Source organism: Neoactinobaculum massilliense (genome assembly GCF_900604955.1).
GTDB classification, from domain to species: Bacteria; Actinomycetota; Actinomycetes; order Actinomycetales; family Actinomycetaceae; genus Neoactinobaculum; species Neoactinobaculum massilliense.
In genome coordinates, this window is the sequence record NZ_UWPE01000001.1 from 516,922 (window position 1) to 632,264 (window position 115,343).

Sequence of the window (115,343 nt, forward strand, 5' to 3'; positions counted from 1 at the left end):
CACCGCCACGCTGACGGTGCCGCTGCGGGAGGACCGCTAGGATATAGGCGGCTACACGGCGCCGCCCCGCGGTGTGCACAGAATGCGGGGCGGCGTCATTATGCACAGGTAGCGAGCGCGGCTGACGACGTGGCCGAGTGGTGGCCAGCATGGAGGTATGCGTACACCACCTCCACGTCCGGCCGGACCGGGCACCCGAACGCATCGTTACGTTGATGATGCGGAGGCAAATGCTCGTAGCCGTCTTTCCGCTCTCGCACTGGCTCCGGGAACTGGCGAGGACATCGTGGCGCTCACCGATGAGGGCGGGCCCACACGCTGGCAATTGGAATGGAAACATGTGGCGCTCATCCTGGGCGCCATGCTGGTGGGCGTACTTGCCGTGCTCATATGGGCGTTGGCTTCTCACACGGCATCGGTGAGTGATCATGAACCTGCACCGTTGCAAACCAGTGTGGAACAGGCGTCGCCCGGGGTGGAAAATCAGGTGTCGCCTGTGACAGGCGGGGAAGTAACCGCGCCGGCTCCGGCTGCCTCGACAACCGACAGCTCGGGGGAATCCGTCGTGTATGTATCCGGCCAGGTGCCTCAGGCCGGCGTATACACGCTGCCCGCCCCGGCGCGTGTAGGGGACGCCGTGCAGGCGGCTGGTGGGCTGGGACCGCAGGCCGATCCGGCGGCGGTGAACCTGGCAGCGGCTGTGGAGGACGGTGCCCACGTGCATGTTCCGGCAGTAGGCGAAACGATCCCGCCGGATGCGACGGCGGGTGGAAGCCAAGGCGGGGCGGACACGGCGGGCGCGAACAGTGCCGGGAGCGCTGGTAGCGCACTCATCAATATCAACAGTGCGAGCTCGGTGGAGCTTGAGGAGCTTCCCGGTGTAGGGCCCGCTACGGCAGCGGATATTGTCACCTACCGGCAAGAACACGGGCCGTTTGCTTCAGTGGATGATCTGGAAAACGTGCCGGGAATCGGGCCGGCTAAGCTGGCGAAGATGCGTGACCACGCAACGGTATAGCCGGGCCGGGACGAATCGGCGTGGACGGGCCGGCGCCAGGCTGCACGGGGATGCGTCCGCCCCAGCGTTTTCCCGGTTGCACCCGCCACGGCAGGATATGCGTCTGCTACCGGCGGCGGCCGCTAGCCTATGCGGCGCAGGCGCGTCACTTTACCGTGCCTGGTGGATACTGGCCGTGGTTGCTGCCGTCTGTCTGCTGGCCGGATTAGTACCGCGTCTCCGCACCCAGGCCGCGGTGAGCGCAGGGGCCGCAGGGCTGGCAGCGATAGCAGCGCTCGGCGCCACCTGGGCGGCACGGCCGCCTGACCTCATAGCGCTCGACGGCCGGTACGTCGATATTAGCGGTACGGTCATGACACGGGTGGTCGAGCGTCAGTTGCCCTGGGGTGAGGTGGAATGTACCGCACAAATTCGCCCCAGCCGCGTGGACGGTGGGTCCAGCGAATTCGGATGGAGAGTGCGGCTCCAGGTTACGGTGCCGTGTGACACACTTCGGGGCGATGCGGTGAGCGGACGTGGCCGCCTGCGTGTTTCTGATCCGAACCACCGGGAGACGGGACGCATTAATCTGGCGAATCCACGTATTGTCCGGCATCAAGCTGTCACCGCACAGATAGTCGCAAGGCTGAGTGAGGCGCTCTCGACGGTGCTCGAACCGTTCCCGGACCACGCCCGTGCGCTTATTCCCGGCGTCGCGCTGGGAGATGATTCACAGGTTCCGGATTCGCTGCGCACCGCTATGCAGTCCACCTCGCTTACTCACCTGATTGCCGTATCGGGCGGGCACGTTGCAATTGTCACCGGTGTGGCCATTACGCTGGTAGGACGCCGGCATCGGCGGCTCGCAGCCGCCTGCGCAGCGCTCGCCGTGGTGGCACTTGTGATTCTGGTGGGGCCGGAGCCATCCGTACTGCGGGCCGCGCTCATGGGTGGCCTCATTGTGATGGCGGTCGGCACTGGGCGGCCATCCGGTTCGGCGCCCGCCCTCGCCGTCGCCGTGATTGGCATGACACTGCTGTCCCCGTGGACTGCGCTCAGTTACGGATTCCTCCTGTCAGTGCTGGCCACCATGGGCATCGTACTGGTTGGTGTGCCTATGGGCGCTGCTGTTCGGGGCAGTATTCCGCGGATAATTGCGGAACCGGTGGCGATGTCCCTCGCCGCCCAGCTTTTCTGCATGCCGGTACTGGCATTGTTCACCGACCAGTCCTCGCTCTGGTCCGTTCTGGCTAACGTGGCGATCGCTCCAGCGGTGGCGCCTCTTACCATCACCGGTCTTGGCGCTACGCTGCTTGCGCCCGCGTGTCCGTGGGCTGCGCACCTCCTGCTTATCCCCGCATCGATATGTACGGCGTGGATTGCGGATGTTGCTAGTTTCTGTGCGGCCATGCCGGGGAGCGGGGTGTCTCTTGGTGTCGCTACGCTAGGTCTGATTACCGGGGGAATCCTTCTTCTTGTGCTGCCGAGTCGGTGGCTGTGGGGCGTGGGCGCGATAGTCGGGGCGACAATGAGCGTTTTCGCGCTGCTGCCCGGCGGAGGCGGTATCCCGTCGAACTGGGACGCGGTTCAGTGTGACGTCGGGCAGGGCGCCGCGCTGCTACTGCGGGCCGAGGGGCGGACGGTCATGATTGACGTTGGGCCGGAGGGCGACGCCGCCGTGCGTTGCCTACGTAGTGCTGGGGTTACGCGCATTGACATTCTTGTGCTCACGCATTGGCATGCGGATCACGTGGGTGGTCTTTCCGCCGTGCTCGACCAGGCGACGGTAGGTGAGGTATGGACGTCAGGTAATGCGGAGCCTCAGGCTGCCTCGCGGGCGGCACTACGAGAATTCCGCCGGCGGCATATCCCCGTTACGGAGGCACACGCGGGAGCCGAGGCGCGGGTAGGGGACACGGCACTTCTCCGCGTCATATGGCCAGATCACCCCCGCGGCGATGAGGCATCTGCCAACGACGACGCGCTCGTCCTACGTTCTGATGTTGCCGGTGGCATCCTCGTATTTTCTGACAGTGGAGAGGAGGTGCAGGATCGGTTATACGGCGTGCTGGGTCCAGTCAGGAGTGTGATCGTGGCACACCACGGCAGCGCGGACCAATCGGCCCGTGTGGCCGCACTGCTCAGTCCGGAGATCACGGTGGTGTCCGTTGGCGAGAATAACTACGGCCATCCCGCGCCCATCGTGGCGCGTATTTATCCGCACTATCGTGCCACTCTAGACTGTGGGGCGATCTGGTGGGCTGGCGGCTCTGTGGGCGCACAGCGCTGTGAGACCGGGTGAGGAACGACGTGTGGCAGGCGCGGTGGTTCTGAGGGCTTAAGCGGAGGAATACCGGGTCATGTGCCATGGCGGTGTCGGAGGCACGTGGGATACTGGACGCATGAAAGAGCAGGTAAAAGTTGCGCCGCTGGTTCTGATTGAGGCGGGGGAGCCCGTCCTGGGTGAGCGGGCGGCGCAACGCCTGAGAGAACAGGCCGAGGCGGCAGATCCGCGCACTCAAACCACCATTCTGGATACGCGCACATATGCGGCCGGGCGTATTCCCGTGCTCACCAGCCCGTCCTTGTTTGGGGAACCACGCGTTATTCTCGCTCGGCATGCGGAAAAGATGACCGATGGTTTTCTCAAGGACGCTCTTGCCTACAGTGAAGATCCCGCTCAGGATGTTGTATTTATCGTAGTTCATGAGGGTGGCAACCGCGGCAAGAAGCTCCTGGATGCAATGAAAAAACGAGGGGTGGTCTATTCATTTCCACGTGTCAAGCGTGATTCAGACAAGGCTGATTTGGTGCGCGGGGAGGCCCGGGCGGCTCATCGTCAGATGACCGAGGGTGCGGTGCAGGCGCTCGTGGATGCCGTTGGTCAGGATTTACGTGAGTTACTGGCGGCCACGAATCAGCTGCTCTCGGATGTGAAAGGCCGTATTACGGAAACGTCCGTGCACACGTTCTATGAGGGGCGCACCGAGGCCGGTTCGTTCGATGTAGCGGACGCGGCGTTGGCCGGGGATGCGGGCCGTGCGCTGAAGCTCTCGCGTCAGGCTGTGCAAACGGGTACCAGTCCGGTACCGATTGTCGCGGCTCTGGCAGCGAAACTACGGCAGATTGCACTTGCCCAGGTATCCGGTAAGGTAGCCAGGGGAGAGATCCAGATGGCGCCCTGGCAACTGAAGCGCGCCAAACAGCAGGCGCGGGCCTGGACAGGACGCGGCCTCGGGCGGGCGATTGAGGCTACGGCTCAGGCGGACGAAGAAGTAAAAGGTGGTTCGAAGGATCCCCAATTTGCCCTGGAACGTGCCCTTGTGCGTGTAGCGGAGGCGCGCAGGCTTACCCGTTAGCGTGGGTTGAAATACAAAGTGGGGCCGAAGCGTGCGCTTCGGCCCCACTGACATTCGCTACTTTGCGAGTGCGTTCACCTTGACGGCCAGCTTGGACTTGCGGTTGGCGGCCTGATTCTTGTGAATCACGCCCTTGGATACCGCCTTATCCAGCTTGCGGGAGGCCACGCGGAGCGCCGCTTCGGCAGCCTCAACATCGCCCGCCGCAATCGCCTCACGAGTCTTGCGCACGTAGGTGCGGAGCTCAGACTTGTAGGCCTGGTTACGCTGACGCCGCTTCTCGTTGGTGAGAACGCGCTTCTTCTGCGACTTAATATTTGCCACTGCTACTACTCTTTCAAATCGACAACATGGCCGGCGAGGGGAAACGCTTCAATGTGGACTGTGGGAGTGGGGTCCCCGTGGTTGTCATCGAAGCTGGACCGCCACCCGACCAGGTGAAAGTCCAAGAGGCAAGAATACCAGTACATGTGCGAACGGGCGAGCAATCGCCTGCCCCGCGGCGTGAGATTGCTCGCCCATTCTGTGAGCGGCCGTTACCTGCTCGGCCGCCCACGCTTGAGAGTGGTTTAGTCCTCGCCCTCACCATTTGGGGAGACCAGTACCTTGACGGCCGTCTCATTATGGTTAATGAGCTGATCGAAGCCCTTATCGATAAGATCCTCAAGATTGATCTTGCCGGTGATGAACGGTTTGACGTTGATCTTTCCGGAAGCCACCAGGTCGATCGTCTTTGGATGGGTATTCACGTAGGCAATGGTGCCGCGGATGGTGATCTCCTTGAGTACCACCTGTGCCAGATCCACGGTGGGCTTGTGACCCCAAATGGACGCGTTGACCAGGACGGAACGAGGTGCGCCGGCGTCGATGAGGGTCTGAAGCACCGGATCCGCCGAGGAGGCCTCGAACATGTAATCGGCGCCATTGCCATCGGTGAGCTCGTGTACCTGAGCGGCTACGTCCACTTCGCGGGGATCGAAAGCATAATCCACATGTGCGCTCTCGAGTGCGCGCTTGCGGCGCAGTTCGGAAAGCTCGGTGACGGCCACGGTGAGGCCCTGCGCGTGGAGTACGGAGGCGATGAGCACGCCGATTGGGCCGGCGCCGCCGACGAGTGCGAAGCCCTTCGTGGGACCGGTGATGCCGGCCTGCTCCACGGCATGCACAGCCACGGAGAGCGGCTCAATCAGCGCGGCTTCGTCCAGTGGAATGGAATCCGGAATCTTGTGGATCCACCGGCGCCGTACCACGATGTTCTCCGACAGCCCGCCGCCGCGGCCGGTGAGCCCAATGAAGTTCATGTCCTTGGACAGGTGGTAGGCGTCATTGTTCTCCGACGTATCAACGTCGTCATGTAGTACGTAGGGCTCCACCACCACGTGGTCGCCTACCTTGAGATCGTCAATGCCGTCACCCACTTCGCTGATTACGCCGGACATTTCATAGCCGAGGGTGACCGGGGCGGTTTCGTGTGCCACAGGGCTGGGGGTATTCGGGGTGGGGCAGAAAATGGGCCCGTCTAGGTATTCGTGGAGATCTGTACCGCAGATGCCGCACCAGGCAATCTTGATGCGTGCGGTACCCGGCTTGAGTTGCTGCTGCTCGATATCCTCGATACGGATGTCATGGTTCCCGTAGTAGCGTGCGGCCTTCATTGGCTCTTCTCCTCGGTAGGCTAACCGACGCGCCATCGCGCCGATAAGTGCAAACTACACACCTCTATTATAGTCGTTTTTGTCACATTCGCACAGTTCTTTGGTCGTGGAAATACCGCCTATCGGGTGCACGTGTGTGCGGAAGTTTGGGCGCACTGAAATCTTGTTCGACGACGCCGCAGTCAGACTCGTGACACGTTTCGTGGTCGGTGCACGCGTAGAAGCCGACGGGTCAGGACTACGAGTTTTGCCGCGGAGTAACCCAGGTGGACGAGGACGTCAGTTAGGCAGGATTCTCATTCGTCATGCGAAAAGCCGTAAAACATGTGTAAAGAGTCTGCACGGCCAGTGGGGACCTGAGTGATGGCGATGATGAGGAGGATCTAGTGGCGGGAAAACTACTAGGCAGCCGGAGAATTATCAGGCCGAGACGGATCGGCGTGGCCCTGCGGTAGCGAGCCATCGGTGGATTCGGAATGTGGCGTTTCGTGGGCGGACGATTCCGCCACGCCGGGGGCAGGCAGAGTATCTGCGACGTTTCCCTGGACCGCGGAGAGGGATGGCATGGCGAGGGCGGGCGGGGTGTCCGACGTCGTCGAACCGCTGGTAAGAAGGTCAGAAATCAACGCGTGCACCCGCTCCACCTTGGGCACATTGCGCAGGTAATGGGGCTGATCCGCAGCCGTGTAGATAACAAGCGTGCCTGAACCGAAGCCCCGATCCGTGATGTCACGCTTGAAGGTGAGGTCCGTGGTGCGGGCGAGTGGGATGTCATGGCCGGTACGGGTGAACACGCCGTCGCGGGCAATGACGCGACGATTTGTGACCACGTAGTAGCTCGCCGCCCAGCTCATCCAGGGCCCCAATGTGACGATCCACAGCAGGATAAGGGCTACCACGGCGTCCACCCAAAACACCGCTGGGCGCCAGGTGTGGGGTAGGTAGATGGCGCCAAGCACGGCCAGCGCCACCACAAGCGCGCCGCCAATGAAGTTGCCGGTCAGCACCTTCGCATGAGGGTGGGTTTCGAGGAGCACATGCTCCCCCTCGCTGAGAAGCTTCTTCGAAAACGCCATAGTGTCATGGTGCCACAATCTGGGCCGCCGCGATGAGTGGAGACGTGCGTGGGTGAATAGGTGAAGGCGTCGCTGCGCGCGGTGAACGGACCCGGACGGAACTTGAGCGGACACGGCGTCCCTTAGGCGTCGCTGCGCGCGGCGGACGGGCCTGTAGGGGGGGCGGTGACGATTGCGGTGGCGGTGCCATGGACGGGCTCGCGCGGATACACGCACCCGCGTGAATACATGGCGCGGTTGCCGGAATAGATCGCTAGAATAAGGCGACACGAAAAGGAGAGACGTGCCCAATTTTTCCAGCGAACAACTCGGGCTCATTGCGCCCGGCCAAACAGACCGCCAGCGCATCCGCAACTTTTGCATCATCGCCCACATTGATCACGGCAAGTCCACGCTCGCGGACCGGATGCTGCAGCTGACCGGCATTGTGAAAGCGCGCGACATGCGGGATCAGTACCTGGATCGCATGGCGATTGAGCGGGAGCGTGGTATCACCATCAAATCGCAGGCGGTGCGCATGCCGTGGCTGGTGGACGGGGAACCGTACGCGCTCAATATGATCGACACGCCCGGGCACGTTGATTTTTCCTATGAGGTGAGCCGCTCTCTAGCCGCGTGCGAGGGTGCCGTGCTGCTGGTGGATGCTACCCAGGGGATCCAGGCGCAAACCCTGGCCAACCTGTACATGGCGATGGACCATGACCTGGCCATCATCCCGGTGCTTAACAAAATCGATTTACCGTCCGCGGAACCGGAGCACTACACCCACCAGCTCTCCAGCCTGCTGGGTGTGGAGGAGTCCGAAATTCTCACCGTCAGTGGGAAAACGGGTGCCGGTGTGGCAGAACTGCTGGATCGCGTGGTAGCGGACATTCCGGCCCCGCAGGGGGATCCGGATGGGCCGGCACGGGCGATGATTTTCGACTCCGTCTACGATTCCTACCGCGGTGTGGTCACCTACATCCGCATGGTGGATGGCGCGTTTGATGCGCGCCAGAAGCTGGAAACCATGTCTACGCACACGGAGCACGAACTCCAGGAGCTCGGTGTGATTTCTCCGGAGCCCACCCCCACCCGGTCAATTCGTGCGGGGGAGGTGGGGTACCTGATTACGGGTGTCAAGGATGTACGGCAAACGCGCGTGGGTGACACGGTGACGGTTGCCTCGCGGCCCGCGTCCACGCCTCTGCCGGGATACCAGGATGCCAAGCCCATGGTGTATTCGGGGATTTACCCAATTGACGGATCGGATTTCCCGAATCTTCGTGAGGCGCTGGAGAAACTCCAGTTGAACGACGCCGCCCTGGTATTTGAGCCGGAGACCTCCGTTGCGTTGGGGTTTGGGTTCCGCGTGGGCTTCCTCGGGCTCCTTCATCTGGAGATCACGCGCGAACGTCTGGAAAGCGAATTCGGGCTGGACATTATTGCTACCGCGCCCTCCGTGATTTACCGCGTGATCACGGATGCGGGCCAGGAGGTGCGGGTAACAAACCCGTCCGAATTCCCCGAGGTCAAGGTAGCTCATATTTTTGAGCCGACGGCCAAGGCCTCCATTCTGGCGCCAGCGGACTACGTGGGCACCATCATGGAGCTGGCGCAGGAACGGCGCGGAAATATGGATGGGATGGATTACATCACCGAGGACCGCGTGGAGCTGCGCTACACCATTCCGCTCGCCGAAATCGTCACGGACTTTTTCGACCAGTTGAAATCCCGCACCCGCGGCTACGCCTCGCTTGATTATGACGTGGAGGGGGAGCAGGAGGCGGACCTCGTGAAGGTGGATATTCTCCTCAACCATGAGAAAGTGGACGCGTTCTCGGCGATTGTGCACAAGGATAAGGCGTACACATACGGTAACGCGATGTCCAAGAAGCTCAAGGCCCTCATTCCGCGTCAGCAGTTTGAAATTCCGATTCAGGCCGCCATTGGTACCCGCGTTATTGCCCGCGAAACCATCAAGGCATTGCGCAAGGACGTGCTTTCCAAGTGCTACGGCGGCGATGTGTCCCGTAAGCGCAAGTTGTTGGAGAAGCAGAAGGCCGGCAAGAAGCGCATGAAGTCCATTGGCCGCGTGGATGTGCCACAGGAGGCATTCGTGGCCGCACTCACCTCGGACGCCCCAACCGGGAAGGGAAAGTAATGACCTACCGCCACATTCACTCTTTCTCGCTGCGCGGCAGCCGGCTGGGTAAGCGTCACGAGGCGCTCCTGGCCGAACGAGCCGAGCTACTCATCAGCGTGCCCCGCGGCGAGGAACCGGTGGAAATCGCTGCGGATGCGCGGGTGGACCTGGCCGCCGAATTCGGGCGTGAGGCGCCGCTCATTGTGGAGGTGGGGCCGGGAAGCGGAGAACAGGCCGTTGGTTATGCGGTGCGTCATCCGGAGGTAAACATCCTTTTGGTCGAGGCGTGGCATCCGGGTGTGGGGCGCTGCGTGGCCTCGATTGTGCGCGCAGGCGTTGAGAACGTGCGCGTCCTCGAGGCCGACGCCGTACAGGCGCTTCCCGTTGTGTTTGGGCTCGCGGCGAGCAGGGCTGCTAGCGCGGCGGAGATTGAGGAGATTGGGCCGGGCGTGGATCCCGCGCTGCCGGGCAGCACCAACCCCCGGGCGGCAGAATTGTGGACATTTTTCCCGGATCCGTGGCGGAAAACTCGCCACCACAAGCGGCGCCTGGTCGCGCCGCGATTCGGCGTGGTAGCGGCGGGTATCCTCGAGGACCAGGGGCTGTGGAGGATGGCCACGGACTGGGATGATTACGCTTGGCAGATGCGGGACACGCTGGAGGTGCTCCCGTATTTTGAGAATCCCTACGCGGGGCAAAATCCGGATCCGAATGATCGGGAGCCGGAGCGCGGCGGATTCGCGCGGCGATGGGAGGAGCGCGAGCTCACCCGCTTCGAGGAGCGCGGGCGGGAGGCCGGCAGGAGCGTGCACGATCTGGTGGCGGTAAGGAAAAAGCGTGGCTAAACTCCCCGACGGTATTCCCGTACCTCCGGACGGCCGCGTTCCCAACCCGGACGTGTCCGCAGGATTCTCCGCGTATGTGCATATTCCGTTCTGCCGGGTGCGTTGCGGATACTGCGATTTCAATACCTACACAAATCTGAATTTCGGTGAGGGTGCGAGTACCGGGGATTATCCGGAATCGCTGGCCCGCGAAATCGCGCTTTCGCGCCGCGTGCTGGACACCGGGGATAACCACGCGGCCGTGCGCACCATTTTCTTTGGTGGCGGCACTCCCACCATGCTGCGCCCGGAGCAACTGGTAGGCGTGGTGGCGGACCTGCGGGAGGCGTTCGGCGTCGTCAGGGGCGCTGAAATTACTACCGAATGCAATCCCGAAACGGTGGGAAAGGCAGAGCTTGCGGCGCTGCGGGAGGGTGGTTTCACGCGAATCTCGTTCGGCATGCAGTCCGCGGTGCCCGCCGTTCTCCGGACGCTTGACAGGCTCCACACGCCCGGGCAGGTGGAAAAGGTGACCACGTGGGCGCGGGAACTCGGGCTCGAATACTCGGTGGACCTTATTTATGGGGCGCCGGGGGAGACCATGGAGCAGTGGGAAGCGTCCGTGCGAGAGGCCATTTCCTTCGCGCCAAACCATATCAGTGCCTACGGTCTGCAGGTGGAACCGGGGACGAAAATGGGCGCGCAGGCACGGCGCGGCGAAATTCAGCTGCCGGACCCGGACATACAGGCGGATAAATACGAACTCGCCGATACGCTGTTTACCGAGGCCGGCTACCGCTGGTACGAGATCTCCAACTGGGCGAAACCCGGACACGAGTGCCGCCATAATCTGCTCTACTGGCACAACGCGAACTGGTGGGGATACGGGCCGGGGGCGCATTCGCACATTAATGGGGAACGGTTCTGGAACGTCAAGCACCCACTGGCCTATGCGCAGCGGCTTGCATTGGGGACGACGCCGGCGCAGGCTCGCGAGGTACTGAGCCCGGCCGAGCAGCGCGAAGAGGACATCATGCTAGGTATTCGGCTGCGCGAGGGGATACCGGTGCCGAGCGGGGTGCGTGAGGAAACGCTCGCGGAGCTGCGCGGCGACGGTTTGATCGACGCCGAAGCGCTGCGTACTGGGAGAGTACGGCTCACGCGGCACGGGCGGCTGCTGGGCGACGTGGTGACGCGGGCGCTGTGGTGACGCGGGTGCTGCGGCAATGGTCAGGTGTGGGTGACGTGGGAATAGTGGGCCGCGGGCCCTTCTCACCTGCACAAAGCAAACTGCCATGGGGACTCTGATTTATTCGCTGCTGTTCAGATGATGGACCCTGGCCGCTGCATGGTAACGAGCGTCTATAGGCTCGAAGGTATCCTGACGGAGATTAACTGGTAAATGATCAGGGTTGGGTTCGGGTTTCAGTAGTGGTTTCTTGCTGCGGGTGTACGCGAGCGGAGAGATTGAGGTGACGAATGAGTAATGGCTCGAGAGATTATGGGGTGTGGCTGACCGGCTCCACCTCCGACCAACTTGCAGGCGCCGTACCTCAGGTTGCGGTGCCGTTCGTTATCGTGGCAACAGGGGGGCGTCGCGGTAGCCGGCGGCGTATCGACCGCTAGCCAGATAATTGGAATTCTCATGATGCTGTTCGGCGGCGTCATCGTGGATCGCAGCGATCGCCGCGCACTCATGTACTGGCGGGCGGTTACCGGTGCCGTGCTGTGGATGCTGCTGGGAATCCTGCTGGTTTTAGGCGTTGCCCAGCTATGGCACGTCATCGCAATTGTGATAGCTGTCCAATTTTCCTTCGCGTTGCTCTCAAATTCGGATGAAGCGGCGCTGCGTTCAATTCTCACAGATAATGAAGAATATGCTCGGGCCCGCGGTATCAATCAGGGGCGTGACGCGGTGGTATCCATCGCGGGTGGGCCGCTGGGCGGTTTCCTTTATGGAGCCGCGCACTGGCTTCCATTTATTGCCGCCTCCGTTCTGCACGCAATATATGGCCTGTGCGCAGCTCTCATCAGAACGGACCTGCAGCCCACGGAGATTACTAGAAAATCGACGAAACGTATTGGCTCGATATTCGAGGATATTGCGGTGGGGCTTCGTTTCCTGGTCAGTTCGCGAGTTCGTCTCGGAATTGTGCTGTGGATTGCTTTCGCGCAGACTGCGGCGAACATGCTGACTTTCACCACGATCTATCAATTGATGGGGCACGGATATTCCGCGGCGCAGGTTGCGCTGGTCGAGGTAAGTATGGCGGTTGGCATGATCGTGGCATCCGCGGCAGCATCGATTGCTGTTACTCGCGTTCCATCCGGATGTCTCGCAATTCTCTCGACAATCGGGCTTCTTGTAGCCGCGGTGGGAGCAACGGTGTGGCATAGCTACGGCATGCTGTTCGTTTGGTTTGGAATCGCGGGGTTGACGTTCCCGATCGGTGCTTTAGCCGTACAGGGATTTTTGTTCGCCTCTACTCCGGACAATTTGCAGGGGAGGGCGCAGTCATCTTTGACGGTGGTTTCTTCCATATTTGCCGTATGGGCGCCGCTTGTCGCATCTGCACTGGTTGTGGCTGGCCAGACCACGATGTCCTATGGGTTAGCCGCCGCGCTATTTGTACTTGGGCTTACCGCTATTTTCTGTGCGCCTGCTTTCCGGAAACTGGGGACGGCATCCGAGTGGTCAAAGGCCGAATCCGCTGCTTCACGTGCTGCTGAGGAATCAGGAGAGAAATAAGACCTGCACTGGTTGCCGCGCTACATAGTGTTTTTGTAGTATGCAGCGCGCCTAGCGTTCTAGAGATCGTACGACGCTTCGTCGATGGCCATCTTCGCATCATAGAGGCTAGCGCCAGTGCGTTCCCGATAGGCCTTGATGGCATCGATCTTGCGACCAGAGGCGATGATCTTGCGTTCTTCGTCAGATACCTCGGCGGTCTCTGTGCCGTTCTGTTGCATGCGCAGACGGTGCTGCAGGCTAGTCACTTGCGCGGCGAGCTTCTTGTTTTCCGCACGCAGATACTCAATTTCATGCGCCTGCTTGAACCACTTACCCACGAATCGGTCCTTTCGGTTATGAATGTTTAGATATGTGGATTCTTGCACGCCACGGATGAAGCCCGCAATGTCTCAGAAGGCGTGCGGCGGTTGGGTCCAGGTCAGGGCGCGTGATGGTCTGGTAATCGCTGGCGTACGCGCCTTAATCTATCCACGACTCCAGGCCATGTTGGCATCATCGATGTGAATGGTTGGTAGCAGGAGGAATATCATCCGGGTGTATGTTACGTAAGCATGTCGAGTTCGTGAATCGCGCTGGCTGTGCCACGACGCAATACGGCCTGTGCGAGGACACTCAGCGGTACAGCGGAGGTTTCATCGATTGACATTCCTATGTGCTCGGTTACCCATCTATTCGCGTAGGAAGGCCAATTGAAATCTACGGCGGGTCCTATGCCGGCTAGTGCATCTTGTCTATTGCGAATGTACTGTTGCCAACGTGGGCCGTAATAGGTCCTGAGGAGTGCTACCCATTCGCGATTTGAGTAATCGAGTAGTGTTGCGTCCGCTTCTTCAGCCCATCGCGTGACGAGTGACCATGCTTCTTTTTCCAAACTGGATTCTTTAGAATCGCAAACTGCCTCTGAGATGTCTCGTGCTGAACGTATCCACGGTTCCATATGGAAGTGCCGTGAGTGCGCTAAGACATTAGCTTGTAAGTCAATGAGCTCGAGCAAACGATCTGAGTACAGGTTGAACGCCTGAGCGTTTCTTGCCCTATATGACTCGCTCATTCGATATTGGACGGTTTTGGCCGTATTGGATATGACCTGAGCTAGTAATTCGCAGAGATCGTCAACCAGCGCATTGGTAGGATGGGCGGCTCTGGTATAAATCTCAGTTAGTCTTTCTGTCGCCGCTTCGAGTTGCAGGTGGGAATAGGGGGTTTTAGTACTGCCCCAACTTGATGCTTGTGTAATGACGGAGTCTGACGGGGCAGCCAGAATGACTGATTCTGGAGCGCCTTGGTGGTACCACTGTGGATCATATTGGTAGACGGTTGTAAGCAAGAACTGGACTATCTCATTGAGCTGTTCTGATGTATCGCCGTATCGGTTCTTGTAGAATCGCCAAAGCCATGCAGATATGTTGACTTTTCCTCCCATCCAGGCACTCTGGAACAAGAGTGAAAAAACCGGTGAACGCATGTTGAGTGCCTCAGGCGCGGCTCCAATTCCAACCATATGTCTTGATACTTCAGCATCCTTGATGTGGCCATTCGCAATGCGTGCCAACGGGCCGTCAAGCCCCATTCGTCCACCAAAATTCTCGATGGTGCACCATACCCACGGAAACTGTCTCTGCTCGAGTAGAGCATGATTGGGATGAAGATCGGATTCCAAATCAAGAATTAGACACTGCGAAGGAAACGGAATAGCTGAAAGCTTCTGCTCATCTAGCTGACCTTGCCACTGTTGCAAAACCCAAATGGAGGCAGGATCAGCAGTCTGCATCACCTTTTGTATTGCTCCAAAGATCCGAATTACGGCTGGGGGATCTACACAGCCCCCTTCATGGAGTGGGTCAGCTGAGTAGTAGTGCGTAATCTTTCCGAAAACATCGTCTTGGATTGTGTAGTAGCTCAATGCGAACTCTTGATAGTGTTCGCGCTCGGTTTGTGTTACTCCAGGATCCAATATCGCTGGTCTCCGGAATCCACACCAGGTACCCGAATCGATCGCTGAGAATCCTGAGTTCCTCTCACTAAAGTCTCTTGGTACTACCCCGGTGAACCCTGGGAAAACAGGAGTAATACCTAAGTCCGCCATGCGCTTGTGAATCCTGTGTGCCAGGTGTAAGCGGTTCGGGAACCAATCCGTAGGTAAAGGACTTCCGCAATGGGTCAGATTCTGCATGAAGAACCATGGAAGGTATGCAGCCCCAGGTAGAAAAGATCGAACTTCATCTTCTGTGTACCCATATCGTCTAAGCAGCTGTCTGTAAACTTCCTCGTGGCCCACTAAGTCGAGGAGCATGTTGACTCCGTGCATGGCGCACCAGTCGAGAAGTTTCTCCCACCTTGGCCAGTCCCAGAAGGCCATTGAATAAGAGAAGGTACAGTAATTTAAAAAGTAGCGTACGCGGTACGGGTTCGTATGTGTGCATCCTTCCTGGTGGGATTGTCTTCGCGATATATCGACGTCATTCGTATTGATGGCATCGGGATCTATTCCGATCAGATCGAGGTAATGACAGAATCCAGGCGCGAGCGAAACTCGATCTGATCCATATATCTCAATTCTCCCGTTAGTAGTTGGATGAATCTCAAAATAACTGGTGCCATTGCTTGGAGGATCTGTGGGAATAAAACGGAACTGTAGCTGATAATCTGCTCCGAGTGTTCGTCGCACTAGCCCGTCTAGTATTTCTTGGGTTTGACTGTCATTCTTCTCTGACATAAGTAAGTGCTACCAATCATATGTGGGGTGTGGATATTGATCGACTACATCCTGATGCAAAAGGTTGCTCTGCTTTACCCCTTGACGGATCCTGCTACCAATCCACTGACGATCCACTTTTGGCAGAAGATAAAGAAGATAAAGATCGGTACCAAGGCACAGACTGTCACGGCCATGAAGAGGGGCCAATTTGTCCCGAACTGGCTCACAGCGTTGTATACCTGGAGGACGACGGTTTCCTTCTCCGGTGAGGAAATAAATACGTTTGGATATAGGAAATCATTCCAGGTGCCGATCACTTGAAATACGATGACGGTCACGAGAATAGGTCGTATGACCGGAAGCACGATAGAGAAATAGATCCGCAACGGCCGTGCGCCATCTAGCTTCGCAGCCTCGAAGAGTTCCTTAGGTACTCCACGCATATAACCGACGATCAGGAAGTAGCAGAATACTGCGCCACCTGAGTACAACAGAATCAAGCCGAGTAGGGAATCAACAAGCCCCCACGAGGCTTCCATCTTGTAGAGCGGGATTAGAGTGGCCTGGGCGGGTACGGTGAAGGCAACCATAAGAATGATGCCGACGACCCGCGTTAATACCCATTTCTTTAGGACAACGCCGTAGGCGGCAAGCGAGCCAACCAGCACCTGGATTGCTACCGCGACCACCGTAACGAGCAGCGTGTTCAGGAAGGCTCTGATCATTGAGCCATCTTGAAATGCGTTTGCAAAGTTAGTGAGGGTTAGCTCAGACGGCAACGCTAACGGATGTAAAGTCATATCGACTTGCGACTTGAACGAGTTAACGAGCACGTACCACAGTGGTAGTGCGGAGACTAAAGCAATTGCCAGCATTATTATTGAAAGTACGATTCGCTGGGTCGTCCGCCTGCTGTGGCGATTCATGAAAATCTCCTTGCGATCTTTTGAAAGATTCCGATGTAAGCCATGATCACGACGAAAGCAACAATCGAGAACAGTACAGCTAGTGCCGAGCCGACGCCGTAATCAGATTGTCCAATGCCGCGTAGCACAATGTCTTGCGTGATTGTATGAGTCGCATATCCCGGCCCGCCACCTGTTAATGTCAGTGGAAGTTCATAAACTTTGAGTCCTCCGCTTATCAATAGGAAAAGGGACACCATCATTGCAGGAACTAATTGCGGAACTGTTATATGAATGAACTGTTGCCATGTGCTTGCTCCATCCACCGAAGCCTGTTCATACAGATCCCTTGGGATTGACTGAAGATAAGCAAGGTAGAGCGTTGCGTGCCATCCAACTCCAGCCCAAACTGCGATTAAGATAACTGAGATTTTCGCCAGCGTACTGTCTGCAAGCCATGACACAGGATCAATTCCAAACCGACCGAGAATGGAATTTATGACTCCAGATGATAACGGGGAAAGCAGATACTGCCAGACCGAGCCGAGAATTGCTGCCGACGGTACGCCAAGAAAGAAGAATAGTGACCGCACAAAGGAGCTTCCAAAGAATTTTGTGTTGACAATGACGGCTAGAGGAATCGCGAGGAGTGTTATTAGTGCACTTGAAGCTGCTGCAAATACTATCGTGAACGAAAGGCCCTTTAAGAGACTAGGGTCGCTGAATACCTCCGTGTAGTTTTGTAATCCGACAAATGAATAGTTCGAGGTATAGCCGTTAAAGTCAGTAAACGAATATACGAGAGACTGAGCTAAAGGGACGATAGTCAGTACAGCGAATATACAGACGATGGGTAGGAGTAACCAGACGGTAGCGATTCGTTCACTTCCTGATCTCCACCTAGTACGTTGTGTTGGCTGGGATGTGGCACTGTTGACTGCCATAGATGGTTCACACTTCCGCTTGTCAGAAATATCGGCTTATTACGACATTGCTGGAATTCTTCTGAGACGGCGTCACAAGAGACGCGACGCCGTCTCTATTTTGGTTAGGCGTCTGTATTTACTTGCTGACGCTTTCCCATTTGCTTTGTAAGGTATCTGCCATTTCTGCCGGGGTTGTTTGACCCTGAATCAACAATTGCTGCTGGGAAAGAGCCTCGGATGTCATGGCTTCGGACGCTTTGGACCACGTAAGGCCGTAATACTTTCCTTTTAGCAGATAGTCCGTTGCAACCGGTTGGAACTGCTCGTACGTTCGGGAGGTGTAATTATCGGATAGTGATGTACCGCCCGTCCCTTTCACTGTAAGTTCGATTCCCTTCGCACTGTTGAGGAATGCTAGAAATCGTTCTGCGGCAGCTTGCTTATCTTTTGAGGCACTTGCAGAAATTGCGTATCCACCATCAGGTCCGCCGTTCACGTATGCGGAGCCGCCCGGATATGCAGGAAATGCTGATACGCCGAAGTTGATTCCTGACTGAGATAGTTGTGTGTAGTCCCATGGGCCCGTCCGATAGACGGCAGCCTGGCCCGAAAGGAATGCTTGGACGATCTGGTCCTGGGGTAGCGTCACGTTCTCCTTTGTAACGACGCCATCTTTAATGAGCTTCTGGTACTGCTCAAGGGCCGGTTTCCACGTTTTCGCTACAGTCGATTCACCAGTATCGATGGATTCATCCATTGGAAGGAGACCCTGTTTATCCTGATAACTCGCTATGAGGGCCTGGAGTGTCCCTGAGACGATGGAATCAGTTTCGTCCAAGAACGGGTATGGCACCCCATCTGCCTTCAGTTTCTGGCACATCGTAATGAAATCGCTCAAGTCGGTTGGAACACTGCTGTACCCAGACGCTTTGAGAAGATCCTTATTGTAAACTAGGCCAGCAAACCAGGCTGTTGTTGGCATCCCGTAGACTTTGCCGTCGCGGCTGTACAGATCGAAACTCTTCTCGGGGAGTCCTGAAAGAAAATCTTTACCCGAGAGATCCAATGCAGCTCCGGCATTCATGATGTCGTTACGATTATCTAGCGTAATGACAAATACGTCGGGAGTGTTGTTCCCCGCGATACGGGTTTGCAGAGTCTGAACGTATTCTTGCGGGTCGTTACCGTACGTTACTTTGACGGAGACGTCGGGATTCTCCTTTTCAAACTCTGCAACAATTGGTTTTGTAATTTCTTCGCCATGGTAGGAGAAGTAGGTTATCTCGGTGTCCCCCCCCCCCCGAACTGCTGGTACCTGCGCATGCTGTGCTACCTGCCAACACTGCAGCAACGACTACTGATAGACCAGCTAGCTTTCTAAAGTAAACCAATGCAACCTCCATCGCTTGCATATTTGAAGCTCACTACTCGCCAACGCGTTGCGAGGCGTGGACTACCACTTTCGCTCAACCTATATCGAGCTTGTATCAAAAGATAGCGATTTAGTGGTATTAGAATCAGGACAAATGTCCTTCACTAACATATTTTAAAAACGGAGTCTATTGGACATTTGATAGTAGACGCCTTAGATTTTCATGAGTTTGTTGGCGGGGAACACCGCTACGGAACTTCCCTATGCTTCGTAGGCTAGAAATGAGCATGATACTTAACGGTTACCTACATACAAGATACATAACAACGGGTGGTTTCAGGGCTGACGGATTAGTTGTTTCGTAGCAATCGCAGTTTTGGGGGACTCGGAGTTTTCAAGGAATGGATAGCCGGGGAAGTTATTTCTTTGTTTGGAATTGTTATATTCAAAGATCGTAGAGGAAAGGCCAATGATAAGCAGGAAGAGCTTGGTTTAGCGAAGACTGATGGCTAACCGCGCGGAACCACTAATACTCATCACGAATTAGATGCGGCGGTCGAGGCGGCATACAGCGTGGACTTCCGCGGCGTCGAGCAAAAGATCGTTGCCCACCTATTCGATCTGTACGTGCAGACCACAACGTAGGAACGGTAACGATTATCGGGTGCCCTGTGACATCACGCGGTATCACAGGGCACTTACCAGTAAGAGGAACCTAGGTGTCTTCAGTGCCTCTGGCCTCCCGCGCGCCCTTTACTTGGCCGTGCCAGACGGCGTCGTACTAAACGCTGAGACGGAGGCAGCGCGAATCCGCTAGTCCCATTCCGCGGTGTCCGGGTCCACACCGTGGGTCCGTGCGTTCGCGTCAATAATCGCTTTCAACCACACGGTGAGGCCCTCCGCGTATGCGTCGTAGTGTGCGGTGAAGCGGGGATCCTCAACATACGTACGGGCCAGGATCACCTGACGCTCATAGGAAACAGGCATGAACTGTCCGATCGCGGCGCGATGCGCCTCGGCCAGCGCATTAGCCTCCTCCGAACCAGGTTTCACGCCCGCGTGCATCGCCTCTGCAAGCTGGTGATCGACGTCGTCCATGCGTTCCTTCGTATCCGTCCAATCTGATGCGGACATGGCGGCCGTCTGCTTGGAACTCTCCGCCCATGCGTCGGTATCGCCCCAGTGCTCCTCGGCTTCCGCCTGCCAGGCGGGCAAATTTGCTTCGCCCAGCACCTTTGCCACATCCTCCACCGACAACTTGTCTTCACCCATTGCATCCTCCAAGAGTTGATCGAGAGCTTGAACCATCTGGCCAAGCTCGTCCTGCTTCTGTATAAGCAACGCGCGCTGCCGGCGGAGATGCTCAATGCGGTCGCCGCTGGCGAGTACCTCACGGATTAAGCCGAGGCTCATGCCGGTGGCGCGATAGATGAGAATCTGCTCAAGACGCGCAATGTCAGCGTCGGAATAGAGCCGGTACTCGCCGCTTGTTCGTCCCGACGGCGCGATCAGCCCGCGCTGCTCCCAGTAGTGAAGCGTACGCACCGACACGCCCAGAAGCGCGGCGACCTCGCCGACCGTTCGAAACTCGTCTTCGTTGCTCATAGAGCCATCCTGATGCCTGACGCCGCGTCAGGGTCAAGCGGTAGGAGCATCTCCTGTGGGACGGCCGTGCAACAATGAACCAATCGCAAAAATGGAGGAGGCGGCGCATGACCTGGAACGTTGAGTTCGGCAAGGTTGCTCCCGGTGACGTGAGGCGGATCATTGCCACGCTGCCCGAGTGGTTTGGGCTGCCGCAGTCGAACGAGGAATACGTTGCCGCGGCCGGGGAGAAAGAAACCGCGTACATCCGCGAGGGTGGACACGCGGTTGGCGTCGCAATACTCGATCGGCACTTCTCCCACGTGGTCGAGGTGCATTTTATGGCCGTTGAACGTTCCTATCACGGCCGCGGGATCGGTACGGCGCTCATCGCCGCAATCGAATCGAACGCCCGCGCACAGGGCGTGCGCCTCCTCGAGGTAAAGACGCTTGGTCCCGCCCACCCGGATCCCGGCTACGCGCAAACGCGCCACTTCTATGAGAGCGTGGGATTCCTCCCGCTGGAAGAAACCGACCTCTGGGGTGAGGACAATCCGTGCCTCATCATGGTCAAGCCGCTATAGGCGAGCAGATAGTCACGGACCATCCCCGGACTCGGCCTTACTTGCTAATGAGTACGCAGTAGGCGATCAGCTGGTCCAGCCGCCGCACATCCACCTTGCGCCCGAGCTTAATCTTCAGGTGCCCGGCGCGCGTCCAGAGTTCCACCTCGCCATTCCAATCCATGTGGCCTGCGTTCTCCGTGGACCACATGTTGATGGTGGAGTAGGGGATCGAATAGATCTCTACCTTCTTGCCCGTCATGCCCTGCGAATCGCGAATAATGAGCCGCTTGGACGTGAAAATGGCCGAATCTCGGAAGGTCTTGTAGGCCGCATACGGCTGTTCGCCCTGCACGATGATGCTATTGACGTCCTTGGGAATCGGCACTTCCTCGAAGAAAGTCCATTCGGTGATCCCTGTTGTTTCCACGGTGGCTCCTTTGCGCCGCAATTGTTTACCGGGCGAAAAGCATACTCGCGCGGGTAGCGGCGTAGCCACGCAACCTCCGTCCCTTGTTCCGGCCGCCACGTGGGACGACGTCGTCGCGGCGCGCAGGTACGAACCTGCGCTAGCACGTGCCTACGGCTATCACGAATTAATAAGCGCGTCCACGCGAGCATTCCACAGTGCATTGCCATGGGCGTAGCAGCGGTGGTTGCCGGGAGGTATGTGCGGACGTGGCGGTGGCGTGAACTAAAATTTGTTTGTCGACGCAACCGGAGGTGCGCAATGTTTGCTATTCATGTCTTTGACCCGTCGCTGTGCTGTTCTTCGGGCGTGTGCGGAGCCGATGTTAATCAGGCGCTTGTCGATTTCAACGCGGCCGTAACTGCCGCGCATGAACAGGGCATTGAGGTGGTGCGCCATAACCTCGCCAATGCGCCACTGGATTTTGCCCGGGAGTCCGTCATCAAACAATTGCTCGCGGTCAAGGGGGCTGGCGCGCTGCCCGCCATCGTAGTGGATGGCACTCTCGCGCTCGTTGGGCGTTACCCTTCGCTCGAGGAATTGCGGAGGTGGGCCCGTGAGGGTGCGGGATTACTGTCGACGACGCCGACCCGACGTGCGGGCACGCGGTGCTGCGAGGGCTCAGGATGCTGCTAGCGTCGTGGCCGCCCACCACGCCATTCCTTATGTTCACTGGGAAAGGCGGCGTCGGGAAAACCACCCTGTCGTGTGCCACCGCCGTACAGCTGGCCCGGCGTGGCAAGCGTGTGCTACTTGTATCAACGGACCCGGCCTCGAATATTGCCCAGGTATTTGGCCACCCAATCGGCGCGCATGTCACTGCACTCGGGGACCTGGTGCCGAGCTTTGGGGCAGCGTTGTGTCACGGGGAGGCGGCGAATCAGGACGCGGAGCCGAACCCGGAGACGGTATGGACGCCATCGAGATTGACCCGCAATCCGAGGCTGCGGCTTACCGCGAGTCGGTGCTGGCGCCGGTGCGTGGGCTGCTACCACCCGAGGCGCTGGCCGAAACCGCCGAGACTCTCTCCGGCTCGTGTACGGTGGAGGTGGCCACGTTTAATCGTTTTGTCGATTTCCTCGTCAACCCCGATCTGCAAGCACATTACGACCACATTATTTTTGACACCGCGCCTACCGGCCATACGCTTCGACTCCTCGCCTTGCCCGGAGATTGGTCGAATTTCATTAAGAAGGGTGCTGGGGACGCCTCGTGCCTGGGGCCGCTCAGTGGCCTGGATAAGCACCACACCGACTATGAGCATGCGGTGACAGTGCTGGGGAACCGGGATGAAACCACACTCACGTTGGTGGCGCGGCCCGAAGAGGCAACGCTCGCGGAGGCCGAACGGTCAGCAGGCGAGTTGGCTGGCATGGGAATTCGCCCGCAGGTGCTTGTGGTCAATGGCATGCTGCCGCCTGCTTCCGGGGATCCGCTCCACGAGCGCCTCTACCGCGCCGAGCAGGCAATCGTGCATGCTATCGGGTCACGACACCATGGACTGGCCGGGCTGCGTACCTTCACCGTGCCCATGAGCGCTGAACCAGTTATGGGGGTGGAGAGCCTGACGGAAGTGAGACCGCAGCCGCTGATGCCCACCAGCACCGAGTTTGTGACGCCTGAACACGCCACGGAGGCGAACGCGTTTACACCCGCCCAATCTGCAGATCCAGTGACCGGTTCAACGTCGCCCGCGCCCGTGGCGGGAGCGCTCCGTGTGGCTATGAAAGGCGTGGCCGGCATCGTCGAGCACGTGTGCGAAACCAGCCCGGCGCCGAAAACGATTCTCGCCATGGGAAAAGGCGGCGTAGGTAAAACGACGGTGGCCGAGGCAATTGCCGTGTCTTTAGCTGACCGCGGCATGAATGTACTGCTCGCAACCACTGATCCGGCCTCACACCTCGACCTGATGCTGGCGCGAAACCGGCCGAACCTTGAGGTTACCAATATCAATCCGGAACGAGAGGTAACACGCTACCGGCAGGAGGTACTCGACACTAAAGGAGCCGGCTTGGACGCAACGGCACGCGCCCAACTCCAAGAGGATCTGGCCAGCCCCTGTACGGAGGAAGTGGCCGTATTTCGGGCCTTTTCGCGCGTGCTTGACGAGGCCGACCGACGTTGGGTGGTACTTGACACGGCCCCGACGGGACACACACTTCTGTTGCTGGACGCCACGGGCTCCTACCACCGTGAATTTATGCGTCAGAGTGGGGCCAGTGAAGATCCGACGGGGCACCTCACCGCATTGACGCGGCTTCGTGACGCCACGCGCACGGTCCCCATCCTGGTCACGCTGCCAGAGTCCACGCCGATCCTTGAGGCGCTTGGGCTTGAAGAGGATCTTAAGCGTGCAGGCATTGTTCCGCAGGCCTGGGTGGTGAACCAGTACCTTGGACTTGATGATACGGTCTCGCCATTCCTACTTCGCCGGGCAGCATCGCAACGGCGCACAGTCGAGCGATTGCTTGATCCGGCACACCGCGGAGAGGTAGTTGCTTACATCGCATTCGCGTAGCAGGGGCGGTGGGGACGACGACGTCGCGGCGCCGCCCCTGCTCGCACTCCCGCTAGCGCGTGCCTACGGCTGTCACGAAGTCAATGAGCTCCTCCACGCGTCCCAGCAAACTCGGCTCCAGGTCCTTGTAAGTGTGGACGCAGGCCAGGATCCGCGCCCACCCGAGGCCCACGTCCTCCTTCGTCTGATACGGCCAGCCGAGCCTGCGCAGCGTGCCGCGCTTAATGTCCTCGCCCTTCGGCACGGCGGGCCAGGCGGGGATGCCCACGGCCGCGGGCTTCACCGCCTGCCACACATCCACGTACGGGTGGCCAAGGATAAGAATTCCCGGGCGGCGCATCGCGGCCTCAGCTATGCGTGACTCCTTGGAGCCCGGCACCAGGTGGTCCACCAGCACGCCCGCGCGGCGCTCGTCGCTCGGCTCAAACTCGGCCATTTTCTCCTCCAGGTTGTCCACGCCGAGCAGCTCCTCGACCACTACGCCCTCAAGTGCCAGATCCTCACCCCACACTTTCTGGACCAGTTCGGCGTCGTGCTTGCCCTCCACCCAAATCCGGGACGCGCGCGCAACCCTTGCCCGGTGTTGCTCCACGTGAATCGAACCGGCCGCGTTGATGCGGGGCTTGGTGATGCGGTGCGGACGCGGCGGCGTGAGGCGCACCGGCTGGCCTTCGATCCAGTAGCCGGCGCCCAGTGGGAACACACGCCGAACGCCCCGCTGACCCTCCAGTTCCATCTGCCACAGCCCGCCGCGCCGCCGCACGTCCATGATTTCGCCCACGAACCCACTCTGTACGTCCTCGATCAGCAGTCCCGGGCGCGCTTCAACCTCCCGGGAGGACGGGCGGGCGTGGGGATCATGGGAGAGGACATCGGCGCCGTAGCGGTCAGGCGTGGAGGAGTGCAGTGTCACCGCACCAGGCTATTGCCTTGCCGCTCCAACGCCTACAATTAGCAGTCGAGCGTGTCGAGTGCTGAATTGAGGTGACCATGGGAAGCGATGACAGAAGAATGCGGGTACTTGAGGCGATTGTGCGCGAGTACGTGCTCACGAAGGAGCCCGTGGGGAGCCAGGCGCTGGTGGATCGTTACCGGCTGGGGGTGTCCTCTGCCACCGTCCGCAATGACATGAACCTGCTTGAGGAACGCGGGCTCATCACCCAACCTCACACGTCAGCCGGGCGCGTGCCGACGGATGAGGGCTACCGGGCCATTGTGGACGCCATTGATTCCGTGCGTCCGCTTTCCAGCCCGGAACGCCGTGCGATGGAGCATCTTCTTGACGGCGCCGTGGACCTGGATGATGTGCTGGCGCGTGCGGCTCGTTCGTTGGCAGCTCTCACGCATCAGGTGGCGATCATCCAGTACCCCACGCTGGACCGCTCGGCGGTGCGGCACATTGAACTGGTGCCGGTGGGGGAGCGTCACGTGCTCCTCGTACTCATCACCACGGCTGGCCGGGTGGAACAGCGTCACGTCACGTTCACCCATGCGGTGAATCCGGACGGCCTCGCGCGCCTCACCCGTGAGCTCAACGAATCGGCGGATGGCAAGCGGGGGCGGGCGGCCGCGGCGGCAATGATGACGGTGGTCGATGAGGCTCCGGAAGTCTCACGCCCGGACGTGCGCGCGCTGGTGGATGTGCTCGCCGATCTGCTCAACGATGCCCGTGAGGACCGGCTCACCACCTCGGGGACGTCTAGTCTTTCCCGGCAGGCTGCGGACTTTTCGCGGTCCATCGAGCCCGTGCTGGACGCGCTCGAAGAGCAGGTGGTGCTGCTGCGTCTACTTGCCCTCATGGATGGCAGTCCGTCGGTGAGCATCGGGAAGGAAACGGGGCGAAGCGAACTGTCCGAAACTGCCGTTATCTCCTCCACATACGGGGCCGGAGACGGTGCGGTGGCGCGTGTGGGCGTGGTGGGGCCCACGCGAATGAATTACCGGAGCAATATCGCGGCGGTGCAGGCTGTGGCACGCTACCTCTCGCGGGCATTGGGCACGGAATGACCGGTGTGATGAATTGAGGGTCAGGCAGTAATGGGTCGGAAGGCCGGTGAACAGGCCGGTCGGCCTCATATTTAGCGCGAATCGAATGGAAAGAAGCAAGTGGCAGATTTTTACGAGACTCTCGGAGTGAGCCGGAACGCGACGGATACGGAGATCAAGCGCGCCTACAAGAAGCTGGCGCGCAAACTGCATCCGGATGTGGCCGGCCCCGGTCATGAGGATGAGTTCAAGGCCGTCAATGAGGCCTACACGGTGCTTTCAGATCCGGAAAAGAAGCGCATGTACGACGCCGGTGGCGAGCAGGCGCTGCACGGTGGTGGGTTCGACGCCGCAGGCTTTGGCGGTGCCTTCTCCGATATATTCTCCTCATTCTTCGGGGGCGGCGCCGCAAGCGGGCCAACCCCGCGTGGAGAGCGCGGCCGCGACCGCCTGGAGCGCATCACAATTTCGCTCAAGGATGCCGTGTTCGGTACCAAACGGGACATCAAGGGCTCCTTCGCCGAGCAGTGCCCGATGTGCCATGGCGAGGGGGCGGCGCCCGGCACGCACCCGACCACGTGTGACCAGTGCGGTGGTTCCGGCTCCGTCCGGCAGGTCACCAATTCGCTGTTTGGGCGCATGGTATCCACATCCCCCTGCCCGAAGTGCGGTGGACACGGCACCGTCATCACCACGCCGTGCCCCACCTGCAATGCCGAGGGGCGCGTGCGCGCGGAGAAGTCCATTCCGGTGGATATTCGTGCCGGCATTGAAACAGGGATGCGAATCCGCATGTCCGGTCAGGGCGACGCCGGTATCCAGGGCGGTGCGCCCGGCGACCTATATATTGAGGTTTCCGTCCGCCCCGATCCCATTTTCCGGCGCGCCGGCGACGATCTTCTGGCCGAGGTAACCATTCCCATGACGTCTGCGGCGCTAGGTGCAGAGATCTCCGTGGATACTTTTGATGGCGCGCAGAAGGTAAAGATTCCCGCCGGCACATCCTCCGGGTTTGTGGCCGTATTGCCGGGGCTGGGCACGGGACATCTACGCGGCGAGGGGCGTGGCGACATGCGCATTGCCGTGGTGGTGGAAACCCCCTCTGATCTCACCGGAGAGCAGCGCAAGCTACTGCGAAAACTGGCGGAGCTACGCGGCGAGCAGGCAACGGACGCGTCAATGAGTGAAGAAAACCAGGGCTTCTTCGCTCGGCTGCGGGAGAAGTTCGCCAGGTGACGCTCCCAGTATTTGTGGCTCCGGCCGCCGCACACGCATATCCCGGAGCGCTTCTCACGCTGGATGGTGCAGAAGGCCATCATGCGGTGCGCGTGCGCCGCGTCCGCGTGGGTGAACAGATTGACATTGTGGACGGCCGCGGCACCCGCGCCACCTGCACGGTGACCGTGGTGGCGAAAGATTCGCTTGAAGCCCGGGCGGAGTCGGTGGCGACGGAGCCGGCCGGTACGCGTATCACCGTCGTGCAGGCGCTTGCAAAAGGCGGACGTGATGAGCAGGCCGTAGAAACCTGCACCGAATACGGTGCCGCCGCATTCATCCCCTGGGAGGCGGATCGCTCAGTAGTGCACTGGAAGGGGGAGAAGCGGGCAAAGGGCCGGGCCCGGTGGGAAGTCACCGCACTCGCCGCCGCCAAACAATCCCGCCGGGCCTGGATCCCCGAGGTGCGCGGGGCGCTTAATACGCGAGACCTGGTCGCATTCCTTTCCGCGGAACAGCCCAATGCCGCAGGCCACGCCGATGTGACGGCGAATACCGTCCCGCGGGTCGCCACGCGCGGCGGGGTAGTGCTTATCTGCCACGAAACGGCCACGGTTACCCTTCCGACACTCCTTACCGAGCACCGGGCGGTGGCGGCACGAATACGGGAGGCGGGAGCCACCGTCGTCGTCGGACCGGAAGGTGGTATCTCACCGGCCGAACTTGAAGCACTCGGGGCGGCGGGTGGCATGCCGGTGCTCCTCACTCGCAATGTGCTGCGCTCCGGGAGTGCAGCACCCTTCGCCATCGCCACGATCCAAGCCCTAACCGATACCATGGGCAGTGATGACTGATCTTGCGCAATCGCGGGTACTCGAAGTGCCCGAGCACGTGTCCATGATTCGCCTCCTCGGCCAGCGCGATGAAGTACTGCGCGCGTTGGAGGAGGGCCTGGCGCCGGTAGAAATCCATGTTCTCGGCCACCGCGTCACGCTGAGTGGAGAGACGGGAGCGCTGGATTTTGCGGCGTCGCTGGTATCCCAGCTCATCGAAGTGGTCAGCGAAGGCGAATTCCTCACCCGGGATACCGCCGAACGCGCCATCAAACTAGCCAAATCCGGGGCAGAAAACCCCACCGCCCTCATCGAAACGGATATTCTTTCCGCCCGTGGCACTACGATTCGCCCAAAAACGCTGGGGCAAAAAGAATACGTGGACGCTATCAACGAGAACGCGATCACATTCGGTATCGGGCCGGCTGGGACGGGCAAAACCTACCTGGCCGTCGCCAAGGCCGTGGTGGCGCTGCAGAGCGGGGAAGCCAAGCGGATCATTCTCACGCGGCCGGCGGTGGAAGCCGGAGAATCGCTCGGGTTCCTGCCTGGCTCGCTGACGGATAAGATCGATCCCTACCTGCGCCCGCTCTATGACGCCATGTTTGACATGATGGATCCGGATACGATCACAAAGCTGATGGCCGCCGGCACCATCGAGGTGGCGCCGTTGGCGTACATGCGCGGACGGACCCTCAACGATGCATTCGTGATCCTGGATGAGGCGCAAAACACCACGCCCGAGCAGATGAAAATGTTCCTCACCCGGCTCGGTTTCCATAGTCGAATGGTAATAACCGGGGATGTTACGCAGGTGGACCTGCCCGGGCGCACGCATTCCGGATTGGTGCAGGTACGCCGTGTACTGCGTGACGTGCCGGGCATTCATTTCTCCGAACTCACCACCGCGGACGTGGTGCGAAACGCGCTGGTGGGGGACATCATTGACGCATATGCGCGCTGGGACGCGCGCGAACAGTAGGATTGCATGCCGGGCGCGGGAATCCTGACGTAGGGCCACGACGATCGCGCTGATAAGCGCGCGAGGGAGAACAGTGATTGAGGTAAATGACGAATCCGGTTTCGAGCCGGCGCCGAACCTGGAAGAAATCAACCAGCTGGCCACATTTGTGCTGGATCAAATGCGCGTGCATCCGCTCTCGGACCTTTCGGTACTGCTGGTGGATGAAAAGACCATGGAGGATCTCCACATCAAGTGGATGGACCTGCCCGGGCCCACGGACGTGCTGTCCTTCCCCATGGACGAGTTGCGTCCCACTCCACCCGGCGAAGAACCGAAGCCAGGCATGCTCGGTGACATTGTGGTGTGCCCGCAGGTGGCGCGACGCCAGGCACTTAACATGGGCCACTCCACCGCGGAGGAAATCCTTCTCCTGGTGACGCACGGCATCCTTCATCTGCTGGGCTTTGACCACGCGGACCCGAAGGCTAAAGAAGAAATGTTTGGGCTGCAACGTAAGCTCCTCCTCATATTCCTGGCGGATCGCGGGGGCGGGGATCCAAAGCCCACCGAGGTATAACCACGTCCGTTTCGTAGGGAGGTGTCATGACCGCTCTTGCATTTATCGGGGCCGGTGTCGCCATTTTCTTTGCGCTGTGGTGGACCGTGCTGGGCGCGGCGCTGGGGCGCCTGACACGGACGGAAGCGAGCCAGGCGTTCGATTCTGAATCGGCCCGCGGGCGGCGCCTCATGTTTGTGGAATCGCAACGGGATGCGGCTACCGCCGGCCTCGCCTTCCTCCGTTTGGTCTCTACATCCCTTTACGCCTACGCACTGGGGTGGGGGCTGGCCCAGTTCATGCATGGGCGGGCGCTGGCCGGCGTGTTCCTCCTGGTCACCCTCGTGGTGTGCTGTGGGTTTATGGCATTGCGTCCGCTCAATTTCGGGGTGCGCCGCCACATTCGCGTCCTCAAGTCCTCATCCGGAATGCTGGTGGGCGCCACTCGTTTTGGCAGGCTGTTTATTCGTACCCCGGCCGAACCCGTGGAGGCACGTAAAGCCGAAGAACAAAAACAAGAGGACCAGTTGGCGCTCATGGTGGAGCGCGTTTCCGAATCCGAGGCGATCGAGGAGGGCGAACGCGAAATCCTTGAATCGCTCTTCGACATGAGCGAGACGATGGTGCGCGAGATCATGGTGCCCCGTACCGACATGATCACGGTGAGCGCCGACACGGACCTGGATTCGGCCCTTTCCCTGTTCGTCCGCTCCGGTTTCTCCCGTATCCCCGTGATGGGTGACAACCTGGATGATCTGCGCGGCATGGCCTACATGAAGGACGTGATCCGCCGAATCCACCGTCGCTCGGACGCCGAGGGTGTGACCGTGAGCGATATTATGCGCCCGCCCGTTTTAGTGCCCGAAACGAAGAACGTGGGTGCCCTCATGCGCGAGCTTCAGGCGCAGCAGGTCCACATCGCCGTCGCCATTGACGAGTACGGCGCCATTGCCGGCCTGGTGACCATCGAGGACATCGTCGAGGAACTGGTGGGCGAAATCGAGGATGAGCATGACCACGGCGAACCTGAGACCGAGGATCTAGGAAGGGGCGCCTTCCGGGTGCCCGCGCGGTGCCCTGTCGATGAGCTCGGGGAGTTGTTTGGGCTCGAATTGAACGACGACGATGTGGACACAGCTGGTGGATTGCTCACGAAGGGACTGGGACGACTGCCAATTCGTGGTAGCGAAACTACGATTGCGGGGTTGCACTTGGTGGCGGACCGCTTCGAGGGGCGCCGGCATCTGCTGTCCACGGTGATCGCCACACGGGCGGAGGCGAAGGAGGAGGAACACGATGCGTGAGGATTTTCGTGCCGGATTCGTGAGCGTGGTGGGCCGGCCCAATACCGGCAAATCCACCCTCATCAACGCGCTGGTCGGCCAGAAAGTTGTTATTACCTCCGCCCGCCCGGAAACTACCCGGCGGGTGATTCGCGCCATCGTCACCCGTGAGGCCGGACAGCTGATCCTCGTGGATACCCCCGGTATGCATCGGCCGCGTACGCTGCTGGGCGAACGCCTCGATGATATGGTGCGTGACGCCATCGCGGACGTGGATACAGAACTCATGTGTCTGCCCGCCAATGAGCCGGTGGGGCCGGGTGACCGCTATCTGCTGGACCTCGCCAAAAAAGGGCGTGTGCCCATCGTGGCCGCCGTGACCAAGACAGATTTGGTGAGCCCGGTAGATCTGGGGGCAAAGCTTGCTGAGGTGAGTGCGCTTTACGATTTCGCGGACATAGTGCCGGTCTCTGCGCGCGCCGGAGTGCAAACAGAAGAGCTGGTGAACGTACTTATTGGACGCATGCCCGCCTCCCCGCCGCTGTATCCGCCCGATGCCACCTCGGATCAATCCGAGGAGACCATCATTAGCGAGCTTATTCGCGAGGCGGGCCTGGAGCGGCTGCGCGACGAACTACCCCATTCGCTCGCGGTCACCATTGATGAAATACAGGATGGGCGTACGAAGAATGGTGCCCCTCTCACGCGCATTCACGCCTCCCTGCACGTAGAGCGTGATTCTCAAAAGGGCATAGTGATTGGGAAGGGAGGCCGGCAACTCCGCCAAATTGGCAAGGAAGCGCGCGCGTCCATTGAACGTATGCTCGGCACGCGCGTTTACCTCTCCCTCCACGTAAAGGTGTCCAAGGATTGGCAGCGGGACCCGAAGATGCTGGGACGGTTCGGTTTCTAGTGTCCGTCGTTGCCTATCCCGCCTCCCGCATGCCGGACGTCACGCGCACGTCCGCCCACCTTCGTCCGCGCATTCCGCGCTACCTAACGTTTGCCTCCTGGCTGGTATGCGTGTGCCTCATGGGGCTGGTGGGCTCCGTACTGGGGCCGGGCTGGAATCCGCAGCCCATGGCCCAAATGGTGGTGCCGGAAACATCGGACACCTCCGTATCCACCGCCAGCGCCACCCCCTCCCTGGGAACTTATCGCGTCACCACCAGCCTGGAGAAGGTACATCTACGCGATGGCAGCGTGGTGACGGCCGAACTCAAGCGACCGGTTGGAGCGGGGGAGAACCTGCCCGCCATGGTGTTTATCCACGGCACGGGTACGAACGGGTATGACGCATTCGAACGGGAAACATCCCTCATCGCGTCAGCCGGCGTAGTGACGCTGACGCCGCAAAAGCGGGTCGATAACTATTCGAACACGTATCGGGATTATTACGCGCTGGCCGACGATTACGAGGATGCGCTAGAGCATCTTCGCGAGGACGAGGGGGTGGATGCGCGTCGCGTGGGAATCTATGCGGTCTCTGAGGGCTGCTTTATTGCTCCGATCATCGCCGCGCGTAATCATGATGTGGCGTTCGTGGCGTTTATCTCCGCGCCCGTGATTCCTATCCGCTTCCAGGGAGCCTTTGCCTCCGATGCGTATCTGCGTGAAATTGGGGCTCCGGTGGAGTTGCGCCGTGCCATCCCCAAGCTTATGGGGCAGGAATTTGGCGACGGTACGTTCCAGTACATCGATTTTGACCCGAGCCCGTTCGAGGCGCAGATGACTATGCCCGTGTTCATGGCCTACGGTACGCTCGATAATTCGATGCCCATGATTCAGGGCCCCACAATCATGCGCGACCAGCTGGCAAAGGCAGACAACCACGCCCTGACGGTGCGCTACTACAAGAATGCGGATCATGGTCTCCAGACCAATCGAAAGGCACTGGACAAGCACGCCATGCGGGATATTGCCACCTGGGTCAACGGCCTCCCATTCTCCGCAACGGCCTCCCCGCACGTGGCAGGTGCCACTCCGCAGCAGGAGTTCCAGGCCGCGGCCTTCCAAATTGGCGCGCGCGGTACGGCCGGTCCGGCGGCCGTATGGGTTCTTGTGGGCGGTGTGGGCCTCATAGTGGTGGGTGGTCTATTGGGATTAGCCACGCTCATTCGGCGCCGCGGACGGAGACTCGGCTCGTTCCGTGGTGCCGGCGCGGCCACCGCGTGGGGCTCTGTATTCTCCGTGGTCAGTTGGGTTGCCCTGTTCGCCTACCTCCTGGTGGTGGTCTACATTGCCACCCACTACGAGCAGAATCTGTGGGCCGTGCGCGGCGGCTGGCTGGTGGTCCGCGTATTGGCGCTCCTGGCCGTGTGGTTCATGGTGTCCGCGTGCGTGCACTGGGTGACCGGACGGCGTCGTAATCCGGCGACGTCGGCGGGGCCACTTGCCGTTATCGCCTTCGGAACCTCCATCCTCGGCCAGTTCCTCCTCCTCCTGGCGCTCGGATACTGGAACGTACTGCCTGCCCTCTTCTAGCGGTGTCCATTTTCGACGCCGAGGAGCCCGGCAGGCGCGGAAGGCGCGCGGCGTCGTCACAGCGGGTGGAACAGCGCCGTGCGATAATGCCGGAGATGAAGCTTTACCGTGACGAGGGGATTGTGCTGCGCACCCGTGATCTGGGCGAGGCGGACCGTATCATTACGTTCTTTCTTCGCTCTCACGGACGCACCGATGCTGTTGCCAAGGGGATACGGCGTACGAAATCCCGTTTTGGTGCGCGGCTGGAACCGTTCTCTCTGGTAGACGTGCAGCTGTACCGGGGTCGCTCCCTGGACATCATCACGGAAGTGGCGACGCTCGATGCGTTCGGCCAGCTGATCGCGGATAACTTTGAAGCGTTTACCGCGGCTAATGCCATGGCAGAAACGGCCCAGCGTCTGGTGGCCGAGGGGGTGGGGGATCGTGGGCAGTACCGGCTGCTGCTCGGTGCGCTCAATTCTCTCGCTCGCTCGGGCCACGAGCCCACCATGGTGGCCGATTCGTATTTTCTGCGGGCACTGGCGCTCTCGGGCTGGGAGCTTGCTACGGACACGTGTGCTACCTGTGGGCGGCCGGATCAGCTGGTGGCCTTTAGTGTGCCCGCCGGTGGGTTTGTCTGTGCGGCGGATGCGCCGGTTGGTGCAGCCCATCCCGATAAGTCCATTTCTGCGCTCCTGCGGGGGTTGGCTCATGGTGACTGGACGGTGGTGGACCAGGCGCCCCGCGGTGCACGCCGTCTGGCCGAGGGCTACGTTGCTGCCTACCTTCAGTGGCACCTGGAGCGCCAAGTGAAGTCCCTTCACCTATTGAGGAGTGCATAAATGGTCGAGGCCAATCCTGTAGAACTCAATCCGGCCGGCCTGGAGCCGCCGCACCTGGAAAAGATTCCGCAGCACGTAGCCATCGTGATGGATGGCAACGGACGGTGGGCGAATGCGCGCGGGCTGCCGAGGACGGCCGGTCATCAGGCGGGGGAGCACTCCCTCATGGACGTAGTAGCTGGCGGTGTGCAGCTGGGCCTCCCGGAAATGTCAGTGTTCGCTTTCTCTACGGAAAACTGGAAGCGCTCGCCGGAGGAGGTGCGATTTCTCATGGGTTTCTCGCGCAGCACTATCCACGACGATCGTGACACGCTGGATAACTGGAATGTACGGGTGCGCTGGGCGGGCCGGCGCACCCGGCTGTGGGCGTCCGTGCTGCGGGAGATTCGCCAGGCTGAGTTTCAAACGCGGAATAACACGGGTATGACGCTCAATCTGTGTCTCAACTACGGTGGGCACGCGGAGATCGCTGATGCCGCGCGTGCTATCGCCGAAGATGTGGCGGCCGGGCGGTTGCGGCCAGCTGATGTCACGGAGCAGACGGTTGCCGACCGTCTCTATCTCCCGGATATGCGTCCGGTGGACCTGTTCATTCGGACCTCGGGAGAGTTCCGTACCTCCAACTTCCTACCCTGGCAATCCGCCTACGCGGAGTACTACGTGACGGATGTGGCCTGGCCGGATTTCGGGCGGCGGCAGCTATGGGAGGCCTGCCGCGCGTTCGGTGGGCGTGAGCGGCGCTTCGGCGGTGCCGTGGACCGGGTGCGAAGTGAGCATAGCGATGAAGGCTGAGACCTTCATCGCCTATGTTTAAGGTTGTGGGCTAAACTAACCGCGTGTATGTGCTCACCATAGATCAGCAGGATTCCCGGCACAGCGAGGACCGTGTGCCGGAGCTTCTTGCGGCACTCGGGTGTGAATTCGAGCGGACCGTTGGCGACGAATTGCAGGGCGTTCTCGAGGCGCCAGGCCAGGTTGCACAGGCCATTCTCACTGCGATGGCCAGCGGAGGCTGGCACATCGGCCTCGGTGCCGGGGACGGAGAGCGCGGCGATTCCATTCGTGCCGGGCGTGGACCAGCATTCGTGCTCGCACGTGAGGCGGTCGAAGCATCCAAGGGGCAGGCACAGTCTTTTGCCGTGCGCGCGGCGCATGGCGGGGCGAGCGATGCCGAAGCGCTTGGCCAGCTGCTCTACGGTGTGATTGCGGCGCGGACGGCCAAACAGGCGATGGTGGCAGCGCTGCTGGAACACGGTGCCACCACCTCGGAGGTGGCTGAATCTCTCGGCATCAGTCCGTCCGCCGTGTCGCAGCGGAAAATCGCGGGCCTGGTGGGCGAGGAACGCGCGGTGCGTCCGCTGTTCGCACGCCTGATTGGAGGGCTGGACTAGTGGCGGTGTTTATTTGGGTTCTTAGCATGGTGGCCTCAATAGGGCTTGGATGGTGCGTGGTTGAACTCATTTTCCGCACCATTCCGCCTACGAATAAGACGAATCCCGAGCCTGCGCGTTCACGCACAGGCAGGGCGGCCGTGCAGCGAAAGCACACAGCGGGGGAGGCTTCGGGCGTGCTTCGTGGCGGCACCTGGATCGGCGTTCTCGAGCGTATCGCTATTACGGGTGCGCTTCTTGCGGGGGAGCCGAGCCTCATTGCAGCGGTAGTGGCCATTAAAGGACTCGGCCGGTGGGCAGACCTACAGGCAAAGCCGGACGCGGCCGAGCGCTTCATCATTGGCACCCTTGCCTCCTACGTCGTGGCCGGGGCGGTGGGTTTTGCCGGCCGGGCCCTGCTGACCATCGTCGCATAGAATCGCCTTATGACCGAGATTCGTCGCTACGCCATCCTCACCCCGTTTGCCCGGGCCGACCTCGTTGCCGCCATCATGCACCTCAGCCACCTGGACGCGTGGGCGGTTCCCACGAACTCCGGCGCGCTTGTGGTGCGCGAACTAGCCACCCCGAAGTATGACGAGTGGGATATTCGCAATATCACCGGTCCCGATCCGGATGAGGAGCCCGCCACTCCCTCCGACGACGCCGTGGCCGTCGCGGCCCAGCTTTCTCGGCTCTCGCCCTACGGCGTCGTCCTCATGGACGTCAATCTGGATGACAGTGATACTGGATTCGAGGCGGGCGTGTCAGGAATGGTTCGTGCCCGGCGCTTCCAGGGTGGTAAACCGGGCGACGACGTTCCTTCGGGACTGCTGCTCAACTCGCTGGACCCCGTGGTAGAGCGACTTGTATTGGGTGACGTAACCCCGGAGAAGAGCGGTGGCATTCATACCACGGAGGTGACCGGGGAACAGCTGGAGCGGCTGCGGCGCGGGACGAACGACGTCGAACAGGATGGTAGTGACGAGGCACGGTAGTGGTACGAATCGCAGTACCACGGATACGCAGGCCTGCTAAACTAGCGGAGACCGACCGGCACTTGCCGGTACGTAAGCGGAGTAATCCCACCTGGTAGCCCACGGGCTGCGGGTTCGCGGCCATGACTTGGCCCTGATAACTCCGTGCGCGTTCACGTCGAGAATCAGAGGAGCAGTCATTAACAAAGAGCCACGTGTCAATGAGCGAATCCACGTAGACAAGGTGCGCCTTGTTGGGCCTAGTGGCGAGCAGGTGGGCGTTGTACACACGAAGGATGCGCTGCGTCTCGCGAAGGAAGCTAACCTGGACCTGGTCGAGGTAGCGGCTAACGCGAACCCGCCCGTCGTCCGGCTCATGGACTACGGAAAGTTTAAGTACGAGTCCGCTGTTAAGGCGCGCGAATCTCGCCGCCATCAAACCAACACGGTGATTAAGTCTATTCGCATCGGTATGAAGATCGATGACAATGACTACAACACGAAGCGTAATCAGGCAGAAAAGTTCCTCAATAACGGGGACAAGGTGAAGTTTGACCTTCGCTTCCGTGGCCGTGAGCAGGGGCGCCCCGAACTGGGTGTGCAACTGCTTAATGGACTGGCCGATGCGCTCTCCGAAGTTTCCACCGTGGAAGCTGCTCCGAAGGCTGAAGGACGGAACATGTCCATGGTTCTGGCCCCGGTCAAGAAGAAGACGCACGCGAAGTCCGATCAGCGCCGCCGCCGCGAGGCAAAGCGCGCTGAGGAGGCTGCCGCACGGAAGGCCGCGGCGCAGGAAACGCCCGCCGCTGAGTAGGCCGGTCAGGAAAGCCATAAAAGTCGCCGCGAAAGCGGCCCGAGTTGAGGATGAGAAATGCCGAAGAACAAGACGCATTCGGGGATGAAGAAGCGTGTTCGCCGCACGGGTTCTGGCAAGCTGATGCGTGAGCGTACAAATAACCGTCACCTCCTGGAGCACAAGAGCTCCTCGCGTAAGCGCCGCAACGGAATCGACGTGAACGTGGACCGGACGAATAAGCGCGAGGTCCGCCGTCTACTCGGCATCTAGCGCACAGCACCAGGAAGTAGGAGGAAAGAGTTATGGCACGCGTTAAGCGCTCTATTAATGCCAAGAAGAAGCGTCGCACCGTCCTGGACCGTGCGTCCGGTTACCGCGGGCAGCGTTCCCGGCTTTACCGCAAGGCGAAGGAGCAGGTTACCCACTCCTTCGTGTACAGCTACCAGGATCGCCGCAAGCGGAAGAACAACTTCCGCAAGCTGTGGATCACGCGTATCAACGCGGTCGCTCGCGCCGAGGGCATGACGTACAACCGCTTCATGCAGGGACTCACCCTCGCCGAGGTGGAGATTGACCGCCGCATGCTTGCCGAGTTGGCCGTCAACGATCCGGCCGCGTTCTCCGGCCTGGTCAAGGTGGCGCGTGAGGCGCTGCCGGCCGATGTCAACGCTCCCAAGGTGGACTAACTTCGGCTAGAAGCAGGTTTTGGCCGAGTTTTGGCCAACAGCGGGCCGGGACACCGCACGGTGCCCCGGCCCTTTTGCGCACGTCCGTTACCTTCCGTTTGCTTGGCACTTATACGCTGGAGTGCATGCGATACTACGCACACCGGGGCAATTCAGCACACGCCCCTGAAAACACAATTGCCGCCTTCGAATCCGCTCAGCGGGCCGGTTTTGAGTGGCTGGAAACCGACATCGACGTGACCAGTGATGGCCAGATTCGGGTGCTACATGATTCTCATCTGGACCGCACCACGAATGGCAGTGGTCTCATTACAGAAATGGCCGCAGCAGAGGTGGACCGGTTGGATGCCGGCTCCTGGTTTGGTCCGGAGTTCGCCGGCCAGCGCATCCCTACTCTCGAGGAGTTTCTCGATTTCATTGAGCAGAGCGGTCTTTCCGTCAATATTGAGATCAAGCCCACGCCGGGCGGCGCCAATGCCGCACGCATCCTTATGAAGGCGGCGGTGGCCGCCTTCGAACGCTTCCCGGGCCGCATTCTCATCTCCTCCTTCAACCACGTGATCCTCTCCGAACTCCGCCACCTTTCCGCTGGCATCCCCGTCGCGCCCCTCTATCCGGAGGGCGCCCTGCCCGAGGGCTGGCTCGCCGTCGCGCAGCTCATGGGTGCCACGGCCATTCATCTGGGTGACGGCACGCCAGAAAGCGGCCGCGCGCTTACAAAGAAGGATATTGCTGAGGTACGGGAGCTCGGCTTCGATGCGTCCGTGTACACGATTACGACGCCGGAGCGGGCGCTCGAACTGGAAAGCTGGGGCGCGACGGGCGTATTTACCAATGGTGAGTTTGGCTCGAACGCGCACTAACTAACCGATGCCTGGTTGACCAGATATAGTGAGCCGAAGTCAAACGTTGGGACATCATGTTTAAGCCAGCATCCAAGATTCAACTGCAGCGCGCCGCCCGGCTCAGCAAGGCAGACGTGCGCATCAAGTTCGGCCAAACCCTGGTGGAGGGTCCGCAGGCAGTGCGGGAACTCCTCCGGTTCGGCCCAGCAGCCGTGCGCGATATCTACCTGACAGAGGAGGCCGCGCAGCGGTACCCCGAGATCGCCGACGCCGCCGACGCCTTCTACGCGCACCTGGTGGAGCCACAGCGCGCCCACCAGGTGGCGCCCGCCGCGCAGGGCGTATTCGCCGTGGTAGAGACGCCGCCGCAGCCGGCTCTGGCTGAGGTGCTGGAGGGCGCCACGTTCGTGGTGGCGACGCTGGATATTCAGGACCCGGGTAATCTCGGCACGATTATCCGAGCGGCGGATGCGGCGGGTGCCGACGCCGTCGTGATCGGCAGGGGAAGTGCGGACTGCCTCTCGCCCAAGGTCATCCGTGCCACCGCCGGCTCGATTTTTCATCTGCCCGTGGTCGAGGGCGTGTCGGAACGCGAACTTGAGGATGAGCTCGGCGCGGCGGGCATTACGTCGCTTGCCGCGGATGCGGGGGGAGCATTCGACCTGGCAGATCTTACCGCCCACGCCTACCGCCACCACTCAGCACAGGGCGAGCCGGACCTTCGCGCACCGCTGGCCTGGGTGCTAGGGAACGAGGCGCGCGGCTTTCAAGATTCCGAATTCGCTGCGGATGCCTGGGTGGCAATCCCGCTGGCCGGATACGCTGAATCCCTGAAAGTGGCTACTGCGGCCTCCGTTCTAGCAATGACGACGGCGATGGTTCGCCGCGGCTAGTTGATACAAAATAAAAGTGGGGCCGGCTGAAAAGCCGGCCCCACCGCACCTTAAAGACTTACTTGTCCAGGTGCTCCTCCTTGAATTCCTTGAACTTAGAGGAGGCGGCGTCGCCAAAGTTCTTGGCGGCGTCCTTTACGTTGTCGGCCGCGTCACGGAGCTTATCGCCGGCGAAATTGCGGACCGCATCCTCAGCGCGGTCGCCCAGATCGTTGATACCCTCGGAAACCTTCTTCGCGGTATCGGAGAGCTTATCCTTCCAATCTTCGGCCATGGTGGCCTCCTTTCGCTTGGGGATACTACAACGTTCACCCTACCAGGGCCTAAGGTCCGCTGTGGTGCAGTTCGCACTCCGTCCAGGTTTCATACTGCCGGCGGGTCCACGTGTCTAGTGCGTCCCTCAATACCCGTGTATAGAAAAGCGGCGCCCGGAGGCGCCGCTTCACGAGAACACCAGACTTACAGCTTGAATGCGGTGGCCGGAATGGTGCTCACCAGATCCTTACCGGTCTCCAGAGCTTCGTCGAGCGTGAGGCGGCCTTCGGCCACCAGGCGTGCGAGGAACGCGGAATCTACGCGGCGGGAGAGATCGTGGCGCGTGGGGATGGAGCAGAAGGCGCGAGTGTCATCGATGAAGCCGGAGGTCTTGTAGAACCCGGCGTACCCGGTGACGGCGCTGCGGTAACGGTTGATGGCGTCCGGCTCATCAATGAACCACCACGGCGCGCCCACGTACACGCTCTTGTAGTAGCCGGCCAGCGGTGCGAGCTCGCGGGAGTAGACCGTTTCGTCGATGGTGAACAGCACCAGGTGGAAGTTGTCATTGTTGCCGTAGGCCGTGAGGAGCGGCTGCAGGTTACGCGTGAACTCCACCGAGGTGGGGATGTCGCCGCCAACGTCGGCGCCATAGTTGGCGAATGCGGCCTCGTCATGGTTGCGGTACACAGCCGGGTGCATGGTCATGACCAGCCCGTCCTCGGTGGCCAGGCGCGCCTGATCGTTGACCATGTGGCGGCGCAGCCGGTCGCCATCTTCCGGCGTAATTTCACCCTTGAGTGCCTGGGCGTAGAGGCGCTCGGCCTCCGTATCAGACAGGCGCGCGGTCCCGGGATCATGATGCGAGTGATCCGAGGACACCGCACCGTGCTCCTTGAAGTAAAGGCGACGCTTGCGCATGGCCTCAAAGTGGCCAGCGTAGGTGGAGGTATCCACGTCCGCGGCCTCACCGAGCTTCTCCACTAGGCTCTTAAAGTCCGGCGTGGCCGGCTCAAGGTACTTATCCGGGCGGAAGGTCGGGACTACGCGGCCATCCCACTCAGGATCCGCTGCCAGCTTCTCGTGGGCGGCCAGGTCGGAGCAGGGGTCATCCGTGGTAGCCATCGTGTTGATGTTGAAGCGGTGATAGAGCGCCCGGGGCAGGAACTCCGGCGAATTCAGCTTTTCCTGGATGGCGTCGTAGATTTCATCGGCGGTGTCCTCGGCAGGCCGCACGTCAATACCGAACACGTCCACGAATTCGTTCGCGAACCAGTAGGCCACGGTGGTGCCGCGCAGATACTTCCAATTGGCGCAGAACAGGCGGAACGCCTTGCGGGCCTGCTCCTCGGTAATGGGGGAGCCCACCGGCACGCCCAGTTCGGAGAGCTCCACACCGCCGGTGGAGTGAATAAGACGGTTCGTGTAGTGATCCGGCGTGAGCAGCAGCGTGGTCGGGTTGTCGAACGGCGTGTTATCTGCCAGCCATTCGGCGGGGACATGGCCGTGCGGGGAAATAATCGGCATGTGCTCTACCTCCGCGTAGAGCTGCCGTGCGATATCACGCGTGTGCGGATCGGCTGGGAACAGGCGGTCCGGATCGAGCGAGAGTGGCTGCTTTGCCATCAGGTGTCCTTTCACTATCTGGTGCCTATGCACCATACGTGTTGATTCTACGCATAGTGACTGTAACGGCTGAGGTGGTGGGTGGCACGCTGCTTCGGGCCAAACGTCCCTTGTACGACGTCGTCGTGGTCACTGCTCCAGGAGGCGGAGCACGGCCGCGAAAAAGTGATGCCGGTGGCAAGAAACGAGTACCGGTGGATTTGTGGTTGGTACGTACTTGCGGGGGCGTACTGTCCCATGCTGCGCCGCCCGGTGGAATGTCGAGTGTCACACGCTATGCGGACTTGTTCCTCACGGCGAAACCATGGGGTGAATGTCTAGGGTAGGCGGGTTGCGGGAATGACCCCGTGTGCGGGAGTGCTGCCAGCGCTGTTGGCGCTTTTCTCCAAGGAAGGATCCGCGTATGCAGTCTGATATTGCCCCTGAAAAGGGACATGAAACCGGCCAGGCGGGAGTAGATTACTCCACCCGGCGTGTTTACCAACCTCGATCCATCACGATCGGGCGTGCGATGGGATACGGCGTTGTCGATTTAATGGGCGGCGGCTGGAACACCATTGTGTCGGGCCTGATGCTTTACTTCTTCACCACCTACGGTGATGTCACGGTGGTGGAATCCGGCTCGATTCTATTGATCGCACGCGTGGTAGACGCGGTGGTCAGCCTGCTCATCGGGCCGGCCTCGGACAACTTCTACCGCACGTGGCTGGGTAAGAAATTCGGCCGCCGGCACTTCTTCCTGCTGGTGGGCGCTCCGCTCATGTTCTTTATTTTCCCGCTGCTCTGGATTCCGGGCCGCGGCTACTGGTACTACCTGGTGGTGTACCTGCTGGTGGAGATTATTATCGCGCTGGTACTCATTCCCTGGGAGACACTGCCCACGGAGATGACGCCGGACTACACGCAGCGCACCAAGCTTTCCTCCACCCGTATGTTCCTCTCCGCCACGGGCACCACGCTGGTGTTCGCTCTGCCCGCATGGGTGAAGGCGCAGTTCCCCGATTGGCCGTGGGGCTTCACCATTGTGGGCGCCACCTTCGCGGTACTATTCGGTGCCGCCATTCTCATTACCTACTTCACCACGTGGGAGCGGGCGCTTACACCTGAAGTGGTGGCGGAGCTGGATCGCCAGCCCAAGATGAGTGTGGGCCGCACCCTCAGCCACACGTGGAATGAGGCCATCACCACCTTCAAGAACCACACCTTTAATCGGCACCTGGCGATCTACCTTCTGTCCTTCACGGCGAAGGATATGTACGCCACCGCGCTGACGTTCTTCATCGTCTATTCGATGGGTCTGGATGAGTCCTTCGGTTTTACGCTGGGCGCCCTTGCCGCGATCGGTATTCCGGTGACGGTGGTGGCCGGATTTGTCATGGTGAAGAAGGGGCCGAAGTTCCTGTGGAACCTGGCCTTCAGCACAATGATCGCCATGCTGCTTGCCTCCGGGGCCGTTTATCTAGCGGGCGTGTCCGGCACCAGTGCCGTGGTGTGGCTGATCATTATCAACCTCATCTACCAGTGCGGCCGCGCCACGCTGGAGTTCACGCCGTGGAACGTATACCCGTTCATTCCGGATATCGATTACATCATGAGCCGCGAGCACCGCGCCGGCGCCTACGCTGCCGTGATGACCTTCGGCCGCAAGTCCACCGGCGCAGTGGCAACGTTCATTGTGTCCTGGCTCATGGGGCTGGCCGGCTTTATTGGCCCGAACGACGCCGGTGTCAAGCAGGCCCAGACGGTGGCCACGCAGCATTGGATCGCCGTGATCCTTGTGTTCGCGCCCATGGCGCTCCTGCTCATTGCGCTCTATCTGGTGCGCCGCTTCGATCTGAACTCGCACACGCATGACATTCTCCGTGAGGAGATCAAGCGCCTCGAGGAGGGTGGCTCCAAGGCTGATGTCACGCCCGAGGCGAAGGCCGTGGTCGAGGACCTGACCGGGCATAAGTACGCAGAATTGTGGCCCGACGTGCCCTGGAGCAAGCAGCTCTAGAAACGGACCGGGCCGATAGGCGGTACGAAAAGGGTGGGCAAATTGCCCACCCTTTTTATTCCCCACGCATGACCGCGCCCCAGCCGAGTGCTCCCTGATAGGACACGGAGGCGCGCGCAACCTCGGCGGCGCTGCCGAGTACCTCCAGCGTGCTCCCCGTTTCCGACAGCCCCGCGTAGGCACCCACGAACACATCCGTAATGCCGATGGAATCTTCCAGATGCTCGATCGGTTCGGCGGCAAGCTCGTAGGCTTCGCCGTCCACGATGGCGCGCACGGCGCCGTCCGACATGATCTGGGCGACCGTTCCCACCCCGCGGCTAGAGAGCCAGAGGAGGAGGGAATCATCGGACACCGTAGGAAGTGAAAAACCGGCACCCGCAATGATGACGTCAACGTGGTCAAGGAAGGAACGTACAGATTCCGTCGGGTAGTCCACGCCGAGTATGACGGGGATACCGCGCTGCCGCGCTGTACGGGCGAGGGCCAAACCCACGTCGCTTACCTCGGCGTCGACCACCAGCGCGTCGGCGCCCTCCAGAACGTCCGCGGCCGGGAATCCGTGCGGCATGGTAGCCGTATCGGGTACAAGCGCCGACGTGGTTCCGTCGGCCTCCACGACGAGCGTAGCGGCCGGAACCGAGGCGGACTCGAGCGGCTCCAACGCGACGTTAGCGGCGTCGAGAAACCCACGCACCACCTGGAGCTGGGCGCCTTGACCTACCGGGCTTACTAGGACGGCGTCGGCGGTAAACAGGGCGGCCGTGCGGGCAGCGTTTGCGGCCACTCCACCAATATCCAGCGCGGTAGCAATGGCCGTGTGCTTTTCACCGCTACGCGGAAACGAATCCACGCGATGAATGAGATCGAGGCGGGTTTGCCCGCAAAATACGATGCGCATGTGTCCACACTATCGAGCCATCTGCTACCGCCGGAACAAACACTCTAGAATAGCCGGGTAGAAAATCAACGAAAGGCCACCATGTCCGAAACGCTCAGCCCGCTTGATGAGGCGGGAATCCGCGGGGCAGTGGCGGAGGCACAGACCGCATTTACAGCGGCCACGACGCATGAGGAACTGAAGGCGGCCCGCGCCGCACATATCGGAGACTCCGCGCCCATTACACTTGCCAACGCCCAGATCCGACACCTTGAGAAGAAAGATAAGCCCACCGCCGGAAAACTATTAGGGGCGGCGCGTAAGGAGATTATGGCGGCCTTTAATGCCGCTACCGAGCGCGTTGATGCAGCGGAATTGGAGCGGGCACTTGCCACCGAAACCGTGGATGTAACGGTGCCGGTCAGTGCCGCGCCGCGCGGTGCACGTCATCCGCTCACCACGCTCGCCAATGATATTGAGGACTTCTTTATCTCCATGGGCTGGGATATCGCGGAGGGCCCGGAGATTGAACACGAGTGGTTCAACTTTGACTCGTTGAACTTCGGCCCGGACCATCCGGCGCGCCAAATGCAAGACACCTTCTACGTGCAGGGTGTGGAAACCGTGGGGGCGAAGGAAGGCCACGGGGAGCCGGGCGCTCCGACGTCGTCCCTGGAAGAAACCGAACACCTGGTACTGCGCACCCACACCTCCCCGGTGCAGTCCCGTTCGCTGCTTTCCCGCGGCGTGCCGCTCTACATTGCCTGCCCGGGCAAGGTGTTCCGGACGGATGCACTGGATGCCACACACACGCCGGTGTTTCATCAGGTGGAAGCGCTCGCCGTGGATGAAGGGTTGACCATGGCGCACCTCAAGGGCACCCTCGACCACTTCGCGCGCACCATGTTCGGGCCGGACGCCAAGACGCGCCTGCGCCCCTCCTACTTCCCATTCACGGAGCCGTCCGCGGAGATGGATCTGTGGTTCCCGCAGAAAGCCGGCGGTCCTGGCTGGATCGAGTGGGGCGGCTGCGGCATGGTCAACCCGGCCGTACTGGCCAACAACGGTATTGACCCCACGCGTTACACGGGCTTCGCGTTCGGCATGGGCATTGAACGCACGCTCATGCTGCGCAATTCAATTGCTGATATGCGGGACATGGTGGAAGGCGACGTGCGCTTCTCCACGCAGTTTGGCACCACCGGAAGGGGAATCTAATGCCGCTCATTCCAATTGATTGGCTCTCGGACCACGTGGAAACACCCGTGGACCTGACCCCGGAGCAGCTGGCCAAGGATCTGGTGCGTGTGGGCTTGGAAGAAGAAGCTATTCACGACGCCGAAGTGACCGGTCCCGTGGTAGTGGGGCGCGTACTCACGCGGGATGCCAAGGAGCAGCACAACGGCAAGGTGATTAATTACTGCCGCGTGGATGTGGGCGCGTTCAACGACGCGCCGGGCGAGGGCAAAGAGCCCTCCGAACTGCCGTCCCGCGGGATTATTTGCGGTGCGCACAATTTCGAGGTGGGGGACTACGTGGTGGCCTCGCTACCCGGCGCCGTGCTGCCCGGTGACTTCGCGATTGCGGCACGGAAAACGTACGGGCATCTTTCTGATGGCATGCTGTGCTCCGCCCGCGAACTCGGGCTCGGGGAGGATCACGACGGCATCATCATCCTTGCGCACTCCGCGGAAGAGGCTGCGGACAAGGGTGTGCCGGCGGTGGGCGAGGATGTGCTCTCCTACCTTGGATTTGGCGGGCGCACGCTGGAAATTAACATCACGCCCGACCGCGGGTACTGCTTCTCCATGCGTGGCGTGGCACGCGAATTCCATCACTCGACAGGCGCGGCCTTCACGGATCGGGCGCTGGAGGAGAACCTGCCCGAGCCTCTACCGGAGGTAAAGAACGGCTTCCCGGTGGTGGTGGAGGACAGTGCGCCCATCCACGGTGTTGCGGGCGTGGACCTTTACACCACGCGGATTGTACGCGGCGTGGATTCTTCCGCCACCAGCCCGGACTGGATGCAGCGCCGCCTGAAGGAGGCGGGCATGCGGCCCATTTCCCTCACCGTGGACGTGTCCAATTACGTGATGCTGGATTTGGGCCTGCCCTCGCATACATTCGATCTGGCCAAGGTGGTGGCGCCGATCGTGGTGCGCCGCGCGAAGGACGGGGAAACGCTTACCACGCTGGACGGGGTGACACGGGAGCTCTCCACAGAGGACCTTGTCATCAGCGATTCCAAGGGTGGGCACGGGGCTCGCGTGCTTGGGCTGGCCGGTGTGATGGGAGGCGAGAGCACTGAAATCACTGAGACCACGCGTGACGTGCTCATCGAGGTAGCCCACTTTGACCCGGTGACTATTGCCCGCACGGCGCGGCGGCACCGGTTACCGTCCGAGGCCTCGAAGCGTTTCGAGCGCGGGGTGGATCCCGCCGCCGCGCGCGTGGCCGGGCAGCGGATTGTCGACCTGCTGGTTCAGTACGGTGGTGGTGAGGCCGGCCCCGAGGTGGGCCAGTACGGAACGGTGGCGGAGCCGGCGGCCATCACCTTTGCCCCGGCAGAAGTAGAACGTCTCACCGGACTCCGTGTGGACGCGCAGCGGATTCGCGGGATTCTTGAGGATATTGGCTGCACGGTTTCGGGCTCTGACCCGATGACGGTCACACCTCCCACGTGGCGTCCGGACCTCAATATCCCGGCGGATCTCGTGGAGGAAGTAGCCCGTATTGAGGGCTACGATGCCATTCCATCCGTTGTGCCGGCCGCCCGGCCTGGACACGGACTCACCCGCCTTCAGCGGCAGCGCCGCGATATCCAGCGGGCATTGGCGGACGCCGGATGGGTGCAGGTGCTCTCCTATCCGTTTATGAGCGAGTCCGAGTTCGACGCCGAGCTGATCCCGGCCGATGACCCGCGCCGCACGGCCCTGCGACTGGTGAATCCGCTCCAGGATGAGGCGCCGCTCATGCGTACGTCCCTGTTGGACACGCTTCTCAAGACGGCGCGTCTTAACGTGGCACGGCAGAATCCGGCCGTCGCATTGTTTGAGACCGGCCTGGTAACGCGGCCCGCGGGTATTACCGCGGCGGTAATTCCCGAGGCAGGACAGCGCCCCGATGATACGGAGCTGGACGCATTGGCCCGTGCGGTGCCGCATCAGCCGCATCATGTGGCGGGCGTGGCCGTGGGGGCGAAGTCAGAACCGCAGGCCGGATTCGAGCCAGAATCCTGGGATTGGCGGGACGCCGTGAGTGCCGCGCTATCCGTGGCGGCCGTGACATACGCGGATGCGTCGGTTCATGCTGCCTCGCATGCTCCGTTCCATCCGGGACGTTGCGCAGAAATCACCGTGGGGTCCACCGTGGTGGGTTACGCGGGGGAGTTGCACCCCTCCGTGGTGGCAGCCTTCGAGCTACTCGAGCGTGCAGTGGCATTCGAAGTGGACACGGATGCGCTGGCCGCGGCTTCACCGGCTCAAGCGCTTCAGGTGGCACCCGTCTACACAGCGCCACCCGCCAAGGAGGACCTTGCCTTTGATGTTCCGGCGAATGCGCCGGCAGGCGAGGTGGAAGCTGTGATTCGCGAGGCCGCCGGTGCGCGGCTGGAGAGTCTCACCCTGTTTGACGTGTACACCGGGGACCAGATCGAGGACGGCCACAAGTCACTGGCGTTCTCGATCCGCCTCCGCGGTGAACAAACACTCAAAGCCGACGATGTGGCGGGACTGCGCAAGCGGATTGTCAAGCGGGTGCGTAAGCGCTTCGGTGGTGAGCTGAGGGCCTAGCGGCTCGTTGGAGTAGGAGCTGGGCAAAACAGTGGGGGCTACATCGATAGATGCAGCCCCCACTCTCGTCGTTCTACGCGGCGCCCAAAACTAGTCCCGGCGCGGACGGCGCGACTTGTGGAAGCGGCCACCGCGGCGCTCGGGGCCGTGATCCTCGGAGATACGCAGTGCACGCCCGGATACCGTGGCCTCGGAAATACGGTGACGCGTTTCCGTATCGAGCGGCACGCCGATCTCCACCAGGGAGAACGTGGGGTAGATGTCGATGTGCCCCAGATCGGAGCCGGCCAAGCCGCCCTCGCCGGTGAGCGCACCCACAATGGCGCCCGGCTTCACGTGATCCTTGTGTCCCACTTCGATGCGATAGCGCTTCGCATGCTGCAACGAACGGTGGCTGGAGGTGCGCTCCTTGCGGCGCGGACGGTCACGGTCCGAATGATCCCGCCGCCCCGCCTTGATGACGTTTGGCACCTCATCCTCAACAGGTCCCGGATCCCGCACGCCGAGTGCCAACAACCCGGCTAGGAGGTCCGCGCGATTCCCGCCCGCGGTGTCGAACGCGCTGAGCAGCTGCCGGTACACATCCAACCGGCCGTTCCCAACGCGGGTGATGGCACGCTGCACCAGTTCCTCGGCGCGGGTCTTAAATACCGTTTCGGCGGTGGGAATATCCACCTCGGTCATCTCAGACTTTGTCATCTTGGCGATGCGGCGAAGCCGAGAAATCTCGCGCGGCGTAACGAAGGTGAGAGAGCGCCCGTGGCGTCCGGCGCGGCCGGTACGCCCAATGCGGTGCACATAGGTGTCCGCCTCACGCGGCACGTCATAGTTGACCACCAGGCCAATACGTTCCACATCCAGTCCGCGCGCAGCCACATCGGTAGCCACCAGCACGTCCAGCGTGCCATTGCGCAACCGGCTCACCAGGCGTTCGCGGTCTTTCTGCGCGACATCTCCGGAGAGAGCGGCGGTGGCCACCCCGCGGGAACCAAGTTCAAGGGCCAGCTCTTCGGCCGTGGCGCGGGTACGCACAAATACCAGCGCCGCGTCCGCCTTGGAGACGGCGAGAACACGAGCAAGAGCGTTCACCTTATGCCGGGTGGGTACCACTGCGTACGTCTGCAGTACGGTGGAGACCGTGGAGGCCGGCGGGGTAACGGAGATTTCTGCAGGATTGTGCAGGTGCTGGTCCGCGATACGCCGGATGGATTTCGGCATGGTAGCGGAGAATAGTGCGGAGACGCGTCCCTCGGCGGGCAGTTCGGCCGCGATCTTCTCCACGTCTTCAGCAAAGCCCATCCGGAGCATCTCGTCGGCTTCGTCAAGTACGAAATACGTGACGTGGCTGAGTTTGAGGGCGCCACGATCCATGAGATCCATGATGCGGCCGGGCGTGCCAACCACTACCTGGACCCCATCCTTCAGCGCATGCAGCTGAGGGCCGTAGGGGGAGCCGCCGTATACGGCGAGCACCCGGACACCGCGTGAATGAGACGCGAAATCCTCGATGGCCTGTGCCCCCTGCATGGCCAGTTCGCGGGTGGGCGCCATGACAAGCGCCTGCACCTCCGTGTTTTCCGGGTCCACGCGGGCGAGCAGCGGCAGCGAGAAGGCGGCGGTTTTACCGGTACCAGTTTGTGCGACGCCGATCACGTCTCGGCCCTCAAGCAGGAGCGGAATGGTTTGGGCCTGAATCGCGGTGGGCGTTTTGAAGCCCATGTCAGCAACGGCCGCGCGGATATCCTCCGGCAGCCCTAGGGAATCGAATGTGATGGCGTTTTCGGGCACGCCGGAGCCCACAGAATTTTCCACACTTACCTCAATGCGTAGCGGCTCACCGCACACACATTGCGGTACAGCCGGGGCGAATTTCGCCGGTGTTACCGTACCTGGAATTTGCTGTTTGTCTGGCGATTGTGCGCAATCACTCCGCGGTGGGTGCGTGGCGGTGCAACCCGCGCTGTGCCCATTGACACCGCGGTGGGTGATGAGTCCGCTGGCACGCTGCGCTAGGCGTCGTGCTCCGTTACCTCGGCCATACGCGGATCAGCATGGAGCGGATCATCGAGCCGTTGCGCGGCTTTTGTGCCGCCCTCCGGAATAATCCGCGCGGCGGCAAAGGAGGCAACGTGGAAAAACATAATCATCACGGCAAAGGCGATGGCTAGCGCCATGCCCTGCGAGGTGGGGAGGGCGCCAATCACAATGCCAATGATGGCGGCACAGAATGCCCCGCCGTAGGTATCCGCCAACTGGAGTGACGACGAGGTGCGGCCCTGGTTTTCCAGCGAGGATATTCCCAGTGCATGCACGCTCAATGCCGGGTAGGCCACACCGGTGAACAATCCTGCCAGCGTCCAGCCGGCTACCACTAACCAGGCTGTGACATTCGGCAGGCATCCGAGCACCACCATCCACACCACCACGGTGGTACCGGCGGCGCCCACGAACGGGAGCCGGGCGCGTACGGCGTCGTCCGTAATACGCCCCGAGGCCCAGGAGCCAATGGCCCACGTGATGGAACCGACCGACACAATGTAGCCGGCAAAATCCGGACGCCAGCCGTGCACCTCCTGCAGCATGAGGGGCATGAACATCTCCATTGCCACGTAGCACCCGTTGAGAAATACGCGGGAAAGGATGGTGGCGGGTAGGCCACGCTTCGCCCGGTAGGTTCCGCGGGGGAGCAGGGGAGAAAGGAACGCGAATCCGGCGATGGCGGCCACCACGCCGGCCGCGTAGGTAAGCGGTGTGAAGGTGTGTGCGCCGGACACCATCTGCAGTGCCACCATGGCCAAGCCCGCGCCGATGGCGGGCAGAACGGTGCGAAGTATGTGTTCGGTGGGGCGTACACGATGGGGCGGAAGGATACGGACCACGCGGAGCACCAACGGCATGATGAGAATCATGAGCACGGGTACGGCGCCAAACACAATGCGCCAGTTCCAGTGCATGACGATGAACCCGGCGATGGCGGGGCCGATGAGCGAGGGCAGCACCCAGGCGGCGGCGAAAGCGGCGAAGAACGAGGGCTGACGTGCCGGTTTCACGGATCCGCCCACCATCGCGTAGAGGGGCACAATGACCATGCCGCCTCCCAGCCCGGCCACCGCGCGTCCCACCACAAACCAGATCATGGTGGGTGCGAACGCTGAGGCGAGCAAACCGGCGGCAAACATGGCGAGCCCCGTAACAAGCGGACGTACGGTGCCGCGGGCGTCGGACCAGGGGCCAGCCAGCGCGGCCGTCATCAACTGAGTGGAGAGCACCACACCCATCGCGAGGGCGTAGAGGCTTTGCCCGTCGAGGGCGCGGGCGACGGTTGGCATCGCGGTGGTGACTGAGAGATTCTCGAATGCTACAAGCGTGATGAGTGTCACCGCCACCACCTTGAGGAAACGTTCACCCCTCGGGTCCAAATACGAATTCGCAGTCACCTTGTCCTCTTCACCTATATCCATCGCTTGAGTGGCGCGGAAAAGTCCAGGCACCGCTAGACTAGACCAGGCAATTTCACCCGTCGAGTGAAAGCGCTGGACCGCCCGTCTCGCGGCCCATGTCAAAGTTGAAAGAGGAAATAGTGCTACGTACGCGCAACGCCGGCTCCCTCCGTCTCGAGGACGCTGGAAAGGAAGTTACGTTGGCCGGGTGGGTGGACCGCCGGCGCGATCACGGCGGTATCGCCTTCATTGATCTACGCGACGCATCGGGCATTGCCCAGCTCACCATTCGCGAGGAGATCGCCCACGAACTGCGCTCCGAATACTGCATCCAGGTGACCGGTACGGTGCGGGAGCGGCCGGAAGGAAATGAGAATCCTGCCCTGCCCACCGGTGAAATCGAGGTGGAGACGGAGAAGGTGACCGTTCTCTCCGCTGCTGACGCGTTGCCCTTCCAGGTGTCCGATCATGCGGAGGATGCCGGTAATGTGCGCGAGGACGTTCGGCTGCGCTACCGCTACCTGGATCTTCGCCGCTCCTATGAGCAGCGTGCGTTGCGCCTGCGCTCCGAGGCGAATAAGGCCGCCCGCGGCGTGTTGGACAAGCACGGTTTTGTTGAGGTGGAAACCCCTACGCTCACCCGCTCCACGCCGGAGGGCGCGCGCGATTTCCTGGTGCCGGCGCGCCTCAACCCGGGGACGTGGTACGCGCTGCCGCAGTCCCCGCAGCTGTTCAAGCAGCTTCTCATGGTGGGCGGCATGGAACGCTACTATCAGCTGGCGCGCTGCTATCGCGATGAGGACTTCCGCGCGGACCGCCAGCCTGAGTTCACCCAGCTTGACGTGGAAATGAGCTTCGTGGAGCAGGACGACGTCATTGCGGTGGCCGAAGATGTTATCAAGGCCATCTGGGGCCTCATCGGCTACGAGGTGAAGACGCCGATTCCGCGCATGACATTCAAGGATGCCATGGAGAAGTACGGTTCCGATAAGCCGGATTTGCGCTTTGGTCAGGAGCTGGTGGATCTCACCGAGTACTTCAAGAACACGCCGTTCCGCGTATTTCAGAACCCATACGTGGGTGCTGTGGTGATGCCCGGAGGCGCCTCCCAGCCGCGGCGCACTTTCGATAAGTGGCAGACCTGGGCGAAGGCCCGGGGTGCGCATGGCCTCGCCTACATTACGGTGGCCGAGGACGGCACATTGGGTGGCCCGGTCGCCAAGAACATTTCTGACTCCGAGCGCGCTGGCATTTGTGAGGCCACGGGCGCCAAGCCCGGTGATTGCATCTTCTTTGCCGCCGGCGAACCCACGTTCTCTCGTGAGCTCCTCGGTGCCGCCCGGCTTGAGATCGGCAAGCGCGCCGGTCTCATTGATGAGAAGGCGTGGGCTTTCACCTGGGTGGTGGACGCGCCCATGTTCAAGCCGGCCTCCGAGGCCGTGGCTGAGGGTGATGTGGCCGTCGGCTCCGGGAAGTGGACGGCCGTGCACCACGCGTTCACGGCTCCGAAGCCCGATCAGATTGACACCTTCGACCAGGATCCGGCCTCCGCTCTCACCAATGCCTACGACATTGTGTGCAACGGCAACGAGATTGGTGGCGGTTCCATCCGTATTCATGATCGCTCCGTGCAGGAACGTGTGTTCAAGGTGATGGGGCTCTCCGAGGAAGAGGCGAACGAGAAGTTCGGCTTCCTGCTCACGGCCTTCAAGTTCGGCGCGCCGCCTCACGGGGGCATTGCGTTCGGCTGGGACCGCATCTTCTCCCTGCTGGTGGGTGCACCGTCTATTCGCGACGTCATTGCTTTCCCGAAGATCGGCAATGGCTGGGATCCGCTTACCGATGCGCCGGGGGCTATTACGGCTCAGCAGCGCAAGGAGGCCGGTGTCGACGCGAAGCCAAAGGAGCACGCGTCGGTCGATGAGAACGGCGCGCCCGTGACGGAGGAATCCGCGAAGTAAAACGCTGATTGCTAGCGTCCGGTGGCCCCGCCCTGTGCGGGGCCATTTCCGACGCCGAAGTGGGCGGGCAAGTTTTCGGCACCCTGTGGCGAGTGGGTTTCGCGCTGTCGATTGCGGATGCCCGGCAGCATACTAGTGCGTGCGAAGATACTCGGCGTGGTGGACGCCTTCAAGAAGTCGCGGATCGGCGTCGCGTGGCACGACGGAGAATTTTCCGCTTGGTTCGGCCACAATTCCGGCCACGGCATCCGGAGAGATAAATCCGTACACACGCAGAATTTCGGCCACGTCCTCACGATGAATAGCCGCGTGCTTGGAGCGCAGGATGCCCTGTTCCGGCGTCCACACGACATAGGCGTGAGCGAGGAGTGCCCGTTTACCTCGCTGCGTACGCGCAGCCAATCCCGCGATTACACGCAGAATGGTGAGCGTGAAGAGTGCGATTATCCCTGCCGCCAGCGTTGGGGTGTGCCCCAGCATTACTCGCCCCGCGATTGCTCCAATTACTACGACGCCGGCCACATCGGTCGTGGAAAGCCTCGCCAGGGTTGTCTGCCCCAGTAGACGCAGCAGAACAATAAAAAATACGTACATGATGGCGGTGGAGGCGGCGACAGCACCGGCCTGTAACCAGGAGAGTCCGAGCAGATCGGCGAAACTCAATGAGGAAAACACACGCTTATCCTGGCACGCGGGGCAGCGCGCCGCAGAATGACCGCTGACGCGTGCAAATGACCGCCGGCGCTAACGCAACGTAGTGACGTCGGCGGACGTAAGGTGATCAATAGTCCGGGCATCCTTCGCGTCCTGCGCGAAACGCGGCTGCCGCTCCGATAGCCCGAGCTTCAGGTAGGCGCGCTCCAACCATCGCGGTGCCCACCAATTCCACCGTCCCAGCACGGTCATTGTGGCCGGAACCAATAGCATGCGCACCAGCGTGGCATCGAAGAAGACGGTGACCGCAAGCATGACGCCCAGCTGACGAATCGGCAGCATATCGCCGAATACAAATCCGATAAATACCGCGATGATGATGGCGGCAGCCGAGGTGATGATGCGCCCGGACGCCTGCAGTCCGCGCTGTACCGAGTGGTTGTTCGAATAGCCCGCATCCCAGAATTCCTTCATGCGCGCCACCAGGAATACCTCGTAATCCATGGAGAGTCCGAAACCGAAGGCCAGGCATAGGGCCACAATGTAGGTTGCCATGCCACTGAGCTGGGGGAGGCCCAAATATCCGTGCTCGAATAGCCACGCGGTAAATCCGAGCGAGGCAACCAGAGAAATAGTATTAATGATGACGGCCTTCAGTGGCACCACGAGGGAACCCGTCATCAAGAACAGCAGCACAAATACGGCAACAACAATGATCGCGAGCGCACCCCACGCGCCGCCCTCAAGCGCGGTATTAAAGTCCAGCTGCATGGCCGCACCGCCACCAACCAGCACGTTGGAGTGGTGGCGGATCTGCTGAACGGTATCCACCACCTGCTGCCCGACGGCGTCGGAGGAGGATGTCCGCACCGCAATCGAATACCAGCCGTCTTCCCGGGCGACGGGCTCACTGACGTTCGTGACGCCGTCGAGGGTCTTGAGCCAGGCCGCCTCGGCCGCGGCGTTCTGCTTTGTCATGACCGTGATGTGAGGTGACGCAAGATCCGGATAGCTGGTGTTCAGTGTGCGTGTCACCGTGTTGATACTTGCCGTATCTGGCAGCACCTCGCTGGTATCCACGCGCATGTTCGCCTGGCCGAGCGGAACCATAAAGAGGCCGAGGAGCGCCAGAATAATGAGCATGGTCAGCCAGGGAATGCGCTGCACGGCCCGGGCGATCGTGGAAAAGGCGCCGTGACTGGTGCCCACATCCGCCTGGAAGCCGGGGATGCGCTTAAGCATGGAAGGCCGCGCAATACGCGCCCCGAGAAGCATGAGAATAGCGGGGACAGCGGTGGTGGCTGCGCATACGGCCAGCAGGGCGATGATGACGGCGCCGATAGAGATCACGCGGAGGAGTGGCACACGAATAACCAGTAGCCCGCACAGGGCCGCGGCGATGGTGACCGCGGAAAACACCACGGTGCGGCCGGCCGTGGCCACGGTGGTTGTGATGGCTTCAATTTGGGCGTCGCGGAAGCCTGCTGGCGTGGGCGTGCCGCGAGGACCGATGGTGATGCCTCGAGCGGTGAGGGAGGCGCGAAGTTCCTCGCGGTAGCGGGAAACCACCAGCAGCCCGTAATCGATGGATAGCGCAATCCCGATGATAGAGATGACATTCAGGATGAGCGAATCGATGGTGGCCGCAAAGGTGCCTACCCAGAGGCAGCCTGCCGCGGTAAAAATTGCCAGGATGGCTCCCGCAAAAGGCATGAGGGCCGCGAGGAAGCCGCCGAATACGATGACCATGAGGATCAGGGCTACGGGCAGGCCAATGGATTCGCCAGTGACGAGGTCTGCGCGGGCTACACCGTTCACGGATTCCAGGGCGAGGTCTGAGGAGGTGGAGGTGAGGGTGCCCTGGGGAGCGAGCGCGTCCCGCCCGTCATTGAGCAGCTGAAGAATTGTGGCTTCGTTGGACTTTTGCGTAGCGCCGTCGGACATGGTGATGGCGATGACGTAGCCATCTTCTGAGAGGAAGGAAGCGAGCTGATTCGTTGCGGTGGTGCGTGCCTGCTCGCGCGCCTGCGCTACCGCCGTGTTGCGTACCTGGGATTCGGAGGGCTGGCCGGCCTGAGCGGAGGCCATCTGCTCCTGTACCTGCTGGGTGGCGAGCGTTTCGGGAACGCCGCGGGCCACCAGCTCGGCGACGGCGTTCGCCGCCTGCTGCTGGGCCGTAGTCGCGGCCTGTTCCAGCTCCTTATCAACCGCCGCGTTGGCCTGTTTACTCGCCTCCTCAAGCGCGTCATACGTCACCGCGGGTGGGATGATAACGGAAGAAACTCCGGGAAGCTTCTTTATTTTGGCCTGAATCGCAGAGGCCTTCTCGCCGTCCGCGGCATCGGCGGTGGTGCCTGAAATAACGGAGACGATTTGGTAGTCATGCGCCGCCTTCTGGATGTCGGTGACGCGGGCGGACTGGCTCCCGGGAACACTGAAATCCGAAGTGCCGAGGCGGCTAAAAATGCTGCCCTGGCCGAACCCAGTGCCCGCTGCAACAACGAAGAACAGTGCTATCGCGCACCAGGCAATAATGACTCTCCGTGGATGAAGCGCGACCCTGCGTCCAAGCCAACTGAACATATTCATATGATGGCAGAGAATCCTGGAAATTTGCGGAAATCGGATTTCGGGCGGCACCGGCGCGCGGGTGCTGACGGCGGTACCCACCGTGGTTGGCGTGAGGATGCACCAGCGGTCCGGACAGCTGCGGGCGGGTGGCGTCGTCGTATCCTGGGGCGGTGGATCTTTTCGAGAACGCGGCAACAGACGAACACGGTATCCCCTCCGGTGCCCACGGACCGCTGGCGGTGCGGATGCGCCCGCGCACACTCGACGAAGTAGTGGGCCAGGATCATCTGCTGGAAACCGGTTCTCCGTTGCGGCGCCTCCTTGAACCCGATTCCTCTTCGGCGCCCACCTCCGTATTTCTCTGGGGGCCACCCGGAACCGGGAAAACCACGCTTGCCTATCTCATCGCACGGGCGGGAGAGCGAGACTTTGTGGAAATCTCGGCCGTGTCCGCCGGCGTGAAGGAAGTTCGCGGTGCTATCGGCGCGGCGCGACGCCGACTGGCCGCCACCGGTCAGCAAACGGTCCTGTTCATTGACGAGGTGCATCGATTTTCAAAAACCCAACAGGACGCCCTGCTACCCGCCGTGGAAAACGGCTGGGTGATTCTCGTGGCGGCAACCACGGAAAACCCGGCGTTTTCGGTGGTGGCGCCGCTGCTTTCGCGTTCGCTCGTGCTGACACTCAACAGCTTGGACGACGCCGCGGTGGGCGGGTTGCTGGACCGTGCGGTGACGGATGAGCGGGGACTGAATGGAGCGGTGCGGCTCGATGCAGGGGCCAAAGATAATATTGTGCGGCTCGCGGCTGGGGATGCGCGGCGTTCGCTGACCATCCTTGAGGCGGCGGCCGATGGGGCACAGCAGCGTGGCGCCGGGGTGGTGGAAGCCGAGGACGTAGCCCGGGCAGCGAACAGTGCCACCGTTCGCTATGACCGCGACGGCGATCAGCACTATCAGGTGATTTCCGCATTCATCAAATCTATTCGCGGCTCCAACGTGGATGCTGCCATGCACTACCTGGCACGCATGCTCGTGGCGGGGGAGGACCCACGTTTTATCGCTCGGCGGCTCATGATCCTGGCGGCAGAGGACGTGGGAATGGCGGACCCGTCCGCTCTCCAAACAGCCACCGCCGCGGCCCAGAGCGTGGCACTCGTTGGGATGCCGGAGGCGCGCATTATTCTCGCGGAGGCTGTGGTGCATTTGGCCACCGCTCCCAAATCAAATCGGGCTTACCTGGCGATCAATCAGGCCATAGCGGACGTCAAGGCGGGGAAAACGCCGCCCGTGCCGCTTCCACTCCGCAATGATTCCTTCAAGGGCGCCAAGGAGATGGGCTACAAGCAGGGATATCGGTACGCGCACGACTACCCGGAGGGGGTGGCGCCCATGGAGTTTATGCCCGAGGGTTTGGAGGATACCCGCTACTACGAGCCAACCCAGCGCGGATATGAGGCCAGTGTCACCAAGCGTCTGGCGCATATTCGCTCGATTCTCACGAGAGATAACTGATAGCCTATACAAGTTGCCCACAGTGGGCATCCCTGGGGTCTTAGCCGTAAGAGTTGGCCCCGCACCATTGGTGTGTACATTGACAGGAGAATATTTTGGCGAATCGTAATCGTTCCCGCCACGCCGTGCGGCAGTCCCGCGCGCTGGGCGTTGCGCTCACCCCGAAGGCCGAACGCTACATGCAGCGTCGCCCGTACCGTCCGGGTGAAAATGGCCGTGGCCGGGTAAAGGATTCGGACTACTCGGTCCGTCTGAAGGAAAAGCAGCGTCTGCGCGCACAGTACGGCATCCGCGAGGCGCAGATGCGCCGCGTGTGGGATGAAGCTCGGCGCGAAGAGGGCCTGGCCGGTGAGAACCTGGTGGAGCTGCTGGAGATGCGCCTGGATGCCCTGGTGCTTCGCGCCGGTTTTGCTCGCACCATCGCGCAGGCTCGTCAGGTGGTCTCTCACCGTCACATCCTGGTGGATGGCAAGATCGTGAACCTCCCCTCCTTCCGTGTAAAGCCGGGTCAGGTAGTGCAGGTGAAGCCCGCCTCCCAGACCTCCCCGGAGTTCCAGGTAGCGGCCCAGGGTGCGCATCGTGACGTGCTCCCGAAGGTGCCGGATTACCTCGATGTGGAGCTGGAGAAGCTGAAGTTCACGCTGGTGCGTCGCCCGAAGCGCGCGGAAGTGTCGGTGGAAGCTAACGTTCAGCTGATCGTTGAGCACTACTCCCGCTAGTTGGTGAGTACTCTTGAGAGCGCGTCCCCGCGTGGGGCGCGCTCTCTTTTGTAGAATCAGCCTCGCACACTGTGCAGGCATGCCGGAGATCCGGCGGAAACTGGAGAAAATATGCGTACAGCTGAGATTCGGAAGCGCTGGCTTGACTACTTCGCCAAGCACGGGCACCACATTGAGGAATCGGTTCCGTTGGTGTCCCCGGATCCCTCCATCCTGTTCACCATCGCCGGCATGGTGCCCTTCATTCCCTACATTATTGGGACTGAAAAGGCACCGTACTCCCGTGTTGCCTCGGTGCAGAAATGCATTCGCACGAACGATATTGAAAACGTGGGTAAGACCACGCGGCACGGCACGTTCTTCCAGATGGCCGGTAACTTTTCCTTCGGTGATTACTTTAAGGAAGAGGCTATTCCGCTGGCATTTGGACTGCTCACATCGCCGCTAGATGAGGGCGGTTACGGCCTGGACATTAATCGGCTGTGGGTCACCATTTGGGAAAAGGACCAGGTTGCCTATGACACGCTGGTAAAGACCGGCGTGGATCCCGCCCACATTGTCAAACTCACCCGCGAGGAAATCTTCTGGTCAACCGGGCAGCCCGGCCCGGCGGGCCCCTGCGCCGAAATTCACTATGATCGTGGCCCGGAATTTGGACCGGAAGCCGTGGGCGGAACGGTTGATCCGGGCGGGGATCGATACCTGGAACTGTGGAATCTGGTGTTTGATCAGTATCGCCGCGGTGAGGGCAAGGGCAAGGATTATCCGCTGCTGGGTGAGCTTGATCAGACGGCCATCGATACCGGCGCCGGGCTGGAGCGCCTCGCGTTCGTGCTGCAGGGCAAGAACAATATGTATGAGACGGACGAGGTGTTCCCGGTTATCCAGAAGACCGAGGAACTCACCGGGCGTCACTACGGTGAGAATGAGGAAGACGACGTTCGCATGCGCGTTATCGCCGATCACGTGCGTTCCTCGCTCATGCTCATCAATGACACGGTGCGTCCGGGCAACGATGGTCGAGGCTACGTGCTCCGCCGCCTTATGCGCCGCGCGGTTCGCTCCATGCGGCTCCTCGGCGTGGATAAGCCCGTCATGGGTGAACTGATCACCACATCGAAGAATGCGATGGCGGGCTCCTACCCGGAGCTGGAAACTAAGTTCGAGCAGATCTACAACGTGGCGGTCAACGAGGAGGCGGCCTTCCGCCGCACCCTGGAGACGGGCACTGAGATTTTCGATAATGCGGTGGCCACGGCGAAGCAGAATGCACACGGCGGGGCGGTGGTACTACCGGGTTCGGCGGCATTCACGCTGCATGACACCTATGGGTTCCCCATCGATCTCACCCTGGAAATGGCGCAGGAACAGGGCGTGAGCGTTGATGAGCGCGGGTTCCGTGAGCTCATGAGCGAGCAGCGTGAGCGTGCCCGCGCAGACGCCCAGGCGAAGAAGACGGGCCACGTGGACTCCCGTATTTATCATCAGATCCTGGCCGCGCAGGGCGGCCCGACGAAGTTCCTGGGTTACACAGATTTCGCGTCGGATTGCAAAGTCGTGGCACTGCTGCAGAACGGTGTAGAGGTCCCGGCGGTTACCGAACCCGGCGAGGTGGACGTGGTGCTCGATGCCACCCCGTTCTACGCGGAGATGGGCGGCCAGCTGGCCGATGAAGGCACCCTCTCCGTTGCGGGTGGCGGACTGGTGAACGTTGAGGACGTGCAGGCGCCGGTCAAGGGCCTGCACGTCCATCACGGCCGTCTGGTGGAAGGGGCCATCGCCGTGGGTGACATGGTGCACGCGGAGATCGACCGCCTGCGGCGTCAGCAGATCGCGCAGGCTCACACCTCCACGCACATGATTCACAAGGTGCTGCACGAGTACCTGGGCGAGCAGGCCACGCAGGCTGGTTCTGAGGATGCGCCCTCACGGCTCCGCTTTGATTTCCGGCACGGTGAACGGATCTCTGAGCAGACGATGAGGGACATGGAGGCGCGTGTCAACGATCGTCTGCGCGATAACCTCGCCGTTACCTGGCGTGAATACCCGATTGAGGAGGCCAAGAAGCTGGGCGCGCAGATGCTGTTCGGTGAGAAGTACGGCTCCGTGGTGCGCGTGGTGTCCATTGACGACGATTGGTCCCGCGAGTTCTGCGCTGGCACCCATGTTTCCGATACCGGGCAAATCGGCCAGATCACGATCCTGGGCGAAAGCTCCGTCGGGTCCGGCGTGCGCCGCATCGAGGCACTCGTTGGTGAGGGCGCCTACGCGCGTGGCGCCAAGGAGCGTGCCATCGTCAATACGATTTCGTCGATGATGCAGGCTCAGCCCCTTGACCTGCCGGATAGAATCTCCGGCCTCATGGCCCGTCTCAAGGACTCCGAGAAGCAGATCGCGCAGCTTCAGCGCGAGGCTCTGGCGGCCCGTGCGAGCTCGGTCCTGAGCGAGGGCCGCCGGCTCGGCAAGGCCACCTTGTACCACTTCGCAGCGGGAAACGTGGACGGGGCCGACCAGCTTCGCGACGCTGCCCAGGGCATTGCCGGGCGCGTCAGCTCGAGTGAGCCGAACGTCGTTGTCGTCACCGGTATCGCCAAGGAACGGCCCGCAATCGTGGTGGTCTCCTCGAAGGCAGCCCAGGACAGCGGCGTGCGCGCGGGCGATCTGGTCAAGCGTGCGGCCACAATCATGGGTGGCGGCGGTGGCGGCCGGCCGGATATTGCGCAGGGTGGCGGACAGGACGCTACCAAGGTGGATGCCGCGCTGGAGGCGATCGCAAAGGAACTGGACTAGTGCGAAAGGGCGTGCGGATTGGCGTGGATGTTGGCGGGGCGCGCACGGGTGTTGCCGTGAGTGACCCGGACGGCATCATGGCGACGCCGCGCGCCACCCTGCACGCGGACGGCTCGGATGTGCGGCGGGTAGCGAAATGGACACGCGAGTTAGACGCCATGGAAGTGGTGGTGGGCCTGCCTCTCAATATGGATGGCAGTGCCGGTCCATCCGCCCAGAAGGCATGGGCGTGGGCGCGGAAACTAGCCCGGAAAATCGCGCCCGTTCCCGTTCGCATGATGGATGAGCGGCTATCCACTGTTACCGCACACCAGTATCTTCGAGAATCGGGGGTGCCCTCGCGGCGCCACCGACAAGTGGTGGATCAGCAGGCCGCCGTCATTATTCTGGACACCGCTCTCGAGCAGGAGCGGTCCACCGGCGCCGCACCCGGGCGCCCACTGGAGGGAGAACTGTGAGCGACGTCTTCGACGAGTTCGGGGTGCCCAAGCATCGAGGCCACAAGAAGCGGTCCGGATGGTTCGCGCTTTGCATTGTAGCGCTGGTGGTAGTCATCATTACGGCGGCCGCCGTCATTACCGTTCCTATGGTGACGGGTGGTACCAAGATTGTCTCGGACTATGAGGGAACCGGAAGCGGAAGCGTGACCGTCACGGTCCCGGACGGCGCCACCGGCACGGAAATCGCTAATATCCTGAGCGATGAGGGCGTAGTGGCGACGCCGGGGGCTTTCATTAAGGCTTTCAATGCTGACGGTCGGTCCAGCTCCATTCAGCCGGGCACCTATACCTTGAAGAAGAAAATGTCCGCCAGTGCGGCAATCAGTGCGCTACTTGATCCGGCCAATGTGGCCACAATTAAAGTGGTGATTCCCGAGGGGTTCACGCAGTGGCAGCTCTCCGCCCGGCTCGCGAAGAAGTTCGGCGTGGAGGAATCCGCCGTGAAAAAGGCGATGGCTGATACGGACGCCATCGGCCTACCGGCGGAGGCAAACGGGAAGATCGAAGGCTGGGTGGCGCCCGCCACCTACACGTTCGAGCCTGATACCACGGTGACAGAGGCACTCAAAACCATGATTGCCAAGCGGGTGAACGCCCTGAAGTCCCAGGGCGTGGCCCAGGACCAGTGGGAATCGGTGCTTATCAAGGCCTCGATTGTGGAGCGCGAGGTGGCCACCCAGGATGAATATGCGAAGGTGGCGCGTGTCATCGAGAATCGGCTCTCGGATACGACCGGAGAGGTGGCCGGCCGGCTCCAGATGGACTCGACGGTGCTCTACGGCGCGGGGAAGACGGGCGGGGTTCCCACGGCTGCCGAACTCAAGGCTGATACCGCCTATAACACCTACGTACACGCGGGCTTGCCGCCCACACCGATCGGGATGCCCGGGGAGGCGGCCATTGCGGCCGTGCTCGCGCCGGCCCGCGGGGATTGGCTTTATTTCACCACCGTTAATCTCACCACCGGAGAAACGAAGTTCACGGCCGACTACGCCGAGCAGCAGAAGTTCCAGCAGGAATTCCGGGACTGGCTGAAGGCGAATCCGGATGCGGTGAGCAGCGGATCCTAGTAGTGGCGGCGCTTGCGGCGGACCTGTGGATAGATTCGGTGGGGGAGTAACCGGTCAGCATACGCTCGCCCCATGTGGACGAAAGAACGAATTCTGCGCGGGCTCACCACACCGCCGCGGGCGCTGGTAGCAGGTCTGGGCGTGTGCCTGGTCATGTGGCTGGCGGCACTGTACGTGGTGTAGGCGATGCGTCCCTTGATACGGCGTTTGCGCTCTGGGCCGCAATCGGATGTCTACCGGCTGGTGTACTTGTCCTTGCCGGCGCGGTGGATGCATATCGGCACCTACTTCCTGATCCGCTCCTCGTCATAGCGGGTGTGAGCGGCGCCCTGGTTGCCGCGTTGGAGGGCCGATGGATCTCGTTCGCGCTCGCTCCGGCGCTGGTGGTGTGCATAGGGGTGCTGGGGAAACTCACTGCCGTGGGATTCGGGGATGCGAAGCTGTGCGGCGTCGTGGGCCTGTGGCTACCGCCGGGCGCTGCGGGCGTGGCGCTGGTGGGTGGCATCGTTGCGGCCGGGTTGGCGGCGATCGGCGGCCTGCTGCTACGCTTCATCGGTTGGCATACCCAGGTGGCGCTCGGGCCGTGGATAGTGACCGCGACCTTAGGAGTGTGGCTTGCCACTGCCGTTCGGAGCGGTGTGCCGGCGTGTATTCTTGGGTGGGTATAAAGCGAAAGGAACCAACGTGGCAACAACGAACGACCTCAAGAATGGCATGGTGCTGGTGATGGATAACAACCTCTGGCAGGTTGTGGAATTCCAGCACGTGAAGCCGGGTAAGGGGCCCGCGTTCGTGCGCACGAAGCTCAAGAATGTCATGACCGGCAAGACGGTGGACCGCACGCTCAACGCAGGTGTGAAGGTGGAGACCGCTACCGTCGATCATTCGGACATGCAGTACCTCTATAACGATGGCACTGACTACGTGTTCATGGACAAGGAAACCTTCGAGCAGCTGCCCATCTCCCCGGAGGTAATTGGCGATGCCAAGCACTTCCTGCTGGAGAATCAGGATGTGTCGGTCGCTTCCAACGAGGGTCAGGTGCTGTTCGTGGAGCTGCCGGCCAGCGTGGAACTCACCGTGACCTATACGGAGCCGGGCATCCAGGGTGACCGTTCCAATGCGGGCACAAAGCCGGCAACGCTCGAGACGGGCTACGAGATCCAGGTGCCGCTCTTCATCAACGAGGGCGATCGCGTCAAGGTGGATACCCGCTCCGGCGACTACATTTCTCGCGTCTAATGGCCAAGCGAAAGAAGACTGCCCGCACCACGCAGCGGCACCGCGCACTGGACGTCCTTTTTGAGGCGGACGAACGCGGATTGCTGGACGGTGATGACCTGCGCGTGCTCCTCTCGGAGCGCCGTGAGGTCTCCACCGCCCAGGTGCCCATCGGCGATTTTGGTGCGGAGATTGTAGAAACGGTCGCGGAAAACGGCGACAACATCGACACCATGATTGAGGCCGCTTCCGAAGGCTGGGCGCTGGATCGCATGAACGCGGTAGACCGGTCCATTCTTCGCGGCGGCTCAGCGGAACTTATGTTCATGGGAACACCGCGCTCAGCTGTGGTGACGGAGTGGGCCAGCCTGGCGCGCGAATTCTCCACGGACAAGTCTGTTGGCTTCGTCATGGGCGTTCTCAACCGTGTTGATGATTTGCGCCGCCGCGAGCTCGGATTGGCGCCGGTTGGCGGTGGCCGGTCCGCGGGTGCAGCGGACACGCGGGAGCATTCCGCGGAGGACGCCCTTCTTGCGGCCGCCCGGAATGGTGACGTGGAGATTGTCAGCTCAGATAAGGAAGCTGGCGATACGGCGGAGGCTGATCACGAATAGTACGGCCCACGTGACCGGAGGTTCCTAACCCATATGGCCGAAGTTCGGATTCCGGCCAAATAGGCGATCCAACTCCCGGCGTTCCTTCTTTGTGGGCCGTCCGGCGCCCCTATCGCGGCGCGGTAGGGGCAGATAGATATCCGGTCGAGGTGGCGTGAGATCTGTGTAGCACTGACGCGCTTCGGTGGCGCCCACGCGTTTGGATATTTCGCGCTCCACTTTGAGGATTCGATCGAAGCCCCTCACACGGTAGCGAACCGTATCGCCCACTCGCACGGGTGAGGACGGCTTCACGGGTTCATCGTTAATGCGCACGTGCCCGGCCTTTACTTCGTTCGTGGCCAACGTGCGTGATTTGGTTTGCCGCACGCTCCACAGCCACACATCAATCCGGACCATGGCGACAGCCTAGCCGGTACCCGCGTGGGCTGCGCGGGCGGTTTCGTCACTGAACACTCAGTGACATAGGGCGCCTTCCGGCTCTGCTGGCCAGGTTCGCGCGTTCGCCTGTGGCATGATATTGCGCATGACACCCAGAATCTTTGTCCTTGCCGGTCCCTCCGGCGTAGGGAAAGGCACCATAACAGCAGAACTTTTAAAGCGGACGGATCGGGTGTGGCTCTCGGTGTCCGCCACCACGCGGCGCCCTCGACCGGGTGAGGTGGACGGAAAATCCTATTATTTTGTGGACGACGCCGAATTTGATCGCCTGGTAGAAACGGGCGCGATGCTTGAGTGGGCAGTGGTACACGGTACTCATCGGTACGGGACTCCGCGTGCAGCGGTAGAGAAGGCATTGAAACGCGGCCAGGTACCACTGCTGGAGATCGACGTGGCGGGCGCTCGCCAGGTGCGCATCAGCGAGCCGGAGGCATACCAGATCTTCCTACGGCCGCCGTCATGGCAGGAACTTGAGCACAGACTACGGGGCCGGCATACGGAGTCCGATGCCGAAATCGAAGTGCGGCTTGCCACGGCGCGGCGCGAAATGGCGGCGGAAGGGGAATTTGACGCCGTCGTCGTCAATGACTCCGTGTCACGTGCCACGGACGAAGTGCTCCACATTATGGGGCTGGATAGATAGAATAGGTTTTTGCTGCGGCGTAGCGTGGCGAACATAGAAGGGATGTGCATGTTCGGAACTTCTCCGGAACCCGAAGGAATTACCAATCCTCCCATTGATGAGCTCCTGAAGAAAATCGGTTCGAAGTATGAGCTGTCGGTGCTCGCTTCCCAGCGTGCACGCCAAATTGTTGAATATCGCCAGGAAATGGCGCGCGGTGACGGCAATGTGGTTCACTATGGCCCGCTGGTACCGGCGGATCCGGATGAGAAGCCGCTCTCCATTGCGCTGCGCGAAATTGCTGCTGGCAAGTTGGAGTGGACGGTCGGTTCGCACGGCGCACTGAGTCCGGAAGAGGCTCAGGCGGCGGAGCGCGCCGAAGATGTCGAGGCGCCTGCTACTGCTGTTCCTGCACCTGCGGAAGCCGAGTCGGTTGTTAACGCGGCCCAGGATGCTGAACGTGATGCCACCGACAGCGATGCCGCAGGCGTCAGCGACGAACCGGCCGCGGACAGCGCGGCGGCGGATAGCGCAGCAGAGGGCAGCGTAGCTGAGTAAACAGCGTGCCATTGGGGATCGCCACGGCGGTCCCCTTTATTTTTAGGGAGAGATCATGAGTTTGCGGCAGCCATTCACCTCGGAATCCGTCACGGAGGGACACCCCGATAAGGTATGTGACCTCATTGCAGACTCCATTTTGGATGCGCTGCTGGCGCAGGACCCGCATTCGCGGGTGGCGGTGGAAACCATGGTCACCACGGGGCTGGTGCACGTAGCGGGCGAGGTTAGCACAGAGGCCTACGTGGAAATTCCCGCACTGGTGCGGGATACCGTCCGGTCGATCGGATATAACACCCCGGACGTGGGCTTCGACGGTTCCTCGTGCGGCGTCGTCCTTTCGATTGGGCAGCAGTCGCCGGACATCGCCGGAGGAGTCGATCATTCCCTTGAGCAGCGCGAAGGGCGAGCGGCAGACCGCTATGCGACGCAGGGCGCCGGCGATCAGGGCCTTATGTTCGGTTACGCCACCAATGAGACCCTTACGCTCATGCCGGCCCCAATCTTTCTGGCGCATCGTTTCGCGGAACGGCTAGCGCAGGTACGGAAGTCCGGGATAATTGCGGGCTTGCGTCCCGATGGGAAAACGCAGGTGACCATCGGGTACGACGGCGACCGCCCGGCGTCGTTGGATACCGTCGTGGTATCTACGCAGCACGCACCGGAGGTGGAGCTCGGCTGGCTGGAGGGCGAGGTACGGGCCAAAGTTATTTATCCCGTGTTGGAGGAGTCTGGATTGGCCCTCGATACGAGCGCGTTTACGCTATTGGTGAACCCGTCGGGACGGTTTGTACTGGGCGGACCCATGGGCGATTCCGGCGTGACAGGGCGCAAGATCATCGTCGATACATACGGTGGCATGGCTCGCCACGGCGGTGGTGCGTTCTCGGGTAAGGATCCATCCAAGGTGGATCGGAGTGCCTCCTACGCGGCTCGTTGGGTGGCGAAAAACGTGGTGGCAGCTGGGCTGGCCAAGCGTTGCGAGGTACAAATCGCGTACGCAATCGGCAGAGCCACACCCGTATCCGTACGTGTGGAAACGTTTGGCACTGAAACGCAGCCGGTGGATCGTATCCAGAATGCCGTGACCAAGGTGTTTGATTTGCGCCCGGCGGCGATTATTGACGAGCTGGATCTGCTCTGGCCCATCTATGCAAAAACGGCGAATTACGGTCATTTCGGGCGTGAGCTACCCGAGTTTACTTGGGAGCGGACCAACCGTACGGAGGAATTGCTGCGGGCACTTTAAAACACTGACAAGTATCGGCGCGCTGGTGTCTCGAGCTACGCGAGTATGCGGAGGAGAGACGCCGAGGTGTCGGAGCGGCGCGCTAGGCTCGCCACATGAATCGGATTGAAGGACTGGGTGAAATCCCGGAGCTTGGGGAGCAGGGTGCCCTCTTACCCGTGCCCGAGTCCTCGCTGCCCGTCCGCGCCAGCGTGCCGGAGCCGGTGGCGCATGTGCAGGTCATGCTGGCGCAGCCGCACCTGGACCATATTTTCGATTTCCTCATCCCGGAAAAATACGCGGAGGTGGCCCAGCCCGGCGTGCGGGTGGAGGTGATGGTGGGGCCACGGAAAACCAACGGCTTTATCGTGGCACGAGATTCCGTCACGCACTCGGCGGCCAAGCTGAGGCCACTACGGCGGGTGGTTTCGGCGGAGCCGGCATTAGCCCGCTCCACCTGGGAACTTGCGCAGGAGGTATCGCGGCGCTGGGCGTGTTCCATTCCGGACGTACTGCGCTTGGCCGTGCCGGCGCGTCATGCCCGGGCAGAAAAAATGGTGACGGAAGCCGCGGCTCACGCGACGCCGGAGGAATCAGTGGAAAGAGCCGCTGCGGCGGGAAAAGGAGACGCACTCGAATACGAGGCATTCGCCAGTTACCGGGGCGGCCTCGCCTACCTGGAAGCCGTGGCCGAGGGCCGTCACCCGCGGGGTGTCCTTGCCGCGTTGCCGGGTACCCTCGGCACGCGAGCTCTCGTCCGAGAGGCCGTGCAAACAGCGCGGGCGGCCGGTCGAGGCGTCATTGTGATTGTTCCTACCACGCGGGAGGCACGGTCGTTTGCCTCCCTGCTGGGTGATGATCGTGGCGAACCAGTTGCGCTCATGGTGAGCGAATCCTCCGCTGAAGAGCGCTACGGTACCTACCTGCGGGTACTTCGTGGAACGCGGCACATTGTGGTGGGCACGCGGTCGGCGATGTGGGCGCCGGTCGCCAATCTTGGTCTTGCTATCGTCATAGATGACGCCGTCCCACTTCTGCGCGAAGTGCGGGCTCCCTACGCACATGCTCGTGACGTGCTAGATCTGCGCGCGCGCCGGGAGGGGGCCGCATTCCTGGTGGTGGCACCGTATGTCAGTGAAGAGGCGGCACAGCTGGTGACGGAAGGCGCCGTTCTTATCGACGCGAATGAACCCGCACGGCGCGCTGCTTTACCCCGCGTGAGTACGCCGGATCAGTGGCGCGGAGGAATGCGGGACGTTCATCGGCTACCCTCCGCCGCGTTCACCATCATTCGCGGGGGGCTCCAGCGTGGTCCGGTGCTCGTAACAGTGCCGCGTAGCGGGTACCTGCCGCTCATGGCATGCGCCACGTGCGGTCGGGAGGCCCGGTGCTCTCAGTGCGGTGGCGAACTAGCCATCAGTCGACACGGGGAGGCGCCGCGCTGCACCCGGTGCGGGGCAGTGGAGCGCATGTTCAGGTGCCCTAATTGTCAGGGCGGGCGCATCCGTGCCGTCCGAGTGGGTTCCCAGCGAACAGGGGAGGAGGTGGCCCGCGCCTTTCCCGGTGTGGGCGTGGTGATCTCCTCCGCCGGAGGAGCAGACGGCATTACGGCGGGCGTGGACGCCACACCGAGAATCGTGGTGGCCACGCCCGGTGCCGAGCCACTCGCCGAGGGCGGGTACGCCGCCAGCGTCATACTCGACGCACAGTTGCTTGCGGGGCGCGGTCTTGATGGCGAAACGGAGCAGGTGCGGAAGATCGCCCGTGTTGTGGCACGAACTCGAGATGCCCGCCATGGCGGACAGGTGCTCATTGCCGGAAGCGTGCCCGCCACCGTGGTGCGGGCGCTAGCCACCTGGAGCCATGGGGAGCGAGCTGCGGCGAGCCTGCGGGATCGAGCCTCGTTACGTCTCCCGCCTGTCGCCACGTGGGTGGGGGTTTCGGGGGCTCGCGCGGATGTTCGGGCATACCTCGGTGTGCTCAGGCAGGAACTCCGCAGCCAGCAGGGGGACGTGTCACGCGATGCCACCGGAACCGAACCTGCGGGGCCGGTGGATGCGCTGCTTGCCGGCGGTATCCACATGATTGCGGCGGGTGTTGAGGTGCTCGGCCCGGTCCCTGCTCCCCGTGAAGGGGAAGTAACCATGCAATTGCGCACCGAGCATAGCGATGCGCTTCGGCTCACTCGCGCTGCTCGGCGTGCCTACCGCGAATACGCGGGAACAGGCATGGGGGACCCACTTCGAATCGAGCGGGATCCGCCCATGTAGAATGCCGGGGTGAGAATCCTATTTGCTGGTACTCCAGCCGTGGCCGTTCCGTCCTTAAAACAACTTGTTCAGGACGGTTTCGATGTGGCAGCCGTACTCACGCGCGCACCGGCGCCGGTGGGGCGTAAGCGGGTGCTGACGGCGTCGCCCGTACAGCAGGCTGCCGAAGAACTGGGCATTCCCGTACTCACCCCGCGTAGCCTCCGCAAGGACCCGAAAATTGCTGCGCAGATTCGTGATTTGGCGCCGGAGGCAATAGCCGTGGTGGCGTACGGCCTCATCATCCCGGCTGCACTCCTGGACGTCCCCACCCACGGCTGGATCAACCTGCACTTCTCGTTGCTGCCGCGTTGGCGAGGCGCAGCCCCGGTTAACTACGCCCTCGCAGCCGGCGACCATGAAACCGGCGCGGCCACCTTCCGCATCGAGGCGGGCCTGGATACCGGACCCGTATTTGAACAGATCCGCGAACCCATTTCTGATACGGATACGGCCGGGGATCTCTTGGAACGGCTCGCTAAACGTGGAGCGCCCATGCTGTCCCACACCCTCACCGCACTCTCGGCGGGTACCGCGACCCCCACACCCCAACAGGGCACTATCACTACGGCACCGCAGTTTGACTCGTCATGGGCACGCATCGATTGGACGCGGCCGGCCCCGGAAGTGTCCGCGCGTATCCGCGCCGTTTCCCCGGTGCCAGGAGCCTGGACACTACTTCATGGGCAGCGCTTCAAGGTGGGGCCCATCACCGTCGTCGAACAATCGGGACGTACGCTCGTGCCGGGCGAAATTAGTGATGATGGCACCGTGGGTACCGGAACACTGCCGGTGAAGCTTGGCCGCGTGGCGCCGGCCGGCAAACAGCATATGGATGCCGCAGATTGGCTGCGTGGTGCTCATCTTCAGTCCGCCACGCGATTCGAGGAGGAGAAGTAATGGCCTGGGTGCCCCGTCACCAGAAGTCGGATCCCGCACGTCGGGTGGCCTTTAACGTGATCCGTGCCGTCCACGAGGACGACGCCTACGCGAACCTGGCGCTGCCGCCGGCGATTGATCGTGCCTGGTTGAACAAGCGCGATGCGGCTTTTGCTACCTCCCTCACCTACGGCACGCTGCGCCTCGAGGGCCGAATGGATGCCATTATTGCCCGGGCGAGTGCGGATCGAAGCATCGATCAGATTGATGCGCCCGTTCTTGACCTGCTACGGCTCGGTGTGTACCAACTGGTGGAACTCGGCACGCCTCCGCACGCGGCCATTAATGAGACGGTGGCCCTCACCCGAAACGAGCTGGGACAGGGGACGGCCGGTTTCGTTAACGCTGTGCTGCGTCGCGTATCGGAACGCGGTAACTGGGAGGAAATTCTTCGTCGTTCCGCGGCAAGCGAAGCCCAATTCCTCTCCGCATGGTATTCGCACCCGCGCTGGATCGTGGATGCCTATGCCCGCACGCTCGAGGCATGCGGCAGGAAAAACGCGGTCGAGCCCATACTCGAGGCGAACAATAGCCCCGCCAAGGTGGCGCTGGTGCCGCGTGGCCTCACGCCGGAGGCGCTTCGCGACCGTGTGGAACGCGCCAAGATGACAGCGGATGCGCCGGCGCTGGTTCCGAGTGCGGTACTACTGGATTCGGGGAATCCGGCCCGCCTGTGGCCGGTGCAGGATGGTACTGCGGGGGTTGAGGACGAGGGCTCTCAACTCATCGCCCGCATGTTCGTGGCGGCGTCGATCACCGATGAGTCAGGCAGGCCACTTGAGGGAGCGGGTGGCGATAGCCGGTGGCTGGACATGTGCGCGGGTCCGGGCGGTAAAACCGCCACGATCGCGGCCGTTGCCGCTCAGCGCGGTGCCACCGTATTCGCCAATGAACCGCAGCCACATCGCTTGGACCTGGTGGAGGATGCCGTGGCGCCGTGGACGGACAATGTGGCTTTCCGCGAGGGAGACGGCCGCGAGATCGGTGCCGAGGAACCAAATGCCTATGACCGTGTGCTAGTGGATGCGCCGTGTTCCGGGCTGGGGGCGCTCCGGCGTCGCCCGGAAGCACGGTGGCGCAAGGACCCGGCGGATCTCGCGGAGCTTGCGGCACTGCAGGGGGAGTTGCTTGATTCCGCCTATCGCGCCGTGCGTCCGGGTGGCCTGCTCTACTACACCACGTGCACACCAACACTGGAGGAGACGCGGGACGTCATCTCAGCATTTCTCGAGCGAACCCCCGGCGCAAGCCTGGGGGATGCGCGCGCGGAAGCGGATGCAATAACGCTTCATCCCGTGGGCGGTTGGGATAAGACGGTCCAGCTCTGGCCGGATACGGACGGTAGCGACGCCATGTTCATTGCGCGCATACTCAAAGCCGCCTAGCGTGGGCGAACGCCGCATACCACTCCGCGGGTGGATGACGCCGCATAGATCGGTGTGGAACTGAAAGTCTGCTTGGCGCACGGTGAGCGAAGCGCGGGCGATAGGCTTACCGCATGAGTATTCTTATCTCCCCCTCCGTCCTTAATTGCGATTTCGGCCATTTCGCTGCCGAACTGGACAAAATTAAGGACGCGGACTGGGTCCATGTGGACATTATGGACAACCACTTTGTGCCAAATCTTGCGCTGGGCATGCCCGTGTTTGAAGCGGCCGCAAAGTATGCGGCAAGCCCACTTGATGCGCATCTCATGATTGAGGATCCTGACACGTGGGCGCCTTCCTATGCGGAGGCCGGCGCGGCATCGGTTACCTTCCACGTGGAGGCCGCGAAGGCCCCGATCCGTCTGGCGCGCGAACTACACGCGAAGGGCGTGCGCGTGGGCCTGGGTCTGCGTCCGGCCACGGATATCACCGCATACGCAGATATTCTGGGCGAATTTGATCAGATCCTCGTGATGACGGTTGAGCCTGGCTTTGGGGGACAGAAGTTCCTCTCCTCAATGCTTCCCAAGATTCGTCGCACACGGAAGCTTATTGAGGCGGCTGGGCTGGAAACCTGGATTCAGGTGGATGGCGGTATTTCCCAGGCCACCATTGCGAGTGCGGCGGAGGCCGGCGCGAATAATTTTGTGGCCGGTTCGGCGGTTTTCAAGGCGGCGGATGCGGCCGCGGAGATCGGGGCGCTACGAAGCCTCGCCACGGAGCATTCGGCGCACTAGTATGGCCTCAGTGCTCCGGGGTCAGTGAAACTCTGAGCCGGCGGTATAGTCCGCGACCCGTGTAAGCGGTGGATCGGGTGGAATTCCCGAACCGACGGTTAAAGTCCGGATGGGAGGCGCACTTAGGCTCGCATTCGGCGTGCCGCTCCCTCGTTCCCCGGTGCGGGGAGAGGTTGAATGAAGTTGCGGCGTTGGGCACCGGCATTTTTCTTGGGTGTGGCCCTCATTCTGCTGTGGTGGGCGCTGACCGCCAGCGGCACCATTGCGGCCGGTATAGTGCCTAATCCGGTTGATGTTGTGCGCCGCATTGGCACCAGTTTTTCTGCCGGTTACATGCTCCCGGCCATGCTCACCACGCTGGGTGAGGCGGCGGCGGGTTGCGTGATTGCCGCCGTCGTCGGTATTCCGGTGGGTTACGGGCTGGCAAAATCCCCCCTCTTTTCTCGCCTTGTGGAGCCCTATGTGGCGGTCTCCCAGGCGGTTCCGGCTGTGGCCGTAGCCCCGCTCCTGGTGATATGGATCGGCTACGGTTTCGCTCCGATTACTGTGCTCTGCGCCATCATGGTTATTTTCCCGGTTATTGTCTCCACCTCCGTGGGTGTGCGCGGAATTGACCACGACGTGCTCGGTGCGGCACGGCTGGATGGCGCCTCCGGATGGCGGATGGCGCGTTCCATGGAAATTCCGCTGGCCGCACCCCACGTCCTCGCAGGCCTGCGCACCGGTTTTACGCTCTCGATTACGGGCGCCGTTGTGGGCGAAATGGTGATCGGGGGCAGCGGCCTGGGCATGCAACTCACCACCGCGCAGGGAGGCGCGGACGTGACGGGCATGTTCGCCGTCATCATTCTTATGGCCGTGCTGGCGGCCATAATCTATGCGCTCGCCCTGATGGTAGAGCGCTCGATATCGCGAAAGGTTGGGGTCGATGTTGCGTAGATTGGTGGCCGGGATTGCCGGCTTGTTACTGGTACTTGCGGGATGCTCGGGGGAGAACGGGACGGCGTCGTCCGCCTCAGCGAGCGATGGCACCCCGCTGACGATTGGGCTTACCTACGTTCCCGATATTCAGTTTTCTCCGTTCTACGTGGCGGAGCAGAAGGGCTACTTCGCCGACGAGGGCCTGAACGTGACGCTGCGTCACCACGGCGCCCAGGAGTCGCTGTTGGGCGCGCTGGGTTCGGGCGAAGAGGGTGTGGTAGTTGCCGGCGGCGACGAAATGATGGTGGGACGTTCCCAGAATATTAACGTGGTGGATTGGGGCACCCTGTACCAGACGTATCCGGTGAGTCTCATCGTCCCCAAGGACTCTTCGATCATTTCGGTGGCGGACCTAGCCGGAAAAACGGTGGGCGTGCCGGGCACATACGGCGAAACCTACTACGCACTGAAGGCCGCCCTCACAGAGGCGGGGCTTAACGACAAGGTGAACGTACAGACCATCGGTTATACCCAGCAAGCGGCGCTGACTACTAAGAAGGTGGACGCCGTCGTCGGTTTCATTAATTCCGACGCCGTATCCATCGAGCGTGCCGGCACTCCCGTGCGTACCATCGAGTTGGTTCAGGGCGGTGTACCGCTGGTTGGTGCGGGGCTCGGCTCGCTGGAGCCTAACGTGAAGACGCACCGTGACACCTATGCGGCGGTGCTACGCGCCCTGCGTCACGCTGTCGAATTTATGACGTCCCATCCGGAGGAAACCGTTAAAATCACGCAGCGCTACGTCCCCTCGCTCGCGGAGGCGGACAATGCGGCGCAGGCGCGGGCCGTGCTGGATGCCACGCTCAGACTGTATGGAAACGCGGATCAGTTGGGTGCGCAGAATGCGGACACGTGGGCACAGCAGGCTTCATTCCTTGAAGGGGAATTCCTCGAGAAGCCGGTAGCGGCCCAGGACGCATTCGTTGATCTCACGAAGTAGAAGCGTGGACGCGCCGCGAGCTCGGCAACAGCGGCTAGCCAAGCAGTTCGGCGGCCGCGAACCCGGCTGCACCAGCGGCGAGAAACGCGAGTGGATCGGCGCTGAGCCCGCGGCCCATGGTGCTCAGTTTGACCGGCGAATGCTGTAGCGGGCCCACAAGGGCGCTGGCGGGCACCTCTCGCACGGTGAGGTGCGGGGTGGCGGCCAATCGCTGGACGTGCCCGGCCATGCGCGCCCGAATATCCGCGGGAATCCCGGCGGATAAGGCATCCTGGCCCAGCACGGGAACCGGGCACAGCGCGGGCGTGAGGGCCACGCGCGTAAGGGCCGTGAGCGTGTGGTGAGAAATGCCCCGGTGCCGTTCGCGTGCGTCCGCACTAGACATGCGCAGCAGCGCCACGGCCCGCCCACCCAGCGCGTTTGCCGCGTTGACGTATTCACCGGTGCGTACGCCCGAGAATCCCCACCGGGTATCCGTTCCAAGGTTGCCCGGGCCCTGGGACACAATGGCCACATCGGCGTGCCACACCAGCCGGGCGGCGAGGAGCGCACTGTGCACGTTAACCGTCTCCAATTCGCCGCCAAAGGCCTGTCCCGCCGTAATGGTTCCGAGTATGTCCCCGCGCTCAGTGAGCGCGGCTGCCGTGCGCGAAAACCAGGCGGGCAGGGCACCGCCGTCGTCCATGATGTAGGCGATACGCACCTCCGGTAGTCGAGACCGAAGTACAGCCACCACGGCGGGCAACGCGGAGTGCAGGTCCGCTACCACCACGGGCATGCCGTCAATGGAATCCGCGCCGGCGAGCAGGTCATGCGCGGTCGATTCCTGTTCATCCGTTCCCAACGTGAGATACTGCAGCGGAGTGTAACGCGCCTTCACCACGTGGCCGGGCGCGGGTGCCGGATCCGGCGGGAGCCGATCGGGGAGGGCGGCGACGAAGAGATAACCGCCGGTTCCCAAGTTCTTTGCCACCGCCGACGCTGTCAACAGCACGCGGTCACCCACCTCCGCATGGCCCGTGAGGGGCGGGTAGTTGATCGCGCGCGCCGTGCCCTCGGATACCGTCACGGTCAGTTCCTGCGCACCGTGCCATTCGCGCACCACGTCCACCACGCGTCCGTTCCGCCAAATCATCATGCGGTCAGCCTAGTGTGCCGGGCGGTAGGGTAGGGCACGTGGTACAGGACATCGGGCGGGGAAGCCGCCAGATCGCGCTTCTTGAGGCGATCCGTAGCGGGGGCGGGCTCACGGTTCGAGATGCCGCCACGCTGCCCGCCTACGCCGCCGCACCCACTCGCGGTGCATTCACGCGCCGCTTTGAGCGGGATCTGGCGGAACTGCGCGAGGCCGGCTATCCCATTGAGGTGGAATCGCGGAATGGCAACTACGTGTATGTGCTTCGTGAGAACGCGCCCGTTATTGCCGCGGTCGGTTCGCTTGGGGTGGGTATCCTACGGAGCGTCATGGCGGGAGCTGCGCCCGGCACACCGCACCTGGGCAGTGCCAATAACGGTATTGAAAAGCTACTGGCTGCTTCTCCGCCCCTCCCCGCACGGATGACGGCCGTGCGTGCGACCATTCCCACCGGACCCGCCGCCGCGGTACTGGCGCGGGCGATTCAACAGGGACGGCAGGTACGTTTCCGGTACCGGCGTACCATCACGGAAACGAAGAATTACCTGGTGGAGCCATGGCAGATTTCCGTGTTTGAGAACGCATTTTACGTGTCCGGCGTGGCCCACACGGACAGCTGGGTTACCCGCACGTTCAAGGTCGATCGTATTGATGCGGAGAGCGTTCGCGTGGGTGGGGCGGCCACCCAGCCGCGGCACGCGGTAAACACGGCTGTCTTCCACGCACCCACCGTGATTCTTGCCATCCGGCCCGGCGGCGCTGCCCCGCTCCGCGAGCGCGGCAGAACGATTGTGGTGAGGCGGGTAGTGGGCGCCGTAGCTGAAAACGAGGCCCAGGCGGTTCCGGCGGACGTTGCCGCGGAAGTACCGGCTGGATGGGACACGATCCGCCTCAGCTATCCCACGTGGGGCCGGCTCTGGGAGGATCTCACCATGTATCGAGGCTCTGTTCGGCTGGTCGGTGATGCCGATGCTTTGGCGGAGTGGCACCAGCGTACGGCTCAGGTGGCACGCGCAGCGGAGGCCTCGGCATGATCCGCGTGCAGCGAGCCGTGGAGATTAACGCCATCCTCGTGTATCTGGACCGAGTGGGAGGTACGGCCACTCTGGGCGGATTGGCGGCGCACTTCGGCACCGATTGGCGGCGCATACTTGCGGCACTGTGGGAGGCGAACACGGCGGAAATGTGGGATGGCCGCATCCCGTTTACCCTGGACCTACCGCTCCCACCCGGCCAGGAGGAACCGGGGGAGGAGCGCGCATCGGCTCTTTCCTCGGTCAGTTTCGTATCTGGACAGGCCCGCCCCCTTGCACTGACGTTGGATGAGGCCATGGCGGTGCTAGCCGTGCTTGATTCGGTGGCAGAAGTGACATCGCCGGGGCCGGAATTGGCGGCGCTGGCGTCCACCCGTAGCGCGGTTAGTGATGGCCTGGCGCAGGCCGGATTCGATAGCGTGCTGTGGGCCCCACCCGTGCCGGTCGCTGCACCGTCCACTACGGCGGCAATCGCCACGGCGCTGGAGCACACTTGCTACCTGGAATTCAGCTACTTTTCACCTGCTCACCCCGAGGGGAAGCGGGTGAAAACCCTTCCAGTTGATGTGACACCGGGCGGAGAACCGCTGCTGCGCGCCTTTGATTCCGACGAACTCCACCACTACAGGCTGGATCGCATGGCGGACGTACGAACCGGTGACGCTGCATCGGCCTCCACGCTTGAGACCGCACGTCGAGCAGCCGCACAGGAAACGGCCTGGCAACCCGGTGGCGAGCGTGTCACGATCACGGTGACGCAGGCGGCGCGGTGGCTGGCGGAATCCGTGCCCGTCTCAGCCATCACGCGGGGCGAGAATATTGAGATCGTGCTGCGGGCGCGCTCGGAGACATGGCTCGCCTCCCTGCTAGCACAGGTGGGTGGGGCACTGGTATCGATTAAGCCGGCTTCCGTTGCGGCTCGCATGGCACAGATTTTCAGAGAATTAGCAGAGACCGCGGCACCCGCGAACGCAGCGGACATGGTCGCGGTACCGCAGGGCGGCGCCGCAGTGAATACCACCACCGCCCTTCCCACGACGCACACGGAGGAGAGCGCATGAGCTACATCCTGGATAATTATGTAGAGGGCTTTGCCGCTCACGGCATCACGCTAGACGAGTTCCAGGTGGAGGCGTGCCGCGAGCTGGAGGCCGGCCGTGACGTGCTCGTATCCGCTCCTACCGGGGCGGGAAAAACCGTGGTGGCGCGCTACGCGGTGGAACTCGCCCTCGCCACCGGGAAGCGGTGCATCTACACCGCGCCGATTAAAGCGCTCTCGAACCAAAAGTACGCGGATCTGACCGAGGAACTGGGGGAGGACGCCGTCGGACTACTGACGGGAGATTTCACCGTTAATCGAGAGGCCCCCATCCTGGTGGTCACCACCGAGGTACTCCGCAACATGCTCTTCCAGGGGGCTTCGGACCTTGCCGATACCGGGTACGCGGTACTGGACGAGGTGCACTACCTGGCGGATCCGGACCGCGGGCCGGTGTGGGAGGAGGTTATCCTTTCCCTGCCCGAACACGTGCGGCTCATCTCACTTTCCGCCACCATCGCGAACACGGGTGAACTGGTGGCATGGATGCGGTCCGTGCGTGGAGATACGGCGCTGGTCACCTCGAGTGTGCGTCCGGTACCACTGCGGCAATGTGCACTTTTTGGCAAGCACCTGGTGCCGGTGTACGACGCCGACGCTGAGAGGCCCAGCCGCGCACTTGTTGCGGGGGTGAAACGCGAGCAGGAACGGGCCGAGCAGCGCCACCGTGCGGCGCGCGTGGGGGAGCGGGATCGCCGCCGGGTGCTACGTGTGCTGGGTAGGGAGGACATGCTCCCCGCCATTGAGTTTATTTTCTCCCGGAAGGGCTGCGACCGCGCGGTTGATTCACTGCTTCGCCACGACGTCGTGCTCACCGATGCTGCTGAACAACAGGAGATCCGGGCGGAGGTGGCGCGCGTGCGCGAGCAACTCACCGCCGGAGATAGGCACGCTATTGGCTTTGACCGGGCCGCCCGCGCGCTAGAACGCGGTTTTGGTGCCCACCATGCCGGCGTGTTTCCGGCCGTGAAAGAGCTCATCGAACGGCTGACGGCGCGAGGACTGGTGAAGATCGTGTATGCCACGGGCACGCTGGCGCTGGGGATTGACATGCCGGTGCGCACGGTGGTGCTCGAGGACTTGACGCGGTGGGACGGCGCCGGATTTGTGAATCTTTCGGCCACGGAGTATACGCAGCTCATTGGGCGTGCCGGGCGGCGCGGTAAGGACCCGGTGGGTAACGCGGTGATTCTGGGCGGGCCAGAATTGGACCCCGAGCATCTGGCGGATATTGGCAGCGGGCGGGTGGATCCGCTCCATTCCGTGTTCCGTCCCTCTTACAACACGGTGACAAACCTGGTGCTGGACCGGGGCTACGCGGAGGCGCGGGCCCTCATGGCACGCAGTTTCGCACAGTTCCAGCGCAACGCGGAGATTGGCACCGTGAATGCGCGCCTGGAGCGAGTGCGTCGCAAGATTGCGGGTGAGGAGAGACATCTCCACTGCGAGCGCGGAAACCTGGTCGAGTACGTGCGGCTACGGGAGAAGGCGGGCCACGCCCGGAAGGCGGCGAGAAAGGCCGCGAAGCGGGCATACCGGGCGCGCATCGAGGAGAGCTTTGCCACCGCGCGCACCGGCCAGGTGTACGCCTACGGGGTGGGCGGAGAGCTCGAGTACGGGCTAGTGCTGTCCGTGCACAGGAAACGACTGCGCGTACTTACGTGGCTGGGTGAGGTGTTGTGGTTGGAGCTTGCGGATCTTTCCTCGGAGATGCGCGGGGTGGCGAGTGTTTCGCTACCCACCGGGCTGCCAGTGAAACGGCCGGATGTGCGTGAGAGCGTGGCTGAGGAGATTACCGACGCCGTGGAGGAGCGCGTGGACCTGGGGCTTGACGAGGATTTGTTGGCACCGTGGTCCCGGTTTGCGGAACCGGACGACGCCGCTGTGCTCGCCCACCCCGTTCATGCGTGTCCGGACCTCGCCGAGCATTTGCGCGTGGCGGAGGGACTGGTGTCCCTTGATCACCGCGCCGCCGAATTAGCCCGGGCGGCCGATTCGTACGCCGATTCGGTTGGACGCGAATTCGACGCCACCGCACGCGTGCTCGAGCGGCGCGGGCTCCTCCTAGACGGTAGTGACGGCACACTGACCGGCGGGCGCGGGGCTGGCGTGCTGCGCGAACTGCACGCGGATGCCGACCTACTTCTCTATGAAGCGCTTTCCACCGTGGGTGAAGAGGAGATTGAGGCGGATGTGTTCGCCGGCTGGATGTCACTGTTCCTGTCCGACGATCGATTGGGCTCCATGTATCCGCGTTCCCGCGAGCTCTTCCGCCTGACCCAGCGCACGCGGAAGATAGCCACCGAATTGCAGGCCGTTGAAGCAGAGGAGGGGATTGAACGCACCCCGGATTTGACACCCGGATGCGCGGATGTGTTCGCCGGCTGGGTGAGCGGGTGGACACTTGGCCAGTGCATTGAGGCCTCTCGCCTGTCAGCTGGCGATTTTATTAATGCGGCGCGCAGGCTGGTGGACCTGCTGGGACAGGTACGTGCGGCCACGGAGGGCACCTGGATTGCTGATGTGGCGGCGAAAGCCCGGGATGGTGTGCGCCGTTCGGAGCTGTTCTAATGCCGTGGGCATTCCTGTCGGCGCTCCTCGGCGGGGTGGCACTCTGGGCCGCGTTCCCACCCGTGGGCTGGTGGTGGACCGCGCCCGTAGGCATCACATTCCTCGTGCTCGCCGCGTTGCGGGGTGGGGCCGGGCGGGCTTTCCTGGGCGGGTGGCTGTGCGGTGTCGTCTTTTTTGGACTGCAGTGGGACTTCGTGCAGGAGGCGTCCGGCCTGCTCTGGGCGCGGGTACTCCTCGCCGGATTTGAGGCGCTAGCGGTGGGACTGTTTGCCTGGCTGCTGCGTGGATTATCGCGGCGCTGGCGAAGCCCCTGGACGGTGGCGGCCGGCGGTGCCGCGCTGTGGGCCGCATTGGAACTGCTGCGCTCCGAGCAGCCCCTGGGCGGTTTCCCCTGGGGTACCCTCGCCTTCTCTCAAGTAGGCGGACCGCTGGGCAGGCTGGCGCCCTATGGGTCCACGATGCTGGTGAGCGCGGCCGTGGCCTTTGTTGGCATCCTGGTGGCGGCCGGCGTGAGGCGGCGCGGACTAACACGGTGGTGGAGTGTTGCGGGCGCCGCCCTTCTCACCATTGGAATTGGTTTCCTTCCCACCGCCGCGGCCACCGGGCAGACGTTGAAGGTTGGGTTCGCCCAGGGAATCGTGCCTCGCGGTGGTCAGGGGGCCGGTGGTCTCAGTCAGGCCATCGCCGTCACGGACGGGCTGCGGGCCGCCTCCGAACGTATCCAAGGTGCCGATCTACTACTGTGGCCCGAATCGGCGTCGGACATGGACCCGCGCCAGGACGCGAACGCACGCGCACTTATTGACGCGGCCTCGCAGAAGGCGGGGGTGCCCATTCTGCTGGGCACGCAGGAATACCAGGCGCGCACGCGGTACAACCAGTATGTGGTGTGGATGCCGGGGCAGGGCATGACGGGGCTCTACGCGAAGCAGCACCCGGTACCGTACGGCGAGTACGTGCCGGGGCGGGAATTCGCCGCAAAGATCACCGGGGCGGTGAATATGATTTCCGTGGACATGCTCGCCGGTAACAAGCCCGCCTACCTTGATGTGCCGCTCAAATCTGGCACCGTCCAGGTGGCCACACCTATCTGCTTCGAGGTGGCCTACGACGGAATCGTGGGGGAGGCCGTGCGCGCGGGTGCACAGTTCATTGTGGTGCCCACCAATAACGCCTCCTTTGGATCCACGGCCGAATCTGCTCAGCAGATGCAAATGACGCAATTCCGTGCCATGGAGAGTGGGCGGTTCGCCGTGCAGGTTTCCACCGTGGGTGTGTCCGGTGTGGCGGCACCGAACGGGATGGTGACTAACGAGACGAAGCCGTGGACAGAGGCGGCTGAGGTCGCCCGGATTCGCCTTTCAACCACGCTTACCTTTGCTACTCGCTTTGGGGAGGCGCTGCGCTGGATCACGTATGGCCTGGGCGCGGGCGTGGCGGCGATAGGATTAAGCGGACTAATTAGCCGGCATACCGCGGGGCATCAGATTGGCCGTGGCGGGCGCCGGCATCGGGCGTAAAGGAGCAGCCATGAAGGCCGTTGTTGCCATCCCCACCTATAACGAGGCGCAGAACCTGCCGGGCATCGTGGCGCGGACTCGCCGCGCTGTCACTGCGGACATCCTGGTTGTGGATGATGCTTCGCCGGATGGTACGGGTGAACTCGCGGAGAAGCTGGCAGCGGCGGATCCCGCCATTCACGTGATGCACCGCGCCGGTAAGGGAGGACTGGGTAAGGCCTATCTCGCGGCTTTTGCCTGGGCCGAGGAACACGGCTATACGCATGTCGTGGAAATGGACGCGGATGGTTCCCATCATCCTGAGGAGCTGCACCGGCTGCTTGCTCGTGCCGACGAGCCCGATCATCCAGATCTCGTGATTGGTTCGCGCTACACGCGTGGCGGGCGTATCCGCGGCTGGTCGAAAGCGCGCGAGTTGCTCTCCCGCGCGGGGAATCTCTATATCAAAGTAATGCTGGGCCTGCCGGTGGCGGATGCGACGGCAGGCTTCCGGGTGTACCGGCTGGATACGCTGGCGCGCATAGGGCTCGACGTCGAGGCGAGCGGTTATTTCTTCCAAACGGACATGACGGCGCACGTGGTATCCCATGGTGGAACCGCGGTTGAAGTACCGATTACGTTTACGGAGCGCCTCGCCGGTGAATCGAAACTGTCCGGTGCCGTGTTTAGCGAATCCCTGCGGCGCACCACCAAGATGGGTGTGCGCCGCTATCTGGGCCTGCTCAAGCGCTAGGGGAGACGCTCGCCCGGCCTATTTTCGGCGGGGGTGCCGCGGTCCTCATGGGTAACAGAATTGAAGCTCGTGATTCGTTCGGGCCCTACTTGCCGGAGGAATCGTCGGACACATCTGCGGCCTAAGGGTACAGATAGCGCTTTCACGCCCTTTCCGGAGACGTGCCGTTATTAAGTCGTGGCCAATAAAATCGACAAATGAGCACGGAGACTCGATCTGGTTAAAAAGAAACTCGTGGACCTAACCCCGGGCAGGGGAGAGGCCCACGAGCAACGTGGAGGATGTCTACGGACGGTGTCAGTACCGTGGACCCGACGGAACTAGTGAATATCGTGGAGACGCAGCTTGCCCTGATGAAGCAAATCAAGGCGCTCTTCAAGCAGCACCTGTAGCTCATCAATCTCACGGCGTTCGCGAAGCATGTCCCAGTGCGTACGCTGCTGCTTTTTCTTTTTCTTCTCCTCGATGTCCGCCTTATCATGCTGAAGCTCGGCCTTAGCGCCGCACTTGCACATCCAGGTGGCCGGAAGATCTGCGTCCGCTGCAAGTGTGACCGCGAATTGGTGGCCGTTGGGGCACAGGTATTCCGCCTGCTTGCGTTCCACGAACTTCACGTGGTCCGCAGATTCGAGTGAGTTGGAGCCAAGCCTCATGCCACGAAGCGAACGTTCTGCCATTGCCATCCTTTCGAAACGAACTCTTATAGTAACGCGCCCGGGCGAGATTCATTCCCGTCCGGGCATGCTCCTGGTCACGTGCGCACTATTCGACGTCGGTTGCCCCACGCCGTCAGTACGCACGGACAACCTACTTCGGCTGCACAGTCCAGCTGGGTGCTTCGTCACGGCCTGATGCTTCATCAGCTTCCGCCGCCTCAGCGGTTTCCTGAATGATGCCCTGCGCGTGGTGCGAAGGCGCATAGACCGACAGCACCTGCATAGGTGTATCGCCCGTGTTACGCACATCGTGCCAGCGGCCGGCTGGAACCAGAATGGCCCAACCCGCCTCGACGTCCTGCTGGAACGTGAGGTGATCCTTGGCGTCTCCCATGACGGCCTGACCGTGACCGGCTTCCAGCCGCAGGAACTGATCCGTGTCGGGGTGAACTTCCAGACCAATCGATGCGCCCACAGGAATGCTCACGAGCGTGACCTGAAGATATTTGCCCGTCCAGGCGACGGTGCGATAGTTCGTATTCTCTGTCGTGGCCTCGTGCGCGTTGAATGATTGCGGATCGGGACCTACATCTTGTAGATGCATGGCTGCATTCCTTTCTCTCGCGGTACCTTGAATTCTACCTTTGTTCGAAGGAGTACCTGGGGCCGGCATCGGTATCCCAGACGTAGCGCGCCGATAATGTATATTATGTCAAAACAGCTGGAGTGCGGAGCGTTTGACACTGCCGGCACTACCCCGCGCCCTCCTTCTCGCTACGCCCGCCTTGAGCACATTGGCCGAAAGGTTTGAGCCAATCGCCAGCCATGACCGCTCGGTTGTTTCCACGTTTGCATCTCGTTCTAGTTTCAGAATGTGAACGTAAGTTGACCGGGACGTGACCGCTGCGGCGTCGTCGAAGAAAAACTGGGATTATAGGCCCATGGCGAAAATCCATCCCGTTGACCAAGTGCCTCCATTTGGCAAATTGTCAGTACTTTCCCTGCAGCACGTGCTGAGTTTCTACGCCGGCGCCGTCATTGTGCCGATCCTCATCGCGTCCTCGCTGGGCCTCTCGCAGGAAACGACTATCCATCTTATCAATGCGGACCTGTTTACCTGTGGGCTTGCCACCCTTATTCAGTCGGTGGGCGTGACCCGGTGGGTCGGTGCACGCCTGCCAATCATTCAGGGCGTTACCACCACTGCCGTGACACCAATTATCGCGATTGGCCTGGCCGCTACGGAAGGTAAAGGCGGTGAGGCCGGCCTTCCGCTCATCTACGGCGCAATCATTATTGCCGGCCTTTTCACATTCCTTGTGGCACCCTACTTCGTCAAGCTACTGCGCTTCTTCCCGCCGGTGGTGACCGGAACGGTACTGCTCGTCATGGGTACCTCACTGCTGGCCGTATCTGCCAATGATTTTGTGGGATACGCGGAGGGTACACCGCCGCTGCGCACGCTCGCCTACGGGTTCGGCACGCTGCTGGTCATCGTGCTGGCCCAGCGCTTCTTCAAGGGATTTCTCGGTACCATTGCCGTACTCATCGGACTGCTGCTAGGTACCGGCGTGGCCTGGATACTGGGCGATCTTGATCCGGACAAGGTGACCGCGATCGGAAGCTCCGCCTCGCTGGGCGTGACCACCCCGTTCTATTTCGGGCTTCCCGCATTTTCCGCCACTGCCTGCCTATCCATGATTATTGTCATGTGCATCACCATGGTGGAAACCACCGGTGACACGTTTGCCGTAGGAGAAATCGTCGGCAAGCGCATCACGGGTAACACGGTGGCGGCCGCCATCCGAGCCGACGGCGTATCCACCCTCCTAGGCGGTATCCTCAACTCTTTCCCATACACTTTCTTCGCCCAGAATGTTGGCCTGGTACGTATCACCCGCGTGAAATCCCGCTGGGTAGCCTCCGGTGCTGCCGTCATTATGATCATCCTCGGCGTGATACCTAAGGCCGGCGCGGTGGTAGCCACGATTCCCTCGCCTGTGCTGGGTGGCGCCTCCCTGGCGCTGTTCGCCAATGTGGCGTGGGTGGGCCTCCAGACCATCGCCAAGTCCGATCTACGGGATAACCGCAATGCCGTCATTGTCACCACCTCCCTTGCACTGGCGATGCTGGTGACGTTCAAGCCGGAGATTGCGCAGGCTTTTCCGCACTGGGCTCAGGTGTTCTTCTCCTCGGGAATGGTGATGGGTGCCACGGTGGCAATTCTCCTCAATTTGCTCTTCTTCCACGTCGGTAAGCCAAAGCAGGATGTGGTACGCAGCCAGCGCGGTGAAGGCCTCACCATCGAGGAAATCAATGCGATGGACAAGCCCACCTTTGTCTCGACATTCTCCCACCTGTTCAATAGCGCTACCTGGCCCGTGGAGCGCGCGTGGGAGCGCCGTCCCTTCGCCGACGTCGCTGACCTACGTGGTGCGTTCCAGGAGGCCGTCCTTACCGCCAGTAGCGAGGAGCAGCGGGACCTGGTGCGCGCCTATCCGGGTATGGCGCAACTGGTGTCCGCGGACGAAGATGAGGCGGCGCGAATCTCGCAGGATATCGGTGCGGTGGCCATCGGAACGGCTACGGACATTGAACTGCGCCAGCTCGATGATCTCGAGCAGCACTTCCAGGAGAAGTTCGGGACGCCCTACGTTGCCTACCTCTCCCCCACAGACACTCCCGCCAGCATCATCGCGCGCGGTGTGGCCCGCCTGGAGAACTCGCCCGTGGCTGAGCAAGCCGAATCTCTCACGCAGGTGGTGCGGATTGCTAATGATCGCTTCGATCAGCAGGTACGAGCGGCGGATCCTGTGGCTGCGGCCTGGGAAGCCAAGTGGCTTGAATAGTATGTGGCTAAATGGCCCGCGTATATCGCGGGCCATTTCTTATTTAAGGCTACGCCTGACGTTTCTTTGCCGCGCGCCGTACCGCCAGCTCGTCAATCGGGGCCGCAGCGCTTTCCACGTGGTCACTGGGCAGCGTGGAAAGGGAACCTTCCACTTCCTGCCATACGCGTCCTACAGCGATGCCAAACACGCCCTGACCGCCACGCACCAGGTCAATTACTTCGTCGTCGGACGTGCATTCGTATACCGAAGCGCCGTCGGACATGAGCGTGATACGCGCCAGATCATCCACACCAAATTCTGCCAGCTGTGCCACCGCCACGCGAATCTGTTGCAGGGACACGCCGGTGTCCAGGAGGCGCTTAACCACCTTGAGAACCAGGATGTCGCGGAAGGAGTAAAGCCGCTGCGTGCCAGATCCAGAAGCGGACTGAATGGACGGAGAAACCAGACCCGTGCGGTCCCAATAGTCCAGCTGGCGGTAAGTGATGCCGGCCGCCCGGCAGGCCACTGGGCCGCGGTAACCGATGCCCTCTTCAAAATGTGAGCGAGGGTCTCCGAATAGCGTGGGCTGGTAGACGGCCTCAGCATCGCTCATAGTTACTCCGTTCACGCGTGGATCAATGCACTTACTTTAACGCGGCGCGCGGATCGCCGTAGTGACCGGCGTGTCGGGACGGGTGGTTGCGCGGGCGAGGCAAAGAAGTTATGGGGCGCCCGTGCTTACCGCATCTCCACTTCCACGCTTTCGGAGAGCAGCGCCTGATACAGGTGAGATACAGCAGCGGTATCGGCCGTCGCGGCCTGAATAGCCCGCTCACCGGCACCCGGCGTTTGCGGATGTGGCCGGGAGGCACGCTGATTGGCCATCATGACGGCGTGCGCGTGGGCGGACGTACGGATTTGGCGCACCTGACGCAGGTCGTAGCCCTCGGCTACCAGCATGAGTACGTAGCGAATGATCTCGGGGGCATGGCTTGACAGCCCGCCGCGCGCATCGGTCTGCAGGATGCCCGCTGTGATCATGTCCTCAATGTCCGCCACGGCTGCGCCGGTGGTTTCCGCCACGTCTGCGATACGCAATCGCATATTCGGCTGCGGGCGCACATTGTTATCCTGCTCGCCCACCATCCGCATACGCTCGGGCCGGCCATTCTCCGCTACTTCGCCCGCGTCCAATTGACGCAACATCTCGCCTATCTGATCGAGGGGGAGAAAACGGTCCCGCTGCTCCCGCATAACAAAGCGGAGGCGCTCCACATCCGCCGTGGAGAATACACGTTGATTAGCAGAGGACCGATGCGGATGCACCAGCCCCTTGGACTCATAGTGGCGAATTTGAGAAATTGACACCAGGGGGAACTCGCTACTGAGCATCTGCCGCACCTCACCGATGCGGAAGGTTGGCGTGTGCGAGGCCGACTGGGGCCACTCCCCCCGGCACTCCCGCTGGGCCGCTGTCGCGGCGTTCACTTAAACCGCCCGAGAAGAATAGAAGGTGAGGCGGAACTTGCCGATCTGGATTTCATCGCTGTCGTGTAGATCCGCGCCGTCCACCCGGTTCCGATTTACATAGGTGCCGTTAAGGGAACCCGAATCCCGGATCGAGAAGTGACCCTCCATGCGAATAAAGCGTGCATGCTTGCGGGACACCGTGACGTCGTCCAGAAAAATATCGGCGCGCGGGCTACGACCCACGTTTGTGATTTCCGAGTTAAGAAGGAACCGCGCCCCCTCGTTCGGGCCAGAAAGCGCGAACAGAAGTGCAGACCCCTTCGGGAGACCCTGTAGTGCGCTCACCTCATCTGGCGAGAGCGTACGCGGCGCGTTTGGCTGCTCCACCCGGGAGCCAATAGCCTGGAACGTGCTGGTAGAAGTAGGGGACTCGGCACCGTTGTGCGGGTCAAACTGCTCGGACATTTCCCCTCCATCTTCAGCGATCGTAACAATGTTATAACGGTGCCACAGTGCGACGCCAGGCGCAGCCAGTTTCGTGTGCCACGTATCTCCTCGTGAATGATTACACATGGAGGGCGGACTGGGAATTTCGGCTCGGGTGCGCTATTCTCGACTGGTCGGTCGCACGGGCTATGGCGCAGTTTGGTAGCGCACTTGACTGGGGGTCAAGGGGTCGTGGGTTCAAATCCCGCTAGCCCGACTGAAGAAGAAACCCGCGGGATACCAACGAAAGGTAGCCCGCGGGTTTTCTTATGACCGGGGAATTAGGTACCCAAAAGGTACCCACGAAAGCAGATCTGAGCGGCAAAATGGCTCCGTGAACCTAACCGTTGTCCGTTCGCGGGGTGTGGAGACGGTCGGGCTGAATCCCTTGCCCTCTCCTGGCCCTCTCCTGGTTTGTCAGCCTGGTTGCGCCCTGACCTTGAGAAATTCTGCCCGTCGGGCGGGGCCGCGCGGGCAACAGATGGGCAACGTTGACTCTCTGCCTGGTGGGTGACCGTTAGGTACCCAAAAGGTACCCGCCGCTCGCGGGCAGGTAGGCCGTGAGCAGGTCAAAGCGAAGCCGGTGCCGCTGAACGGTATGAAAACTCTTCAGTTGATGGAAAATGCCCGGTTCCGAGCCCCGATTGGCCCCCAAAGCGGGCACTGGCCGTCAACTCAAGAGAAATCCGTCAACTCAGTGGCGCCGGGCTGGTTGGGCACGAACCCAGGTGCCTCAGCTGGCGGCAGGGGCCTGCTAGGGCCGCGCCGGGCTCGTTGGCGCACCAGCCTTCCTACTTCGCCTCCGTCAGCACTCCCCGATCCATCCGTACTATCCGGTCCGCCATGCGGGCGGTCACCTGCGGATCATGCGAGATGAACAGCATCGCCAGTCCGCGGGCCTGCTGCACCCGCTCCAGCACGCCCAGCACCTGGGTCCGCGTGCCGGGGTCCAGGGCGGACACCGCCTCGTCGCACACCAGCACGTCCGGCCGCGCGGCGAGAGCGCGCGCGATAGCGAGGCGCTGGCGCTGCCCACCCGACAGGTAGATAGGCCGCCGGTCTGCCACAGAGGCCGGCAGGTTTACTTCGTCCAGCGACGCCGCGATCTCGCTGCCGAGGGCCCCGGGGCGGCGCACACGCCCGCCACTCAGGGCGTCCGCCAGGATCTCCCCACACGTGCGGCGGGGGTCAAAACTGGTGAGCGCATCCTGCGGAATATAGCCCATGCGTCCGCGGCGATCACGACGGACCCGTTCCCGGCCGGGCACCCACGGTGTGCCCAAGAACTCCACGCTGCCCGCATTCGGGCTGAGCAACCCGAGCACGATCCGCGCCAGGGTAGATTTCCCCGATCCGGACTCCCCCACCAGGCCGAGGGTTTCGCCGCGCCGGAGCTTAAAGCTCGCGTCATCCACGGCCCGTACCTCGCCACGGCGCCCATTGAATGTGCGGGTGACGTGCTGGGCACGCAGAACGACGTCGTTCTCCACCACGCTCCCCCGCTCACGTACAGGGGTTTCCGCGAGAAAAGCGGCGAGCTGACGGCCCAGGTGCGTAGCGCGCACGTCCTCCACCGGCGCCGCAATGGTGCCATCTTTCAGCTCATAGACGCGGTGCGCCACCCGGGAAACACCCTCGAGATCATGTGAAATGAGCAGGATCGCGCGGCCCCGCTCAGCGAGTCCAGTAAGCAGATCCAATTCTGCATCCCGCGTGACAGGGTCCAGAGATGCCGTCGGTTCATCGGCAATGATGACAGGCGGATCCTGGGCAACCGCAGCGGCCACGAGAGCGCGCTGGCGCTGCCCACCGGACATCTCGTCGGCCCTGCGATCCAGAAACGTCACCCCGCCCGGTAGGCCCGCCGTTTCTAACAGCTCGACCGCGCGCTTCCGGCGATCACCACGGTATGCGGCCCCCAACGCCTCACTAATCTCGGCGCCGATGGTGCGCAGCGGGTCCAGGCCCACCAGCGCATCCTGCATAATCATGCCGACCCGACGCCCGCGGACCGCACGCCACCTCCTATCCGAGGCAGCTGCCATGTCGGCCTCGCCGTCGTCCCACCGATAGATCAGATGCTCGGCACGCACCCGCGCACCCTCGCCCGTCAACCCCAGAAGCGTGCGGGCGGTGACGGACTTACCGGCGCCACTGGAGCCCACGAGGCCCACCACCTCACCCGGATACACGGTCAAGTTGCCGTCGTGGATCACCCGGTGTGCGCCGAAACGTACTTCGAGGCCACGCACCTCCAATGCTGGTTTCATGCTGCGCCTCCCGCCGTACGCGTCCGTGCCTGTATTGAGCGGCCTAATCCAGTGGCCGCTAGGGCAACAATAAGAATTGCCAGACCCGGACATAGCGTCAGCCACCACGCGCCTGTCAGCAGATAGTCACGGCCCGCAGAAAGCATGGCTCCCCATTCCGGCGAGGGCGGCGGCGTGCCCAGGCCAAGGAAAGAGAGCGCCGAGGCCCAGATAATGGACTGTCCTAATCCCAGTGTGGCCATGGAAAATAGTGGCGCCACCGTATTGGGCACCACCGTGTGAACGAGACGATGCCACCAGGAACGGCCCATAATGATGTCCTGCTCAACATACGGCGAGGTGCGCACCGCCAGCATGGTGGAGCGCAAAATCCGCGCGTAGCCGGGTGCACTAGAAAGTCCGACGGCGATCGTTGTTGTCAAAACTCCCGGACCCCACACGGCGATGACCAGGAGAGCGAGGAGAATCCCGGGGAAGGCGAAGCCCACCTCCAGGACGCGTGCGATGGCTTCATCCAGCCAGCGTGGTCCAAGCGCGGCCGCCGTGCCCAAGATGAGTCCCAGCCCCATGCCAATCGCGGTGGCAGCAAGCCCCATAAGAAGTGAGGCTGAGGTGCCATGAATAATGCGCGTGTAAATATCGCGGCCGGATTCGTCCGTGCCAAGAATATGGGCACCGCTCGGCGCGCTCATGCCCGTGAGCGGATCGGTGGCGAGTGGGTCGCCCGGGGCAAGCAGATTCGGCCACAGGGCGGCTACGAGGAAGAAGGCCAGAATAACAAGTGAGATCCAGAGGAGCGGACGAACCCGGTAGCTCCGGTGCGGCCGCGCCTCCCGGGTACGACGCCGCCCAAGGCGCCCGGGTGCGGCGCCGATTTTCTGCGGAGTTTCAGCCACGCTGGGCCTCCTTTCGGCGTGCGGCCGTGCGCGGATCTACCAGCGCCTCCCCCACTTCGGTGAGCAGTGTGAGAAGCACGTAAATGACCGCGACGGCGATGAGGCCGCCGGCTACCAGCGGAATATCGCGGGCCACCACGGCGTCGAGCAGGGTGCGGCCCAAACCTTGGCGCCCAAAAATGGTCTCCACCACCACGGCGCCGGATACTAGTGAACCGAACACCCAGGCCGACGTTGACACACCGGGCAGAGCGGCGTGACGCAGCACGTGAGTAAAGAACAATCGAGTACGGGAAATACCGCGGGCAAGCGCCGTCGTCACGAACGGCTGCTGGAGCGTATCGGCTAGCCGCTCCCGAATCACCTGTCCGAGGAACCCCGCGGAGGGAATGGCCAGGGCTACCGCCGGCAGAATATAACCCTGCCACCCACTACTGATGGCTACGGGCAATCCCAATCCCGCCGCGAAAACCGCAATAAGGATAATGGCGAGAAAGAATTGCGGCAGCACGGCATTAATCTGTTCCAGCGCAGAAGCCACACGCCACGCGAATTGGCCGCCGGTCACGGACCACCAGGCCAGCGCAACCGCTATCACCCAGGCAAGCAGAAGCGCAACAAAAGCGAGTATCAGCGTGGTGGGTAGCTGTTCGGCAATGATGGCGGATACGGGGCGCTTGAGCGCATAGGAATCACCGAGGTTCCCGGTCGCTACCCGCCCCAAAAAATCAAAATATTGGATGAGTACGGGCTTATCGAAGCCGTACTCCACGCGGGCGCGTGCCACCGCCTCCGGGGAAGCATTGGAGGCGGGGCCACCCAGCACAGCCAGAACGGGATCGCCGGGGATGAGACGGATTGCAACAACCACCGCCCATAACGTCCAGATGGCGCCCAGAATGCGCCAGGCAATGCGCCGCACGGTTTACTTCCAGGACGCGTCGAGGAATGTGGGCACGCCCAGCTGCGGCTGCAGCCGATAGCCCGCAAGGTCCTTGGTGTAAGCCGTCTGCACCATCTGGCCATAGAGCGGGATCACCGTGTGAGAATCCAGAATCATACGCTGGGCCTTCTCATAGAGCGGGCCGCGGACGGAATCAGAGTCCTCCTGTGAGGCCTGATCCAGTACCGCATCCAGTTCGGGGCTGGACCAACCCGTGTTGTTCGCGTGATACCCCGACGGCGCCGGCTCGATAGCGCTGGAGGAATAGACCGTGCGCAGCACATCTGGAGACGTCTTGGAGTACGGGGCAATAATCGCGTCAAAGGTCCAATCTCCGGATGCCGCATACCAGGAGGAAAGGTCGAGTAGCTCGATCTTGACATCGAATCCCACCTTCTTTTCCTGATCCGCAATCTGCTGCACAAGGGACTGCTCAGCAGGAATGGACTGGTTCGTGGAGAGTGGGAAGGAGACGGTCAGGCGCTTCCCGTCCTTCATGCGCACGCCATCGGTATCGCGGTCGGTCCAGCCGGCCTTATCCAGCAGCTTGTTTGCCGCATCCGTGTCAGGCGTGAACATATCCGGATCCTGCACGCCAAACTTCACCGAATCCGAGAGGATCGAATAGGAACGCTCCAGCGTGCCGTGATAGAGGGACTTGATAGCCGGGTCAATATCCATCCCCTTGATGAACGCCTGCCGTACGGAATCATCATTGAACGGGGCGCGCCGTGTATTGAGCTCAATACGGGCCGTGGTGCCCGGACGAGCAAACACAGCCGTGCCATAGTTGGAATCCTTCTCCAGTTGCGCCAGCGCATCGGGCTGCACCGAGTCAATGACATCCACCTGTCCGGACTTTAGGGCCGCGAGACGCGTGGATGATTCCGGAATGAATTGCCATACGATCTTTTCGATCTTTGCGGCACCCTCCTGATTCTTCGCATCCGCGGGTGCCGACTTGTAGCCCTCGTAGCGGGTAAAGGTGATCTGCTTTTTCTGCTCCCAGTTCTCCACCTGGAACGGACCCGTGCCGTACGGGTGAGCACAGTTGGCCTCCTCGCCTCGCTTGATGCCGGCCGGCGATTCCATAGCCGTCCATGTTTGCGCGAGCGACTCGATGAGGGCGCCATCCGGCTCCGAGAGGTCGAAACGCACCGTGTGTGCATCCAGCGGTACCACCTGCTTCACCTTGGACATGGCAAGGATGGCCGTGGAGGACTTCGTGTTCGGATCCTTCATATGGTTGACATTCGCCACCACGGCATCCGCGTTGAAGTCGGTGCCATCCTGGAACTTGACGCCTTCCCGGAGAGATACGGTCCAGCTGAGTTTGTCGGAAGCAACCTTGGCGGAGGTGGCTAGCCACGGGATAATCTCGCCGTCCGAATTCTTAGAGAAAAGGGACTCGAGGAACTGGTTTCCGGCGAGAGCCTGCGGGAAATTACCACCCACGTGCGGATCCAGGCAGGTGGGTTCCGCATCTCCGGTGGCGAACGTCACAGTATTCTTCTCCGCAGTCGAATTTCCTGCGCACCCACTCAATCCGAATGCCAGGGCGGCAATACCGAGGGACGCGCAGAGGCGCTGAAGAGCATGGATCTTCACGGTTTCCTCCATCAACCTTGAAAAACTGACACAAAATAGTTGAAAGCTGTGCCATACTACGCGGGCTGTTTCGGCTGCAATGCGGCGTGGGTTACTTTCCAGTGCGCGTACACTCGGCCCTATGAGCGAGCATTGGGACAACGAATCCGCGCTCGACTCCATCATTGCGCGGCTTACCGGCATTTTGGCTAGTGAGCTCGACGCGCAGGATGGAAGTGAGCTCGGCACCTGGGTATCGCGTATCCGCCACGGGTCAGAACTTCTAGAGGATGCGAAATCCTCCGCCCGTAGCGAAGCCGATGACCTCACCACACACGTGGTTGACTGGCTCACCGAGGATCACAACGTCGAATCGGCGGGCCGCCTAGCCCGCGCGCTTTCCATCTACTTCCTGCTCGCTAATGCGGCGGACCAGGGCGTGCGTTCGCGTGAGATTCAGGATCGCTCGGACAGTGAGGGATGGCTGGCGCGCAGCGTTGCCGGAGCCGCCAAGGCGCTGGGAACCGAGGGACTGCAGAAGGTGGTGGATGCGCTGGATGTTCACATGGTGTTCACCGCCCACCCCACCGAGGCCTCGCGCCGCGCCGTGCTCACTAAGCTGCGTGGTATTTCTGAAATCGTGGCCGTCCCCACCGAGCCAGGCACAGCCGCGCGCGAATTGCAGGATGCACGCCTTGCCGAACTGGTGGAAAGCCTGTGGGTGACGGATGAAATTCGGCATGTGCAGCCCACCCCGCAGGATGAGGCGCGCAATCTCATGTGGTACCTGCGGGACCTCTATTCGACGTCGCTGCCGTCCATGCTTACCAGCTTCCGTTATGAGCTCGCCAAGTACGGCGTGAAGGTACCGGAAGATTCCCTCCCCCTGAGGTTCGGTTCATGGATTGGCGGGGATCGCGATGGCAATCCGTTCGTCACGCCGGCCGTGACGGCCGAGGTACTCCGGATCCAATCTCACACGGCCCTTGCTATAGCCCAGGAAATCCTCAGCCGGGCACTCATCACTGTTTCGGCGTCCTCCCGGCTAAGCGGTACCGATGCAACACTGCAGGCTTCTATCCAGCAGGATTTGGATACGCCGGGGCTCTTGTCGGCGGATGACGCAAAGCTTTACGCCGATGAGCCCTATCGGCTCAAGGTACTCGCGATTCGCGCCAAGGTGGCCAACACCTCGGAGCGGTTGCAGCACGGCTCAGACCACGAACCGCATCGGGACTACGCGACGCCAGAAGAGATGGTGGCGGAAATTGACCTGGTACGTGAGTCCCTGCGGCGTCACGGTGCTCCGAAGGTGGCCGACGGCGAGTTGCGTTCGGCGCGTGATGTCGTTGCACAGATGGGATTCTCCCTGGCCACGTTGGATGTGCGTGAGCATTCGGAGAAGCATCATGATTTGCTTGCCGAGATCTTTGACGGTTATGGGGAACTGGACCGTCCTTACGCAAGCCTGACGCGAGACGAGCGTACGGCCGTGCTTTCTCGGACATTGGCCTCTCCCCGGCCGTTAGCACCCGCGTCACTCACCGGTCCGGACTCCTCACTTTCTGAAGGCGCACAGCGTACCTTCGATGTGTTCCAGGAGATTCGCCATGCGCACTCGGTCTACGGCAAACGGTCCATCCGTACGTATCTGGTATCCATGACGCACGGTGCGGATGACATTCTGGCCGTGGCATTGCTGGCGCGCGAAGCCGGCCTCGTGGATGTGCGCAAGGGCCACATTCGTTCGGATCTAGATTTTGCGCCACTGCTGGAACAGGTGGAGGAACTGCGCACGGCCGGCAGTATCATGCGCACGCTTTTCAATGATCCTACGTATCGCGAATTGGTACGTGCGCGCGGCAATCATCAGGAGGTGATGCTGGGTTACTCGGATTCGAATAAGGATGCGGGTATTTTCACCTCACTGTGGGAGATTCACCAGGCCGAGCGGCAACTGCGTGACGTGTGCGCTGAATACGGCATCTCTCTGACGCTTTTCCATGGTCGAGGTGGTTCGGTGGGCCGCGGCGGTGGTCCTACCTACGAGGCCATTCTCGGTCAGCCCGCCGGGGTAATCACCGGATCCATCAAGTTCACGGAGCAGGGCGAGGTTATCTCCGACAAGTACATGGTGCCCGCGTTGGCGCGCGAGAACCTGGATATTGCGGTCGCGGCCACGTTAGAGGCCGCCGGCTTGCATCGAGCGTCTCGTTCCGGCGCGGCCCGACTCAAGCGTTTCAACGAGGTCATGGACTTTACCTCGGACGCGGCCTTCCGCTCCTACCGGGACCTCATGGATATGAATGGGATCGCCACCTATTTCACCTCCGCTACGCCGGTGGAATTGCTGGGTGATCTCAAGATTGGTTCGCGCCCCTCGAAACGTAATACCTCGGAGCAGGGACTGGATGGTCTTCGCGCTATCCCCTGGGTGTTTGGCTGGACGCAATCCCGTCAGATTGTGCCCGGGTGGTACGGCGTCGGTTCTGGGCTCAAGGCGGCTCGTGAGGCCGGGTTCGAGCCGGAACTGAAGGAGATGGCCAGCCGGTGGGTGTTCTTCCGCTCGGTCATTTCCAACGTGGAAATGACCCTGGCCAAAACGGACATGGATATTGCTCGGCACTACGTTCACACATTGGTAGATCGAAGCCTCTGGCCCATCTACGCGAAGATTCGCGAGGAGTATGAGCTGACCGTCGCCGAGATTACGCGACTTACCGGGCAGTCCGTGCTCCTCGAGTCGGAGCCGACACTCGCTCGAAGCCTGGCGGTCCGCGACCGGTATCTCCGCCCAATTCACTATTTGCAGGTCTCCCTTCTCGCCCGGGTGCGCAAAGACACGGATCGAGGCTGTGAAGTACCCGCGGATGTTAAGCGCGCGGTCCTCACAACAGTAAATGGCGTCGCTGCGGGCATGAGAAATACCGGCTAGCACATACATACTGTTAACGAAAGGCCCAGTTTTATTTGAAACTGGGCCTTTTTTCCCCTGATATTTCATCCTCATTTCACGTAAAATTTAAACCGTGAAAAATTCCGAGCCGAAACGAGTAGGCCGTAAACAACGTTTTAATGCCCAAGATGTCATAACGGCTGCCGCCAATATTGGGCTGGACCGTTTCACCATGAGTGAGGTGGCCACCGAGGTGGGTGTAGCCGCTCCGGCCGTGTACCGGATTTTCCGTGGACGCGAGGACGTGGTGGATTCCACTCTCCAGGATGCCGCCGCCCGCACCCCGCTTGTACCGGAGGGACTGGAATGGTCAGAGGCCATCCGTTTCTACACGGATACGCTTCTGGATACTATTCGCTCCTATCGCGGACTCGCCAGCGTGGTACTGGAGCAGCCGGCACGGTACGTTGCGTTTTTGCCTCACATGGAGGCCTTCGCCCGCATGCTTGCATCCGTGGGCTTCTCCGAGCAGGCCGCCGGTCGTCTCTCCACCGTGTACACCAGCATCGTGATGCAGGGCGGCGCCGCCCTCAGCTGGGCAAGCAACTGGAAAGATCCGGCAAAGACTCTGAGCGACTACCCCATTGTGGGTAACTTTGTTCACCACATTGAGGCGGGTGATCGGGATGAGCTTCACGAGATCATGAAGAATTTCTTCATCGCTCAAGCGAAGGCGAGTGGTGTCACCCTGCCCCCCCCCCAGAGAGAGCTAGGAAAATAACAGACACGCATTAGTTTTCACCAGGTGTTACCACCGGGCGCCCCAGAGGTGCCCGGTTTTTTTAGCGCTACCTATGCCGACGCCGTTCTATCGCCCGGATCAACCCGCGCGCCTCGACGTCGTCGGTATAGAAAAGTGGGGTGCCCGGCTACCGCCGCACACCCCACTCATCCGTTGCAGTTTAGCGCTTCACGCGCGCAGAACCGCCGTTCACCAGGTTCTCTACTTCTTCGATGGAGGCCATCGAGGTATCACCCGGCGTGGTCATCGCTAGCGCACCATGAGCGGCGCCGTAGTTGACGGCCTTCGTAATGTCGCCAAACTCCATGAGTCCGTAGATGAGACCGGAGGCGAAGGAATCTCCGCCGCCCACGCGGTCGAAGATCTCCAGGCCGTCACGCTGGGTGGCCTGTACGAAGCCCTGATCACGCTTCCACGCAACGGCGCCCCAGTCGTTCACCGTGGCGCTGCGAACCTGACGCATCGTGGTGGCGATGGCCTTGAAGTTCGGGTACGTGGCCGCAGCCTTGTCAATCATCTTGTGGAAGGACTCCACCTGGAGGTTATCCAGGTTGGCGTTAACACCCTCAACTTCGAGGCCCAGGGCCGCCGTGAAATCTTCCTCATTACCGATCATGACGTCAACGTACTGCGCCAGCTCGCGGTTCACTTCCTGAGCGCGGGCCTGGCCACCCTGCGCCTTTCACAGGGAGGAGCGGTAGTTGAGGTCATAGGAGACGATGGTGCCGTGCTCATGCGCGGACTTCATGGCCGCCTTGACCGTTTCGGCGGTGGTCTCGGAGAGGGCCGCGTAAATGCCACCAGTGTGGAGCCAGCGCACGCCGAGGTCACCGAACAGATGGTCCCAGTCCACCGCATCCGGCTTCATCTGGGAGATCGCGGTATTGGCGCGGTCCGATGTACCGACCGCACCGCGCACACCGAAGCCGCGCTCAGTGAAGTTGAGGCCGTTACGGGACGAGCGACCGATGCCGTCATCCTCAACCCACTGAATGAAGCGAGTATCCACGCCGCCCTGAAGGATGAGATCCTCAAGGAGACGTCCTACTTCGTTGCGTACCAGGGAGGTGACAACGGCGGCCCGCTTGCCGAATACCCGGCGCAGACCACGGGCCACGTTGTACTCACCGCCGCCCTCGGACGCGCGGAACTGACGTGCCGTACGGACACGTCCCTCCCCCGGGTCCAGGCGAAGCATTACTTCGCCAAGGGACACGATGTCATACGCGGTTTCTTCGGCGCTCTTAATCTGCAGCGAATCGCTCACTTACGAATCTCCTTTACGGTGTCCGTTGCCAGCTTGGCGATGCGGGTAATCTCCGCGAAGTTGTGATCATTGATGAGGGCGCGCTTGGCAACCCAGGAGCCGGAAACGGCGGCAATGCCCTCGTAGGAGACCCACTCAGCAAGATTGTCCTGGTTCACGCCACCGGACGGCAGGAAGAAGGTGGAGTTGAACGGTCCGCGCAGGGCCTTAACCATCTTGAGACCGCCCGCTTCACCACCCGGGAAGAACTTGACAACCTTGGCCCCAAACTTGAGCGCCATCATAACTTCGGTTGCCGTTTGCACACCCGGAAGGTAAGGAATGTTGCGGTCAATGGCCACATCGGCGATGTCCTCATTCCACCCCGGGGACACCAGGAAGTGAGCACCCAGATCAATGGCCTTGGTGGCCTGCTCGCCGTTCAGCACCGTGCCGGCGCCGACCGTCATGCCCTCAACGTCCTTCATAGCCGCGATAGCATCCCCGCCAGCAGCGGTACGGAACGTTACCTCCGCGACGCCGATACCACCGGCCACGAGTGCCTTCGCCGTATCAACGGCGTCCGCGGCGTCGTCGATAACGACTACCGGGACGATCGGGTTCGCCTCAAGCAACGGAAGCGCATTGGGAAGCTGCTTTGTCATTTACTTGCTCGCCTTCTTCATTCTGTCAATTGCATCCCACAGGCCCAGCAGGTACTGGGTGCCCAAGGCGCGGTCGTAGAGAGGATAGCCGGGACGCCCGGTCTCTCCCCAGATCATGCGGCCGTGGTCCGGGCGCACATAGACGTCCGGGCACGTGTCATAGATGGCCTCCATGATGGCGACCATGTCAAGAGAACCGTCCGCTGACCAGTGAGCGGCCTCCTGGAACTTACGCTCGCCCAGGTACTTCACGTTACGCACGTGAGCGGCCGCGACGCGGCCGCGCTCCCCGAACTCACGGAAGATGGCCGGCACATCGTTGTCCGGGTTAGAGCCCAGCGAACCGGCGCACAGGCACAGCGCGTTGGACGGAGAATCCACGAGCTTGACAATCTTGTCAATGTCATCGCGGTTCTTGTAGGCGCGCGGAATGCCGAACAGATCCCACGCCGGATCGTCCGGGTGGCAAGCCATGCGGATACCCACACGCTCGCAGGTGGGGATGATGCCCTCCAGGAAGTACTTCCAGTTCTCGCGCAGCTGCTCCACCGTCATGCCCTGGTAGAGCTTCATAACCTCATCGAGGCGCTCGAGGCGCTCCGGCTCCCAGCCCGGCAGCGTGAGGCCATTGGATTCGTCGGCCGTCTTGGCCACGATATCCTGCGGCGTCATGCCCTCTAGATCCTTCTGATCGAAGTACAGGCAGGTGGAGCCGTCCTCGTTCACGTGAGCGAGCTCCGTGCGGAGCCAGTCGAAGACGGGCATGAAGTTGTAGATAACAACCTTGACGCCGAACTCAGCCAGGTTCTCGAGGGTGGTCTTGTAGTTCTCGATGTACTGGTCACGCGTGGGCAGGCCTAGCTTGATGTCCTCGTGAACGTTGACGGACTCGATGATTTCGCACTCGAGGCCGGCCTCGTGCACCTGGTCCATCATCTTCTTAATTTCGGACTTCTCCCATACTTCGCCAGCCTGGTACTGGGAGAGCACGCCCATGATGCCCGTTTCGCCCGGAATCTGCTTGATGTACTGGAGCGGGATCGGGTCATAGCCCTCGCCGTACCAGCGGAACGTCATCTTCATTAGTTGATCTCCTCATGGATAGTTGTACGAATGGCACCCGGACCCGCAATGAGCCGGGAGAAGAGGGCCTCCGCCTTGGCCCCGAGCGGGGTGGTGTAGAGGTCCACGCCAAAGATTGCAGCATTGGAGAAGATGGGCTGGAGGTGGGCGTGCACATCCGTATCCTCACCCAGCTTGATGTCCTTCACATACTCATGAAGTTCGTCGTAGAGCGGATCAGATGAAGGCTCGAACTCCTTGCCCTCGTCATCAACCTGCATGAGGTAGCGCGCCCACAGCGCGAATACCAGCGGAATTGCCACCAGGGAATCCAGATCCGTGCCGCGCTTAATGTGCTCCTTGACCGGCACACCGTAGCGGATCGGCAGCTTCTGAGAGGTATCCATGGCGATTCGAGCCGGGCTATCCGGCAGATACCGATTCGGGAAGCGCTGTTCGAGCACTTCACCGAGGAAATCCTCCGGCTTGACGATGCCCGGATTCGTGGCCACCGGCAGCGTTTCCTTCCAGCCCAGCCGGTGTACCAGAGCGGACAGATCCGCATCCCGCATCTCGGAATCGATCGTCGGGAAGTGCAGCAGCACACCCGAGATAGCGAGTGCCGTGTGAAGCGGGTTGAGGCAAGAGGATACCTTCATGCTCTCGAACGCATCGCACGTCTCACGGTCCGTGATGATAACGCCGTAGTTCTCCAGCTTCGGGCGGTCCGCCGCGAAGTTATCCTCCACGATGAGGTACTCCGTGGGCTCCGAATTTACGAAGCCCGCCACCGGGGTGCGTCCCACGTGATCAATACCCATATCCTCGAAACCGGCCGTGGCAAGAGCCTCGGACACTTCCTCAGAGGGACGCGGGGTGATCTTGTCAATCACGGAGATCGGGAAGGCGACCTTGCTGGAATCGGAAACCCAGTCCGCAAAGCCCTGTTCCATCTTGCCGGCTTCCACCCAACCCGTGGCTACGGTGAGGATGGAGTCACGCAGCTTATCCCCATTGTGGGAGAAGTTATCCGTGGAGAGCAGCGTGATGGGAGCCGCGCCCTCGCGGTAACGATGCGCCAGTAGGGCGGCCACGGACACCATGGTGTTCGCGTTGCGGGCGTAGGGATCACCGTTAAAGGCGTCCTTTACGGCGTCGGTCACGTTGCCGTGGGAATCCTGGATCGAATAGCCCTTTTCCGTGACCGTGAACGTCATGAGGGTGACGGAAGGATCAGCCATGAGCTTCGTGAGGCGCTCCCAATCCGCCTCCCGCTGCCAGCTCAGGGACTCCGCCATACCCGCGATAACGCGCTCATCGCGGCTGCCATCTGGATTGAGGATGACACCCAGCGTCAGATTGTCGAACGGCGTGAGCTGAAGATCCTGTTCCTTCGGATCCATCGGGACCACACCCGTGATAGGCCAGTAATCACCAGCAGCCAGGGCGTCGTCGGCAATACGTGCCAGGAAGATACGGAAGATGTTGCCCGGACCCAGATGAATCCAGCGCGGCTCCTTCCGTGCCCGCTCCTGAACGGCGCTGACGTCGAACTCGGGCACCTTAATGCCTGCCTTTGCGAGTTCTCCGTCTGCCGAAATTGATTTGAGGTTCAGCTTCATCGATGCCCCTTACTTCTTTCTCTCGTGGGCGAATGGTCCTAACGACCAGCCGTGCATATTCTACACGGCAGGTGGGCCTTTGGTCACGCTTGAAATGGCAGCCTGGCGCCATTTTCCGCTATGTGCGAGCGCTAAGCCGGCTATTTCCGCGGGCGGCGCTGGCGGGGACGCACCGATATTTCGATGGGTGTTCCCCTAAATCCAAACCGCTCTCGAAGTTGATTTTCGAGAAAACGCCTGTAGGTTTCCTCGAGAAATCCCGTGGTGAACAAAACAAATCGTGGGGGCCGGTGAGAAACCTGCGTGCCGAAAAGAATACGGGGTTGTTTTCCGCCGCGCACCGGGTGCGGGTGCGCCGCCGTTACTTCGGACAGGAACGCGTTAAGTTTGCCCGTCGTGATGCGCATGTCCCAGGATGCAAGAGCCGTATTAATGGCGCCCGACAGCCTATTCGTGTGCCAGCCCGTACGTGCCGAAAGGTTGATCCTCTCTGCCCATTGCATCTGGACCAGTTCGGTTTCGAGCTCGCGCCCCAATTCAAGGCGGCGCTCCTCCCCTACTTCATCCCACTTGTTGCACACAATCACCAGTGCGCGTCCGGCGTCGATCACCTGCTGGATGACGCGAATATCCTGCTCCGTCAGAGGCTGGGACGCGTCTACCAGCGCGAGGCCCAATTCCGCATTTTCCAGCGCCTTCGCGGTACGCAGCGACGCATAGTAGTCGGCACCCGACGTGCGGTGAAGCCGGCGCCGAATACCCGCCGTATCCACCAGAGTGAAGGGCTGGCCGTCAATGAGCACGGTTTCGTCCACCGGGTCGCGGGTGGTACCGGCCACGTTGCTGACGACGGCGCGCGTGGTGCCCGCGAGCTGGTTGAGGAGTGAAGACTTACCCACGTTGGGCCGTCCCACAATGGCGATACGGCGCGGCCCCTTGATCTCCGGTGCGTGGGCTACGCGAGAGACAGCGGGAAGGGTGCCGACCACGGCGTCGAGAAGGTCGCCCGTACCGCGCCCATGCATGGCCGAGACCGGGTGGGGCTCACCCATACCCAGGCTCCACAGTGCCGCCGCATCCGGCTCCTGCGTTGGTGAGTCCACCTTGTTCGCAGCCAGAATCACCGGTTTGCCGGCGCGGCGCAGCAGCTTGACGATACTCAGATCCGTGTCCGTGGCACCCACGGTGGCGTCCACCACGAGAAGGACGGCGTCCGCCCCCGAGATTGCAATTTCCGCCTGCCGGGCTACCTCCTCATCAAGGCCGTCCACGTCAATTTCCCAACCGCCCGTGTCTACAACGGTGAAGCGGCGTCCGCCCCATTCGGCCGGGTAGGACACGCGGTCACGTGTGACGCCGGGCGTGTCCTGTACCACGGCCACACGCTGCCCCACGATTCGGTTGACCAGGGAGGATTTCCCTACATTTGGCCGTCCAACAATGGCGAGTATGGGCAGCGTCCCCTCGCCATCTGCTGCATGTTCGTCCTCCGAGGTTTCACCGGCCAAGTCGGCCAGATCCTCCTCGGTGAGTTCGTATCGCTCCAAATCGGAGCGGAGTACGGAGGCGCGCTCCTCCTCTGTCGGCTCGGTTTCGCTCATCGCATTTCCTCCGGTACCAGGTCAATAATCGCGTCCCGCGTCTGCTCAATGGAGAGGCGCGAAGAATCAATTGTCACTACACCATCCGCAGCCGTGGTGAAATTCGTAACCGTCGCGTCCTTCGCGTCCCGCTCGGTCACTTCCGCGCGGGTTGCGGCGAGCGCCGCGGAGTCCTTGGTCCCCTGATTTTCTAGGGCACGCCGCTCCAGGCGCGTTTTTTCCGACGCCGTTAGCAGCACACGCACATCCGCATCCGGTGCCACCACCGTGGTGATATCCCGCCCTTCGGCAATGATGCGGCCGGCCGAGCGAATAATCGCCTGCTGTCGGGCTACCAGGATGGCGCGCACGTCCAGGTTGACAGCTACCTTCGAGACCACACGGGAGAGCTCCGAGGTGCGAATGGCCGCCGTAATATCCGTGCCGGCTACCGTGATGTTCTGTGCGTCCGGATCAAGCGGCATGCGGAGGTTCATCTTGGCAACGGCCGCGGTGACCGCCTCGTGATCGTCGAGATCAATGCCGCAGTGGTGAGCCCACCACGCGGCAGCCCGATACATGGCCCCGGTATCGAGGTAGCCGAGGCCAAGTTTGCGTGCCACGGCCTTGGATACAGTGGACTTACCTGAACCCGAGGGCCCATCCACCGCGATCACCACATTCATGCGCTTTTCCTTCCCGTCTTGTCCACCACCGTTCTCCTCGCGCGAACCCGCCGCCAGGCAGGCTTGCAAGGCGGCCTCGCGCGCCCGAACCCTGCCCGGCCCAGGGCCGCCGAAAAACTACCCGTCCGGTTCGGCGTCGTCGAGCTACAGACCCACCGAGTGCTTGAGCGCCGAAAGTTCCGTGCCGCGAATAATCCGCGTACGGCCCGGCTTCAAGTGTCCCGCCGTGATCGTAGCGAACTTGATGCGCACCAGTTCGAGTACCGGGTGTCCCACCTCACCCATCATGCGGCGTACCAGCCGGTTGCGGCCCTCGTGCAGCGTAATCTCCACGATTGAGTTTCGCTGTGCCGCCTCGCGTAGCACAAACTTATCCACTCGCACGGGGCCATCCTTGAGGGTGATGCCCTGCTGGAGCACGCGTCCCAGTCCGCGCGTCACCGTGCCCTGCACCCGTGCCACGTAGGTTTTCGGAACCTCGTACTTCGGGTGCGTGAGGCGGTAGGTGAGTTCGCCGTCGTTAGAAAGCAGAATCAAGCCCTCGGTATCCTCATCCAGCCGCCCCACATGGTGGAGGCGCTGGGGAAACTCGGTGACGTATTGAGCAAGGGATGGGCGGCCCATCTCGTCGTCCATGGTGGATACGACGCCCGTGGGCTTGTATAGAGCCACGGTGAGGAGGTCCTCGTTCGTTTCGATCGAGAGGCCATCCACGCGAATGTGATCCACCGCCGGGTCAACGCGCGTACCCAGCTGCGTAACCACCGCGCCATTTACTTCCACGCGGCCCTGCGTAATGAGTTCCTCCGAGTAGCGCCGCGAACCCACGCCCGCGTGCGCCATTACCTTCTGCAGGCGTTCCTTCACCTGACGTCTCCTTCATCTTCAAGTTCATCCAGTTCGGGGAGGTAGGGCGCCAGTGGCGCCAGGTCATCCAGCGAGTCCATCCCCATGGCCTCGAAAAACGCGGTCGTCGTACCATACAGCCGCGCCCCGGTATCCGTTGCCCCCACGTCCGCCACCAACCCGCGGGCGCTCAGCGTACGCACGACGCCATCCACGTTCACACCACGAATTGCAGCGATTTGAGCACGCGTAACGGGCTGACGGTACGCGATCACGGCCAGGGTTTCCAGTGCGGCGGCCGATAGTTTCGACGTGCGATCACCCACTACGAAGGGCCGCACGACGTCGTCGTACCGAGGATTCGTATAGAGACGCCAGCCTCCACCCACGTTCCGTAGTTGAAAACCACGTTCCCGCCCCGTGCCGTATTCCTCCTTCAGCGCGGCCAGTAACCCGTTCACCGTGGCCTCGGATTCACCGAGCGAGGCGGCAAGCGTGCTCACAGAGAGTGGTTCGACGGCGACGAACAGGAGTGCCTCCAACGCACCCAGGCGTGTTTCGCCCATCACTCTCCTCCCCGGGATAGACCGGCCGGGGCCATGTATCCCCTCGCCGCTACAGCAACCTTTTATGTTATCACGCGTCCCACTCTGACTGCCCGTCGCGTGCTCCCGTGTCTTCTTCAGGCGTGGCGCGAATCATGAGGGGCCCCAGCGGTTCGGCCTGCTCGGCGACCACCGCGCGACGCCGCAGCAGCGTGAGTAGAGCGAGGAATCGCGCCACCACCGTTGCCGTAGTCGGCGCATCACTACAGAGCTCTGAGAAGCTGAGCGTGCCGCGGGTGAGGCGTTCCTCCACAACACGCATCTCTTGCTCAACCGGAACCTCAGCAAAATGCAGATGGCTGATCTCTACCTGGGGCTCCGAGGTATCGCGCGCAAATGCGGTGGCAGCCAACAGCGCTAAATCCCCAACGGTGAGACCCAGGCGCACGGCCGGGAGCGCATCCAGCAGGCGCTCCTCCACCGGCACATCCCGCCCAAACGCGCGTGACGCTAGGCGCGTTCGGAGGTCGCCCGCTACCTCCTTGAACGCCTTGTACTGCAACAGCTTGGCGAACAGGAGATCGCGTTCCTCGAGTAGTTCTGCGTCCTCGCTGTCCTCCGTATGCCCGGGAAGCAGCCTGGCTGCCTTCAACGCCAGCAGAGTGGAGGCCACCACCACAAATTCGCTCATCTGATCCAGATTCGCACCCTCGCGGGCACGCACAAAATCGATGAACTCATCCGTGACCGCGGCCAGCGCCACCTCGGTGACGTCCAGCCTTTTCTTGGCGATCATGGAAAGCAGCACGGAGAATGGCCCGGAGAAAACATCCAGGTCCACCTCGAAATCCTGCCTGTCCGCCATGTGCTAGGCGCACTGCCCTTTCGCGATGACCTCCCGAGCGAATTGGCGATACTGCTTGGCACCAGAGTGGCTCGGCGCATACTGGGTAATGGGCTCAGCGGCCACGGAGGCGTCCGGGAACTTGACGGTACGCGTGATGAACGTGGAATACACCTTGTCCGCGAAGCCCTCCTTCACCGAGTGCATGACATCCCGAGAATGCAGCGTACGCAGATCCACCATGGTGAGCAGTACACCGTCAATCGTGAGACGCGGGTTGAGGCGATCCTGGATGCGCGCAATCTGCTCCGTGAGCAGCGCCACTCCGCGCATCGCAAAGAATTCGGCTTCCAGCGGAATGATCACACCGTGTGCGGCCGTCAGCGCATTGACCGTGAGCAAACCGAGGGAGGGCTGGCAGTCGATGATGATGAGGTCATAGGTGTTCAGTACCGGCCGCAGCACACGCAGCAGAGCCTGCTCGCGAGCCACCTCGTTAATCAGCACAATCTCGGCCGCCGAAAGATCGATATTGGCGGGCACCACATCCAATCCCGGTACAGACGTGTGCTGAATAATGGATTCCACATCCGGGTGATCGGCGATTAATTCGTTGTAAATAGTGCGGTCCAGGCCACGCGCATTAATACCCAGGCCGGCGGATGCCGCCCCCTGCGGATCAAAATCCACCACCAGCACGCGACGGCCGTAATCAGCCAGTGCGGCCGCGAGGTTAATCGTGGTGGTGGTTTTCCCCACGCCGCCCTTTTGATTGGCCATCGCCACGATTCGGGCGGGCCCGTGGCTGGGAAGCGGGGCAGGTTCGGGGAAATCCACCTGCGGGGTGTCAAAAAGGGCGTCTGATTCGGTCACGTCCTTACACTACCCGAGCCGGGCATCCTCGCGATGCGGTCGATGCGCATGTTCGTGTCTGGGAGGAGGCCGGCGTGCCATACACATCAGTCGGCCGGTACCAAAGGCGGATACCGAACGCCCGTGACAAGACGATGCCCGGCACGCCTACCGATACGAATCCGCCTGCAGGGAGTAGAGCCCCGCGTAGAGGCCACCACGATCTATTAATTCCCTGTGCGAACCGACCTCAGCCACCCTGCCGGCATCGAGCACCACCACCAGGTCCGCCGCTGCCACCGTGGAGAAACGATGCATGATGAGCAGCGTGACCGCACCGTCCCGGCGAGCCGCCCCGGCAGCCTTGATATAGCGGCTAAAGATGACGTCCTCAGTAAACGCGTCCAGCGCGGAGGTAGGTTCATCCAGCACCAGTAACAGTGGATGGGGCCGCATCATGCCGCGGGCAATCGCCAGGCGCTGCCACTGGCCACCCGAGAGATCCTGTCCGCCCCACGCAGTGCCAAGCTGCGTGTCTAGACCTTCCGACAACGCGGCCACAACATCCGCGGCGGCACCCTGTTCGAGCGCGAGGCCGATGGCCTTCCGGTCCTCGATCCGCGGTAGACCACCGATACCCACCGTCTTCCCGGCGGTCAGTTCAAAGCGTACGTAATCCTGAAATGCTCCCGAGCACCGCTGCCGCCACGCCGTGATATCGAACATGTTCAACGGCGTACCGTCTATTGTTACCTCTCCGTCGCTCGGGTCATACATGCCGGTCAGGAGGGAGGCGAGTGTGGTTTTCCCGGAGCCGTTCTCCCCGACCACCGCTACGACGCTCCCCGCCGGCAGATTGAGGTTAATGTCCTCAAGCGCGCGCCGTGAGGCACCGGGGTAGGAAAAACTCACGTGATGGAGCGCGATACCGGTCCCCAGGCGCGAGGGCGGCACCGCCGTACCGGCATGCCGCGTGTTTTCCGTCTCAAGGTACCGGCGCACCCAGACAAAGCGGCCCGTCTCCCGGAGAACCTCGGAGAATGTTTGAATGGCGAATGGCAGGCCGTTGAATGCCTCCATGATGCCCAGCATCACCGTAATCGCGCCGGCAAGTACAGCCACGGATACGGTCCCCACCCGGGCGCCCACCGTAAGGACCCACAGCACCCACAGAGATACACCGCTGTAGAACAGGGAGGCGAGAAAACGCAGGGCCTGTTGGAGCGAGGTGGCACGGGAGAACGGCCGACGCCAGCCCCGCGCGGCGTCCGCAAGGCGAACGAAGAACCAGCGTTGCGCCCCAAGTACGCGCAATTCGGCCGAGGACTCCACGCCGCAGGCGATCTCCTGCAGATGCGCAGTGAGCCGGCCCGGCTGGGCGGAGGCCTTCTCCGCCTTCTCATCCAGCTTGGGCGTGTAAAGCCCCAGCGCCACGGTGGGCAATGCGGCTAGCACGGCGAATACCATCAGCGGGTGCAACGCGATCGCGCTCACCGTGAGCACAATCGGACGCACAATCTGGTTCAATACCACGATGGTCATGTTGAAGGTGTTGCCGAGGGAGCCGGATTTATCGGCGAGCTGCTTCACCTCGTCCTGCACCTTCGGGTCTTCGTAGAGCGTCAGAGTAGGCACGCTACCGAGCATGCGCGCCACTTCCGAGTTGTAGTAGCCCTGCAGCTTTTCCATGAGCAGGATACGGCTGTTCGTGCCCACCACCATAAGGCTCATGGGGAGGCTGGACACGATGACCAGGCAGACGCCGCCGGCCACGGTGGTGCCCAGGGTGTGGGCGGCCACGCCTCCGGCCACCATGGCCACGAACACGGGAATGAGCCCCGAGATTGCATTTCCCGTGGCCTCAAGCAGTGCGAGGAAGAATGCGGACGGGCTAGTCCGAATCGCCCGCGCTATCAGTTGCGGGAGCCCCTTCCATCCGAGCCGTGTCATGCCATTTCTCCTTCGTTCCCTGCGGCTGCCCCCGTGTGCTCAGCATCCGCGCTCTCGGGGTGCTTCTTGCCTGCACTCACGCCAAGGCACTCCCCACCGGCATATTCATCGTTCGGGTGTTCCTCGCCCGCATCGTCTTTATCCACGCCGTCTTCGTTCATGCCGTCTTCATCCGCGTTTCCGGCCGCCTGGAAACGCGCCGCCTGCGTCGTGAACATATCCGCATAGAGCCCGCCGTGGGCCATGAGCTCCTCGTGAGTGCCGTCCTCGGTGATCCGTCCGCCGTCCAGCACCACGATTCTGTCCGCCTCACGCACGGAAGAAAGCCGGTGAGTAACCAGAATGCGGGTGGTTTCTCCGGGCATATCGAGGAACCGCGCGAACAGCTCGGCTTCCGCGCGTACGTCCAGCGCCGAAGTGGGCTCGTCCAGGATGAGGAGGCCCGCTCTGTGCTCCACCCGTGCGAGGGCACGCGCCAGGGCTATGCGTTGCCACTGACCGCCAGATAGGTCCGTGCCGTCCGGGTAGGCAGCACTGAGTACCCGGTCCAGGCTCCCCACGCGGTCGAGCACGGGTTCCGCGCCCGCCCGGTGGATACCGGCGAGGGCCAGCCTATCCCGCTCTGCCGTGCCCGCCAGTGCGGGCACGATGTTGTCCCGTACCGACATCTCCAGCCGGGTGAAGTTCTGTAGCACCATGCCAATATGCGCGGGCGCGAAGCCTGGCTCTATGGGATCGTGGCCGGCCACCCGAATGGTGCCGCCGCTCGGCCGCTCCAGCCCCGAGAGAAGACGCATGAGCGTGGATTTCCCCGAACCGTTCACGCCCACAATGGCCAGGGACTGCCCGGCCGGAACCGCGAGATTGAGCCCGTCTAGGACCGGACGGTCCGCACCCGGGTAGCTGAAGCTCAGGTTCTGGATGGAGATACTCAGTGCCGCGGACTCCGTTTCCCGGCCGCTCTCCCCCACGCCTGTGCTGTTACTCTCCGAGTCGGTTCCGGTGATGCCACGTGCCGGAACTACGCCTGTGGCGTCCGTGGAACTCGCGGCCGGCACGCGCCAGGTGATGCGAACGCCCAGCTTCCGTCCAAGCTCCCAAATCTCTTCAATCTGCTTGCGCCCACGCGCGATAATCTCGGCAAAATCTCCCACCGGCCCGAAGGCCTCCGTACCCATGATCGCCTGAATGAGCGCGACAAACGAACCGGCGCTCACCAGCCCGATCCAGGCATCGTGAATGAGCCAGGCCAGAGAGATCCCGGTGATCGCCGTGATAAGCGCCAAGGTGCCGAGGAAACGACGGTAAGTGCCTGAGCGCTGTGCCCACGCCTGCTCCTTGGCCGTGCGCCACAGGTCCATTGAACGCTTGATCGCCCACGGAGTAAGCCCGAAGAGGCGCAGTTCACGTCCGGTGTCTCGCCGCGTGGCGAGCTGCTGATACCAGCCGCTTCGGCGCAATTCTGCCCCATCACCCATGCTCTGGTACACGCCCGTAATGTAGGTGGTGGTGGCCACGGATGCGGCCCACATCCCGGCCACCAGCAGTACGGCCACCACGGGTTGCCAGGCAAGGAGCAGCACCACCGAGGCAATGCCGGAGAGGCGCGTGGACCAGACGGTCCAGGTGGACGACGTTGTTTCGCGCACCAGGTAGTCCCGCGAGTTATCAACAAGCGTACGGATTCGCCCGCCAATCTCCGGGTTTTCCAGGTGACGCACCGAGGCGGGCTCCACCGCCAGCTGGGCGATGGCCACCGCCGTCGCCGTAACCGTGCGCTCCTGGAGCCGTGCGCTCAGGCTGCGCTGGAGCGCAGCAAAGAGGGCCGAGCCCACCACCGATCCAGCGAGTATCCAGAACTGGAGGGCGGCATTACCGCCGCTCGTGACGGCGTCGACCAGAGAGCCGGAGGAGACCATGAGCAGGTAGGAGGCAACCGGAAGCAGGAGGGTGACCAGGCCGGTGGTAAGCGTGAGGAATGAACCGACCGCCCACCACTGTGCCCACTGCGCTCGAAATCCCCGGACGCTCTGGCGTATGGACGCGAACGCCATCCGGATGCGGCTGTCTCCCATGCTGTCATCCTAGAAATGAGCTCCGACAGGAAGACTTTCCTGTCCATTTGCCGGACGATTCGACGCCCGGCGCTATTCGTGCAGCGCCCGCGGATGGGACGTAACGTACACCTCCCGCATGGTCTGCGCGCTCACCTTGGTGTAAATCTGCGTGGTGGTGACAGAGGCATGCCCCAGCATCTCCTGCACAACACGGATGTCTGCGCCGCCCTGAAGCAGATGAGTAGCGAAGGAATGCCGCAGCGAATGCGGCGTGACGTGCTCCAGGCCCGCCCGGTGCGCGGCCGTTTGGATGATGCCCCACGCGCTTTGCCGTGACAGCGGGCGCCCCCGCGTGTTGAGGAATAGCGCGGGGGTCCCGTCTCCGCGCGCCGCGAGTTCCGGACGCGCCCGCACCTCGTAAGCCGCCACCGCATCCGCCGCATAGGAGCCCAGTGGCAGTACCCGTTCTTTGCGTCCCTTTCCGAACAGTCGAATGGACCGCTCAGAGAGGTCAATATCATCCGCCGTGAGCCCGACCGCCTCCGATACGCGCGCCCCGGTCCCGTAGAGCACCTCAAGGAGGGCTCGATCACGAATGCCAATAGCCCCCTCCTGCTCAGAGGCAGCGTCAAGGAGGGCATTGACTTCCGGCACTGTTAAGGCCTTGGGTAACCGTGTGCCGGGCTTCGGTGGCTTCACACCGGCCGCAGGATTGACGCTCGTCATGTCCTCGTCAAACGCAAAACGATGGAAGGAGCGCACTGCCGCCAATGCTCGTGCCACAGACGTACGGGCCATACCCTCTTCTACTAGCCGCTCCGAAAATGAGGCGACGTCCTCTCCACTCACCGCGGCGACGTCGTCGCGGCCACGCGCCTGAAGGTGACCCGCATACTTCCCAAGATCCCGGCGGTAGGCGGCCACCGTGTTTGCGGATAGTGCGCGCTCCACGGCGATATTCGCCAAAAACTGCTGGATGGCGCGCGTGATGTGCATAAATCGAGTATAAGGGCTCATCTGAAGAGTTAGCCGCGGCGCTAGACTCATCTAGGCAGGCTTTTAATCAATGAGGAGGAAGTATGTCTCAGCTCGAATGGTCCAATCTCGATCAGCGCGCCGTTGACACGGCCCGCGTGCTCGCAGCGGACGCGGTGCAAAAGGTGGGCAACGGCCACCCGGGAACGGCCATTTCGCTGGCGCCCGTCGCCTATCTGCTCTACCAGAAGGTTATGCGCGCCGATCCGCAGGATCCCCGGTGGGAAGGGCGTGACCGCTTCATTCTCTCCATTGGTCACAGTTCACTCACCCAGTACAACCAGCTGTTCCTGGCGGGATATGGACTGGAAAAGAAGGACATTGAATCCCTACGCACCTGGGGTTCCCTCACCCCGGGCCATCCAGAATTTGGACTCACAAACGGTGTGGAAATGACCACTGGGCCGCTTGGACAGGGCCTTTCGTCCGCCGTCGGCTTCGCCATGTCGCAGCGCCGCGTGCGCGGACTCATGGATCCGGATGCCGCGGACGGTACCTCACCCTTCGATCACTTCGTGTATGTCATTGCCGGCGACGGTGATCTTGAGGAAGGCATCACCTCCGAAGCCTCCTCCATTGCGGGCACGCAGGAACTGGGCAACCTCATTGTCATTTACGATGACAACCGCATTTCCATTGAGGACGACACCTCTATCGCGTTCAACGAGGATGTAGAGGCACGCTACCGCTCCTATGGCTGGCACACGCAGCACGTGGACTGGGTGAATGGCGGTGATTACAGGGAGGATCTCGCGGCGCTTTACGCGGCCATTGAGGCCGCCAAGCAGGAACGGTCCAAGCCCTCCCTCATTCGTCTTTCTACCATCATTGCCTGGCCGTGCCCCACCAAGCAGGGGTCCGGCTCCTCGCACGGCGCTGCGCTTGGCGACGACGAGGTGGCCGGCCTCAAGAAGGTGCTGGGCTTCGATCCTGACAAGACGTTTGAGGTGGCTCCGGAGGTACTGGAGCACGCCCGTAAGAACGCAGCTGAGCGTGCCGCGGCGGCCCATCAGGAATGGGATGCCAAGTTCGCCGCCTGGCGCACCGCACACCCGGATCGTGCAGCTCTCTATGATCGTCTCGCCGCTCACCAGCTCCCCGAGGGCTGGACGGACGTGCTCCCCAGCTGGGAGCCCGGGTTGAAGGGTGTGGCTACGCGTGCGGCGTCCGGCAAGGTGCTCTCCGCCCTCGCGCCCGTACTGCCCGAACTTTGGGGCGGTTCTGCGGACTTGGCCGGCTCCAACAAGACCACCATGGATGGCGAGCCCTCCTTCATTCCCGATGACCACGCCACCAAGGCGTTCCCGGGCAACAAGTACGGCCGCACACTCCACTTCGGCATTCGCGAGCACGCCATGGGTGCCATCGTCAACGGCATTGTGCTGGACGGACTCACGCGCGCCTACGGCGGCACGTTCCTCCAGTTCGCGGACTACATGCGCGGCGCCGTTCGACTTGCCGCACTCATGAATGTGCCCTCCGTCTACGTGTGGACGCATGATTCCATCGGCGTGGGCGAGGACGGCCCCACCCACCAGCCAATCGAGCACCTCTGGTCGCTCCGCGCCATCCCGAACCTCGCGGTAGTGCGCCCGGCGGATGCTAATGAAACGGCCGCCGCCTGGCGCACCATTCTGGAGCACTCGGATCGCGGGCCCGCCGGCCTCATTCTCACGCGCCAGGGTGTGCCGGTGCTGGAGGGAACCTCAGCCGAGGGCGTGAGCCGCGGTGGGTACGTACTCGCGGACTCCCCCACCGGCACCGTGGACGTTCAGCTGCTGGCCACCGGTTCCGAGGTTCAGCTCGCTGTCGCCGCGCGTGAGGCATTGGCGAAGGAGGGTGTGGGTGCTCGCGTTATTTCCCTGCCCTGCCTCGAATGGTTTGAAGCGCAGGACGAGGACTACCGCAACTCCGTGATCCTGCCGGGTGTCAAGGCGCGCGTCTCCGTCGAGGCGGGCGCCACCCTCGGCTGGCCGAAGTATGTGGGGGATGCCGGCCGTATGGTGGGTATCGATCACTTCGGCGCCTCCGCCTCCGGGCCGGAGCTCTACGAGCGTTTCGGAGTCACCGCCGACGCCGTTGTGGAGGCCGCTCGCGCC

The 115,343-nt window shown here is 61.9% G+C and carries 102 protein-coding genes, 1 tRNA gene, 1 pseudogene and 1 riboswitch (2 of these 105 only partly in view); of the genes and pseudogenes, 61 read left to right on the top strand and 43 right to left on the bottom strand.

From position 1 onward, the window contains the following. The 4 genes from EIH27_RS02300 to holA form a co-directional block, all read left to right on the top strand. Positions 1-40, top strand: the final stretch of a protein-coding gene (locus tag EIH27_RS02300) for an aldose 1-epimerase (protein ID WP_164461576.1). 929 nt of this gene lie to the left of the window's left edge; 40 of the gene's 969 nt are visible here — the last part of the coding sequence; its start codon lies off the left edge, out of view; its stop codon occupies positions 38-40. A gap of 117 nt (positions 41-157) precedes the next feature. Continuing rightward, positions 158-1,018, top strand: coding sequence for a helix-hairpin-helix domain-containing protein (locus EIH27_RS02305; RefSeq protein ID WP_206424857.1), 861 nt, complete (start codon positions 158-160; stop codon positions 1,016-1,018). 175 nt (positions 1,019-1,193) lie between these two features. Then, positions 1,194-3,299 (top strand): ComEC/Rec2 family competence protein, encoded by a 2,106-nt coding sequence (locus tag EIH27_RS02310; RefSeq protein ID WP_164461577.1) that lies wholly within the window; start codon positions 1,194-1,196, stop codon positions 3,297-3,299. A gap of 100 nt (positions 3,300-3,399) precedes the next feature. Beyond that, positions 3,400-4,356, top strand: coding sequence for a DNA polymerase III subunit delta (gene holA / locus EIH27_RS02315; RefSeq protein WP_241152937.1), 957 nt, complete (start codon positions 3,400-3,402; stop codon positions 4,354-4,356). A 57-nt stretch (positions 4,357-4,413) separates the two neighbouring features. Here the strand turns inward: holA and rpsT are convergent, their stop codons facing one another. The 3 genes from rpsT to EIH27_RS02330 form a co-directional block, all read right to left on the bottom strand. After that, on the bottom strand, positions 4,414-4,680 hold the full coding sequence (rpsT, locus tag EIH27_RS02320) for a 30S ribosomal protein S20 (protein ID WP_124039371.1): 267 nt from the start codon (positions 4,678-4,680) through the stop codon (positions 4,414-4,416). 245 nt (positions 4,681-4,925) lie between these two features. Beyond that, the gene (locus EIH27_RS02325) at positions 4,926-6,011 is read right to left on the bottom strand and encodes a 2,3-butanediol dehydrogenase (protein ID WP_124039372.1); all 1,086 of its coding nucleotides are present in this window, start codon (positions 6,009-6,011) and stop codon (positions 4,926-4,928) included. Positions 6,012-6,412: 401 nt separating this feature from the next. After that, the gene (locus EIH27_RS02330) at positions 6,413-7,087 is read right to left on the bottom strand and encodes a PH domain-containing protein (protein WP_124039373.1); all 675 of its coding nucleotides are present in this window, start codon (positions 7,085-7,087) and stop codon (positions 6,413-6,415) included. A 283-nt stretch (positions 7,088-7,370) separates the two neighbouring features. Between EIH27_RS02330 and lepA the strand changes: the two genes are divergently transcribed. From lepA to EIH27_RS02350, 4 genes are all read left to right on the top strand, one after another. Next, a complete protein-coding gene (lepA, locus tag EIH27_RS02335; protein WP_124039374.1) occupies positions 7,371-9,230 on the top strand; it encodes a translation elongation factor 4 in 1,860 nt (619 codons plus the stop codon). Continuing rightward, the gene (trmB, locus tag EIH27_RS02340; RefSeq protein WP_124039375.1) at positions 9,230-10,057 is read left to right on the top strand and encodes a tRNA (guanine(46)-N(7))-methyltransferase TrmB; all 828 of its coding nucleotides are present in this window, start codon (positions 9,230-9,232) and stop codon (positions 10,055-10,057) included. Before lepA ends, trmB begins: the two co-directional genes overlap by 1 nt. Then, positions 10,050-11,246, top strand: coding sequence for a radical SAM family heme chaperone HemW (gene hemW, locus EIH27_RS02345; RefSeq protein WP_124039376.1), 1,197 nt, complete (start codon positions 10,050-10,052; stop codon positions 11,244-11,246). Before trmB ends, hemW begins: the two co-directional genes overlap by 8 nt. 348 nt (positions 11,247-11,594) lie before the next feature. After that, positions 11,595-12,785 (top strand): MFS transporter, encoded by a 1,191-nt coding sequence (locus EIH27_RS02350; RefSeq protein ID WP_164461578.1) that lies wholly within the window; start codon positions 11,595-11,597, stop codon positions 12,783-12,785. 59 nt (positions 12,786-12,844) lie between these two features. Here EIH27_RS02350 and EIH27_RS02355 read toward each other — a convergent pair whose 3' ends face one another. The 6 genes from EIH27_RS02355 to EIH27_RS02380 form a co-directional block, all read right to left on the bottom strand. After that, positions 12,845-13,105 (bottom strand): hypothetical protein, encoded by a 261-nt coding sequence (locus EIH27_RS02355; protein WP_206424858.1) that lies wholly within the window; start codon positions 13,103-13,105, stop codon positions 12,845-12,847. A 224-nt stretch (positions 13,106-13,329) separates the two neighbouring features. Beyond that, on the bottom strand, positions 13,330-15,504 hold the full coding sequence (locus EIH27_RS02360; RefSeq protein ID WP_124039378.1) for an alpha-N-acetylglucosaminidase: 2,175 nt from the start codon (positions 15,502-15,504) through the stop codon (positions 13,330-13,332). A gap of 74 nt (positions 15,505-15,578) precedes the next feature. Then, positions 15,579-16,361 (bottom strand): carbohydrate ABC transporter permease, encoded by a 783-nt coding sequence (locus tag EIH27_RS02365; RefSeq protein WP_206424859.1) that lies wholly within the window; start codon positions 16,359-16,361, stop codon positions 15,579-15,581. Between the two features lie 47 nt (positions 16,362-16,408). After that, entirely contained in the window at positions 16,409-17,335 is a 927-nt protein-coding gene (locus tag EIH27_RS02370; protein ID WP_124039380.1) for a carbohydrate ABC transporter permease, read from the bottom strand. A gap of 118 nt (positions 17,336-17,453) precedes the next feature. Beyond that, positions 17,454-18,668: an ABC transporter substrate-binding protein gene (locus EIH27_RS02375; protein WP_124039381.1), complete on the bottom strand. Its 1,215-nt coding sequence runs from the start codon at positions 18,666-18,668 to the stop codon at positions 17,454-17,456. Between the two features lie 834 nt (positions 18,669-19,502). Beyond that, positions 19,503-20,294, bottom strand: coding sequence for a MerR family transcriptional regulator (locus EIH27_RS02380; protein WP_124039382.1), 792 nt, complete (start codon positions 20,292-20,294; stop codon positions 19,503-19,505). A 107-nt stretch (positions 20,295-20,401) separates the two neighbouring features. On the opposite strand from EIH27_RS02380, the gene EIH27_RS02385 reads away from it, so the two are divergent. Then, complete coding sequence (locus EIH27_RS02385) at positions 20,402-20,857, top strand: GNAT family N-acetyltransferase (RefSeq protein WP_124039383.1); 456 nt, start codon at positions 20,402-20,404, stop codon at positions 20,855-20,857. Positions 20,858-20,894: 37 nt separating this feature from the next. Here the strand turns inward: EIH27_RS02385 and EIH27_RS02390 are convergent, their stop codons facing one another. Continuing rightward, complete coding sequence (locus EIH27_RS02390) at positions 20,895-21,266, bottom strand: PH domain-containing protein (RefSeq protein ID WP_124039384.1); 372 nt, start codon at positions 21,264-21,266, stop codon at positions 20,895-20,897. A gap of 300 nt (positions 21,267-21,566) precedes the next feature. Between EIH27_RS02390 and arsD the strand changes: the two genes are divergently transcribed. The 3 genes and pseudogenes from arsD (at position 21,567) to EIH27_RS08055 (ending at position 23,823) form a co-directional block, all read left to right on the top strand. Further along, positions 21,567-21,941 carry an arsenite efflux transporter metallochaperone ArsD gene (arsD, locus tag EIH27_RS02395; RefSeq protein ID WP_124039385.1) on the top strand — a complete coding sequence of 125 codons (375 nt, stop codon included), beginning with the start codon at positions 21,567-21,569 and terminating at the stop codon, positions 21,939-21,941. A gap of 29 nt (positions 21,942-21,970) precedes the next feature. Then, positions 21,971-22,120: pseudogene (locus EIH27_RS08050) on the top strand (ArsA family ATPase); the annotation flags it as partial. A gap of 95 nt (positions 22,121-22,215) precedes the next feature. Beyond that, positions 22,216-23,823, top strand: coding sequence for an ArsA-related P-loop ATPase (locus EIH27_RS08055; RefSeq protein ID WP_206424860.1), 1,608 nt, complete (start codon positions 22,216-22,218; stop codon positions 23,821-23,823). Positions 23,824-23,875: 52 nt separating this feature from the next. Here EIH27_RS08055 and EIH27_RS02405 read toward each other — a convergent pair whose 3' ends face one another. Continuing rightward, entirely contained in the window at positions 23,876-24,730 is an 855-nt protein-coding gene (locus EIH27_RS02405) for a DUF3097 family protein (protein WP_124040106.1), read from the bottom strand. Between the two features lie 83 nt (positions 24,731-24,813). Here EIH27_RS02405 and hrcA point away from each other — a divergent pair, with 83 nt between their 5' ends. The 18 genes from hrcA (at position 24,814) to EIH27_RS02495 (ending at position 39,535) form a co-directional block, all read left to right on the top strand. After that, positions 24,814-25,830 (top strand): heat-inducible transcriptional repressor HrcA, encoded by a 1,017-nt coding sequence (gene hrcA / locus EIH27_RS02410; protein ID WP_124039386.1) that lies wholly within the window; start codon positions 24,814-24,816, stop codon positions 25,828-25,830. A 99-nt stretch (positions 25,831-25,929) separates the two neighbouring features. Further along, the gene (gene dnaJ / locus EIH27_RS02415; RefSeq protein WP_124039387.1) at positions 25,930-27,045 is read left to right on the top strand and encodes a molecular chaperone DnaJ; all 1,116 of its coding nucleotides are present in this window, start codon (positions 25,930-25,932) and stop codon (positions 27,043-27,045) included. Continuing rightward, positions 27,042-27,878: a 16S rRNA (uracil(1498)-N(3))-methyltransferase gene (locus EIH27_RS02420; protein ID WP_124039388.1), complete on the top strand. Its 837-nt coding sequence runs from the start codon at positions 27,042-27,044 to the stop codon at positions 27,876-27,878. Before dnaJ ends, EIH27_RS02420 begins: the two co-directional genes overlap by 4 nt. Further along, positions 27,871-28,839: a PhoH family protein gene (locus EIH27_RS02425; protein ID WP_124039389.1), complete on the top strand. Its 969-nt coding sequence runs from the start codon at positions 27,871-27,873 to the stop codon at positions 28,837-28,839. Before EIH27_RS02420 ends, EIH27_RS02425 begins: the two co-directional genes overlap by 8 nt. Positions 28,840-28,912: 73 nt before the next feature. Beyond that, positions 28,913-29,398 (top strand): rRNA maturation RNase YbeY, encoded by a 486-nt coding sequence (gene ybeY / locus EIH27_RS02430; RefSeq protein ID WP_124039390.1) that lies wholly within the window; start codon positions 28,913-28,915, stop codon positions 29,396-29,398. Between the two features lie 26 nt (positions 29,399-29,424). Continuing rightward, positions 29,425-30,681, top strand: coding sequence for a hemolysin family protein (locus EIH27_RS02435; protein WP_124039391.1), 1,257 nt, complete (start codon positions 29,425-29,427; stop codon positions 30,679-30,681). Beyond that, positions 30,674-31,573, top strand: a complete 900-nt coding sequence (era, locus tag EIH27_RS02440) for a GTPase Era (RefSeq protein ID WP_124039392.1) — start codon at positions 30,674-30,676, stop codon at positions 31,571-31,573. The genes EIH27_RS02435 and era overlap by 8 nt, the downstream gene beginning before the upstream one ends. Continuing rightward, positions 31,573-33,144: an alpha/beta hydrolase family protein gene (locus EIH27_RS02445; RefSeq protein WP_124039393.1), complete on the top strand. Its 1,572-nt coding sequence runs from the start codon at positions 31,573-31,575 to the stop codon at positions 33,142-33,144. Before era ends, EIH27_RS02445 begins: the two co-directional genes overlap by 1 nt. A 95-nt stretch (positions 33,145-33,239) precedes the next feature. Next, positions 33,240-33,968 carry a DNA repair protein RecO gene (recO, locus tag EIH27_RS02450; RefSeq protein WP_124040107.1) on the top strand — a complete coding sequence of 243 codons (729 nt, stop codon included), beginning with the start codon at positions 33,240-33,242 and terminating at the stop codon, positions 33,966-33,968. Next, positions 33,969-34,760 (top strand): polyprenyl diphosphate synthase, encoded by a 792-nt coding sequence (gene uppS / locus EIH27_RS02455; RefSeq protein ID WP_124039394.1) that lies wholly within the window; start codon positions 33,969-33,971, stop codon positions 34,758-34,760. It begins immediately after the preceding gene. 44 nt (positions 34,761-34,804) lie between these two features. Next, a complete protein-coding gene (locus tag EIH27_RS02460) occupies positions 34,805-35,359 on the top strand; it encodes a hypothetical protein (protein WP_124039395.1) in 555 nt (184 codons plus the stop codon). 56 nt (positions 35,360-35,415) lie between these two features. Beyond that, the gene (locus tag EIH27_RS02465) at positions 35,416-35,775 is read left to right on the top strand and encodes a hypothetical protein (protein ID WP_206424861.1); all 360 of its coding nucleotides are present in this window, start codon (positions 35,416-35,418) and stop codon (positions 35,773-35,775) included. 9 nt (positions 35,776-35,784) lie between these two features. Further along, positions 35,785-36,336: a hypothetical protein gene (locus EIH27_RS02470; protein ID WP_124039396.1), complete on the top strand. Its 552-nt coding sequence runs from the start codon at positions 35,785-35,787 to the stop codon at positions 36,334-36,336. A 127-nt stretch (positions 36,337-36,463) separates the two neighbouring features. Continuing rightward, on the top strand, positions 36,464-37,129 hold the full coding sequence (infC, locus tag EIH27_RS02475; RefSeq protein WP_206424862.1) for a translation initiation factor IF-3: 666 nt from the start codon (positions 36,464-36,466) through the stop codon (positions 37,127-37,129). A gap of 57 nt (positions 37,130-37,186) precedes the next feature. Further along, a complete protein-coding gene (rpmI, locus tag EIH27_RS02480) occupies positions 37,187-37,381 on the top strand; it encodes a 50S ribosomal protein L35 (RefSeq protein WP_124039397.1) in 195 nt (64 codons plus the stop codon). A gap of 32 nt (positions 37,382-37,413) precedes the next feature. Beyond that, entirely contained in the window at positions 37,414-37,797 is a 384-nt protein-coding gene (gene rplT / locus EIH27_RS02485) for a 50S ribosomal protein L20 (RefSeq protein WP_124039398.1), read from the top strand. A gap of 125 nt (positions 37,798-37,922) precedes the next feature. After that, positions 37,923-38,660, top strand: a complete 738-nt coding sequence (locus EIH27_RS02490; RefSeq protein ID WP_124039399.1) for a glycerophosphodiester phosphodiesterase family protein — start codon at positions 37,923-37,925, stop codon at positions 38,658-38,660. Positions 38,661-38,716: 56 nt separating this feature from the next. Continuing rightward, complete coding sequence (locus EIH27_RS02495) at positions 38,717-39,535, top strand: TrmH family RNA methyltransferase (protein WP_124039400.1); 819 nt, start codon at positions 38,717-38,719, stop codon at positions 39,533-39,535. Between the two features lie 58 nt (positions 39,536-39,593). On the opposite strand, the gene EIH27_RS02500 is transcribed toward EIH27_RS02495, so the two are convergent. Both EIH27_RS02500 and uxaC read right to left on the bottom strand, forming a co-directional pair. Next, on the bottom strand, positions 39,594-39,809 hold the full coding sequence (locus EIH27_RS02500; protein ID WP_124039401.1) for a hypothetical protein: 216 nt from the start codon (positions 39,807-39,809) through the stop codon (positions 39,594-39,596). 185 nt (positions 39,810-39,994) lie between these two features. Next, positions 39,995-41,416 carry a glucuronate isomerase gene (gene uxaC, locus EIH27_RS02505; RefSeq protein WP_124039402.1) on the bottom strand — a complete coding sequence of 474 codons (1,422 nt, stop codon included), beginning with the start codon at positions 41,414-41,416 and terminating at the stop codon, positions 39,995-39,997. Between the two features lie 403 nt (positions 41,417-41,819). Between uxaC and EIH27_RS02510 the strand changes: the two genes are divergently transcribed. Further along, a complete protein-coding gene (locus tag EIH27_RS02510; protein WP_206424863.1) occupies positions 41,820-43,415 on the top strand; it encodes an MFS transporter in 1,596 nt (531 codons plus the stop codon). A gap of 55 nt (positions 43,416-43,470) precedes the next feature. Here the strand turns inward: EIH27_RS02510 and EIH27_RS02515 are convergent, their stop codons facing one another. Then, a complete protein-coding gene (locus tag EIH27_RS02515) occupies positions 43,471-44,316 on the bottom strand; it encodes a PfkB family carbohydrate kinase (protein WP_124039403.1) in 846 nt (281 codons plus the stop codon). Between the two features lie 81 nt (positions 44,317-44,397). Between EIH27_RS02515 and pheS the strand changes: the two genes are divergently transcribed. Together pheS and pheT are read left to right on the top strand one after the other, a co-directional pair. Then, positions 44,398-45,513 (top strand): phenylalanine--tRNA ligase subunit alpha, encoded by a 1,116-nt coding sequence (gene pheS, locus EIH27_RS02520; protein ID WP_124039404.1) that lies wholly within the window; start codon positions 44,398-44,400, stop codon positions 45,511-45,513. Beyond that, on the top strand, positions 45,513-48,086 hold the full coding sequence (pheT, locus tag EIH27_RS02525; RefSeq protein ID WP_124039405.1) for a phenylalanine--tRNA ligase subunit beta: 2,574 nt from the start codon (positions 45,513-45,515) through the stop codon (positions 48,084-48,086). The genes pheS and pheT overlap by 1 nt, the downstream gene beginning before the upstream one ends. A gap of 90 nt (positions 48,087-48,176) precedes the next feature. On the opposite strand, the gene EIH27_RS02530 is transcribed toward pheT, so the two are convergent. Both EIH27_RS02530 and EIH27_RS02535 read right to left on the bottom strand, forming a co-directional pair. Continuing rightward, positions 48,177-49,898, bottom strand: coding sequence for a DEAD/DEAH box helicase (locus EIH27_RS02530; protein WP_241152938.1), 1,722 nt, complete (start codon positions 49,896-49,898; stop codon positions 48,177-48,179). Positions 49,899-50,095: 197 nt separating this feature from the next. Beyond that, the gene (locus EIH27_RS02535) at positions 50,096-51,577 is read right to left on the bottom strand and encodes an MFS transporter (protein WP_124039406.1); all 1,482 of its coding nucleotides are present in this window, start codon (positions 51,575-51,577) and stop codon (positions 50,096-50,098) included. An 89-nt stretch (positions 51,578-51,666) separates the two neighbouring features. On the opposite strand from EIH27_RS02535, the gene aspS reads away from it, so the two are divergent. Next, positions 51,667-53,487 carry an aspartate--tRNA ligase gene (gene aspS, locus EIH27_RS02540; RefSeq protein ID WP_124040112.1) on the top strand — a complete coding sequence of 607 codons (1,821 nt, stop codon included), beginning with the start codon at positions 51,667-51,669 and terminating at the stop codon, positions 53,485-53,487. 132 nt (positions 53,488-53,619) lie between these two features. Here the strand turns inward: aspS and EIH27_RS02545 are convergent, their stop codons facing one another. Together EIH27_RS02545 and EIH27_RS02550 are read right to left on the bottom strand one after the other, a co-directional pair. Further along, positions 53,620-54,162 carry a DUF421 domain-containing protein gene (locus tag EIH27_RS02545; RefSeq protein ID WP_124039407.1) on the bottom strand — a complete coding sequence of 181 codons (543 nt, stop codon included), beginning with the start codon at positions 54,160-54,162 and terminating at the stop codon, positions 53,620-53,622. Positions 54,163-54,231: 69 nt separating this feature from the next. Beyond that, positions 54,232-56,724 carry an MMPL family transporter gene (locus tag EIH27_RS02550; protein WP_164461579.1) on the bottom strand — a complete coding sequence of 831 codons (2,493 nt, stop codon included), beginning with the start codon at positions 56,722-56,724 and terminating at the stop codon, positions 54,232-54,234. Between the two features lie 158 nt (positions 56,725-56,882). Between EIH27_RS02550 and EIH27_RS02555 the strand changes: the two genes are divergently transcribed. From EIH27_RS02555 to nusB, 8 genes are all read left to right on the top strand, one after another. After that, positions 56,883-58,226, top strand: coding sequence for a replication-associated recombination protein A (locus EIH27_RS02555; protein WP_124039409.1), 1,344 nt, complete (start codon positions 56,883-56,885; stop codon positions 58,224-58,226). Positions 58,227-58,321: 95 nt separating this feature from the next. Continuing rightward, positions 58,322-58,945, top strand: coding sequence for a 30S ribosomal protein S4 (rpsD, locus tag EIH27_RS02560; protein ID WP_124039410.1), 624 nt, complete (start codon positions 58,322-58,324; stop codon positions 58,943-58,945). A 111-nt stretch (positions 58,946-59,056) separates the two neighbouring features. Then, positions 59,057-61,735 carry an alanine--tRNA ligase gene (gene alaS, locus EIH27_RS02565; RefSeq protein WP_124039411.1) on the top strand — a complete coding sequence of 893 codons (2,679 nt, stop codon included), beginning with the start codon at positions 59,057-59,059 and terminating at the stop codon, positions 61,733-61,735. Beyond that, positions 61,735-62,193, top strand: a complete 459-nt coding sequence (gene ruvX / locus EIH27_RS02570; protein ID WP_124039412.1) for a Holliday junction resolvase RuvX — start codon at positions 61,735-61,737, stop codon at positions 62,191-62,193. The genes alaS and ruvX overlap by 1 nt, the downstream gene beginning before the upstream one ends. Next, on the top strand, positions 62,190-63,305 hold the full coding sequence (mltG, locus tag EIH27_RS02575; RefSeq protein ID WP_124039413.1) for an endolytic transglycosylase MltG: 1,116 nt from the start codon (positions 62,190-62,192) through the stop codon (positions 63,303-63,305). The genes ruvX and mltG overlap by 4 nt, the downstream gene beginning before the upstream one ends. 143 nt (positions 63,306-63,448) lie before the next feature. Continuing rightward, positions 63,449-63,973: a prepilin peptidase gene (locus EIH27_RS02580; RefSeq protein WP_206424864.1), complete on the top strand. Its 525-nt coding sequence runs from the start codon at positions 63,449-63,451 to the stop codon at positions 63,971-63,973. A 16-nt stretch (positions 63,974-63,989) separates the two neighbouring features. Further along, on the top strand, positions 63,990-64,547 hold the full coding sequence (gene efp, locus EIH27_RS02585) for an elongation factor P (protein WP_124039415.1): 558 nt from the start codon (positions 63,990-63,992) through the stop codon (positions 64,545-64,547). Next, entirely contained in the window at positions 64,547-65,140 is a 594-nt protein-coding gene (gene nusB / locus EIH27_RS02590; RefSeq protein WP_124039416.1) for a transcription antitermination factor NusB, read from the top strand. The genes efp and nusB overlap by 1 nt, the downstream gene beginning before the upstream one ends. 24 nt (positions 65,141-65,164) lie before the next feature. Here nusB and EIH27_RS02595 read toward each other — a convergent pair whose 3' ends face one another. After that, positions 65,165-65,539, bottom strand: a complete 375-nt coding sequence (locus EIH27_RS02595) for an RNA-binding S4 domain-containing protein (RefSeq protein WP_124039417.1) — start codon at positions 65,537-65,539, stop codon at positions 65,165-65,167. Positions 65,540-65,666: 127 nt separating this feature from the next. Here EIH27_RS02595 and gmk point away from each other — a divergent pair, with 127 nt between their 5' ends. The 9 genes from gmk (at position 65,667) to EIH27_RS02640 (ending at position 75,322) form a co-directional block, all read left to right on the top strand. Continuing rightward, a complete protein-coding gene (gmk, locus tag EIH27_RS02600; RefSeq protein WP_241152939.1) occupies positions 65,667-66,224 on the top strand; it encodes a guanylate kinase in 558 nt (185 codons plus the stop codon). Positions 66,225-66,272: 48 nt separating this feature from the next. After that, a complete protein-coding gene (rpoZ, locus tag EIH27_RS02605; RefSeq protein WP_124039419.1) occupies positions 66,273-66,761 on the top strand; it encodes a DNA-directed RNA polymerase subunit omega in 489 nt (162 codons plus the stop codon). 55 nt (positions 66,762-66,816) lie between these two features. Then, complete coding sequence (gene metK, locus EIH27_RS02610) at positions 66,817-68,010, top strand: methionine adenosyltransferase (protein ID WP_124039420.1); 1,194 nt, start codon at positions 66,817-66,819, stop codon at positions 68,008-68,010. A gap of 95 nt (positions 68,011-68,105) precedes the next feature. Then, the gene (locus EIH27_RS02615) at positions 68,106-70,259 is read left to right on the top strand and encodes a primosomal protein N' family DNA-binding protein (RefSeq protein WP_124039421.1); all 2,154 of its coding nucleotides are present in this window, start codon (positions 68,106-68,108) and stop codon (positions 70,257-70,259) included. A 9-nt stretch (positions 70,260-70,268) separates the two neighbouring features. Further along, positions 70,269-71,198 carry a methionyl-tRNA formyltransferase gene (gene fmt / locus EIH27_RS02620; RefSeq protein WP_124039422.1) on the top strand — a complete coding sequence of 310 codons (930 nt, stop codon included), beginning with the start codon at positions 70,269-70,271 and terminating at the stop codon, positions 71,196-71,198. Beyond that, the gene (locus EIH27_RS02625; protein WP_124039423.1) at positions 71,198-72,622 is read left to right on the top strand and encodes a transcription antitermination factor NusB; all 1,425 of its coding nucleotides are present in this window, start codon (positions 71,198-71,200) and stop codon (positions 72,620-72,622) included. Before fmt ends, EIH27_RS02625 begins: the two co-directional genes overlap by 1 nt. Before the next feature lie 113 nt (positions 72,623-72,735). Continuing rightward, on the top strand, positions 72,736-73,401 hold the full coding sequence (gene rpe, locus EIH27_RS02630) for a ribulose-phosphate 3-epimerase (RefSeq protein WP_124039424.1): 666 nt from the start codon (positions 72,736-72,738) through the stop codon (positions 73,399-73,401). A 7-nt stretch (positions 73,402-73,408) separates the two neighbouring features. After that, positions 73,409-73,526, top strand: a riboswitch (FMN riboswitch). A 52-nt stretch (positions 73,527-73,578) separates the two neighbouring features. Beyond that, the gene (locus EIH27_RS02635; protein WP_124039425.1) at positions 73,579-74,340 is read left to right on the top strand and encodes an ABC transporter permease; all 762 of its coding nucleotides are present in this window, start codon (positions 73,579-73,581) and stop codon (positions 74,338-74,340) included. Further along, a complete protein-coding gene (locus EIH27_RS02640; protein WP_164461581.1) occupies positions 74,330-75,322 on the top strand; it encodes an ABC transporter substrate-binding protein in 993 nt (330 codons plus the stop codon). Before EIH27_RS02635 ends, EIH27_RS02640 begins: the two co-directional genes overlap by 11 nt. 34 nt (positions 75,323-75,356) lie before the next feature. On the opposite strand, the gene EIH27_RS02645 is transcribed toward EIH27_RS02640, so the two are convergent. Beyond that, complete coding sequence (locus EIH27_RS02645; RefSeq protein WP_124039426.1) at positions 75,357-76,460, bottom strand: DUF3866 family protein; 1,104 nt, start codon at positions 76,458-76,460, stop codon at positions 75,357-75,359. 38 nt (positions 76,461-76,498) lie between these two features. Between EIH27_RS02645 and EIH27_RS02650 the strand changes: the two genes are divergently transcribed. From EIH27_RS02650 to EIH27_RS02670, 5 genes are read left to right on the top strand one after another with little or no spacing between them, the layout of a single operon-like run. After that, the gene (locus tag EIH27_RS02650; RefSeq protein ID WP_124039427.1) at positions 76,499-77,491 is read left to right on the top strand and encodes a helix-turn-helix transcriptional regulator; all 993 of its coding nucleotides are present in this window, start codon (positions 76,499-76,501) and stop codon (positions 77,489-77,491) included. Then, positions 77,488-78,552, top strand: a complete 1,065-nt coding sequence (locus EIH27_RS02655; protein WP_124039428.1) for a helix-turn-helix transcriptional regulator — start codon at positions 77,488-77,490, stop codon at positions 78,550-78,552. The genes EIH27_RS02650 and EIH27_RS02655 overlap by 4 nt, the downstream gene beginning before the upstream one ends. Continuing rightward, entirely contained in the window at positions 78,549-81,161 is a 2,613-nt protein-coding gene (locus EIH27_RS02660) for a DEAD/DEAH box helicase (protein WP_124039429.1), read from the top strand. The genes EIH27_RS02655 and EIH27_RS02660 overlap by 4 nt, the downstream gene beginning before the upstream one ends. Continuing rightward, entirely contained in the window at positions 81,161-82,681 is a 1,521-nt protein-coding gene (lnt, locus tag EIH27_RS02665) for an apolipoprotein N-acyltransferase (RefSeq protein WP_124039430.1), read from the top strand. The genes EIH27_RS02660 and lnt overlap by 1 nt, the downstream gene beginning before the upstream one ends. Before the next feature lie 10 nt (positions 82,682-82,691). Then, the gene (locus tag EIH27_RS02670; protein WP_124039431.1) at positions 82,692-83,414 is read left to right on the top strand and encodes a polyprenol monophosphomannose synthase; all 723 of its coding nucleotides are present in this window, start codon (positions 82,692-82,694) and stop codon (positions 83,412-83,414) included. 320 nt (positions 83,415-83,734) lie between these two features. Here the strand turns inward: EIH27_RS02670 and EIH27_RS02675 are convergent, their stop codons facing one another. Together EIH27_RS02675 and EIH27_RS02680 are read right to left on the bottom strand one after the other, a co-directional pair. Continuing rightward, entirely contained in the window at positions 83,735-84,091 is a 357-nt protein-coding gene (locus EIH27_RS02675; RefSeq protein WP_124039432.1) for an RNA polymerase-binding protein RbpA, read from the bottom strand. A 130-nt stretch (positions 84,092-84,221) separates the two neighbouring features. Continuing rightward, positions 84,222-84,674: a cupin domain-containing protein gene (locus EIH27_RS02680; protein ID WP_124039433.1), complete on the bottom strand. Its 453-nt coding sequence runs from the start codon at positions 84,672-84,674 to the stop codon at positions 84,222-84,224. A gap of 337 nt (positions 84,675-85,011) precedes the next feature. Here EIH27_RS02680 and EIH27_RS02685 point away from each other — a divergent pair, with 337 nt between their 5' ends. Next, positions 85,012-86,919, top strand: coding sequence for a solute carrier family 23 protein (locus tag EIH27_RS02685; RefSeq protein ID WP_124039434.1), 1,908 nt, complete (start codon positions 85,012-85,014; stop codon positions 86,917-86,919). Positions 86,920-86,968: 49 nt separating this feature from the next. Here EIH27_RS02685 and EIH27_RS02690 read toward each other — a convergent pair whose 3' ends face one another. The 3 genes from EIH27_RS02690 to EIH27_RS02700 all read right to left on the bottom strand — a co-directional run bounded on the left by EIH27_RS02690 (position 86,969) and on the right by EIH27_RS02700 (position 88,839). Next, on the bottom strand, positions 86,969-87,517 hold the full coding sequence (locus EIH27_RS02690; RefSeq protein WP_124039435.1) for a MerR family transcriptional regulator: 549 nt from the start codon (positions 87,515-87,517) through the stop codon (positions 86,969-86,971). 125 nt (positions 87,518-87,642) lie between these two features. After that, positions 87,643-88,392, bottom strand: coding sequence for a transcriptional regulator FtsR (gene ftsR / locus EIH27_RS02695; RefSeq protein WP_277424089.1), 750 nt, complete (start codon positions 88,390-88,392; stop codon positions 87,643-87,645). Continuing rightward, positions 88,393-88,839, bottom strand: a complete 447-nt coding sequence (locus EIH27_RS02700; protein ID WP_124039437.1) for an FHA domain-containing protein — start codon at positions 88,837-88,839, stop codon at positions 88,393-88,395. A 164-nt stretch (positions 88,840-89,003) separates the two neighbouring features. On the opposite strand from EIH27_RS02700, the gene EIH27_RS02705 reads away from it, so the two are divergent. Further along, positions 89,004-89,077 (top strand) — tRNA-Pro (locus tag EIH27_RS02705). Positions 89,078-89,651: 574 nt separating this feature from the next. Here the strand turns inward: EIH27_RS02705 and EIH27_RS02710 are convergent. The 4 genes from EIH27_RS02710 to EIH27_RS02725 are packed head-to-tail and all read right to left on the bottom strand — an operon-like array spanning position 89,652 to position 94,577. Then, positions 89,652-91,130: an ABC transporter ATP-binding protein gene (locus EIH27_RS02710; RefSeq protein WP_164461582.1), complete on the bottom strand. Its 1,479-nt coding sequence runs from the start codon at positions 91,128-91,130 to the stop codon at positions 89,652-89,654. After that, the gene (locus EIH27_RS02715) at positions 91,127-92,026 is read right to left on the bottom strand and encodes an ABC transporter permease (protein ID WP_241152940.1); all 900 of its coding nucleotides are present in this window, start codon (positions 92,024-92,026) and stop codon (positions 91,127-91,129) included. The genes EIH27_RS02710 and EIH27_RS02715 overlap by 4 nt, the downstream gene beginning before the upstream one ends. Further along, a complete protein-coding gene (locus EIH27_RS02720; protein ID WP_124039439.1) occupies positions 92,019-92,948 on the bottom strand; it encodes an ABC transporter permease in 930 nt (309 codons plus the stop codon). Before EIH27_RS02720 ends, EIH27_RS02715 begins: the two co-directional genes overlap by 8 nt. A gap of 3 nt (positions 92,949-92,951) precedes the next feature. Continuing rightward, the gene (locus EIH27_RS02725) at positions 92,952-94,577 is read right to left on the bottom strand and encodes an ABC transporter substrate-binding protein (protein WP_241152941.1); all 1,626 of its coding nucleotides are present in this window, start codon (positions 94,575-94,577) and stop codon (positions 92,952-92,954) included. A 121-nt stretch (positions 94,578-94,698) separates the two neighbouring features. On the opposite strand from EIH27_RS02725, the gene ppc reads away from it, so the two are divergent. Both ppc and EIH27_RS02735 read left to right on the top strand, forming a co-directional pair. Next, on the top strand, positions 94,699-97,491 hold the full coding sequence (ppc, locus tag EIH27_RS02730; protein ID WP_124039441.1) for a phosphoenolpyruvate carboxylase: 2,793 nt from the start codon (positions 94,699-94,701) through the stop codon (positions 97,489-97,491). A 94-nt stretch (positions 97,492-97,585) separates the two neighbouring features. Continuing rightward, positions 97,586-98,233 carry a TetR/AcrR family transcriptional regulator gene (locus tag EIH27_RS02735; RefSeq protein ID WP_124039442.1) on the top strand — a complete coding sequence of 216 codons (648 nt, stop codon included), beginning with the start codon at positions 97,586-97,588 and terminating at the stop codon, positions 98,231-98,233. Between the two features lie 181 nt (positions 98,234-98,414). On the opposite strand, the gene EIH27_RS08115 is transcribed toward EIH27_RS02735, so the two are convergent. The 14 genes from EIH27_RS08115 to xerD all read right to left on the bottom strand — a co-directional run bounded on the left by EIH27_RS08115 (position 98,415) and on the right by xerD (position 113,205). Then, positions 98,415-98,903 (bottom strand): PfkB family carbohydrate kinase, encoded by a 489-nt coding sequence (locus EIH27_RS08115; RefSeq protein ID WP_420892133.1) that lies wholly within the window; start codon positions 98,901-98,903, stop codon positions 98,415-98,417. Positions 98,904-98,936: 33 nt separating this feature from the next. Then, positions 98,937-99,521, bottom strand: coding sequence for a PfkB family carbohydrate kinase (locus EIH27_RS08120; RefSeq protein WP_420892134.1), 585 nt, complete (start codon positions 99,519-99,521; stop codon positions 98,937-98,939). Beyond that, positions 99,518-100,165 carry a bifunctional 4-hydroxy-2-oxoglutarate aldolase/2-dehydro-3-deoxy-phosphogluconate aldolase gene (locus EIH27_RS02745; protein WP_124039443.1) on the bottom strand — a complete coding sequence of 216 codons (648 nt, stop codon included), beginning with the start codon at positions 100,163-100,165 and terminating at the stop codon, positions 99,518-99,520. The genes EIH27_RS08120 and EIH27_RS02745 overlap by 4 nt, the downstream gene beginning before the upstream one ends. Then, positions 100,166-101,248 (bottom strand): mannonate dehydratase, encoded by a 1,083-nt coding sequence (gene uxuA, locus EIH27_RS02750; RefSeq protein WP_124039444.1) that lies wholly within the window; start codon positions 101,246-101,248, stop codon positions 100,166-100,168. It lies immediately after the preceding gene. After that, positions 101,248-102,849 (bottom strand): mannitol dehydrogenase family protein, encoded by a 1,602-nt coding sequence (locus EIH27_RS02755; RefSeq protein WP_124039445.1) that lies wholly within the window; start codon positions 102,847-102,849, stop codon positions 101,248-101,250. Before EIH27_RS02755 ends, uxuA begins: the two co-directional genes overlap by 1 nt. Positions 102,850-102,989: 140 nt before the next feature. Next, the gene (gene der / locus EIH27_RS02760; protein ID WP_124039446.1) at positions 102,990-104,450 is read right to left on the bottom strand and encodes a ribosome biogenesis GTPase Der; all 1,461 of its coding nucleotides are present in this window, start codon (positions 104,448-104,450) and stop codon (positions 102,990-102,992) included. Next, on the bottom strand, positions 104,447-105,115 hold the full coding sequence (cmk, locus tag EIH27_RS02765; RefSeq protein ID WP_124039447.1) for a (d)CMP kinase: 669 nt from the start codon (positions 105,113-105,115) through the stop codon (positions 104,447-104,449). The genes der and cmk overlap by 4 nt, the downstream gene beginning before the upstream one ends. Before the next feature lie 144 nt (positions 105,116-105,259). Beyond that, positions 105,260-105,982 (bottom strand): pseudouridine synthase, encoded by a 723-nt coding sequence (locus EIH27_RS02770; RefSeq protein WP_124039448.1) that lies wholly within the window; start codon positions 105,980-105,982, stop codon positions 105,260-105,262. Further along, positions 105,979-106,527, bottom strand: a complete 549-nt coding sequence (gene scpB, locus EIH27_RS02775) for an SMC-Scp complex subunit ScpB (RefSeq protein WP_124039449.1) — start codon at positions 106,525-106,527, stop codon at positions 105,979-105,981. The genes EIH27_RS02770 and scpB overlap by 4 nt, the downstream gene beginning before the upstream one ends. 70 nt (positions 106,528-106,597) lie before the next feature. After that, positions 106,598-107,371 carry a segregation and condensation protein A gene (locus EIH27_RS02780; RefSeq protein ID WP_124039450.1) on the bottom strand — a complete coding sequence of 258 codons (774 nt, stop codon included), beginning with the start codon at positions 107,369-107,371 and terminating at the stop codon, positions 106,598-106,600. Positions 107,372-107,374: 3 nt separating this feature from the next. Further along, complete coding sequence (locus EIH27_RS02785; RefSeq protein WP_277424090.1) at positions 107,375-108,223, bottom strand: ParA family protein; 849 nt, start codon at positions 108,221-108,223, stop codon at positions 107,375-107,377. Between the two features lie 147 nt (positions 108,224-108,370). After that, entirely contained in the window at positions 108,371-110,152 is a 1,782-nt protein-coding gene (locus tag EIH27_RS02790) for an ABC transporter ATP-binding protein (protein WP_124039451.1), read from the bottom strand. Next, positions 110,149-112,227 carry an ABC transporter ATP-binding protein gene (locus EIH27_RS02795; protein ID WP_124039452.1) on the bottom strand — a complete coding sequence of 693 codons (2,079 nt, stop codon included), beginning with the start codon at positions 112,225-112,227 and terminating at the stop codon, positions 110,149-110,151. Before EIH27_RS02795 ends, EIH27_RS02790 begins: the two co-directional genes overlap by 4 nt. Positions 112,228-112,299: 72 nt before the next feature. Next, positions 112,300-113,205: a site-specific tyrosine recombinase XerD gene (gene xerD, locus EIH27_RS02800; protein ID WP_241152942.1), complete on the bottom strand. Its 906-nt coding sequence runs from the start codon at positions 113,203-113,205 to the stop codon at positions 112,300-112,302. 83 nt (positions 113,206-113,288) lie between these two features. On the opposite strand from xerD, the gene tkt reads away from it, so the two are divergent. Beyond that, a protein-coding gene (gene tkt / locus EIH27_RS02805) for a transketolase (protein WP_124039454.1) crosses the window boundary here: on the top strand, positions 113,289-115,343 show its 5' portion. 21 nt of this gene lie beyond the right edge of the window; the window shows 2,055 of its 2,076 coding nt (coding positions 1-2,055); the start codon lies at positions 113,289-113,291; the stop codon falls past the right edge of the window.

Coding starts and splice junctions, on each gene's coding strand:
- EIH27_RS02305 (WP_206424857.1), top strand. CDS start 158: ATGCGTACACCACCTCCACGTCCGGCCGGACCGGGCACCCGAACGCAT.
- holA (WP_241152937.1), top strand. CDS start 3,400: ATGAAAGAGCAGGTAAAAGTTGCGCCGCTGGTTCTGATTGAGGCGGGG.
- EIH27_RS02325 (WP_124039372.1), bottom strand. CDS start 6,011: ATGAAGGCCGCACGCTACTACGGGAACCATGACATCCGTATCGAGGAT.
- EIH27_RS02330 (WP_124039373.1), bottom strand. CDS start 7,087: ATGGCGTTTTCGAAGAAGCTTCTCAGCGAGGGGGAGCATGTGCTCCTC.
- trmB (WP_124039375.1), top strand. CDS start 9,230: ATGACCTACCGCCACATTCACTCTTTCTCGCTGCGCGGCAGCCGGCTG.
- EIH27_RS02360 (WP_124039378.1), bottom strand. CDS start 15,504: ATGTCAGAGAAGAATGACAGTCAAACCCAAGAAATACTAGACGGGCTA.
- EIH27_RS02365 (WP_206424859.1), bottom strand. CDS start 16,361: ATGCTGGCAATTGCTTTAGTCTCCGCACTACCACTGTGGTACGTGCTC.
- EIH27_RS02370 (WP_124039380.1), bottom strand. CDS start 17,335: ATGGCAGTCAACAGTGCCACATCCCAGCCAACACAACGTACTAGGTGG.
- EIH27_RS02380 (WP_124039382.1), bottom strand. CDS start 20,294: ATGAGCAACGAAGACGAGTTTCGAACGGTCGGCGAGGTCGCCGCGCTT.
- EIH27_RS02385 (WP_124039383.1), top strand. CDS start 20,402: ATGACCTGGAACGTTGAGTTCGGCAAGGTTGCTCCCGGTGACGTGAGG.
- arsD (WP_124039385.1), top strand. CDS start 21,567: ATGTTTGCTATTCATGTCTTTGACCCGTCGCTGTGCTGTTCTTCGGGC.
- EIH27_RS08055 (WP_206424860.1), top strand. CDS start 22,216: ATGGACGCCATCGAGATTGACCCGCAATCCGAGGCTGCGGCTTACCGC.
- hrcA (WP_124039386.1), top strand. CDS start 24,814: ATGGGAAGCGATGACAGAAGAATGCGGGTACTTGAGGCGATTGTGCGC.
- EIH27_RS02425 (WP_124039389.1), top strand. CDS start 27,871: ATGACTGATCTTGCGCAATCGCGGGTACTCGAAGTGCCCGAGCACGTG.
- EIH27_RS02435 (WP_124039391.1), top strand. CDS start 29,425: ATGACCGCTCTTGCATTTATCGGGGCCGGTGTCGCCATTTTCTTTGCG.
- era (WP_124039392.1), top strand. CDS start 30,674: ATGCGTGAGGATTTTCGTGCCGGATTCGTGAGCGTGGTGGGCCGGCCC.
- recO (WP_124040107.1), top strand. CDS start 33,240: ATGAAGCTTTACCGTGACGAGGGGATTGTGCTGCGCACCCGTGATCTG.
- uppS (WP_124039394.1), top strand. CDS start 33,969: ATGGTCGAGGCCAATCCTGTAGAACTCAATCCGGCCGGCCTGGAGCCG.
- EIH27_RS02470 (WP_124039396.1), top strand. CDS start 35,785: ATGACCGAGATTCGTCGCTACGCCATCCTCACCCCGTTTGCCCGGGCC.
- rpmI (WP_124039397.1), top strand. CDS start 37,187: ATGCCGAAGAACAAGACGCATTCGGGGATGAAGAAGCGTGTTCGCCGC.
- rplT (WP_124039398.1), top strand. CDS start 37,414: ATGGCACGCGTTAAGCGCTCTATTAATGCCAAGAAGAAGCGTCGCACC.
- EIH27_RS02490 (WP_124039399.1), top strand. CDS start 37,923: ATGCGATACTACGCACACCGGGGCAATTCAGCACACGCCCCTGAAAAC.
- EIH27_RS02495 (WP_124039400.1), top strand. CDS start 38,717: ATGTTTAAGCCAGCATCCAAGATTCAACTGCAGCGCGCCGCCCGGCTC.
- EIH27_RS02500 (WP_124039401.1), bottom strand. CDS start 39,809: ATGGCCGAAGATTGGAAGGATAAGCTCTCCGATACCGCGAAGAAGGTT.
- uxaC (WP_124039402.1), bottom strand. CDS start 41,416: ATGGCAAAGCAGCCACTCTCGCTCGATCCGGACCGCCTGTTCCCAGCC.
- EIH27_RS02510 (WP_206424863.1), top strand. CDS start 41,820: ATGCAGTCTGATATTGCCCCTGAAAAGGGACATGAAACCGGCCAGGCG.
- EIH27_RS02515 (WP_124039403.1), bottom strand. CDS start 44,316: ATGCGCATCGTATTTTGCGGGCAAACCCGCCTCGATCTCATTCATCGC.
- pheS (WP_124039404.1), top strand. CDS start 44,398: ATGTCCGAAACGCTCAGCCCGCTTGATGAGGCGGGAATCCGCGGGGCA.
- pheT (WP_124039405.1), top strand. CDS start 45,513: ATGCCGCTCATTCCAATTGATTGGCTCTCGGACCACGTGGAAACACCC.
- EIH27_RS02550 (WP_164461579.1), bottom strand. CDS start 56,724: ATGTTCAGTTGGCTTGGACGCAGGGTCGCGCTTCATCCACGGAGAGTC.
- alaS (WP_124039411.1), top strand. CDS start 59,057: ATGCGTACAGCTGAGATTCGGAAGCGCTGGCTTGACTACTTCGCCAAG.
- nusB (WP_124039416.1), top strand. CDS start 64,547: ATGGCCAAGCGAAAGAAGACTGCCCGCACCACGCAGCGGCACCGCGCA.
- EIH27_RS02595 (WP_124039417.1), bottom strand. CDS start 65,539: ATGGTCCGGATTGATGTGTGGCTGTGGAGCGTGCGGCAAACCAAATCA.
- gmk (WP_241152939.1), top strand. CDS start 65,667: ATGACACCCAGAATCTTTGTCCTTGCCGGTCCCTCCGGCGTAGGGAAA.
- rpoZ (WP_124039419.1), top strand. CDS start 66,273: ATGTTCGGAACTTCTCCGGAACCCGAAGGAATTACCAATCCTCCCATT.
- metK (WP_124039420.1), top strand. CDS start 66,817: ATGAGTTTGCGGCAGCCATTCACCTCGGAATCCGTCACGGAGGGACAC.
- EIH27_RS02615 (WP_124039421.1), top strand. CDS start 68,106: ATGAATCGGATTGAAGGACTGGGTGAAATCCCGGAGCTTGGGGAGCAG.
- EIH27_RS02625 (WP_124039423.1), top strand. CDS start 71,198: ATGGCCTGGGTGCCCCGTCACCAGAAGTCGGATCCCGCACGTCGGGTG.
- rpe (WP_124039424.1), top strand. CDS start 72,736: ATGAGTATTCTTATCTCCCCCTCCGTCCTTAATTGCGATTTCGGCCAT.
- EIH27_RS02635 (WP_124039425.1), top strand. CDS start 73,579: ATGAAGTTGCGGCGTTGGGCACCGGCATTTTTCTTGGGTGTGGCCCTC.
- EIH27_RS02640 (WP_164461581.1), top strand. CDS start 74,330: ATGTTGCGTAGATTGGTGGCCGGGATTGCCGGCTTGTTACTGGTACTT.
- EIH27_RS02645 (WP_124039426.1), bottom strand. CDS start 76,460: ATGATGATTTGGCGGAACGGACGCGTGGTGGACGTGGTGCGCGAATGG.
- EIH27_RS02655 (WP_124039428.1), top strand. CDS start 77,488: ATGATCCGCGTGCAGCGAGCCGTGGAGATTAACGCCATCCTCGTGTAT.
- EIH27_RS02660 (WP_124039429.1), top strand. CDS start 78,549: ATGAGCTACATCCTGGATAATTATGTAGAGGGCTTTGCCGCTCACGGC.
- lnt (WP_124039430.1), top strand. CDS start 81,161: ATGCCGTGGGCATTCCTGTCGGCGCTCCTCGGCGGGGTGGCACTCTGG.
- EIH27_RS02670 (WP_124039431.1), top strand. CDS start 82,692: ATGAAGGCCGTTGTTGCCATCCCCACCTATAACGAGGCGCAGAACCTG.
- EIH27_RS02675 (WP_124039432.1), bottom strand. CDS start 84,091: ATGGCAGAACGTTCGCTTCGTGGCATGAGGCTTGGCTCCAACTCACTC.
- EIH27_RS02680 (WP_124039433.1), bottom strand. CDS start 84,674: ATGCATCTACAAGATGTAGGTCCCGATCCGCAATCATTCAACGCGCAC.
- EIH27_RS02685 (WP_124039434.1), top strand. CDS start 85,012: ATGGCGAAAATCCATCCCGTTGACCAAGTGCCTCCATTTGGCAAATTG.
- EIH27_RS02690 (WP_124039435.1), bottom strand. CDS start 87,517: ATGAGCGATGCTGAGGCCGTCTACCAGCCCACGCTATTCGGAGACCCT.
- EIH27_RS02700 (WP_124039437.1), bottom strand. CDS start 88,839: ATGTCCGAGCAGTTTGACCCGCACAACGGTGCCGAGTCCCCTACTTCT.
- EIH27_RS02710 (WP_164461582.1), bottom strand. CDS start 91,130: ATGAAACCAGCATTGGAGGTGCGTGGCCTCGAAGTACGTTTCGGCGCA.
- ppc (WP_124039441.1), top strand. CDS start 94,699: ATGAGCGAGCATTGGGACAACGAATCCGCGCTCGACTCCATCATTGCG.
- EIH27_RS02745 (WP_124039443.1), bottom strand. CDS start 100,165: ATGACAAAGCAGCTTCCCAATGCGCTTCCGTTGCTTGAGGCGAACCCG.
- uxuA (WP_124039444.1), bottom strand. CDS start 101,248: ATGAAGATGACGTTCCGCTGGTACGGCGAGGGCTATGACCCGATCCCG.
- EIH27_RS02755 (WP_124039445.1), bottom strand. CDS start 102,849: ATGAAGCTGAACCTCAAATCAATTTCGGCAGACGGAGAACTCGCAAAG.
- der (WP_124039446.1), bottom strand. CDS start 104,450: ATGAGCGAAACCGAGCCGACAGAGGAGGAGCGCGCCTCCGTACTCCGC.
- cmk (WP_124039447.1), bottom strand. CDS start 105,115: ATGAATGTGGTGATCGCGGTGGATGGGCCCTCGGGTTCAGGTAAGTCC.
- scpB (WP_124039449.1), bottom strand. CDS start 106,527: ATGGGCGAAACACGCCTGGGTGCGTTGGAGGCACTCCTGTTCGTCGCC.
- EIH27_RS02780 (WP_124039450.1), bottom strand. CDS start 107,371: ATGGCGGACAGGCAGGATTTCGAGGTGGACCTGGATGTTTTCTCCGGG.
- EIH27_RS02790 (WP_124039451.1), bottom strand. CDS start 110,152: ATGACACGGCTCGGATGGAAGGGGCTCCCGCAACTGATAGCGCGGGCG.
- EIH27_RS02795 (WP_124039452.1), bottom strand. CDS start 112,227: ATGGGAGACAGCCGCATCCGGATGGCGTTCGCGTCCATACGCCAGAGC.
- xerD (WP_241152942.1), bottom strand. CDS start 113,205: ATGCACATCACGCGCGCCATCCAGCAGTTTTTGGCGAATATCGCCGTG.